At 66.5% G+C, this 113,852-nt stretch carries 102 protein-coding genes, 1 tRNA gene and 4 pseudogenes (2 of these 107 running past the window's edge); 53 read left to right on the top strand and 54 right to left on the bottom strand.

The features are described from left to right. On the bottom strand, positions 1–703 hold the 5' portion of the coding sequence (gene gluQRS / locus L5G28_RS01075) for a tRNA glutamyl-Q(34) synthetase GluQRS (RefSeq protein WP_236999948.1). The gene continues 209 nt to the left of window position 1, outside the view; 703 of the gene's 912 nt are visible here — the first part of the coding sequence; its start codon is at positions 701–703; its stop codon lies off the left edge, out of view. 224 nt (positions 704–927) lie between these two features. Here gluQRS and L5G28_RS01070 point away from each other — a divergent pair, with 224 nt between their 5' ends. Next, complete coding sequence (locus tag L5G28_RS01070; protein ID WP_236999967.1) at positions 928–1,971, top strand: ATP-dependent DNA ligase; 1,044 nt, start codon at positions 928–930, stop codon at positions 1,969–1,971. Next, positions 1,971–3,038 carry a DNA polymerase domain-containing protein gene (locus L5G28_RS01065; RefSeq protein WP_236999947.1) on the top strand — a complete coding sequence of 356 codons (1,068 nt, stop codon included), beginning with the start codon at positions 1,971–1,973 and terminating at the stop codon, positions 3,036–3,038. Before L5G28_RS01070 ends, L5G28_RS01065 begins: the two co-directional genes overlap by 1 nt. A gap of 43 nt (positions 3,039–3,081) precedes the next feature. Here the strand turns inward: L5G28_RS01065 and L5G28_RS01060 are convergent, their stop codons facing one another. Together L5G28_RS01060 and L5G28_RS01055 are read right to left on the bottom strand one after the other, a co-directional pair. Beyond that, positions 3,082–3,939, bottom strand: coding sequence for a helix-turn-helix domain-containing protein (locus L5G28_RS01060; protein WP_236999946.1), 858 nt, complete (start codon positions 3,937–3,939; stop codon positions 3,082–3,084). Next, complete coding sequence (locus L5G28_RS01055) at positions 3,912–4,304, bottom strand: VOC family protein (protein WP_236999945.1); 393 nt, start codon at positions 4,302–4,304, stop codon at positions 3,912–3,914. The genes L5G28_RS01060 and L5G28_RS01055 overlap by 28 nt, the downstream gene beginning before the upstream one ends. 106 nt (positions 4,305–4,410) lie before the next feature. Between L5G28_RS01055 and L5G28_RS01050 the strand changes: the two genes are divergently transcribed. Continuing rightward, on the top strand, positions 4,411–5,496 hold the full coding sequence (locus L5G28_RS01050) for an HtaA domain-containing protein (protein ID WP_236999944.1): 1,086 nt from the start codon (positions 4,411–4,413) through the stop codon (positions 5,494–5,496). Between the two features lie 12 nt (positions 5,497–5,508). Here the strand turns inward: L5G28_RS01050 and L5G28_RS01045 are convergent, their stop codons facing one another. Genes L5G28_RS01045 through L5G28_RS01035 form a run of 3 tightly spaced genes read right to left on the bottom strand, consistent with a single transcriptional unit; the run spans position 5,509 to position 10,348 of the window. Further along, complete coding sequence (locus tag L5G28_RS01045; protein WP_236999943.1) at positions 5,509–7,896, bottom strand: serine/threonine-protein kinase; 2,388 nt, start codon at positions 7,894–7,896, stop codon at positions 5,509–5,511. A gap of 5 nt (positions 7,897–7,901) precedes the next feature. Continuing rightward, positions 7,902–8,900: a glutamate ABC transporter substrate-binding protein gene (locus L5G28_RS01040; protein WP_236999942.1), complete on the bottom strand. Its 999-nt coding sequence runs from the start codon at positions 8,898–8,900 to the stop codon at positions 7,902–7,904. Further along, on the bottom strand, positions 8,897–10,348 hold the full coding sequence (locus L5G28_RS01035) for a GlnX family signal transduction membrane protein (RefSeq protein WP_236996667.1): 1,452 nt from the start codon (positions 10,346–10,348) through the stop codon (positions 8,897–8,899). Before L5G28_RS01035 ends, L5G28_RS01040 begins: the two co-directional genes overlap by 4 nt. A 145-nt stretch (positions 10,349–10,493) precedes the next feature. On the opposite strand from L5G28_RS01035, the gene L5G28_RS01030 reads away from it, so the two are divergent. Beyond that, positions 10,494–10,955: an NUDIX hydrolase gene (locus L5G28_RS01030; RefSeq protein WP_236996861.1), complete on the top strand. Its 462-nt coding sequence runs from the start codon at positions 10,494–10,496 to the stop codon at positions 10,953–10,955. 12 nt (positions 10,956–10,967) lie between these two features. Here L5G28_RS01030 and L5G28_RS01025 read toward each other — a convergent pair whose 3' ends face one another. Beyond that, positions 10,968–11,336 (bottom strand): hypothetical protein, encoded by a 369-nt coding sequence (locus tag L5G28_RS01025; protein WP_236996668.1) that lies wholly within the window; start codon positions 11,334–11,336, stop codon positions 10,968–10,970. A 251-nt stretch (positions 11,337–11,587) separates the two neighbouring features. Beyond that, positions 11,588–12,262, bottom strand: coding sequence for a thiamine phosphate synthase (thiE, locus tag L5G28_RS01020; protein ID WP_236999941.1), 675 nt, complete (start codon positions 12,260–12,262; stop codon positions 11,588–11,590). Between the two features lie 125 nt (positions 12,263–12,387). Here thiE and L5G28_RS01015 point away from each other — a divergent pair, with 125 nt between their 5' ends. The 3 genes from L5G28_RS01015 to L5G28_RS01005 are packed head-to-tail and all read left to right on the top strand — an operon-like array spanning position 12,388 to position 14,420. Next, positions 12,388–13,458, top strand: a complete 1,071-nt coding sequence (locus tag L5G28_RS01015; protein WP_372477138.1) for an FAD-dependent oxidoreductase — start codon at positions 12,388–12,390, stop codon at positions 13,456–13,458. Positions 13,459–13,471: 13 nt separating this feature from the next. Beyond that, on the top strand, positions 13,472–13,669 hold the full coding sequence (thiS, locus tag L5G28_RS01010) for a sulfur carrier protein ThiS (RefSeq protein WP_236999939.1): 198 nt from the start codon (positions 13,472–13,474) through the stop codon (positions 13,667–13,669). Next, positions 13,662–14,420, top strand: coding sequence for a thiazole synthase (locus L5G28_RS01005; protein WP_236996672.1), 759 nt, complete (start codon positions 13,662–13,664; stop codon positions 14,418–14,420). Before thiS ends, L5G28_RS01005 begins: the two co-directional genes overlap by 8 nt. An 8-nt stretch (positions 14,421–14,428) precedes the next feature. Here the strand turns inward: L5G28_RS01005 and L5G28_RS01000 are convergent, their stop codons facing one another. Then, positions 14,429–15,355, bottom strand: coding sequence for an EamA/RhaT family transporter (locus L5G28_RS01000; RefSeq protein ID WP_236999938.1), 927 nt, complete (start codon positions 15,353–15,355; stop codon positions 14,429–14,431). 113 nt (positions 15,356–15,468) lie between these two features. Between L5G28_RS01000 and L5G28_RS00995 the strand changes: the two genes are divergently transcribed. After that, a complete protein-coding gene (locus L5G28_RS00995) occupies positions 15,469–16,641 on the top strand; it encodes an ATP-grasp domain-containing protein (RefSeq protein WP_236999937.1) in 1,173 nt (390 codons plus the stop codon). A 44-nt stretch (positions 16,642–16,685) separates the two neighbouring features. Here the strand turns inward: L5G28_RS00995 and L5G28_RS00990 are convergent, their stop codons facing one another. The 3 genes from L5G28_RS00990 to L5G28_RS00980 form a co-directional block, all read right to left on the bottom strand. Then, positions 16,686–17,528, bottom strand: coding sequence for an alpha/beta fold hydrolase (locus tag L5G28_RS00990; RefSeq protein ID WP_236999936.1), 843 nt, complete (start codon positions 17,526–17,528; stop codon positions 16,686–16,688). Next, entirely contained in the window at positions 17,525–19,147 is a 1,623-nt protein-coding gene (locus L5G28_RS00985) for a hypothetical protein (RefSeq protein WP_372477136.1), read from the bottom strand. The genes L5G28_RS00990 and L5G28_RS00985 overlap by 4 nt, the downstream gene beginning before the upstream one ends. A gap of 161 nt (positions 19,148–19,308) precedes the next feature. Continuing rightward, positions 19,309–20,376 carry a metallophosphoesterase gene (locus tag L5G28_RS00980; protein ID WP_236999935.1) on the bottom strand — a complete coding sequence of 356 codons (1,068 nt, stop codon included), beginning with the start codon at positions 20,374–20,376 and terminating at the stop codon, positions 19,309–19,311. A 189-nt stretch (positions 20,377–20,565) separates the two neighbouring features. Here L5G28_RS00980 and L5G28_RS00975 point away from each other — a divergent pair, with 189 nt between their 5' ends. The 3 genes from L5G28_RS00975 to L5G28_RS00965 all read left to right on the top strand — a co-directional run bounded on the left by L5G28_RS00975 (position 20,566) and on the right by L5G28_RS00965 (position 21,916). Beyond that, positions 20,566–20,670: an alkaline phosphatase D family protein gene (locus tag L5G28_RS00975; RefSeq protein ID WP_236999934.1), complete on the top strand. Its 105-nt coding sequence runs from the start codon at positions 20,566–20,568 to the stop codon at positions 20,668–20,670. A 185-nt stretch (positions 20,671–20,855) separates the two neighbouring features. After that, positions 20,856–21,740, top strand: coding sequence for an SPFH domain-containing protein (locus L5G28_RS00970; protein WP_236996681.1), 885 nt, complete (start codon positions 20,856–20,858; stop codon positions 21,738–21,740). Beyond that, a complete protein-coding gene (locus tag L5G28_RS00965) occupies positions 21,737–21,916 on the top strand; it encodes a type II toxin-antitoxin system antitoxin (RefSeq protein ID WP_236996682.1) in 180 nt (59 codons plus the stop codon). The genes L5G28_RS00970 and L5G28_RS00965 overlap by 4 nt, the downstream gene beginning before the upstream one ends. 10 nt (positions 21,917–21,926) lie before the next feature. Here the strand turns inward: L5G28_RS00965 and L5G28_RS00960 are convergent, their stop codons facing one another. Further along, positions 21,927–23,222, bottom strand: a complete 1,296-nt coding sequence (locus tag L5G28_RS00960) for a family 1 glycosylhydrolase (protein ID WP_236999933.1) — start codon at positions 23,220–23,222, stop codon at positions 21,927–21,929. A 128-nt stretch (positions 23,223–23,350) separates the two neighbouring features. Between L5G28_RS00960 and L5G28_RS00955 the strand changes: the two genes are divergently transcribed. Continuing rightward, positions 23,351–23,986 carry a HEAT repeat domain-containing protein gene (locus L5G28_RS00955; RefSeq protein WP_236999932.1) on the top strand — a complete coding sequence of 212 codons (636 nt, stop codon included), beginning with the start codon at positions 23,351–23,353 and terminating at the stop codon, positions 23,984–23,986. Positions 23,987–24,123: 137 nt separating this feature from the next. Here L5G28_RS00955 and L5G28_RS00950 read toward each other — a convergent pair whose 3' ends face one another. Beyond that, complete coding sequence (locus L5G28_RS00950) at positions 24,124–24,846, bottom strand: IclR family transcriptional regulator (protein ID WP_236999931.1); 723 nt, start codon at positions 24,844–24,846, stop codon at positions 24,124–24,126. Between the two features lie 196 nt (positions 24,847–25,042). Between L5G28_RS00950 and L5G28_RS00945 the strand changes: the two genes are divergently transcribed. Both L5G28_RS00945 and L5G28_RS00940 read left to right on the top strand, forming a co-directional pair. Beyond that, positions 25,043–26,179, top strand: coding sequence for an alpha/beta fold hydrolase domain-containing protein (locus L5G28_RS00945; RefSeq protein WP_236999930.1), 1,137 nt, complete (start codon positions 25,043–25,045; stop codon positions 26,177–26,179). Positions 26,180–26,228: 49 nt separating this feature from the next. Continuing rightward, positions 26,229–27,452: a homogentisate 1,2-dioxygenase gene (locus L5G28_RS00940; protein ID WP_236999929.1), complete on the top strand. Its 1,224-nt coding sequence runs from the start codon at positions 26,229–26,231 to the stop codon at positions 27,450–27,452. Positions 27,453–27,459: 7 nt separating this feature from the next. On the opposite strand, the gene L5G28_RS00935 is transcribed toward L5G28_RS00940, so the two are convergent. After that, positions 27,460–28,056, bottom strand: a complete 597-nt coding sequence (locus L5G28_RS00935) for a TetR/AcrR family transcriptional regulator (protein ID WP_236999928.1) — start codon at positions 28,054–28,056, stop codon at positions 27,460–27,462. Positions 28,057–28,155: 99 nt separating this feature from the next. On the opposite strand from L5G28_RS00935, the gene L5G28_RS00930 reads away from it, so the two are divergent. Beyond that, the gene (locus L5G28_RS00930) at positions 28,156–29,736 is read left to right on the top strand and encodes a DHA2 family efflux MFS transporter permease subunit (RefSeq protein ID WP_236999927.1); all 1,581 of its coding nucleotides are present in this window, start codon (positions 28,156–28,158) and stop codon (positions 29,734–29,736) included. Positions 29,737–29,795: 59 nt separating this feature from the next. Continuing rightward, positions 29,796–31,310 (top strand): cellulase family glycosylhydrolase, encoded by a 1,515-nt coding sequence (locus L5G28_RS00925; RefSeq protein WP_236999926.1) that lies wholly within the window; start codon positions 29,796–29,798, stop codon positions 31,308–31,310. A 17-nt stretch (positions 31,311–31,327) separates the two neighbouring features. On the opposite strand, the gene L5G28_RS00920 is transcribed toward L5G28_RS00925, so the two are convergent. After that, on the bottom strand, positions 31,328–33,244 hold the full coding sequence (locus L5G28_RS00920; protein WP_236999925.1) for an FUSC family protein: 1,917 nt from the start codon (positions 33,242–33,244) through the stop codon (positions 31,328–31,330). A 270-nt stretch (positions 33,245–33,514) separates the two neighbouring features. Between L5G28_RS00920 and L5G28_RS00915 the strand changes: the two are divergent. Together L5G28_RS00915 and L5G28_RS00910 are read left to right on the top strand one after the other, a co-directional pair. Further along, positions 33,515–34,096: pseudogene (locus L5G28_RS00915) on the top strand (ATP-binding protein); the annotation flags it as partial. A gap of 153 nt (positions 34,097–34,249) precedes the next feature. Further along, positions 34,250–34,696: a hypothetical protein gene (locus L5G28_RS00910; RefSeq protein WP_236999924.1), complete on the top strand. Its 447-nt coding sequence runs from the start codon at positions 34,250–34,252 to the stop codon at positions 34,694–34,696. A 576-nt stretch (positions 34,697–35,272) separates the two neighbouring features. Here L5G28_RS00910 and L5G28_RS00905 read toward each other — a convergent pair. From L5G28_RS00905 to L5G28_RS00900, 3 genes are all read right to left on the bottom strand, one after another. Beyond that, positions 35,273–35,770: a hypothetical protein gene (locus L5G28_RS00905; RefSeq protein WP_236999923.1), complete on the bottom strand. Its 498-nt coding sequence runs from the start codon at positions 35,768–35,770 to the stop codon at positions 35,273–35,275. Further along, on the bottom strand, positions 35,771–36,421 hold the full coding sequence (locus L5G28_RS19475; protein WP_372477135.1) for an amidase domain-containing protein: 651 nt from the start codon (positions 36,419–36,421) through the stop codon (positions 35,771–35,773). A gap of 569 nt (positions 36,422–36,990) precedes the next feature. After that, positions 36,991–37,644 (bottom strand): MspA family porin, encoded by a 654-nt coding sequence (locus L5G28_RS00900; protein ID WP_236999922.1) that lies wholly within the window; start codon positions 37,642–37,644, stop codon positions 36,991–36,993. A 331-nt stretch (positions 37,645–37,975) separates the two neighbouring features. Between L5G28_RS00900 and L5G28_RS19250 the strand changes: the two genes are divergently transcribed. Further along, positions 37,976–38,098, top strand: coding sequence for a hypothetical protein (locus L5G28_RS19250; protein WP_265743577.1), 123 nt, complete (start codon positions 37,976–37,978; stop codon positions 38,096–38,098). A gap of 118 nt (positions 38,099–38,216) precedes the next feature. On the opposite strand, the gene L5G28_RS00895 is transcribed toward L5G28_RS19250, so the two are convergent. The 5 genes and pseudogenes from L5G28_RS00895 to L5G28_RS00875 form a co-directional block, all read right to left on the bottom strand. After that, positions 38,217–38,438 carry a helix-turn-helix domain-containing protein gene (locus tag L5G28_RS00895; RefSeq protein ID WP_236999921.1) on the bottom strand — a complete coding sequence of 74 codons (222 nt, stop codon included), beginning with the start codon at positions 38,436–38,438 and terminating at the stop codon, positions 38,217–38,219. Then, the gene (locus L5G28_RS00890; protein ID WP_236999920.1) at positions 38,435–38,719 is read right to left on the bottom strand and encodes a hypothetical protein; all 285 of its coding nucleotides are present in this window, start codon (positions 38,717–38,719) and stop codon (positions 38,435–38,437) included. The genes L5G28_RS00895 and L5G28_RS00890 overlap by 4 nt, the downstream gene beginning before the upstream one ends. A gap of 60 nt (positions 38,720–38,779) precedes the next feature. Next, positions 38,780–40,001: pseudogene (locus L5G28_RS00885) on the bottom strand (IS3 family transposase). Between the two features lie 115 nt (positions 40,002–40,116). Next, positions 40,117–41,196 (bottom strand): tyrosine-type recombinase/integrase, encoded by a 1,080-nt coding sequence (locus L5G28_RS00880; RefSeq protein WP_236999919.1) that lies wholly within the window; start codon positions 41,194–41,196, stop codon positions 40,117–40,119. A gap of 123 nt (positions 41,197–41,319) precedes the next feature. Then, positions 41,320–41,393 (bottom strand) — tRNA-Gly (locus L5G28_RS00875). A 158-nt stretch (positions 41,394–41,551) separates the two neighbouring features. On the opposite strand from L5G28_RS00875, the gene dcd reads away from it, so the two are divergent. Both dcd and L5G28_RS00865 read left to right on the top strand, forming a co-directional pair. Further along, positions 41,552–42,118 carry a dCTP deaminase gene (gene dcd / locus L5G28_RS00870; RefSeq protein WP_236999918.1) on the top strand — a complete coding sequence of 189 codons (567 nt, stop codon included), beginning with the start codon at positions 41,552–41,554 and terminating at the stop codon, positions 42,116–42,118. 3 nt (positions 42,119–42,121) lie between these two features. Next, positions 42,122–43,315 (top strand): hypothetical protein, encoded by a 1,194-nt coding sequence (locus tag L5G28_RS00865; RefSeq protein ID WP_236999917.1) that lies wholly within the window; start codon positions 42,122–42,124, stop codon positions 43,313–43,315. A gap of 9 nt (positions 43,316–43,324) precedes the next feature. On the opposite strand, the gene L5G28_RS00860 is transcribed toward L5G28_RS00865, so the two are convergent. The 5 genes from L5G28_RS00860 to L5G28_RS00840 all read right to left on the bottom strand — a co-directional run bounded on the left by L5G28_RS00860 (position 43,325) and on the right by L5G28_RS00840 (position 49,319). Beyond that, on the bottom strand, positions 43,325–44,086 hold the full coding sequence (locus L5G28_RS00860; RefSeq protein ID WP_236999916.1) for a MerR family transcriptional regulator: 762 nt from the start codon (positions 44,084–44,086) through the stop codon (positions 43,325–43,327). A 56-nt stretch (positions 44,087–44,142) separates the two neighbouring features. Beyond that, entirely contained in the window at positions 44,143–45,264 is a 1,122-nt protein-coding gene (locus L5G28_RS00855) for a PDR/VanB family oxidoreductase (protein WP_236999915.1), read from the bottom strand. A 5-nt stretch (positions 45,265–45,269) separates the two neighbouring features. After that, complete coding sequence (locus tag L5G28_RS00850) at positions 45,270–46,184, bottom strand: metal-dependent hydrolase (protein ID WP_236999914.1); 915 nt, start codon at positions 46,182–46,184, stop codon at positions 45,270–45,272. Positions 46,185–46,194: 10 nt separating this feature from the next. Beyond that, positions 46,195–47,976 carry an SDR family oxidoreductase gene (locus L5G28_RS00845; RefSeq protein WP_236999913.1) on the bottom strand — a complete coding sequence of 594 codons (1,782 nt, stop codon included), beginning with the start codon at positions 47,974–47,976 and terminating at the stop codon, positions 46,195–46,197. An 89-nt stretch (positions 47,977–48,065) separates the two neighbouring features. Further along, positions 48,066–49,319 (bottom strand): pyridoxal phosphate-dependent aminotransferase, encoded by a 1,254-nt coding sequence (locus tag L5G28_RS00840; protein WP_236999912.1) that lies wholly within the window; start codon positions 49,317–49,319, stop codon positions 48,066–48,068. Between the two features lie 58 nt (positions 49,320–49,377). Here L5G28_RS00840 and L5G28_RS00835 point away from each other — a divergent pair, with 58 nt between their 5' ends. After that, positions 49,378–50,247, top strand: coding sequence for an exodeoxyribonuclease III (locus L5G28_RS00835; RefSeq protein WP_236999911.1), 870 nt, complete (start codon positions 49,378–49,380; stop codon positions 50,245–50,247). 98 nt (positions 50,248–50,345) lie between these two features. Continuing rightward, complete coding sequence (locus L5G28_RS00830) at positions 50,346–51,266, top strand: type IV toxin-antitoxin system AbiEi family antitoxin (protein WP_236999910.1); 921 nt, start codon at positions 50,346–50,348, stop codon at positions 51,264–51,266. A gap of 64 nt (positions 51,267–51,330) precedes the next feature. Here the strand turns inward: L5G28_RS00830 and L5G28_RS00825 are convergent, their stop codons facing one another. Continuing rightward, on the bottom strand, positions 51,331–54,459 hold the full coding sequence (locus tag L5G28_RS00825; RefSeq protein ID WP_236999909.1) for a (Fe-S)-binding protein: 3,129 nt from the start codon (positions 54,457–54,459) through the stop codon (positions 51,331–51,333). Positions 54,460–55,002: 543 nt separating this feature from the next. On the opposite strand from L5G28_RS00825, the gene L5G28_RS00820 reads away from it, so the two are divergent. Then, positions 55,003–55,707: a hypothetical protein gene (locus L5G28_RS00820; RefSeq protein ID WP_236999908.1), complete on the top strand. Its 705-nt coding sequence runs from the start codon at positions 55,003–55,005 to the stop codon at positions 55,705–55,707. Between the two features lie 109 nt (positions 55,708–55,816). Next, the gene (locus tag L5G28_RS00815; protein ID WP_236999907.1) at positions 55,817–57,289 is read left to right on the top strand and encodes a hypothetical protein; all 1,473 of its coding nucleotides are present in this window, start codon (positions 55,817–55,819) and stop codon (positions 57,287–57,289) included. 68 nt (positions 57,290–57,357) lie between these two features. Here L5G28_RS00815 and L5G28_RS00810 read toward each other — a convergent pair whose 3' ends face one another. Continuing rightward, entirely contained in the window at positions 57,358–58,782 is a 1,425-nt protein-coding gene (locus tag L5G28_RS00810) for a WS/DGAT/MGAT family O-acyltransferase (RefSeq protein WP_236999906.1), read from the bottom strand. A 136-nt stretch (positions 58,783–58,918) separates the two neighbouring features. Here L5G28_RS00810 and L5G28_RS00805 point away from each other — a divergent pair, with 136 nt between their 5' ends. Further along, complete coding sequence (locus tag L5G28_RS00805; protein ID WP_236999905.1) at positions 58,919–59,530, top strand: SanA/YdcF family protein; 612 nt, start codon at positions 58,919–58,921, stop codon at positions 59,528–59,530. A gap of 61 nt (positions 59,531–59,591) precedes the next feature. Then, complete coding sequence (locus L5G28_RS00800) at positions 59,592–60,167, top strand: hypothetical protein (protein WP_236999904.1); 576 nt, start codon at positions 59,592–59,594, stop codon at positions 60,165–60,167. A 28-nt stretch (positions 60,168–60,195) separates the two neighbouring features. Here L5G28_RS00800 and L5G28_RS00795 read toward each other — a convergent pair whose 3' ends face one another. Next, a complete protein-coding gene (locus L5G28_RS00795; RefSeq protein ID WP_372477133.1) occupies positions 60,196–62,397 on the bottom strand; it encodes an acyltransferase family protein in 2,202 nt (733 codons plus the stop codon). Between the two features lie 184 nt (positions 62,398–62,581). Here L5G28_RS00795 and L5G28_RS00790 point away from each other — a divergent pair, with 184 nt between their 5' ends. Then, positions 62,582–63,703, top strand: coding sequence for an NDMA-dependent alcohol dehydrogenase (locus tag L5G28_RS00790; RefSeq protein WP_236999965.1), 1,122 nt, complete (start codon positions 62,582–62,584; stop codon positions 63,701–63,703). Positions 63,704–63,760: 57 nt separating this feature from the next. Here the strand turns inward: L5G28_RS00790 and L5G28_RS00785 are convergent, their stop codons facing one another. The 4 genes from L5G28_RS00785 to L5G28_RS00770 form a co-directional block, all read right to left on the bottom strand. After that, positions 63,761–65,497, bottom strand: coding sequence for a DUF2339 domain-containing protein (locus tag L5G28_RS00785; protein WP_236999902.1), 1,737 nt, complete (start codon positions 65,495–65,497; stop codon positions 63,761–63,763). A gap of 101 nt (positions 65,498–65,598) precedes the next feature. Further along, the gene (locus tag L5G28_RS00780) at positions 65,599–66,279 is read right to left on the bottom strand and encodes a response regulator (RefSeq protein WP_236999901.1); all 681 of its coding nucleotides are present in this window, start codon (positions 66,277–66,279) and stop codon (positions 65,599–65,601) included. Next, positions 66,240–67,400 (bottom strand): MacS family sensor histidine kinase, encoded by a 1,161-nt coding sequence (gene macS, locus L5G28_RS00775; protein WP_236999900.1) that lies wholly within the window; start codon positions 67,398–67,400, stop codon positions 66,240–66,242. The genes L5G28_RS00780 and macS overlap by 40 nt, the downstream gene beginning before the upstream one ends. A gap of 2 nt (positions 67,401–67,402) precedes the next feature. Continuing rightward, on the bottom strand, positions 67,403–68,197 hold the full coding sequence (locus L5G28_RS00770; RefSeq protein WP_236999899.1) for a crotonase/enoyl-CoA hydratase family protein: 795 nt from the start codon (positions 68,195–68,197) through the stop codon (positions 67,403–67,405). A 344-nt stretch (positions 68,198–68,541) separates the two neighbouring features. On the opposite strand from L5G28_RS00770, the gene dnaK reads away from it, so the two are divergent. The 4 genes from dnaK to L5G28_RS00750 all read left to right on the top strand — a co-directional run bounded on the left by dnaK (position 68,542) and on the right by L5G28_RS00750 (position 72,729). After that, complete coding sequence (gene dnaK, locus L5G28_RS00765) at positions 68,542–70,383, top strand: molecular chaperone DnaK (protein ID WP_236999898.1); 1,842 nt, start codon at positions 68,542–68,544, stop codon at positions 70,381–70,383. Next, the gene (gene grpE / locus L5G28_RS00760; RefSeq protein ID WP_372477132.1) at positions 70,380–70,925 is read left to right on the top strand and encodes a nucleotide exchange factor GrpE; all 546 of its coding nucleotides are present in this window, start codon (positions 70,380–70,382) and stop codon (positions 70,923–70,925) included. The genes dnaK and grpE overlap by 4 nt, the downstream gene beginning before the upstream one ends. A gap of 178 nt (positions 70,926–71,103) precedes the next feature. Beyond that, positions 71,104–72,294 carry a molecular chaperone DnaJ gene (dnaJ, locus tag L5G28_RS00755; protein WP_236999897.1) on the top strand — a complete coding sequence of 397 codons (1,191 nt, stop codon included), beginning with the start codon at positions 71,104–71,106 and terminating at the stop codon, positions 72,292–72,294. A 6-nt stretch (positions 72,295–72,300) separates the two neighbouring features. Next, entirely contained in the window at positions 72,301–72,729 is a 429-nt protein-coding gene (locus L5G28_RS00750) for a heat shock protein transcriptional repressor HspR (protein WP_236996714.1), read from the top strand. Between the two features lie 95 nt (positions 72,730–72,824). On the opposite strand, the gene L5G28_RS00745 is transcribed toward L5G28_RS00750, so the two are convergent. Then, positions 72,825–73,139, bottom strand: a complete 315-nt coding sequence (locus L5G28_RS00745) for an EthD family reductase (protein WP_236999963.1) — start codon at positions 73,137–73,139, stop codon at positions 72,825–72,827. A gap of 157 nt (positions 73,140–73,296) precedes the next feature. Between L5G28_RS00745 and L5G28_RS00740 the strand changes: the two genes are divergently transcribed. Together L5G28_RS00740 and L5G28_RS00735 are read left to right on the top strand one after the other, a co-directional pair. Then, on the top strand, positions 73,297–73,980 hold the full coding sequence (locus tag L5G28_RS00740) for a nitroreductase family protein (RefSeq protein ID WP_236999896.1): 684 nt from the start codon (positions 73,297–73,299) through the stop codon (positions 73,978–73,980). 130 nt (positions 73,981–74,110) lie between these two features. Next, positions 74,111–74,584: an MmpS family transport accessory protein gene (locus L5G28_RS00735; protein WP_236999895.1), complete on the top strand. Its 474-nt coding sequence runs from the start codon at positions 74,111–74,113 to the stop codon at positions 74,582–74,584. 63 nt (positions 74,585–74,647) lie between these two features. Here the strand turns inward: L5G28_RS00735 and L5G28_RS00730 are convergent, their stop codons facing one another. Continuing rightward, positions 74,648–75,835: a globin domain-containing protein gene (locus L5G28_RS00730; protein ID WP_236999894.1), complete on the bottom strand. Its 1,188-nt coding sequence runs from the start codon at positions 75,833–75,835 to the stop codon at positions 74,648–74,650. Positions 75,836–76,011: 176 nt separating this feature from the next. On the opposite strand from L5G28_RS00730, the gene L5G28_RS00725 reads away from it, so the two are divergent. The 3 genes from L5G28_RS00725 (at position 76,012) to L5G28_RS00715 (ending at position 78,873) form a co-directional block, all read left to right on the top strand. After that, positions 76,012–77,130 (top strand): amidohydrolase family protein, encoded by a 1,119-nt coding sequence (locus tag L5G28_RS00725; protein ID WP_236999893.1) that lies wholly within the window; start codon positions 76,012–76,014, stop codon positions 77,128–77,130. 206 nt (positions 77,131–77,336) lie between these two features. Then, on the top strand, positions 77,337–77,984 hold the full coding sequence (locus tag L5G28_RS00720; protein WP_236999892.1) for a TetR/AcrR family transcriptional regulator: 648 nt from the start codon (positions 77,337–77,339) through the stop codon (positions 77,982–77,984). Positions 77,985–78,003: 19 nt separating this feature from the next. Next, on the top strand, positions 78,004–78,873 hold the full coding sequence (locus L5G28_RS00715; protein WP_236999891.1) for an SDR family oxidoreductase: 870 nt from the start codon (positions 78,004–78,006) through the stop codon (positions 78,871–78,873). On the opposite strand, the gene L5G28_RS00710 is transcribed toward L5G28_RS00715, so the two are convergent. Next, complete coding sequence (locus L5G28_RS00710; RefSeq protein WP_236999890.1) at positions 78,858–79,427, bottom strand: TetR/AcrR family transcriptional regulator; 570 nt, start codon at positions 79,425–79,427, stop codon at positions 78,858–78,860. The two genes, L5G28_RS00715 and L5G28_RS00710, sit on opposite strands and share 16 nt — an antisense overlap. 109 nt (positions 79,428–79,536) lie before the next feature. On the opposite strand from L5G28_RS00710, the gene L5G28_RS00705 reads away from it, so the two are divergent. Together L5G28_RS00705 and L5G28_RS00700 are read left to right on the top strand one after the other, a co-directional pair. Further along, positions 79,537–80,427, top strand: a complete 891-nt coding sequence (locus L5G28_RS00705; protein WP_236999889.1) for an oxygenase MpaB family protein — start codon at positions 79,537–79,539, stop codon at positions 80,425–80,427. Further along, a complete protein-coding gene (locus tag L5G28_RS00700; protein WP_236999888.1) occupies positions 80,424–80,948 on the top strand; it encodes a DUF4334 domain-containing protein in 525 nt (174 codons plus the stop codon). Before L5G28_RS00705 ends, L5G28_RS00700 begins: the two co-directional genes overlap by 4 nt. A gap of 4 nt (positions 80,949–80,952) precedes the next feature. Here the strand turns inward: L5G28_RS00700 and L5G28_RS00695 are convergent, their stop codons facing one another. From L5G28_RS00695 to L5G28_RS00675, 5 genes are all read right to left on the bottom strand, one after another. Further along, a complete protein-coding gene (locus L5G28_RS00695) occupies positions 80,953–81,774 on the bottom strand; it encodes a sulfurtransferase (RefSeq protein WP_236999887.1) in 822 nt (273 codons plus the stop codon). A 25-nt stretch (positions 81,775–81,799) separates the two neighbouring features. Continuing rightward, positions 81,800–82,717 (bottom strand): TIGR03564 family F420-dependent LLM class oxidoreductase, encoded by a 918-nt coding sequence (locus L5G28_RS00690; RefSeq protein WP_236999886.1) that lies wholly within the window; start codon positions 82,715–82,717, stop codon positions 81,800–81,802. Between the two features lie 52 nt (positions 82,718–82,769). Further along, on the bottom strand, positions 82,770–83,426 hold the full coding sequence (locus L5G28_RS00685) for an NAD(P)H-binding protein (protein ID WP_236999885.1): 657 nt from the start codon (positions 83,424–83,426) through the stop codon (positions 82,770–82,772). 90 nt (positions 83,427–83,516) lie between these two features. Beyond that, positions 83,517–84,116 (bottom strand): DUF4203 domain-containing protein, encoded by a 600-nt coding sequence (locus L5G28_RS00680; RefSeq protein ID WP_236999884.1) that lies wholly within the window; start codon positions 84,114–84,116, stop codon positions 83,517–83,519. Next, on the bottom strand, positions 84,109–85,212 hold the full coding sequence (locus L5G28_RS00675) for an AI-2E family transporter (protein ID WP_236996728.1): 1,104 nt from the start codon (positions 85,210–85,212) through the stop codon (positions 84,109–84,111). Before L5G28_RS00675 ends, L5G28_RS00680 begins: the two co-directional genes overlap by 8 nt. Before the next feature lie 139 nt (positions 85,213–85,351). Between L5G28_RS00675 and L5G28_RS00670 the strand changes: the two genes are divergently transcribed. Continuing rightward, the gene (locus L5G28_RS00670; RefSeq protein ID WP_236999883.1) at positions 85,352–85,792 is read left to right on the top strand and encodes a DUF6325 family protein; all 441 of its coding nucleotides are present in this window, start codon (positions 85,352–85,354) and stop codon (positions 85,790–85,792) included. 34 nt (positions 85,793–85,826) lie between these two features. After that, positions 85,827–86,099, top strand: coding sequence for an SHOCT domain-containing protein (locus L5G28_RS00665; RefSeq protein ID WP_236999882.1), 273 nt, complete (start codon positions 85,827–85,829; stop codon positions 86,097–86,099). Between the two features lie 36 nt (positions 86,100–86,135). Here the strand turns inward: L5G28_RS00665 and L5G28_RS00660 are convergent, their stop codons facing one another. The 3 genes from L5G28_RS00660 to L5G28_RS00650 form a co-directional block, all read right to left on the bottom strand. Next, entirely contained in the window at positions 86,136–87,827 is a 1,692-nt protein-coding gene (locus tag L5G28_RS00660) for a SulP family inorganic anion transporter (RefSeq protein WP_236999881.1), read from the bottom strand. Next, the gene (locus L5G28_RS00655; protein ID WP_236999880.1) at positions 87,824–88,543 is read right to left on the bottom strand and encodes a GAP family protein; all 720 of its coding nucleotides are present in this window, start codon (positions 88,541–88,543) and stop codon (positions 87,824–87,826) included. The genes L5G28_RS00660 and L5G28_RS00655 overlap by 4 nt, the downstream gene beginning before the upstream one ends. A 78-nt stretch (positions 88,544–88,621) precedes the next feature. Continuing rightward, complete coding sequence (locus L5G28_RS00650) at positions 88,622–91,186, bottom strand: helix-turn-helix transcriptional regulator (RefSeq protein ID WP_236999879.1); 2,565 nt, start codon at positions 91,184–91,186, stop codon at positions 88,622–88,624. A gap of 190 nt (positions 91,187–91,376) precedes the next feature. Between L5G28_RS00650 and L5G28_RS00645 the strand changes: the two genes are divergently transcribed. From L5G28_RS00645 to L5G28_RS00630, 4 genes are read left to right on the top strand one after another with little or no spacing between them, the layout of a single operon-like run. After that, positions 91,377–93,254 (top strand): alkyl/aryl-sulfatase, encoded by a 1,878-nt coding sequence (locus L5G28_RS00645; RefSeq protein WP_236999878.1) that lies wholly within the window; start codon positions 91,377–91,379, stop codon positions 93,252–93,254. A gap of 25 nt (positions 93,255–93,279) precedes the next feature. Continuing rightward, positions 93,280–94,986 (top strand): SulP family inorganic anion transporter, encoded by a 1,707-nt coding sequence (locus L5G28_RS00640; RefSeq protein WP_236999877.1) that lies wholly within the window; start codon positions 93,280–93,282, stop codon positions 94,984–94,986. 32 nt (positions 94,987–95,018) lie between these two features. After that, positions 95,019–95,429, top strand: coding sequence for a DUF7144 family membrane protein (locus L5G28_RS00635; protein WP_236996736.1), 411 nt, complete (start codon positions 95,019–95,021; stop codon positions 95,427–95,429). Between the two features lie 4 nt (positions 95,430–95,433). After that, positions 95,434–96,090, top strand: a complete 657-nt coding sequence (locus L5G28_RS00630) for a GAP family protein (protein WP_236996737.1) — start codon at positions 95,434–95,436, stop codon at positions 96,088–96,090. A gap of 39 nt (positions 96,091–96,129) precedes the next feature. On the opposite strand, the gene L5G28_RS00625 is transcribed toward L5G28_RS00630, so the two are convergent. Next, positions 96,130–96,972 (bottom strand): ATP-binding protein, encoded by an 843-nt coding sequence (locus L5G28_RS00625; protein ID WP_236999876.1) that lies wholly within the window; start codon positions 96,970–96,972, stop codon positions 96,130–96,132. Between the two features lie 133 nt (positions 96,973–97,105). Here L5G28_RS00625 and L5G28_RS00620 point away from each other — a divergent pair, with 133 nt between their 5' ends. After that, positions 97,106–97,594 carry a DUF1269 domain-containing protein gene (locus L5G28_RS00620; protein WP_236996739.1) on the top strand — a complete coding sequence of 163 codons (489 nt, stop codon included), beginning with the start codon at positions 97,106–97,108 and terminating at the stop codon, positions 97,592–97,594. 25 nt (positions 97,595–97,619) lie between these two features. On the opposite strand, the gene L5G28_RS00615 is transcribed toward L5G28_RS00620, so the two are convergent. Continuing rightward, complete coding sequence (locus tag L5G28_RS00615) at positions 97,620–98,603, bottom strand: TIGR00341 family protein (protein WP_236996740.1); 984 nt, start codon at positions 98,601–98,603, stop codon at positions 97,620–97,622. Between the two features lie 161 nt (positions 98,604–98,764). On the opposite strand from L5G28_RS00615, the gene L5G28_RS00610 reads away from it, so the two are divergent. The 3 genes and pseudogenes from L5G28_RS00610 to L5G28_RS19375 form a co-directional block, all read left to right on the top strand. After that, complete coding sequence (locus L5G28_RS00610) at positions 98,765–99,961, top strand: NAD-dependent epimerase/dehydratase family protein (protein WP_236996741.1); 1,197 nt, start codon at positions 98,765–98,767, stop codon at positions 99,959–99,961. Positions 99,962–100,131: 170 nt separating this feature from the next. Then, positions 100,132–101,814 (top strand): hypothetical protein, encoded by a 1,683-nt coding sequence (locus tag L5G28_RS00605; RefSeq protein ID WP_236996742.1) that lies wholly within the window; start codon positions 100,132–100,134, stop codon positions 101,812–101,814. Next, positions 101,811–103,391: pseudogene (locus tag L5G28_RS19375) on the top strand (glycosyltransferase family 2 protein); the annotation flags it as partial. The gene L5G28_RS00605 and the pseudogene L5G28_RS19375, both read left to right, overlap by 4 nt. Before the next feature lie 185 nt (positions 103,392–103,576). On the opposite strand, the gene L5G28_RS00595 reads toward L5G28_RS19375, so the two are convergent. After that, on the bottom strand, positions 103,577–104,512 hold the full coding sequence (locus L5G28_RS00595; protein WP_236999875.1) for a LysR substrate-binding domain-containing protein: 936 nt from the start codon (positions 104,510–104,512) through the stop codon (positions 103,577–103,579). 108 nt (positions 104,513–104,620) lie between these two features. Here L5G28_RS00595 and L5G28_RS00590 point away from each other — a divergent pair, with 108 nt between their 5' ends. After that, positions 104,621–106,189 (top strand): malate:quinone oxidoreductase, encoded by a 1,569-nt coding sequence (locus L5G28_RS00590; RefSeq protein ID WP_308191930.1) that lies wholly within the window; start codon positions 104,621–104,623, stop codon positions 106,187–106,189. 61 nt (positions 106,190–106,250) lie between these two features. Here L5G28_RS00590 and L5G28_RS00585 read toward each other — a convergent pair. Next, a pseudogene (locus L5G28_RS00585) lies at positions 106,251–107,180 on the bottom strand (Glu/Leu/Phe/Val dehydrogenase dimerization domain-containing protein); the annotation flags it as partial. A 224-nt stretch (positions 107,181–107,404) separates the two neighbouring features. Between L5G28_RS00585 and L5G28_RS00580 the strand changes: the two are divergent. Then, entirely contained in the window at positions 107,405–108,349 is a 945-nt protein-coding gene (locus L5G28_RS00580; RefSeq protein WP_236999874.1) for a LysR substrate-binding domain-containing protein, read from the top strand. Here L5G28_RS00580 and L5G28_RS00575 read toward each other — a convergent pair. Then, a complete protein-coding gene (locus tag L5G28_RS00575) occupies positions 108,334–109,299 on the bottom strand; it encodes a D-2-hydroxyacid dehydrogenase (RefSeq protein WP_236999873.1) in 966 nt (321 codons plus the stop codon). The two genes, L5G28_RS00580 and L5G28_RS00575, sit on opposite strands and share 16 nt — an antisense overlap. Positions 109,300–109,391: 92 nt before the next feature. On the opposite strand from L5G28_RS00575, the gene L5G28_RS00570 reads away from it, so the two are divergent. Beyond that, entirely contained in the window at positions 109,392–110,684 is a 1,293-nt protein-coding gene (locus L5G28_RS00570) for an aspartate aminotransferase family protein (protein WP_236996746.1), read from the top strand. Continuing rightward, positions 110,681–112,144 (top strand): NAD-dependent succinate-semialdehyde dehydrogenase, encoded by a 1,464-nt coding sequence (locus tag L5G28_RS00565; protein WP_236999872.1) that lies wholly within the window; start codon positions 110,681–110,683, stop codon positions 112,142–112,144. Before L5G28_RS00570 ends, L5G28_RS00565 begins: the two co-directional genes overlap by 4 nt. Before the next feature lie 403 nt (positions 112,145–112,547). Here the strand turns inward: L5G28_RS00565 and L5G28_RS00560 are convergent, their stop codons facing one another. Both L5G28_RS00560 and L5G28_RS00555 read right to left on the bottom strand, forming a co-directional pair. Further along, complete coding sequence (locus L5G28_RS00560; RefSeq protein WP_236996748.1) at positions 112,548–113,210, bottom strand: GntR family transcriptional regulator; 663 nt, start codon at positions 113,208–113,210, stop codon at positions 112,548–112,550. Next, positions 113,207–113,852, bottom strand: the final stretch of a protein-coding gene (locus L5G28_RS00555) for an amidase (RefSeq protein WP_236999871.1). Its footprint extends 824 nt past the window's final position; the window shows 646 of its 1,470 coding nt (coding positions 825–1,470); its start codon lies off the right edge, out of view — the gene reads right to left on this strand; it ends in the stop codon at positions 113,207–113,209. Before L5G28_RS00555 ends, L5G28_RS00560 begins: the two co-directional genes overlap by 4 nt.

Genomic DNA, 113,852 nt, shown 5'->3' with positions numbered 1-113,852 from the left:
GGTCGGCGTTGAGGACCATCGGGACGTGCGCGTACTCGGGCGGCGAATAGCCGAGCCGGGTCGCCAGATACGCCTGCCGAGGCGCGGATGCCAGCAGATCGTCGCCGCGCACCACCTGGTCGACGCCGGATGCCGCGTCGTCGACGACCACCGCGAGGTTGTAGGCGGGTGTTCCGTCGTTGCGCTGCAGGACGAAGTCGTCGACGTCTCCGGTGAACTCACTGTTCAAGATATCGGTGACCGTGAACGAGGTGACGTCCGCACGGAGACGGATCGCCGCGGGGCGAATGCGTCGCCGTTCGGCGCGCTCGGCCTCGGTCAACTCGCGGCAGGTGCCCGGGTACGCCCCCTGCGGGGCGTGCGGCGCCGTCGGCGCGTCCAAAATCTCGCGGCGAGTGCAGAAGCATTCGAAGGTGTCGCCGTCGGCGACGAGTCCGCCGATGACCGACGCGTACGCGTCGTACCGTGCGCTCTGCAGGGTCACCGGTTCGTCCCACCCGAGCCCGATCGCGGCGAGGTCGGCGAGTTGCCGTTCCCTCGCTCCGGGACGCACACGGTCGAGGTCTTCCACGCGCATCAGGAAGCGGCGGTTCGACGATCGAGCGAAGAGTTGCGCGAGCACCGCTGTCCGCAGATTCCCGATGTGCAGGTCGCCGGATGGAGAAGGCGCGAACCGGCCTGCGGGAGCGAAGTCGTTGGCCACGCCACCACCGTAAAGCACGGTCCACGGCGGTGTGGAACACAGTCGGGGCGGGAACCTAGTCAGGCGACCTCGAGCAGCGACGGAGGGAGAACCGACAGTACGAGTGCCCGATGGCCCCGCGGTGTCGGCGCCGTGACGCGGGGGCGACGAATCAGCGGCGCAGCGGTGATGTGCGGCACCCGAAACCCGTTGCTCTTGTCGGTGGCGTCGTGGACGATGAACGAGTGGACCTCCCGATCAATCCGCCTGTCGCGCCGATGCTCGCGAAAGCCGTCGCCGCGGTGCCCGAGCAACCAGACGCCGGGCCGGTGTGGTCGTACGAACCGAAGTGGGACGGATTCCGCGCGTTGATCTTTCGTGACGGCGACGAGGTCGTCGTCGTCTCGCGCAGCGGCAAGGACCTCGCCCGCTACTTCCCCGAACTCGTGGACGCCGCCCGCGCCGAACTGCCCGAGCGGGTGGTCGTCGACGGCGAAGTCGGTGTGGTCCGCGAGATCGGCGGCGTTCGCAGGCTCGACTGGGATTCGCTGAGCCAGCGCATCCATCCGGCGGCGTCGCGCATCGAGAAGCTCGCCGGCGAGACCCCCGCGACCTTCATCGGATTCGACGCTCTCGCACTCGGCGACGCCGACCTGACCGGCGAACCGTTTCCGAGGCGCCGCGACGCGCTGCGTCACGCCATCGCGCCGGGCGGATCGTTACAGGTCAGCCGGGTGACCCAGGATTCGGCCGTCGCGCGGGACTGGTTCAGCGCCTTCGAAGGCGCAGGCCTCGACGGTGTCGTCGCCAAACGTCTCGACGGGCTCTACGTGCCGAACAAACGCGAGATGGTCAAGGTCAAGCACAAGCGGACCGCCGACTGCGTGGTCCTCGGATACCGCGTCCACAAGAGTGGGACCGGACTCGGATCGATGCTCCTCGGGCTGTACGGCGACGACGGCGAAGTCCGGATGGTCGGCGGATCGAGTGCGTTCGCCGACAAAAAGCGGATCGAACTGCAGGAGATGTTCGAGCCGATGCGCCTGGACCCCGACAACGTCGCGCAGGGCGAGGTGTCGCGGTGGCGGTCGGCGGGCAACGGGGAGTGGATTCCGATCCGACGCGAACTCGTCGTCGAAGTCGCGTACGACCAGATGGAGAACGGTCGCTTCCGGCACACCGTCAAGTTCCTGCGATGGCGACCCGATCGTGATCCGGTCAGTTGCGGATACGAACAACTCGAAGTCCCGCTCACCTACGACGTCCACGACGTCCTGGAAGGTTCGTGATGGCCAGTTCGAAGCCGAAACCGCTCATGCTCGACGTCGACGGAGTCGAGGTGAAACTCAGCAACCCGGACAAGATCTACTTCCCCGAGCTCGGTGAGGACGGCGGGCGCAAAGGCGACCTCGTCGACTACTACCGGACCATGGTGACGACGGGCCCACTGCTGGACGCTGTCGCCGGGCGGCCCACATTTCTGCAGCGGTTTCCCGACGGCGTCGAGGGCGACGAGATCTACCAGAAGCATCTGACGAAGTACCATCCCGGCCACGTCGAGTCCACGAAGATCGTCTTCCCGTCCAAGCGGACCGGGCAGGCGTTCTGTCCGCGGATCCCTGCGGACATCGTGTGGGCGGCCAATCTGGGAACGGTCACCTTCCACACCTGGCCGACCGTCGATCCGGACAACGACCACCCAGATCAACTGCGCATCGACCTCGATCCGACCGACGGCCGCGGCTTCGATGACGTGCGGGCCGCCGCGATCGAGTACGTCCGCCCGCTCCTGGACGAACTCGGATGCACGGGTTTTGTAAAGACCTCGGGTAGCCGCGGGATCCACGTGTTCGTGCCGATCCGTGCCGAGTGGGACTTCATCGCGACACGTCGCGCCGTGATCGCGTTCGGGCGGGAGCTGGAGCGTCGTGCACCCGACCTGTTCACCACCTCGTGGTGGAAAGAGGATCGTGGCGACCGGATCTTCATCGACTACAACCAGAACGCCCGCGACCGGTCGATGGCCGCACCTTATTCGGTGCGGAAGTCGCCGATCGCACGGGTGTCGACGCCGTTGACGTGGGACGAGCTCGCCGACGTCGACCCCGACGACCTGACTATCGCGACGGTGCCCGGGCTACTCGAACGACGCGACGACCCGTGGGCAGACATCGCCGACTGTGCGGCCGGGCTGGAACCGCTGCTGGAGATGGTCCAGCGTGACGACACCGACGGGCTCGGTGACCTGCCGTACCCGCCGTCGTACCCGAAGATGCCGGGCGAGCCGCCCCGCGTCCAACCAAGCAAGAAGGTCGCCGAGCACTGGGACTCGGACGGGAACAGAATCGAGAAGTAGCGTTCGGCGCGGAGAACCTACACCTATACGGCGGGACAGTCGGCTATACGGTGATGCTGGTCGGTATAGGTGTAGGTCGGGCGGGTTCGTCGGCGTGATCGGCGACGAGGAAGTCGCTGTCGCGTTCGATCAGGTACTGCGTCGGCGGGAGACCGGTGAACGCGGTGAACTCGCGTGACATGTGCGCCTGGTCGGCGAAGCCGCAGTCGGCGGCGACGTCGCTCGGGGCGCGGCCCGAGTCGATCGCGTGCCGGGCCGTGTCGAAGCGGACCAGGCGCGCCGCCTGCTTAGGGCCCATCCCGAATTCTGCGGTGAACACGCCGGTCAGACGTCGAGCCGACCAGCCCGACTGCTCGACCAGTTCGGAGACGGTCACACGACCGTTCGACCGCAGGATCCGCTGCCACGTGCGGACGGCATCGGGGTCGACTCCGGTCGGGGTGCCGGCGGCATCACCCAGCTGCGCACTGAGGAGGTCGGTCGCCACCGCGCTGCGTGCATCGTGGGGCACGGAGCCGACCGCATCACGGAGCCGCGAGGCGAACGCGGCGTCGAGATGGTCGAGTTCGAGCATCGACGCCAGCGATCCGACGGGGACGCCGAACAATCGCCGCACCGCGCCGGGGGTGAGATCGAGCTGCACGCCCACCTGGGCTCCGTCGTGATGGATCGTGAACGATTCGAGGTGCAGTTCGCCGATGCCGCAGCGGAAGCTCGTCGGTCGAGCCAGGCCGGGCCCGGTGAGGAGAAGCCCGTCGCGCAGATCGACGATCAGTGTGACCGTCGGTGACGGAATGCCCAGGTGAGTGCCGGGGCGAGCGCCCCTGATGTCGTACGGCGTGACGAGGACGCCCGCCCGGCACAGCCTGCCGGTCAGCCCGCGTACGTCCCGAAACTCCACAGATTGCCCTCCGGGTCGGCGATGGAGAAGCCCCGCGACCCATAATCCTCTTCCGCCATGTCCCGCACCAGCTTCGCGCCGAGATCGGTGGCGCGCGCGTACACAGCGTCCGGATCGGAGACGACGACGTAGACGCTCGTGCTTCCGACGGGAGTGGCGAACGTCGAATCGGTCTTGGCCGCCGAGCTGACCATGACCCGGCCGCCGGTGGGCCACAGCATCTCCGAATGGAACACCTCACCGGAGCCGTCGCCCTCGACGAGGACGCCGGGTTCGAAGCCGAGCCGAGCGAGCCAGTCCCGTTCGGCGAGAGGGTCGTTGCAGGTGACGCTGGGCCAGATGTTCATGTCTTTGCGTGTACTCATGGTTCGATTCTGCTCGCCGAGCCGCTTGAGTCTCTTGAACATTTCGGCACAACACGGGACTAAAGGCCGAATCGGAAACGTGGGTCCATAGGTTAGGCTCAGCTTTATGTCTCGTTTACGTGGTCTCGTCGTCATGTTCGTCGTCGCGCTGTGCGCTCTTGCCGGGAGCGTGGTCGGTGTCGGGGCGGCGCATGCGCAACGTTTCACGCCGGCGATCAGCGTCTACCTGGCCGACGGCACGACTCCGGTCGGAGACACCGAGTTGCATCCCGGCGACCAGGTGGTCGTGAAGGGCACCGGTTTCGATCCCGCCGCCAACACGTCCGGTCTGCCGGTCCCCGTCCCGCCGGGCGTCCCGCACGGCACCTTCGTGACCTTCGGCGGTTTCGCGCCGGTGTGGCAGCCCTCCAAGGGAGCGCCGACGTCGTCGCGCGCCGAGACCCGCAGTAAGACAAAGTGGGCGCTGTCGCGCGCCGCACTCAACAAGGTCCCGGACGTGCCGTTCGATCTGCGTCGCACCGTACGCGAAGGATGGGTCCCACTCGACGCGAAAGGCCAGTTCACCGCGCGTCTGACACTCGCCACCCCGGAGAAGGCGCCTGCGAACAAGCGGTGGGGCGTCTACACGTACGGGGCCGCGAACGCAGTCAACGCCGCGCAGGAGAAGTACGTCCCGATCAACTACTCGACCACACCGGGCCCGAACACGCCGAAGCCTGCGGAACAGAACCTCGTCTGGGGATACTCGTCGACCTTCGCCGACGCGGTCGAGGCCACCGAAGGCACAGTGTCCGGCAAGGACGGAGCCGACGTCGACGACCGTGGGGACATGACGTTCGAACTCGCCGACAACACGATCAGAAACGGTCGAGGCGAACTCCGGTTCCACGGCACCGCCGTCGTCTATACGCGGTTCCACCTGCTCGAGATCGCTCTCGCCGATCCGGTCATCCGCGTGAACGGGACGCGCGCAGTGCTGTCGATGAAGACGTCGTCGACCGACATGAACGGCGACGACCGCCTGCGTCGCATCGACGTCGCGGACTTGCACCTGACGAAGGCACAGGCTTCGCGGCTCGCGAAAAGCGCCGACGTCTCGGGCGTGCGCGCCACGTTCCGCGACGGCATCGCCCCGACATCGCTGGCCGCGTTGTCGCTGTCCGGAGCGGAGCCGGTGTCGATCCGGTTCTAACGCCACGCGACACTAGAACAGGGTTGCGGGGCGGACCAGGTTCGCGAGGTCGACGAGGAGGAAGCGGTGGGCGCGGTTGTCGCGGGTGGCCCGCGCCAGCTCTCGCAGTGATCGCTCGGTGCCCGCGCGCAGACCGGGTTCGGTGAACGGGAAGCCGAGGAAGTCTTCGCCCTCGCCCTGCTCTGGATGCGCTTCGATCCAGCCGAGCGCGCTGCCGAGAATGATCAACTTCAGACGGCGGCGACGCGGGTCGTCGAACCCGATCTGATCGAATCGGGTCGACGCCTCGAACAGTTCGTCTGTCGTGAACTCGGCGGGTGGGCGGCCGTGCACGAGAGCGAGGATCGCGCTGATCTGCGCGGTGCCGAAGTGTCTGCTCGTGATCGGCACCTCGTCGAGCGGTTCGATCGCCTGCGCGATCTCCCCTTCGGACAGCAGCATCCGTGCATACCCGAACGCGGCCGTGACGATGGCGTGGTCGGTGAGCCACAGGTCGTGGTACGCCTGGCGGGCGATGTCGTACCAGCGTTCCACCTGGGCGGCCTGTTCGTTCGTCGACAACCCTTCGGCCGAGAGCCAGTAGCCGATGAGTTCGGCGGTGCCCGCCACGGCCAGCTTCGGCGCAACCTCTCCGGGCAGTGCTTCGAGCACTTCGCGGAACCGGTCGTAGGCGAGTTCTGGTTCGGCGTTGAGGAGCGCGCAGATACCGAGGAACCAGTGCAGGCGCCACGAGTCGCCGTGATTGTCGGCGACTTCCCGCAGTAGTTGCAACGCGGTGTCGAGGTTGCCCAACTCCAGGTGCGCGCGGGCCTCGGCGAGGTCGATCTCCAACGACGGATGCTCGGCGTTCTGCCTGGGGTACGGCACCTGGTCGGGAGACATCAGTGTCGAGAATCCTTCGGCGCGAGCCGCTTTGATCGTGTCCAGCGTCTGGCGGGGGTACGAGAGCGCAGCCGACGTGAGGACGCTGGCGGCCGGATCAGCCGGGTCGACGAGCGGTATCGGGAGTGCGTGGGCGATGTCGGCCGGGTCGTGGATCGCGGCGTCCTTCGGGTCGAAGAAGCCGTCGACCGGGGCCAGTAGCAGTTCGGTTCCGAACGTCGAACGCTGCGGCGTGAAGACCGTCGACATCGACGGGCGGGGAACGCCGGTGTGGAGGGCGACCGTCTCACGCAGCACATTGAGGACCTGTGTGGTCATCTCCTCCGCGGACTCGAACCGTTCGGCCGGGTCCGTCGACGTGGCACGTTGCAGCAGGAAGTAGAACGACGGGTTCTCGACGAAGGTCGGGGTGGTCTCCGGATCGGGGAGCCCGTCGACGTAGCGGCCGTCCTCCATCGGCATGTCGACGGTCAACACGGCGAGTGTGCGCCCGATCGAGTAGATGTCGGTGACGACCTGCGGTCCGGTCTCGACGATCTCCGGCGCCTGGAATCCGGGTGTGCCGTACAGGCGCCCGTATCCGTTGGCGGCCGAGACCGCGCCGAGGTCGATCAGCTTCACCTCGTCGGAGGTGATCATGATGTTGTCGGGTTTCACGTCGTTGTAGACGAGTCCGACCGAATGCAGGTAGCCGACGGCCGACAGGACTTCGAGGATGTACGCCATCGCCTGTTCGACGGGCATCGGCTTGGTCTTGCCGGTCGGACCGGTGGTCAACTGCTTGAGTGTGTGACCGCCGACGTACTCCATCACGATATAGCCGAACAGTCGGCCGTCGTCGTCGGCCCACTCGACGAAGTTGAAGATCTTCACGATGCCGGGATCGTTCACTGAGGCCAAGAACTGGCGTTCGGCGATGGCGACGGCTTGCGCCTGCGAATCCGACGAGTTCAGCAGACCTTTGAGGACGACTGGTCGGTCGGACACGTTGTGGTCGACGGCCAGGTAGATCCACCCCATGCCGCCGTGCGCGATGGCTCCCGCGATCTCGTACTGGTCGGCGACCATCGTCCCGCGGGCGAGACCGGGGACGAACGAGTAGCGCGACCCGCAGTTCGGGCAGGTGCCCTGGGCCGGGCCCTTCCCCGGGCCGGAACTCCGGCCGACCTCGGCGCCGCACTTCCAGCAGAACCGTTTGGATTCGACGATCATCGGATCGGCCAGGACCGCGTCCGCCGGGTCGATGTCGGTGACGTCGGGGAGTTGCACCAGGCCGCTACCGAGACGTCGGTCGTGGATATGTGACGGGGCCTTGCGGATTTTGCGGCGTGACGATGTGATGTCTTCGAACAGTCGCCGCACCTGGGTGCCCTGGGTGCCGAGCGCGACGGGCGTCGTGCCAACCGTCGACACGGGGTCCGCAGCCGCGGTCGCCTGGGTGGCGGGGCCGTCGTCGACCGTCTCCGACGGCACCGTGTGGACGGGGTCGGTCTGGGAGTCGCCAGTGCTGTCGTTCATCGTCATCAATCGCGGTAGGTGTACGGAGGGGGTGATCCGGGGCCGAGGACCGACAGCCACTGGTTGTAGGACGACTGCCAACTGCCGTCGGTGCGGCGTTGCGCGAGGACCCCGTTGATGAACCGCACCAGGTCGGGATGCCCTTTGGCGATGCCTACGGCGTAATTCTCGGCGCCGAGGCTCTCTCCGACAACCTTGGCCCACGGGTCCTGGGCGGCGATGCCCGCGAGGATCGGGGTGTCGGATGTGATGGCGTCCACGCGGCCCTGCTGCATCATCACCAGACAGTCGGCCCAACTGGAGGTGGTTGCGAACTTCGCCTTCGGCGCCAGCGCTTTGACGCGGCCGGCCGACGTCGACGCCGACGTCGCGCACACCCGCTTGCCGTTGAGGTCTGCGACGCTCTCGATACCGGAATGGCGATATGCGAGGATCCGTTGGGACGCTTGGAAGTACGGGATCGAGAAATCGATCGACGCCAGCCGTTCGCAGGTGACCGACATCGACTTGACGACGATGTCGACGGATCCGTCGGTCAACGCGTCGACCCGGTCGTCCGTCGACACCATCCGGTAGTCGATCCGGTTCGGGTCGCCGAAGATCGCTTCGGAGATCCAGTGCGCGACGTCGACGTCGAATCCCATGACGTCGCCGGTCAACGGGTCACGGAAGCTCAACGGGTTCGATCCGAGGTCGGTGCCGACGACCAGACGTCCACGTTTCTCGATCTCTTCCATGGTCGAGCCTCGGGGCATCTCGCCGGGTGCGGGGAGCGTCTCGTCCGGCCGAAGACTCGACGTGTCGCAGTCGGTCGACTCGGTGGGCTGGGTCGGCCCGTTTGCCGAGTCGTCGAAGGAGACGTCCGGTGGGAGGGGGATCTCGGCTGTCGTGGTCGGCGGATCACCGTTCTCCTGAGTCTGTTGACCGCACGCGGCGACGCCGACCGTCACGGCGACCGCGAGCACAGCCACCGACAGCCAGCGCTGAAATTCTCTGCGACTCATCGGTACTCCCGGATCCGCGGGAACAGGCCGCCGAACACGGCGATGGCTGCTACACCACACAGTACGGCGATCCCGGTACCGGTGAATCCGAGCACCCGCTGGGCGGTGTTGATGTTGGTGCGGAAGGTCGAGCGCGCCTCGGCGATAGCTTCGACGAGGGCCTCGTTCGCTTCGCTGTAGCCGGTGGCGGTGCTGATCGCGCCGTCGCCGACAGTGAGTGAGCGGGCGCTGGTGAAGTCTCCGGCGGTCAGTAGTCTGCCGACCTCGGAGTGTGCCGACCGCCAGCGTCCGACCGCCGACTTCACATCGTCGAGCGGATCGGTGATACCCGCGTCGTCGTCGAGTTCGGCCGACCCCTGGAGGTCGTCGGCGCGGGCGACGATCTGGGCCATCGACGTCTCGAACATGCGGTCCAGCTCTCCGGGGTCGGATCGGCGCACCAACGACAGTGTCTCGGCCGAGCGGGCCTGCTGCGTGAGGATCCGCATGCTGGTCAGCGTGTGCAGCGGGTCGGCCCCGGACTCCTTCGCCGTGTTCGCGGCGGCGACCGACGTCAGGCCGGACACGAGTAGCCAGACGGTGCCGAGCCCGAGTGCCGTCAGCGCGGCGATCAGACCGATGTTGAAGTGGCGACGCGTGCGGCGCGCCAGATAACGTCCGGTCCCGACGAGCATGATGATGATTAGGAGCAGTGCGACGTACACCCCCCACGGCGGGACGGTCAGGGTGCGTTGCGGCTCAGAGATGGCCGCCGACCTCTGCTCGTAGAGCCGTTGTGCCGCAGGAAGAATCGTGTCCTGCATGAGCGTCGACGCGACGGTCAGGTACGCCGACCCAACGGGATAGCCCAGCCGATTGTTGGTCCGCGCGGTCTCGACGAGTCCGGTGTACTCGGGGATCTTGACGGCCAGCGTGTTGAGATCGGCGCGAGCACCCTCTTCGTCGTCGGTGTGCGCGGAGGCGTCGTCGCGGTAGCCGTCGGTCGCCGCGATCAGCGCGGTGGACGCGGTGGCGATGGAGTCGGTGAACGAGGCGCGCAGCTCGGGCGATTCGCGGCCACCGGAGATGAACGCCGAGTTCGCGGACGCGTCGGCCACCGACAGCGAGCTGTACAGCGTCTCGGCGGCTTCTGCCTGAGGTTCGCTCCGGTCGATCAACGACGAGAGCGTCTCGCTGCGGGTGGTCAACGACGCGGACGAGTACCAACCGGTGAGTGTGCAGGCCAGGACCATCGCGAGCAGGATGATGACGAGTTTGCCCGGCGTCGTCGTCGCGTAGAAGCGGAAGGCGACGAGGGGCGAGCTGACTCGTTCGCGAGTCATGGCAGCGAGTTCGCGGCGGTCGGCGATCACCTGGCGAAGGGTGGGGCCGGGGTTGCCCCGATCCGGGATGACCGTGCGACCGGCATGCGTGAGTGCCGAACGCACTCCCGAAACCTGCCCGGTCACGACATTCCCTTCATTTGGGTCGCTTTTCAGCCTAGTCGTCGTGCCTGTGGTCAGTGGGCAACACCCGGTACGGTGAGGGGCGAGTCGTCGGGTTCATGCCGACGACAGCGAGATCATCGACATGCGACCGCAGGGAGACGACAGCGTGCAGGGAGACGGCGACGGCTGGGTCTTCGACGCCGATGGACAGCGGTACTGGGGACGGCACGGCGCCGCCGGACTCCTGCTGACCGCTGCGACCGACGAGGGTGTCGCCGTGCTGCTGCAGCACCGCGCGATCTGGTCGCATCAGGGCGGAACCTGGGGGCTGCCGGGCGGTGCCCGCGACTCACACGAGACGGTCGAGCAGGCCGCGGTCCGGGAAGCCTTCGAAGAGGCGGGCATCTCGGTCGACGACCTCGACGTGGTCGACGCGATAGTCACGCATCGAGCGTCCAGCGGGTGGACGTACACGACGGTGCTCGCCGAGGCTGCGTCTCCGATCGCGACCACTCCGAACGGCGAGTCGACCGAGCTGCGCTGGGTGCCGACCGCGAAAGTCGCAGAGCTTCCGCTGCATCCAGGGCTGGCCGCTGCCTGGCCGGGCCTGGTCGATCGGCTCGGCTGAACGCCGAGATCCTCAGCGCTTCGACAGCTGGTTGGCCCCGGAGATCAGTGCGGCGACCGCGGATTCGTCTGCGGTGCCGGCGATCCCGTACGACCAGCAGCGTCGGCCGTCGGCATTGCACCGCAGATAGGTTGTGACCTCGTCATCGTCGACCTGCTGGGAGAGCGCGACGATCTCGACGCCTGCATCGATGTCGTAGAGCATCGAAGTCATTGCGCCGATGACGCCGGACGCCGTCGCGCTCAATCTGATCTTTCGGTGCGCGATCCGGATGTCGGCGGTGCAGTGGATCGTGTCGGCGCGGCCGTGCTCGAACTGGAAGGCCTCCAAGGCGATCGCGCCGGTGGGAGCGTATGTCGTGTCGAAGTGCGCAGTGGTCATGGCGGCCGCCTCCCGGGGGAACCAGGCGGGCATACGGCGGTCGACGCAGGATCGGTCGGAACGGTGGTCGCCGCGCCCGTCACGGGTACAGGATGTCGGCTGGATTTGAATGGAATGCATCACGTCGGTTCATTTCGGTCGAAGACTAGGTGACCGACGAGAAGAGTGGAAAGCCGACGAACCCGCAGCGGGGGGTCGGTCGAGTCAGACCCCGCTGCGGCGGGTTACGAGAAGTTTCCACGTCATAGTGGTCACGACCCTAGCACTGCCGTCCGCAGGGCGGAAGAGGCGCTCGTCGGATCGGCGGCGGCGGTGATCGCTCGAACCACCACGATGCGCGACGCGCCCGCGTCGGTCACTTCCCGCACGCGTTCTAGGTTGATGCCGCCGATCGCGAACCACGGTTTGCCGTTCGCATCGGTAGCCGCGGCGCGCACCAGGTCGAGCCCAGTGGCCGGACGACCGGGTTTGGTTGGCGTGGTCCACAGCGGGCCGGTGCAGAAGTAGTCGACGTCGCCGTCGGCGACAGCCGAACGCATCTGGTCGACGTCGTGCGTCGAACGGCCAATCACCATGTCCGGTCCGACGATCGCGCGCGCGGCGGCGGGCGGGAGGTCGTCTTGGCCGAGGTGCAGGACGTCTGCCTGCACGGCATGGGCGATGTCGGCGCGGTCGTTCACCGACAGCAGGGCGCCGCCGGTATGCACGACCTCTCGTAGCTCCGCGAGGATCGTCAACTCCGCTGACGTATCCAGTTCACCGAACTGTGCCGCGCCCGGCGACCCCTTGTCGCGGAGTTGGACGATGTCGACGCCGCCCGCCACGGCATCGGCGACGAAATCCAGGAGGTCGCCGCGTTCCCGACGTGCATCGGTGCAGAGGTAGAGGCGAGCGTTCGAGAGCGCGGTGCGGGGGTGGGGAGACATGCCTGCAACGGTAGGCTGACAGGGAACCAAGAAGCACACACGGGAGTCCGGGGCGCTGGGCTGAGAGTGCGACGCGAGCCGTCGCTGACCGTCTGACCTGATCCGGATAATGCCGGCGAAGGGATTTGATCCACGTGGGACGAGAACTCTCCGTCGTCGGCGGCGGTGCGATCGGGTTGGCGTGCGCGCTGGCCGCCGCGGACGCCGGATGGACCACGACCGTGTACGACGCCGGGTCGGCGAGTCGTGCCGCGCACGTCGCAGGCGGAATGCTCGGATGCTTCGGTGAAGGCCAGCCCGGCGAACGGCGAATCCTCGACATCTCCGCGCAGTCGGCAGCGTTGTGGCCGGACTTCCTCACCAGACTCGGCGATCCGACCGTCCGGACGGCCACCGACAGCATCCTGCTCGCCGCGTCTGCCACCGATCTGGCCTACCTCGACGACCAGGTCGGCTTCGTTCGTGACCGGATACCCGGTGCGAGGTTGGCGCGGTCGACGGGAGCGCAGCTGCGGCGCTGCGAGACCGCGTTGGCGCGCGGACTCGCAGGCGGGTATCTCGCCGAAGGCGAAGGCGCCGTGGACAATCGGCTCCTGGTCGCAGCGCTCGAAGAACGGCTCGGCGAAGCGGGTGGACGGATCGTTCGCGCCGGTGTGGACGACCCGACCGAACTGCCGGGCGATCAGATCCTGATCGCAGCGGGACTGGGCAGTGCCGCGCTCGCCGCCGTCGCCGGAGCCGACATCTCCGTCCACGGTGAGAAAGGTGAGATCCTCCGGCTGCGCCGAACTCGGTGGTCGGTGCCGCCCCCGAAGCACGTGATCCGCGGACGGCGACACGGCCGCCCCATCTACCTGGTGCCGCGCGCCGACGGCGTCGTGGTCGGCGCCACCCAGTACGAGGCGGCCGGTTCCGACGATCGCGTACCGCAAGCCGGTGGCGTCGCCGACCTCCTCGCCGACGCGATCGCCGTCATGCCCGGCCTGAGCACTTACGAGCTCGCCGAGGCGGGTGCCGGGATCCGGCCGTCGTCGCCGGACGGCGTGCCCGTCGTGCAGCGGATCGACGACCGCATCCTCGTCGCGACCGGGCACGGCCGCAACGGGATCGCGTTGTCGCCGTGGACGGCGGCCCGCGTCATGGACGTGCTGGCCGGAGAGCCCCGAGAATCCCGAAAACTCCGAGAATCCGAGTAGGAAAGAGGCGAGCATGGAATTGACCGTCAATGGCGACCCAGTGCAGATCGACGGGCCGGTCGACGTACCGAAACTCCTCGCGCACATGGGATTCCCCGACCAAGGCGTTGCGGTCGCGGTCGACGGCGTGGTGCGGCCGAAGACCCGGTGGAGTGAGGAGATCGGCGACGACTCAGAGATCGACGTCCTCACGGCGGTGCAGGGTGGCTGACGCGTTCACCGTCGCGGGCCGCGAGTACGGCTCCCGTCTGATCACCGGAACCGGCGGCGCCGTCAACCTCGCCGTCCTCGAACGTGCACTCGTCGCGTCCGGCACCGAACTGACGACGGTGGCGATGCGACGCGTGGATCCGGCGTCGGGGACCGGGGTCCTCGACCTGCTGCGCCGACTCGACATCGAAGTGCTGCCGAACACCGCGGGGTGCCACACCACCGCGGAAGCGGTGCTGTGCGCGCAGCTCGGGCGCGAAGCCGTTCAGACGAATCTCGTGAAGCTCGAAGTCGTCGCCGACGATCACACACTCCTGCCCGATCCGCTGGAACTCGTCGAAGCCGCCGAGATGCTCGTCGCCGACGGCTTCGACGTCCTGGCTTACACCAACGACGACCCGGTTCTCGCGCGTCGGCTCGAGGACACGGGCGTCGCAGCCGTGATGCCACTCGGGTCACCCATCGGCACCGGCCTCGGCATCGCCAACCCGCACAACATCGAGATGATCGTCGCCCGTGCCGGGATTCCTGTTGTCCTCGACGCCGGGATCGGCACTGCGAGCGATGCCGCCCTTGCCATGGAACTGGGCTGTGACGCAGTGCTTCTCGCCAGTGCGGTGACTCGTGCCAACGACCCTGAGGCGATGGCGTCGGCCATGCGGCACGCCGTCATCGGCGGACGTCTGGCGGCCGGGGCCGGACGCATCCCGAAGCGGTTCTGGGCACACGCGTCGAGCCCGGCTCGGGAGTAGCGAGTCGGCTAGCTTTCGGAGAGTTTCTCGCGGCCGCGGTGCCAGCCGCCCTTCTCCGGTGGAGCCTCGCCGAAGTGGTCGGGGTCGCCGGTGCTGTACCAGGCGACGAGGACTGCGCCCACCACGGCGCCGATGAATCCGACGAACGCCAGCCACGCCAATCCCGGCCGCGCCGAGTCGTGGAGGAAGAGGACGCCGATCAGGCTCGGGCCTGCCGTTTCGAAGACCACCAGCAGCGCGGTCACCCCGTTCACGGCGCCGACCTGCAGCGCGACGGTCTGAACATAGAAGCCGACGGCTCCTGCGACGGCGATCGACCAGGCGGCCGGGTCGGACAGGATCGTCACGAGATTGAACGGCGACATGCCGTCCAGCACACGCACCGCGATCGCGATGATGCCGAACAACAGCCCGGCCGTGGCTCCGCCGACGATCGCCGCGTATTTCTTGAGCGTGTAGACGCTGATCAGTGCGATCGCGCAGACCAGGATGGTCGCGGCGAGCAGTCCCCAGTGGAACGGTCGCTCGACGGTGTCCACCGCGTGCTGCGCCGACGAGAGACCCAACAGGAACAGCGACAACACCACGAGCCAGATCGCGACCCAGTCGCGTGTGTGCAGCGTGATGTTCAGCAGCAGCGTGCCCAACAGCGCGGTGACTACGAGGTTCGCCGCCACGATCGACTGCGCCAGGAACAACGGGAGAAAGCGAGCGGCGAGGGCCCCACCGCCGAAGCCAACGATCACCATGAGGGTGCCGAGGAGGAACGCGGGGTCGGCGATCGTCGACATCGTCGACGTGAGGGACGGCGTCGACGACTCCGCCCCCTCCGAGGCGTGCGGTCCGCTCGCCGGGTTCTCCCGCATCTCGACGGCCACGCGACGAGCGCCGAGAGCGCGCAAAACGGTGGAAACGCCGTACGCTACCGCCGCCATTGCAGCAGCGATGACGCCTATTGCGAACAAAACTGAGTCCTATTCAAGTAGGGAAGAGACACTAGGTGCATCACGCTACACGTCGGCTATAGGTCTGTGTCTAGTCTGTATGCGTGGCATCCACCGAGCGCAGACACGTCCTCATCACCTTCGCGCGGTCGTTCCTGACCCTCAACCTGGCACGCCGGATGGCTGCCGCCGGGCACAAGGTGACCGTCGTCGACAGCATGGCCGTCGGAGTCAGCAGGTACTCGAACGCGGTCTCGGCGTTCCATCGGGTTAGCCCGCCGAAGTACAAGCCTCAGGAGTACTGCCGGGAGTTGGCGGCGATCGTCGAACGCGAGAAGGTCGACATCGTCATCCCGATCCACGAAGAGACCGACATCCTCGCGATGATGGCCGGACTGTTCCCGCCGTCGTGCGACTTGTTCCTCTCCCCGTTCGAGGTCGAGGACACGCTCCACAACAAGCTCAAGTACCAGCAGGCGCTCGTCGACCACGGGATATCCACGCTCGAGTTCCGGGAGATCTCGTCACCGGAGGATGCGGTCGCGGCGTCGGAGGAGTTCACGACGCCGTTCGCGATCAAACAGGCGTACTCGCGCGGATCTCAGAAGGTGTACAAGGCGTACCCGGGCGACGATCTGAGCTACCTCACCTACGACCCGACCAATCCGTGGATCGCGCAGGAGTGGCTCGAAGGCGACCGGTACTGCACGTACTCGGTGTGCCGTGACGGTGAGATGTATGCGCACGCGACCTATCCGGTCAGTTACGCGATCGGCGGCAGCTCGTGTCTGACGTTCGAGCACGTCGACCACCCCGGCATCGTCGACTGGAGTCGCCGACTGGTGAAGGAGTTCGAGTTCACCGGGCACCTGGGCCTCGACTTCATCGACCACCCCGACCGCGGTCTCGTCACGATCGAATGCAACCCGCGCGGCACCAGCGGGATCATGATGTTCACGGACGAGGAGCGCGTCGACCGGGCGTTCTTCGGCGAGAACACCGATCTGATCACGCCGCCCGAGGGGCGTACGACGATGATCGGCGCAGGCATGGCGCTGTACGGCTGGCGGAAGAGTTCGTACCCGGACAACACGTTCCGGAAGTTCTTCGCCGAGATGCGTAAGGCGGACGACGTCATCGCGTCCAAGCGGGATCCGAAGCCCGGCGTCATGATGCCGATCGCGTACGCGGGCATTCTGCGCGACGCCCGGCGCTACCACGTCGGCCTCGACGGCGGCTTCATGCACGACCACGAATGGGACGGCCGACCGATCTGAGTCGGAGCGCTGCCAAACCATTCGGGAAGTGACGACACTCGGCATTAGAGCGTGCGGCAGAACGCGGTGACCGCGTCGGTGGCGCGTCGCTCCGGATCGAAGATGAGGCCGCCGTGTCCGACACCGTCGACGTGCAGCCACTGCGCGTTCGGGATGTGCGAGGCGGCTTCCTGCGATTGGGTTGCGGGAAAGAACAGGTCGTCGCCGAAACCGACGACCAAGGTCGGGCACGTGATGTCCGCCAACCGTTCGACCGTCGGCTCACCCAAGCGCATCCAGTCGTACGACGCCCGGGTCTGCCCGTGCTGGCCGTCGACCGAAGTCCACACGTTCTCGCTGGAGGCGGTGAGCATGGCGCGCCAGTTCGCGACCTGGGCGTCGTCGCGCAAGATGGCCGCCGACGGAATGGTCATCAGCTGCTCGAACAACGACACCGATCCCGGGACATGACCGAGTTTCTCGAGCAGTTCGAGTTCCATCTCGTTCACGACCACTCCGATCGTCGACGAGCGGAGGCCGCCGACCATCGCGAGACCGCGGACCGTGCCGCCCCACACGTCGAACAGCGCTTGCGAGATGTAGCAGCCCATCGAGTAGCCGACGACGATCGCCTCGTTCACCTCGAAGTGGTCGAGGACTTCGGCGGCGTCGGCCGCGATGTCGTGCACCGAGTACGGGGCGGGCGGAGCCGACGACGGGGCGACGCCGCGCGCCGAATACGTGACGACCCGGAATCCGGCCGCGACGAGCGCGTCCGGGAGACCGCTGAACGCCCACGTCTGGGCGGGCATGCCGAGCCCGGCGGACAACAGGACGGTCGGACCCTCACCGCTGCTCGACGCCCAGATCTGCACGTCGTCGCCGACATCGACGAACTCCCCGCTCATCGGATCACCAGGTCCTTCGACGTGGCGCTCAGCGTGATCGGTGCGATCGACTTCCCCTTCATCCAGTCACGGACGAACGCCCTCACCGTCGGATCGGAACCGCGGCGGGCGTACGTCGCATCATCGAGCGCGACCGCGCCGATCAGGTGGCGCGGCGTCGCAGTCAGACCGGGCCTGCTCGGAGTCATCCGCATCCCGTCGGCAGTGTGCAGGAGGACGTCGATGCGTCGACCGTTCGGCGCGATCACGACGGCGGGCCGGGTGGTGGCCGCCGGGTCGAACGCTTTCACGTACAGGCGATAGCCCGACTTCGGCGCATGCAGACCGATGCGGTCCAGGACACGTGGGTCGACCACGCTGTAGGGCAGCCCGATGTCGAGCAGCGTCTCCCCGTCGACGGCGGCCTTACGCGACGGGAGCGAGGCCGACAGATTCCACGGGACCGGTGGGGCGAGAGTCTCCGACGAACGGTCCGCTGCCGAATTCTGCAGCGGAGTGCCCGACAGGGCGCCGCCGGTCGGGGAGAACGACCACGTCGACGCGTGCAGATCCTTGTGCCAGAACCCGGCGACCCCGTCGCGTCGCCCCGCGACGCGCAGTTCTCGGCGTTCGACGCCGGGTCCGGTCGCGATAACGGTGATCGTCGAGGTGATCTCGCCCGGGATCTTCGGCTGGCGCCTCCAATCGGGAGCCGGGAGCTGGATCGCCGCGGTCGACCGGTCCCACGTCTCGGTGTTCAGATCGGTGGCGCTCGGCTTGCCGTCCTGGGAGTCCCAGCTGTAGCGGAAGAACACCGAGTCCGAGCCGGACGAGTCGAAGTCGAATGTGCGGGTGTACATGTCGCCGAAGCGGTTGATCACGAACATCGTCGACGCCGCCGCCGACAGCGACGTCGACTTGAAGCGGCCGCCGAGCGGGCCGCCCACCTCGTAGCTGTTGTCGTTCGGTAGCCACGGGTCGGCATACGTGATGCGGCTGCCGTCACCGGTCAACGCCGGGATCATCGTCATCTTGGCCTGACCGCTGGGGTGCACGCGGCCCGCGATGTCCTGGTACGCACGATTGTCCGACGGTGAGGTGACCGACAGTGCCCAACCGCCGGTGCGCTGATCGGGAAGGGTGCGCCCGGGAGCGGTCCACAGCATCGCGCCCCACGCCGACGTCCAGTTCCACAGGCGCGGCGACTGATTCACGTTGTCCATCGTGTAGATCCAGCCCTTGCGGTCGACGCCGACGAGTTCGTCGTCGTCGAGCGAGATCGCGACGAGACGATTCTGCAGGCAGCTCGGCAGCGGCACGGTCCGCCATGGCCCGTTCGACCCTCTCGGCCGCGTGATCAGTCGATGTCCGACCAGGGCGAACTCCCAATGCAGGTTGAACTGGGTGGTCTCGGTCCGCAACTCCACGCGCTTCGGTGCCGACCGCCCGGTGTAGCGGGGGAAGTCCGTCAGACCCGCCCGGCTGCCGGTTGCCGGTGCGCCCGGCGGCAGCTGGGCCGTTCCGACCGGGACGCACGACGCGGGTCCGGCATGTGCGACGCCGTCGCCCACGCCGGGCGCGACCAGCAGCGTTGCGGCCGTGGCAGCGACAGCCAGAAAGGATGCACGTGGGATCTTCACGTTCGGAGCATAACGCGAACATGTTTCACTTCTGACCGGAGTCGGACCTGACTCCTCGGGCGGCTGCGGATCTGGGGCAGCTCTTGGCGACGAGGCCGACGCCGAGCCCGACAGCGAGGAACCACTCGAGGCACGCCGCCGGTGCTGGGCATTGCGCGTCGTTAGCGCCGGTACGTGGTCTCGAAGGCTTTCCGTGCGCCGGGTCGACTCGCCGACACCTCGTACGCGGTGAGCCCGACTGTCGACGGCGTGATGTCCAGTGTCATGAAACCGCGGTCCCGCAGGTTCTCGTAGCGGGCACGGAAACGCTTCGACGACGCCTTGTTCACGGTCTTGCCAGCCGCGCCGGACACGATCTGGCGGGTGCCGCGCAGACCCGCGACGTTCTCGAGCACCTGCTGGCTGTGGTCGTGGCCCGACATCAGGAACTGGGCGCGGCCCGCGACGTGCCGTTCGAAGAACGTCTTCGCCGCGCCGCCGCTCAGCGGTGCGGGCAGCCCGTCGTAGTCGCCCGCCGGGCCGTGCGGCCCGTTGTTCGCGTACGGGTGGTGGGTGCAGACGAACTTCCACGGGGCCGTCGACGCGGCGAGGGCCTCGTCGAGCCACCGGGCCTGGCGGGTCATATACCGTCCGCCCGGCTCCCACTCCGGCGAGAGGAACGGCGGAATGTAGGCGGCCAACGGGTTCAGATCGAGGACGAAGAAGTCGGCGACCCCGAGCTCGACCGAGTAGTAGCGCGACGGCATATGCCACCTACGCGACCGCGAGTGGTACTTCACCTCGTCGTCGCCGCGGAGCAGCCAACCGCCGTCGCCCGGGAAGATCGCCGTGTTGTCGTGGTTGCCGAGCGTCATCAGCCACGGGAAGTCGAGGCCCGCGTTCGGCTTCTCGAACTTGCTTCGGAACTGTCGGTCGTCCGGGCCGTTCGGTCCGGCCTCGTAGATGTTGTCGCCGAGTCCGACCGCGATGTCGAACGGGTGCGCAGCGTGCAGTCTGCGGGCCGCGTCGGCCACCGCGTACTGCGGCTTCTCGCCGGTGCCTGCATCACCGGTGACGAGCACGCGGAGCTGTCCGGCTTGGAACGGAAGTGGAAAGCGTTGCGCGGCGGCAGAGTTGGGCGCCAATGCGCCGGACGCACCGATGGCGGCGGCGGTACCGGCTGCGGTCGCAGCCGCCGCGAGGAACGTACGACGATCTGGGCCGACCGATTCTGGGCTGTTCTCGATCATGCGATCGATACTGGCATGAGCGGGTGAACGAAAGGTGACTTCGAGGCCGACGGATCGGCCCCGCGTGTTCTCTCGCGCGTTGCCGGGGGTCGTCGCGGAGTGGAACCGTGAGCGCGATGTCTGAGTCAACAGCCCCGTTCACGTTCACCCGCCGCGGCTTCATCGGAGCGGCGGGAGCCGGAACTGTCGATGCTCGATCTGCGCACGTACCGCGACATCTCGGCCGATCGCTTCTCCCGCGAGTCCGACGACCCCGAGCGCACCGTCATGGGCGTCGCCAGATGGAGTGGGTGAAGAACGGCATCGCGACGTCGAACAACCTCGACGACCTCACCGACCGTCGCACGGGACAGCGGTACGCGCAGTCGTGGACGGTGAAGAACGGCTCGCGCCGTATGACCAAGCCCTGACGAGCCCTGGCCCACCGGAGCCGAGAACCGATACCGTGGTGATATCACTTCGATAGTTAGGGGCGCGGGATGGAACTACGTCAGGCCTGGCGGACGAACGGCTTCTTCGGATTGATCGGCGGGATCGTGGTGATCGCGATCTGCGCGGTCGCCGCCATCGCATCGATCGCGATGCTGTCCGACGGAGGATCGCCCGCCTGGGTCGCTCTCGTCGTCGTCGCGATCATCATCGGGGTCACAGCCCTCCTCACACTGACCGGGCTGACCGTCGTCGGACCGAACGAGGCCAAAGTCGTCCAGTTCTTCGGGCGCTACATCGGATCAGTGAACGAGCCAGGGTTCTCGTTGCTCGTTCCGCTCTCGGACAAGCAGTCGATCTCGTTGCGCGTGCGGAACTTCGAGACGCAGATGCTCAAAGTGAACGACGCCGACGGCAACCCGGTCGAGATCGCCGCCGTTGTCGTCTACCGCGTGGTCGACAGCTTCAAAGCCGCGTTCGCGGTGGACGACTACGAACAGTACGTCGCGACGCAGTCGGAGGCCGCCGTCCGTCACCTGGCGACGATTCACCCGTACGACGCCCACCAGGACGACCGGACCAGCCTCCGCGACGGAGCGACCGTCGCCGAGGAACTGACGGACGAACTGCGCGAGCGTACGGCGACCGCGGGCATCGAGGTCATCGAAGCCCGCATCACGCACCTCGCGTATGCACCCGAGATCGCGCAGGCGATGCTCGTCCGGCAGCAGGCCGCCCAGGTCGTCGCCGCACGCCAGCAGATCGTCGAAGGCGCGGTCGGCATGGTCGGCCTCGCGTTGGATCGTCTCGCCGAACAGGGCGTCGTGGAACTCGACGAGGAGCGTCGGGCCAGCATGGTGTCGAATCTCCTCGTCGTGCTGTGCGGTGACCGAGCTACCCAGCCTGTAGTGAACGCGGGATCGCTGTACGGATGACCGAGATCGAGCAGTCGGCCAAGCGCGCACCCAAGAAGGTTCTGCTGCGCTTGGATCCGGACGTGCACAGCGCGATCGCCAAGTGGGCCGCCGACGATCTGCGCAGCGTCAACGGGCAACTCGAGTACGCGCTGCGCCTCGCGTTGAAACAGGCCGGTCGGAGCCCGAAGGGATGAAGGTCGCGCTTCACCTCGCCGGGCGGGCGCAACTCGCGGGGGCGGCGACGAGCGAACACCAGGTGGCGGGTCTGCTCGGGCGGTACGACGGTCCGACGCCGTTGCGGGTGGTCACGTCTCGGTACGCGGCGGCACCGTCGGTGGGGCGGCGGGTCAGTGTCGGGTCGGTCTTCACGTTCACCGTGTACAGGCCGAAGCGGGACGCGTAGTTGCCCCACTCGTAGTTGTCGGTGAGCGTCCAGTAGTTGAAGCCGATGAGCGGCACGCCGTCGGCGCGGGCGCGCTGCATCCAGTAGACGAGGTCGCGCAGATGGTCGGCGCGCCGATAGCCGTCGCGGCGCGGCTTCCCGTTCTCGGTGACCATTCCCGCCTCCACGACGTACAACGGCTTGCCGGGAAAACGTTCGTGCAGGTCGCGTAGCGCGTAGTAGACGCCGTCGGCAGCCATCGACGCGTCCCACATGCGGTCGATCGCCGCATTCGCCGCGGTCAGGTCCGTCGGCGAGACCGAGTAGTAGTAGTCGACGCCGACGAAGTCGAGCTTGTCGATGATCCGGTTCTCGACGGCGGTGTCCACGAGCGGTTCGACGGTCGGCAGATAGGCGATGTTGGACGACACCATCGCGTCCGGGTCGCGGCGATGGATGCGGTCGTAGATCGTTCGGTGCACGCGCACCATCCGGTCGATCATCGTCGGTACCGCGTCGAGCGAGATCCCGCCCTTCTGCAGTTCCTTCTGCACGTAGACCGTCGGCTCGTTGATCGTGATCCACAGCGGGTGATACTTCGCGTAGCGATCGACGATCATCGTGTTGTGCGTCAACCACGCCGCGGGCGTGCCGGACCACGCCCAGCCGCCGCGGTCGGCCACCCAACCGGGATAGACCCAGTGGTCGAGGGTGATCATCGGACGCATTCCGGCGTCGACGATCGCCCTGACCAGATCGTCGTAGTAGGCGAGTTCCCGCCGATCGATCACGCCGGGCCGCGGTTCTACGCGTGCCCACTCGATCCCGACCCGGTATACCTTGACGCCGAGGCCCTTCGCGAGTGCGACGTCCTGCCGGTAACGGTGCCGGAAGTCGACCGAGGAGCCGATCGTATCGTCGGTCTTGCCCTGCCGAATGTACCGCGTCCAATTGCTGTCAGGGGAGTGGCCTTCAGACTGGAAACCGGATGACGCGACACCCCACAGGAAGTCGTCGGGAAGCGCCCCGGCACGCGGACTCGCCGACGCGGCGGGCGCGACGGCCACAGCGACGATGAGCGAGAGGGCGGTCAGTACGGCGACGAGGCGATGTCCCATTGGGTCAGTATGGCCGGTTCTGCTGTGGGGCCGGTGGGGAATCGCGGCTCCGCGCTTCACTGAAGATCCTGAGCGCCTTGACCTTCGACTGTGTCAACCTGTGGAGTGTGAGGAAGGCGGTTGCCCCGATGAACAAGCCCCAAGGACTCGTGGCGGCTCTCGGCGCTGAGCGGTCGGAGACGCGGCTGCGTGCCGCGCTCGCCGCGGGCACCGATCCGGAGCCCGAACTGCTCGACGAGTTGGTCGCGCGATGCGGTGTGGAGCCGGACTTCTACGTGCGCGACATGCTGACCTGGGCGATCACCCGGTATCCGGTCGAGCGCACCGTGCCGGCAGTGACGGCTGAGCTCGAATCCTCGTGCGCGCAGGCGCGCAGCCAGGCGTTGCACACTCTCTCGAAGATCGGTGACGGCTCGACCTGGTCCGCGATCACGCGCGAACTGCTCACCGACGAAGACGACGAGGTCTCGCGCAGTGCGTGGCGAGCAGCGGTGGTCCTCGTTCCCGGCAATGAGCGGGCAGCGCTGGCCGCGATACTGGCGTCACAGTTCGGGCGAGGTGACGCGGACATGCACCGCAGCCTCAGTCGTGCCCTCGTCGAACTCGGCGATGCAGCCGACCATGCCGTCGCACTCGCGCAGCGGTCGCCGGATCCGGTGATTCGCGGCCACGCGGCAGCCACCGAGCAGTTGGCGGCCGACCCCGAGTCGGCCTTCGTGTTCGACATCGACCTCGCGCGCAGGGCGGCGGCTCTCGGAGAGTGAGGCGGACGATGCGGATCGGTGTCGAAGTGCGGTGGCGACCTACACCGCTCAGGCCATACGGCGGTCTATCGGCGAGTGCTCGTGCCACCCGGTGTAGGTTCACGCGCGCCGCGGGATCGATATTGCGAAGTCGGCGGTCAGGACGCGACGAGGTCTTGGATGATCCTCACCGACTCGAGCAGATCGTCGACCATGCCGTCGAGCTGTTCGGCCCTGCTCGACGGGGCGACGACGGACACGCTGCCGAGCGGATGTCCGGCGCTGTCCAGGACCGGTGCCGCGATGCCGACGACGTCGAGGAGGAGTTCGTCGTGTGTCGCGGAGTATCCGCGCTCGCGGGTGCGGGCGAGCGCGGCCCGGACCGCGTCGGGGTCGTCGGCGTTGCTCAGCGCGGCCTCGACCACGTCGGGTGACGCATGGGCCAGGATGGCCTGCGCTGCCGCCCCCTGATGCAACGGGATCCGGTGGCCGACGGTGAACTCGACGCGTACGACGTGCGCGCGGGTCTCGACCTGGTCGACCGCGATCGCCTGCGGCCGTCGCCCGGAGAACTCGGGGACGAACAGCAGGACGGTCTCCGACGTCGTCTCGGACAGTTGCTCGACGACGTGGTGGGCCACCGTGCGGATATCGGGTCCGACGGACTCGGCCATGCGCAGCACAGTGGGACCGATCGAGTAGACGGCGGCGCCGCCCACCCGGGTGACGAAGCCCCGGCCGTGCAGCGTCGCGAGGAGTCGGTGAACGGTGGTCCGGTTCATGTTCAGGTCTCGGGCCAGGTCGGCGGGCGTCTGATCGGGCGAATCCGTCAGGTGAATGAGAAGACGTAGTGCCTGGTCGACCGTCGACGAGATGTGCACATCCCACCGCCTTTCGAAATCGATCGTCTCCGCTGCGCCGAGACGCGAGTCAGTCTATCCGGGGCGTCGGCGGGTTCGACGAACTCGTTGACGGTCATATGTGACCAGGGATACGGTCATCAGGTTCGTTATTTGACCTAGATTGGTTCATTTTCGGTGCGTTGATGGCGGGCGCGGACGAGAGAAGGACACCACCGTGACAGAACTGCTCGGCATTCCGATGCAGGCCAGCGACCATATCGACGTCTACTCAGGGGTGTCCCGAATGGCCGGGAAGATCTGGGGGTCGTTGCATTCGGCGGAGGCGACGCCGTCGAAGACCGCGGCACTGCTCGTGCACCCGACGTCGAACTTCATGGGGCACTACCTCCTCGCGCCGTTGGCCGAGCGGGGGATCGACGCCGCCGGCCTCGCGACCCGCTACATCGGCAACGACAGTTCGCTGACCATGGAGAACTGTGTCCTCGACGTCGGCGCGGCCATCCGATTCCTGCGGGAGCGCGGGTACGAGAAGGTCGTCCTCATCGGCAACTCGGGCGGCGGCGGGCTGGCCGCGCTCTACCAGTCGCAGGCCGAGTCGCCGACGATCACGTCCACCCCGGCCGGCGACCCGCCGGACCTGACTTGCGCCGACCTGCCGCCCGCCGACGCGCTGCTGCAGTTGATGGCACACCCGGGTCGGGCACAGGTGCTCACCGACTGGATCGACCCCGCTGTCGTCGACGAAGCCGACCCGTGGACGCGAGACGAAGAGCTCGACATCGTCAGCGGAAGGATCCGCCCGCCGTTCTCACCCGAGTTCATCGAACGGTATCGGGCAGCACAGATCGCGCGAAACCGGCGGATCACGGCGTGGGTCCGCGAGCAGCTCGACCGCCTCGCCGCCGCGGACGGCGAACTGCAGGATCTGCCGTTCGTCGTGCACGGCACCACGGCCGACCCCAGATTCGTCGACACCGCCATCGACCCGTCCGACCGCGAACCGGGCACCATGTGGGGTCCGACGGCGGTCGCCAACATGATGCCCGCGTCGCTCGCGCACTACAGCAGCCTGCGGTCGTGGCTCTCGCAGTGGAGCGTCGACGAGTCCAATTGCGACGGCGCGCTCCACATGTCGCGGATCAGCGTGCCTGCGCTCGTCATGTACGGCACCGCCGACCAGGTCTGCTTCCCGAGCTACGCCACGCAGATGTTCGACGCGGTGTCGCACGACGACAAACGGCTGGTCCCGGTGACCGACGGACTGCACTACCTGTCCGGGCAGCCGGAGAAGATCGCATTCGTCGCCGACACCGTCGTCGACTGGCTGCGCGAACACGACCTCGCCCGCTGACCGCCGCATCGCCAGAGGGCACCTCACGACGAGAGAAGGATCGCTGAAGATGGTCTACTACCGCGCAGTGGGAGAGATCCCACGCAAACGCCACATCACCTTCGAAGCATCCGACGGCGCCCCCTATTTCGAGGAGTTCATCGGCGAAGAGGGATTCTCGTCGACCGGGTCGCTGCTGTATCACCGCGGCGTGCCCGCCAACCTCGTCGACTCGCGTGACTGGTCGCTCGGCGACGTGTCGACCGAGCCGAACACGCCGCTGGGGCCGCGGCACTTCCGGCTGCCGGAGCTCTTCTCGGACACCGTGACCGGGCGTGATGTGGTGTGCCACCGACGCTTGATCCTGGCGAACGACGACGTCCGGATCAGCTACGTCGTCGCCGACTCGCCGAGTCCGCTGTACAGCAACGGGGTCGGCGACGAAGTCGTCTACATCGAGAGCGGTCGTGGCGTGCTGGAGAGCGTGTTCGGCAGCATCGAGGTGTCGGCAGGCGACAACGTCGTGATCCCGCGCGTCACCATCCACCGCTGGGTCCCCGTCGATGTCGAGAGTTCGGGGCCGCTCAAGGCGTACTGTGTCGACGGCTCCGGACACATCCGCTTCCCGAAGCGCTACCTCAGCGAGTTCGGACAGTTTCTGGAGGGCGCGCCGCTCTGTGAGCGGGACCTGCGCGTCGCGTCGGGCAGCGCCGAGGTGACCGGTCCCGAAGCGTCCGCGGACACCGAGGTCTATGTCCGCCATCGGAGCCGTTCGGGACTGGCCGGGTCGATCGTCACGTACGACCACCACCCGTTCGACGTCGTCGGCTGGGACGGCTGCCTGTATCCGTACGCGTTCAATTATCGGGACTTCTCGCCGGTGGTCGGCGAGATCGTCCAACCGCCGCCGACGTATCAGATCCTCGAAGGACGCAACTTCGTGATCTGCAACTTCGTTCCGCGCCCGCTCGAGTTCCATCCGCAGGCGATCAAAGTGCCGTACTACCACTCGAACGTCGACTCAGACGAGGTGATGTTCTATCACGCGGGCGAGACCGCGGCCCGGAAGGGATCGGGGATCGGCAACGCATCGGTGTCGCTGCATCCGGCCGCGTACACGCACGGACCTGGGCGACAGGCCTATCTCGACTCGCCGACGATGACGCAGAGCAACGAGATGGCTTTCATGGTCGACACCTTCAATCCGCTCGAGGTCGGCGAAGGCGGCAGGGCGTGCGATGACCCTGCGTACGCGTGGCACTGGTCCGGACGCGGCCCGCGCACACCGTCCTGAAACGGCACTACGTACCTTCGGCGGGTGCGACGCCCCGCGCGATGAGAGCGATCACGCTCTCGTAGTTCGCGTCCATGTCCGCGCCGGGCGGCATGGGTGACGACAGCTCGAGGCTGGTCGCGCCGTGGACGCACGACCAGATCTGCATCGCCAGGGCTGCGGGGTCGTCGTCGCGGATGATGCCGCCGACCTGGCCGTACTGCACGACTTCGATGAGTGCGAGGAACGCACCGCTCGCGGTCGCGTCGTCTGGGCGGCACATGCCGCCGAACATCAGTGAGTACAACGTCGGGTTGGCCAGGGCGAAGGCTCGGTAGGCCCGACCCGAGGCGAGCAGACGTTCGGTCGGGTCGCTGTCGGCGGCGGCGATGGCGCGCCCGAACTCGGCGAATCCGTCGGTGACCACGGCATCGAGCAGACCGTCCTTGCCGTCGAAATGGTTGTAGACGCCCATGGGGGCGACGCCTGCGGCCGATGCGACGGCGCGGACGGTGAGTCCGGACGGCCCCTTCGTCTCGAGAATCTTACGACCGGCCGTGACCAGGGACGAGCGCACTTGTGATGCCGGTGTGCGGCGGCAAGGGGTGGAGTCGACGGGGGCCATGCCCCCACCGTACTAGAACATTGTTCTGTAAATGCCTTGACTCTGATGTAGTACGGCGTTCTACTAGTGTGGCACATCGTTCTATTGATGGAGGATCTGATGAGGACCAAATGGCTTGCCCTCGCCGCGCTGTGCTTCGCAGAGTTGCTCGTGATGGTCGACAACACGATCGTCAACGTCGCGCTGCCGACGATGAGCAGCGATCTGAACGCGGGGGTCTCGGGACTGCAGTGGATCGTCGACGCTTACACTCTGGTGTTCGCCGGACTGCTGCTCACTGGCGGCTATCTCGGCGACCGCTTCGGGCACCGGCGGATGCTGCTGACCGGTGTGGTCGGCTTCGTCGTCGTCTCGGTCGGTGCCGCGCTCGCCGGAACGCTTGGTGAGCTGATCGCCGCCCGCGCCGGTCTCGGACTGTTCGCCGCACTGGTGTTCCCGGCGACTCTCGCGCTGATCGTCGGCATCTTCACCGATCCGAAGCAGCGCGCCGCAGCAGTCGGCGTGTGGGCGGCCACGTCGGGCATCGCGATAGCCATCGGTCCGGTGCTCGGCGGATGGCTGCTCGAACACTTCTCGTGGGCGTCGGTCTTCTGGGTCAACGTGCCGTTCGGCGTCGCGGCGTTCGCCGCGGTGGCCGTCGTCATCCCGGCCCGAGGGGTCGGCGACGGGACACCACTCCCGCGCATCGACGCCGTCGGCGTGGTTCTGTCGATCGTCGGGCTCGGTCTGCTCACATACTCCGTCATCGAGGGGCCGTCTGCGGGCTGGGGTTCGGTCCGGACCGTCGGTGGTCTGCTCGTCGCTGTCGGGGTCCTCGTCGGCTTCGTCGTGCATCAGCGTCGCGTCGCGCACCCGATCTTCGATGTCCGCCTCTTTGCCAACCGTCGATTCGCGGCGGCCGCGGGCATGGTGGCAGTCGCCTTCTTCGCGCTGTTCGGCTTCATCTTCCTGATCACCCAGTACTTCCAGGCGGTCCAGGGGTACACGCCGCTGCAAGCGGGCATCCGGACCCTTCCGTTCGCGATCGTCGTCGCGGCGTTGTCGCCCGGAGCGATGGCCGCGTCGCACCGATTCGGTCCGCGGCCCGTCGCAGTGACCGGCGCGCTCCTCATGGCGTCGGGCTTCGGGCTGGTGCAACTCGTCGATCAGCAGTCGACGTACTTCGGGCTGATCATCTGGTCGATGATGCTGATGGCCGCGGGGCTCGCGCTCATCTCCGGCCCGTGCACCCAGGTGATCATGGACGCGCTCACACCCGAGCAGGCCGGAGCCGGGTCTGCGGTCAACGACACCACTCGCGAGATCGGTGGCACGCTCGGCGTGGCCGTCCTCGGATCCGTCCTGACCTCGGTGTACGCCTCGGATGTCGCCGACCGTCTCACGTCGATCGGTGTACCCGCCCCTGTGAAGGAGATCGCCGAGCGGTCGGTGATGGCAGGTGTCGAAGCGTCGGCTCGTGCGCCCGGCGGCACCGGCGCCGCGATCCACGACGTCGTCGCATCCGTATTCATCGACGGTCTCGCGCAGGCCACGTGGGTCGCCGTCGGCGTCTCGCTGGTGTCGGCGGTGGTCGGCGGTTGGGCGCTGCGTGAGCCGCGCCGAGGCGCCCAGGTCGAGGCCGAGTTGGAGGCGGAGTCTCGGGCCGTCCTCGTGCACAACGACGGCGTGTCGCATGATTGAATACTCCTGAAACGCACATCTGTGACTCGGGCTACATTTCCGGCCCTCCGGAGGACACCATGATTACCCGAGCACGTTCGCCCATCTCAGTTCTCTGCGCAGTGCTGCTGGCCGCCGCTGTCGTGCTCGCGCCCCAACCGACCGTGAACGCCCAACCGACTGTGAACGCCCAGCCGCAGCGGTCCTGGTCGCCGGACCGAGCGATCGGCACCGACGGCCGTTGGTTGGTCGACGATCACGGCCGCACCGTCTACGTGCACGGCATCCAGATCGCCAACAAGAAGCCGCCCTACCATGCACTCGCAGGCACCGTGACCGACGCCGACGCCCGGCTGATCAAGTCGCTCGGCATCAACTCGGTGCGGCTCGCCTGGTTCTGGAAGGGCATGGAACCCACACGCGGCACGATCGATCAACGCTACCTGGACGAGATCGTCCGCGAGGTGGACGTGCTCACCCGCAACGGTCTATGGGTGCTACTGGAGAACCACCAGGACAACTACAACGAAGAAGTGCACGGGGCGGGCTTCCCGGACTGGGCGACCTTCACCGACGGTCAGGCGAACCCGGATGAAGTGATTAAGGGTGCGTCGGCGTTCATCAACCCGGCGCTCGAACGGGCCTGGGACAACTTCTACGCCAACCGGAGCGGCATCCAGGACGCGCTAGCTGCGACGTGGAAGACGGTGGCCGCCACCGTTCGTGAGCGCGGAGCCGACCATGACCGGATGCTCGGCTACGACTTGATCAACGAGCCGTGGCCGGGCACGTCCTACCCGGGGTGCTTCGTCGGCTGCCCGGAGTTCGATCAGAAGAAGCTCCAGCCGCTGCAGAACAAGCTGGGCCGCGCCGTGCGAGCCGTCGACAAGACGACCCCGCTCTTCTACGAGCCGCACCTGCTCGCCGATACCGGTGCCCCGTCACATCTGCAGTCAGCGCCCGCCTCACTCCGCCCGGTGGTGTTCAGCTTCCACGACTATTGCGGCACGTCGCTGGTGACGAAGGAGGCCGACCGTGAATCCGAGTCACTCGGCTATCCGGCCTGCCCTGTGCTCGACGACCTGGTCTACACGAACGCGATCGCCACCGCGAAGCGCATGAACGCACCGGTCATCCAGACGGAGTTCGGCGACACGCAGGACCTGGTGGAACTCAACCGCATCATGGAGATCGCCGACCAGCACCTGACCGGTTGGATGCTCTGGGGATACAAGGACTGGATCGACTATCCCGGTGGCATCGGCGACGGTGACCTGTTTGATGATCCGAACGACAACAGCACCATTCGCCAAGCGATGGCCCACGTGATCGCCCGCGCTGCCCCGCAGACGATCGCCGGTGTGCCGACCCGCTACCGGTACGACCAGAAGACCGGTCGGATGGAACTGGCGTGGACGGCTCGGGCCGGGGTGAGCGCACCGACGGAGATCTTCGTGCCGGTGGCCCGCCACTACCGCAAGGGATACACCGTGCGGGTGACCGGGGGAGATGTGATCTCCCCGCCGAATGCGCAGACCTTGCTGGTCCGCAACGTCGGGAACAAGGTCAGTGTGGTGCTGACGCGGAAGGGCTGACCGCAGGCCACCCGGCGTCACGCTCGTCGCGCTGCGCTCTCCGTCGTTTGCAGGAGCGAGCGAAGACGTCGAGTCTGGTCGGCGATCGGGTCCAACGGAGCGGTTACGACGCGAACGGGGGTCGGCGGCTCGCCGCGTCCGAGAGCCTCGATCTGGCCGGCAAGCTCTGCGCCCGGCTCGGAGTCGGGCGCTGTTGCTCCGGACCGGCGGGCCACCGCGTACGCCGACACCGTGTCTGCCAGCCGGTCGGCGGCTGCGGCCACCGGCAGCCAGGCCAGGGCCACCGTCGACGCAGGCGGCGGCTCGGACTGTGCCCGGGACATCCGGACCTGCATGTCCGACAATGCGCGGTAGGCCCGCCGGCGAGCAGCCACCAGGTCGTCGTGGCGACGTTGCGCAGCAGCCGGGTCGTCGGGGATCGCGCTGGAAGCCAGCCGCAGCTGGTCGGCGATCGCCGTCGTCGCCTCACCGAAGGTCTGCGCCACCCAGGCCCGGCGCGAGTGCGGCCAGATCAGGTAGCCGAAGACGATCACCACGGCGCCGCCGATGGCTGTCGCGGCGATCCGCTGCCATGAATAGTTCGCAGTGTCTCCGCCCGGCGAGATCTCGTCGACGAGCAGGATCACGACTGGCGCGATGGCCACTGCTTGCAGCGCGTACGACCGCATCATGAACCACGGAACGCAGGCCGAGAGCAGACCGATCGCGATGCCGATGGCCGCGCCTTTCGGGACCAGGGCGATGATCAGGGTGGCCAGGGCAACGCCGACCGTCGTCCCGACCACGCGCAGCACTGCCCGGGAGAAGACGGAGCCGAAGTCGGGCTTCATCACCAGGCAGACGGTCAGCGGCACCCAGAACCAGTGGCTGTACGGGAAGTACTCTTTGGCGCCCACGGCGATCGCGTAGCAGAGCCCGAGTCGGCACGCGGCCCGGACGACCTCGGCTCCGATGGCCGGGTTCACCAGGGGCTCGGTCGTGCTGCCGCGTCCGCCGCTGTCGGCCAGTGCGGTGCGCAGGTCGGCGAGAACGCCGTCGAGTGGGTCGGTGCGATCAGGTTCGTTCGACGCAGGTGTTCCGGTGCGCACCGATCCGGCCAACGCCGACAGCTGCTGCTGCGCCCGCAGGACGACGCCGGGATCGTCGGCCGCCAGAAGGAAAGCCGGCACACGTTCGGCGGCGTTGACGACCCGCCCATCCAGGTTCCAGTCGCCCGCCGACCCCATCCGCCACACCGGTAGTTCGGTTACCCGCCCCGCCGCATTCTGATATGCGGTGGTGGCCGCGGACCTGGCCTGCGTGGTTCGGTCGCCGCCGTCGGCCAGGTCTGCTGCGCGCGCCTGCGCCAGTTCTTCGAGAGACTGCAGGAGCGCGAGGAGCACTAGCCGCTGCGGGCGGCGCGGATCGATCAGCATCTCCACCGCGAGGAGCGCGGCGTAGACGGCGGCGCCGACGAAGTAGAGCCACAACGGGGTCCACCAGTCGATGTCGGGCACACCGATCGCGATCGCTGAGACGAGCAGGAACTGCATGCCCGCCACCGAGAAGGCGGGACCGAAGCCGGCGATGAGCCCGGCCAGGAAGGCCAGTGCCGCCATCAGTGCGATGAGCGCCGCCAACGGCACGTCGGCGACGAAGCCGAGAAGATAGCCGCTGGCGCCGATCGGAGCGGACACGGCGATGATCCAGAAGTTCAGCCGGTAGGTGCCTTCGCGCTCACCGGCCGCCAACAGCAGGGTCGCCAGCGCGATCCACATGCCGGTGAGGACGTGGTCGGTGAGCGCGCCGATGACGAACGGCAGGCCCACGGACAGCCCGGAGCGAATCGAGTGGCCCACCGGGATTGCAGCCGGTTTGATGCGGAAGTTCTCGGCGAGCCAAGCGGCTGGACGAGCCGTGGATCCGATGGCCGTGTGGACACTCTTGCCGGTCACCCGTGTTCTCCTCTCCAGCGCGTCCGACACCAGACGGCACACAGAAGCCTCGCCGCCGAGTGCGCGGCGCGTGCCGATGATGGACTGAGTCTAGGTGGTGGCTGACGCGGTGAAGAAGGAATACGGGAGGATCGACGTCGCGAATGAGCGGACTTCAGCCTCGAAGCACGGTCCGCCTTGTACCAGCGACAATCAAGTGGAGCCGATGACGGGAATCGAACCCCAATAGTTGTCCGAGTTATACCATATGTCCTGGGGGGATAGGTTCCAAAGGTCGAGGGTCTAATCCGCCGCGCCGGACTGCGTTACCCGAACGCGGACCTGCGCCGCCTGGACCTCGTCGAGGAACGGGGCCTGGACCGTCACACGATAACGCAGCTCGCGACCTGCTCGGTCATCCAGCGCCAGCAGAACGTCGTCTTCCAGGGCTTCGCCGGCTCAGGAAAGTCGTTCCTCGGCTGCGCGCTGGCGAAGCAGGCCTGCCTGCACAGGATCCGTGCGCACTACATTCGCATGCCCGACCTCGCGGAAGCCTGGGCGCTAGCTAAGGACAAACCCCAAGGCCACGCGAAGTTCCTGCGGAAGTACGCCGCGTTCTCGCGACTGGTGATCGATGAATGGCTCCTGGACCATCCCGATGACGACATGCGCTCGATGCTTCTGGAACTGCTCGAACGCCGTCACGACACCGGCTCGACGGTGTTCTGCACCCAGTACGCGAAGAAGGACTGGCATCCCCGGCTCGGCTCGGGAGTCCGCGCCGATGCGATCATGGACCGGATCGTCCACAACGCCATCTGGATCGACACCGGCACGAAGAACATGCGCGAACACGCCGCCATGACTCAGTGACCCGGAGCCGGCGGGAGCCCGTGGCCCCCACGGCGACGGCTACTGGCCCCCGCCGGCACGATCGGTGGCCCCCGAAGGCACGATCGGGTGGCTCCCACGACTACGAATACTCACACGTCGACTGCGCACACCCCGGATCGTCACGCCTCGTCCATGGTCATCGTGCCAGTAGCGGTCTCGACAGCAGTCGGGCACGCGCCGGAGATCACAAACGACGGATTCGCGCGGCAACGGATGAACAAGTCCGGAACGTTCTCGGCGAACACAACGAGACGCATCGTTACAGGAAGGTCCTCGGACGCGGCGAATCCGGCGGTCATCGTCGGGGACAAACTCGTCGTTCAAGGCGACGGGCCCAGCACGATCACCGCACGAGCTGTCGGCCCCGGCGGCGGCGGCAACAACGTCCACGCCTATCTCGTGCTGGACGGTACGACGATCGCGACCTACGACGCCTACGGCAGCGCGTTCAACGCACCACCTTGGTCTATCCCGCGAACCCTGTCGAACGGTGACGAGGTATGGATCGAGGCGACGGCCGACTCCTTCGCGACGCTGACGATCAACGTCGGCGCGTACATTGAGGTAGTTCCGCAGTAGCCGACCACGCACGACCAAGCGCCCCACCCATCACAAGGGGGTGAGGCGCTTTCGTTGTCTCCAGGAGATGGCGACAGCAGAAGCTCGACCGATGCAATCGCGCCAAGTCCTCTTCTACTGCTTCAATTCGACCGCAACCTCACCGCCGATATCTGTCAGGATGCATGCAACGCTCGATCGAATTCTTCCGGCATCGACCACTTCGGCGGACACCTCCCACCGCGGTTCGCCTCGTTCACTGGGACGCAGGCGCGCGCCCGAATCCCAGTTAATGAACTGCGACGAGGCCGGAACATCGTGTGCCTGACGAAAACTGCCTTTCACATTCAACGCGGCCCTTCCGCTCGAGAATGATTACCGAGGTGGTATCGGTCGCTGGAATTGCCGCCGAGGAAGTAGACGAAGTCCTATTAGACACGAAACAGCTGGAGATTGACAGGCCGACCACCAATATTGCCGAGATCACCGCAGATGTTTTGGCAACACCGGCATGTCGGCCTCGGACCTCACCTTGCATGATCTTCTTCCGGATTCACGGCAGGCATCGCCCTGGTTAGTGCGCTGTCCTGCCCAATCTCAATTGCTGTGAGATGATGAGTAGATTTCGGTAACCATAGACCAGCTGCTCCACTCCGGAACAACTCCGTACTCAATGGCTACTGTTCCTGACATTCTTTCATCGCAGAGGACCTCTGCTTCTACTCGCTCGATCGCGACTTCACCAAGGCTCGATTCCTCTGTCCTTAGATGCTCAGACTTGATGATGTCCCCGTAATGGCAACCGGTTGGTGGCTGAGCCTTCTTGAACTGCAAGGTTGCTTGGGTGTACTGAGAAGAATCCCGAGCGATGCGTTCGTCGAGCTCTTCGGTTCCTTCGTTCAGGTAGCGAATGACCTTCCCAGCGGTGAACTCGACGTCGGAGGATTCTGGGGCCGAACGTAGATTCCCTTCATAGTCGTCGGAGTCTGTTGCGAACCAGGCCCATGCGCCGACGGCCATGGCGGCGATCAGGGCGATTACGCCGATGACGGTGAGAATAGATTTCCTATTGCGCATTGATTTACCTTCGGGCATCTAGTAGGACACACTTACGAACTCGGCTTGCGACGGCCCTCCGACGTAGTCACCCGCCGGGTTTGGTGTCCACGGGGCATGCTTCTCGCACCCAGAGTCAACAGAATGCTGGTCGACGACATCGACGAGGTTGCCGCGCGAATCCTTCACCTGGCCAACGTAGACGGCGATATGATTGATGGACCCATCCCTCTTTTTGTAGTAAATAAGATCCCCAGGCAGAAGCCCAGCTTTCGAAGGTGCAAGCGGATCATATGTTGCCGGAGCTGCGGTGTTCAACTTTTGGATTCCCACGATACGTCCCCGCTCAGAGTGTTGAGTCATGAAGTTGTGATTCTCGCGGGCGAGGGTCCAGGTTGTTGAGTAGTCCTTGCCTGGGCCTGCGTAGTCGCCCTGGTACCAGTCGTCCGAGTCTCCGCCCCGTGGATCATCGATACCAGGGCCGATGTTGGAGAATCCGCCAGCTCGCATCACCTGTGAAACGAAGTTTGTACAGTCTCCTCGATCGAAGAAATCGTAGGCGCTATTGGGCGATGCTGCATAGCGCTCGGCGTACGCAACAGCTTCTTGGCGTGCCGTACTGACGTTCGGGGCTGGCTCTAGCGGCGTGTTGGCGAACGGACATCGTGTGGACGGGGACTTCGTGTTCATATAGGAGAACGGGCTGGTGTCCTCCGCCGCGTCCTTTCGCCCGAACTGCCGGTCCAGCTTCTCTATTCCGCTTCGCTTCGTACGGGTGTCACGACGGTGTTGCGGCGGTGCCGGGTGCGTAGGCGTGGCCACTTGCTCGCGAGCGTTCGTCTGATGTGGACGGGACTCTGCAGTGGATGTCGGTGAAGGTATGTCGGTTGGCGCGTGGACGTTGGGGCTGGCACCGGCTCCTCCGCCATTGGGGGCGCTCTCGACCGATGGTGCCGTGACGGTGGGCTGTGGGGTGGGTGTCGTCGTGTCAGGGTTCTGGCAGACGTATGGGACTGGCGGTGGCGGTGCTTGTGATGCTGGGCGGTTGTTGGATTGTGCCCAGCCTTGTGCCCAGGTGTTGTTGTAGGCCTTGGTCTCTCGAGCACACCGTTCAGCGGGTGTCTCGGCTCCGGCAGGTGATGCGGTGAGTGCGAGCGTTCCGCATAGCACTGCGGTGAGGACTACTGCGATCGCGGCCCACACCGTGCGGCTGACTCGTCGTCGCCGGTGTTGAGTGGTTGTCATCGTTTGATCTCGTCTCAGAGCCAGGTTCGGGCGGAGAAGACGTTGATAGTGTCGTCTGCTGTCGGGGTCGACACGGAGAGTCGTCCGATGATGCGGGTGGAGACTTTGCCCCAGCAGCCGTCGACGCTGACGCGGGCCTTCTTGACGCGGATGGAAGCGTGATCGCTCTGCAACTGCTTCTTACCGAGCGATATTTCGCTGATCTTGCCGGGCTTGATGTTCGCCGAGATTTGCGGACTGACCGACGCTGATCCCCCGATGTTGGCGCTGGGGACGCCGCTGATCGTGACGCCTACGTTTGGCCCGATAGACCCGGACAGGCCGAGGGTGGTGCCGTCGGAGACGTCGACTTGGCAGCCGATCACGAGGAAGTGTTCAAGGATTGCCGACTGAACGGGGGTGTTTCCGGTGCCGGTGATTGCGCCTGCGACTTTGGATGAGATCCATCCTTCGCGTGAGGTGGGTGCGTTTGCGAGGTTGTGCATCGGATTGACGACCAACTCGGAGGCGTCGAGGCGGATCTTCCAGCCGTCGTCGGTGGTGAGCTTGTCGTGTTTGCTAGACAAGCGCTTTGGCGTGGCGTCGGCCTGTCCTGTGAGACCGATACTGACCGGCAGTACGGCCAGGGCCGCGAGGCTGGCGACGGTGAGCCGCGTGTGGTTCTTCATGCTGAGTTGATTCCCTCCCTGCGTGCTGGATGCACGTCCCGTGTGTCGCGGGCCAGCTCTCGACAGAATTGCGAAAGGTCCCCCGACGTTCCTGAACTTCTCAGTCCCCCCAAAGGGCCTACAGGATTCCTAGCACCACCACGCGATGTCGGCAATAGTGCAGCAAATGTATCGGTGCTATACCGGGTAGGCAGAGTGTGCCTGTCGGGCAGGGGAACTCCCACGTCATAGACGTGCCGACGGGAAGATGGCAAATTCCCGAACGTTACCGATTGTGGCGAATATCATGAGTTTGGTAACGTCGTGATCGTGGTGTCGTACCGTCGAGCGCATGATTGACGTCGAACTGTCGGGCCGCTTCCACGACGGGAAGCACTGGGAGGTCGCGTCACTCGGCGACGACATCCTCATGCCCGTCATCCACCGCCGTGGCGCCGAAGTGCCTCACGACTGAGGGGCGGGACGCTTTCGTCATATCCCCACCCCGAGTAGGGAGCACATCGACCGGTGGTCGCTTATCACGAGTATCCACGGATCATCCCCACCGGAGTGGGGAGCACTCACCATAGCGGCTAGCCTGCGGCGTCTCGCATTTGGTAGACCGCCGACCGATTGATGCTGGCGACCTCCGCGATCTTCGTAGCGGGCATCCCCGCTTCGACAGCGCGAACGACGGCAGCGCGACGACGAGCCTGCGCGTCAGCGAGGGCCGACTCGGCAGCCTGTACGTCGCGCGCCGCCCGACTGAGGTCGCCCACGAGCTCGACGCCCTCGAGCCAGTCGCGGCGGGTCACGCCTGCACCTCGACGCACTCGCGGGTGATGACCTCGGGACGGCCGCTGTTGAGGCGTGACGCATTCTCGACATGGAAGTCAACGAGCGATTGCGCCACCTCGTCGATGGTCGAGTGGATGATCCGCGGGTACTCGTCGATGTCACCCTCCGACTTGGCGATGATCTCTCGGGCTGCGTAGGACTGGAAGCCGTCGTCGGCGATCCGGACCTCTCCGATGTCGAGGTTGGTTTTCCATGCGCCACCGGTGCCGAGGTCGACGTGCGTGATGATGACGTGCATCGTCGGGCCGGTGCTGGAGTGGGCTGTGTCAAGTTTCGTAGACGGCAGAACGCTTGATTTCTATGCGGCCAGGTCCGCCGCGTGATCGGTGCGGGTGAGGAACTCAGACATCAGTTGTGTGGGCGGCCGGTAGCCGAGGGTCGAGTGCCGGCGACGCCGGTTGTAGAACACCTCAATGTAGTCCGCGACCGCCAGGCGGGCACGTGCCCGGGTGGCGAACCGCGACCGGTGGAACATCTCGTTCTTGAGCATCGAGAAGAACGACTCGCGACCGCGTTATCCCAGCACACCCCGGTCCGGCCAACCGATAGCCGAACGTCGAGTCGTCTTGCGGCAGTGGCGAACTCGGCGGAGGTGTATTGCGCTCCGCGGTCGGAGTGGAATACTGCCCCACCGGCGACGAACCCGTCGCGGTGAGCCATCGCCAACGCGTCGGTGATCAGCGCAGTCCGCATGTGCGGCGCAGTCTGCCAGCCCACGACCATCCGGGTGGTCAGGTCGATTACCGTCGCCAGATACAACCAGCCCTCGCCGGTCCGCAAGTATGTGATGTCACCGACGAGATGCGTGGTCGGCACCGGCGGGGTGAACTGGCGGCGGAGCAGGTCACGGCGCTCGTCGGCGTCAGGTGCGGGGATCGTGGTGCCGATAACCGACCGCGGCGCGATTCCCTCGATCCCGAGATCATGCATGATCTTCGCGACCAGCCACAGCGACACGTGTGTGCCCTCTGCCGCCAGGTCGGCGTGGATGCGGCGGACCCCGTAGACGCGACGGGACCGCTCCCACAGTGCGGTGATCGGTTCCGCGAGGATGCTGCGTCGCGCAACTCTCGAGGTAGTCTCCGGCGGCGTGTCGAGGTTGGCCCGCCAGGCGTGGTAGCCGGTGCGTTCCACGGCGAGCAGTCGGCACATGACGGTGATCTCGTGGTGGCCTTCTTCGGCGTGGATCAGCTTGTATTTGCTGGTCACGGCTGTTCCTTCGCGAAGAAGGCCGCGGCTTTCTTCAGGAAGGTGTTCTCGTCACGCAAGCGGGCGATCTCCTTGCGCATCTCGAACACGTCGTCGCTGTCCGGGTCGGGGGTGCGGCGGTGTGAGCCGGTGCCCGTGCCTGCGGTGCCGGCTGACTTGGCGACCCACCGCCCCAGGCTCGACTCGCTCAGATCGAGATCGCGGGCAACGTCGGCGCGGGAGCGGCCGAGCTCGAGAACCATGGCGACAGCATCTGCTTTGAACTCATCGGTGAAGGAACGTCGAGGCCTTCGCGGCGGTGAGGTGGTCATATCCAGCAGGATCCTTCCGTGTTGGGGTTCTGCTGTCTACGCCAACCATGACACCCCAGAGGCCGTAGACACTAGTGTCTAGTGACTAGACGTGATTCACCCGAACGGGGGAACATCAGCCGAGCATCCTCCCAATCGCCGCAGCCGCAGCCGCACCAGACTCACGATCCACATGCGAATACGTATTCACCGTCGTCGTAATGTCCTCATGCCCCAGATGCCGCGACACCACCGCAATCTGCACATTCGCACCGATCATCCACGACGCACACGTATGCCGCAGATCATGAATCCTCGGAGCCTTCGCGGCCAACACCTTCCGCGCCGGCCCCCACCCATCATTGAAGAAGTTCTGCTGCTTCACCGCCGAGCCAGCCGAGTTCACGAACACGAAGTCGCCGCCATCGCCGATCCTGCGGCGTGCGACCTCCACCGCTTGCGGAGGCAAGTTGATCGTCCGCACCGACCGCCGCGACTTCGGCGGCCCCAACTCCCGGCCAGACTTCCCCTGCTTCCACGCATGCGACACCCGGCACGTCCCCGTATCCAGATCGATCGCAGACGGGGCGAGCGCGGTCGCCTCACCGAACCGCATCCCCGTCGACACCAGCCACAACGCGAGGTCCGCCCACGGCTCGCGCGTCATCGCCCCGTGAATCAGATCGAACTCCGGGCGCGACAGGAACACCATCTCGCGTTTCTCGGTCCTCGAGATCCGCTGACCGTCGCACGGATTCCGTTCGATCTTCCCCGCCACCGCAGCAGCCTTCAACGCCCCAGACAGGAAAGCGTGCTTGTTCTGGATCGTCTTCCCCGACGGTCTCGGGTCTGCCGACTCCAGCTCGATCAACCACCGGGATACTGTGGCCGCGGTGATCGCCGACAGAGGGAGACGTCCGAGTGTCGCGAGGTCGGCGTCCCGGTACCGCCGGTAGGAGCGGCGGGTGCCTTCGATGATGCCGGGCAGACTGTCGATGTGCTCGGTCAGCCACTCGTGCAGCGTGAGCTCGCCGCTATCGGTGACGCCGAGGATCGACAGTGCTTCGGTCGGGCCGAGCTTGTCGACGTTGGCGCGGAACCGTTCGGCCGGCTTGATGTCGATGAATGTCGCAGAGCGTTGCTTACCGTTGTGCCGCCACAGCACCATGTGGGATGCGGTGCCGTCGCTCTTGGTGCGCGATCTGATGGAGGCCATTAGTTGTTGACTTTGTGCGGGTCATTGCACCCCGTACGACCTGGGGTATCGGGGTGTCGGTGTTGACACGGAATGTTGACATGAGCCGATTATCGCACATTTAAGCGTCTGACCTGCATGTCGTGGAGCCGATGACGGGAATCGAACCCGCACTCTCAGCTTGGGAAGCTGATGTTCTACCACTAAACTACATCGGCACTGCGCACCTCGAACGACGCGAGCATCACCATAACAAACCGTCGGTCGGGTCCGTGCCGTCGGTGCGCCTGGATCGTCGTTTCCATCGGGGGTGAGGCTTGCCACCGGTGTGCCGCCGATGCCGAAAACTGTACCTATCTGCAGTAACCTCATCTGCGTGCTGTTATCAGACCGCGACATCCGTGCCGAGATCGAGGGAGGCCGCCTCGGCATCGAGCCGTTCGACTCGACCCTCGTGCAGCCGTCGAGCGTCGACGTTCGCCTTGACGGGCTCTTCCGCGTATTCAACAACACGAAGTACACGCACATCGACCCCGCGAAGCGGCAAGACGAGCTCACGACCCTCGTCGAGCCCACCGAAGGGGAACCGTTCGTGCTGCACCCGGGGGAGTTCGTCCTCGGATCCACCCTCGAAGTGTGCTCGCTGCCAGACGATCTCGCGGGCCGCCTGGAAGGCAAGTCGTCGCTCGGCCGTCTCGGCCTGCTGACCCACTCGACCGCGGGATTCATCGATCCCGGCTTCTCCGGCCACATCACGCTGGAACTGTCGAACGTCGCGAACCTGCCGATCACGTTGTGGCCCGGAATGAAGATCGGACAGCTCTGCCTGTTCCGCCTCTCGAGTCCGGCCCAGTCCCCGTACGGGAGCGCGGCCGTCGGCTCCAAGTACCAAGGGCAGCGTGGTCCGACCCCCTCCAAAGCGTATTTGAACTTTCCGAGCTGACCGATGGCCGATCAGTACGACACACCGCCCTGGCTCGCCGGATTCAACGTCCCCGAAGCCCCGACCGGAGCCGTACTCGCCATCACGTTCGGGCCGTCCGGTATCTGGACCGGCCGCGTCGACGGCCGTAGGCGCATCGTGTCGGCACGGACCGAACACCGGATCGTGCCGAGCGTCCTCGACATGCGGATCGCCGCAGAATTTGTTGAGAACGGCAAGGTGCCAGAGGCCGCCGATCCCGCGGTGTTCGACGAACTGACCGAACTCGTCGCGCAAGCCCGCGGCACGATCGGCGACCGCGACAGCATTCTCCTCATGGGCGCCGGATCGCTGCGATTCGTCTCCGTGACCCGCGGCGACATCGTCGAAGCGACTGTGCCCGAAGTGAATCGCGTCCACGGCATGATCGTCGAACTCGCCGACACCGCACCCGTCGACGCGATCCTTCTCGGGCCCGGAACCGACCAGTGGCCCGGCCTGTGGGAGGCGCTCACCGAACGAGGCTTCACCACCCTCGCACCCGGCGATCCGTTCCCCACCACATTCGGCGGCGACGACGATCCGACCAACACCCTCGACCGCGTCGCGGTCGCACCCGCGGCACTCGCGTGGGGTGCGGAACCATCCGGTGACGGACCGCTCTCCTTCAGCGCATCCGGCATCGACCCCGCCGACTATGGGCTCGACGAATACGGGAACGTCCAGTACGACACTGACGCGACGGCCGACGAGAACTCGGACGGCGGCCGGTACGACGCAGACGCGGAAGCAGCCGAACAACGACGCGCCGCCGAACAGCGACGACGCTGGCGGATCACCGCGGCTGCGGCGATCGTCGTCGTCCTCGGGCTCGGTGGCGTCGGGACGGCTGTCGCCATGAACATCCACGAACACACCGGCCCCAGCATGGACGAGCTGAGTGACGTGTCCCGAACGCAGACCACCTCAGGTGAGGAATCGGTTGCGCCCGAACATATCCCGAACACGGCAGACCCGAAAGAAGTGAAGTCCGCCCGCGCGAAGATGCTCAAGTACACGACACCTCCGCCGCCGCCGAAGCCAACGTCGACGTCGACGAAGAAGCCGCAGCAGACGACCGAAGAACAGCCTGAGCCCGGCCCGAAACCGCAACCGAAGCCACGCAAGCGCACCATCCCGAACCCGATTCCAGGACTGCCTCCGATCGTCGTCGGATAGCGCTGATCGTCAGTCGCGGTGGTGCTTGCGGTCGCGGGCGACGGCGAGATAGTCGTCGAGCTGACGGGACAGCTCCCGGTCCAGGGCGCGGTACAAGGTGTTGTGGGCGGTGACGCGACCGGTGCGCCGCAGCTCGCTGAGGAAGTCAGACGCCCACTCCGACTCTTCGCCGACCTCGGGAATCCAGCCGTCGAACCTGCCCTCGGTGATCGCGCTACGACCCGCCGAGACGAGCGTGTGGGCAGCGCGCTGCATGTCTTCGTCGAGCTTCTCCTGCAGGTCGAGCACATACGACAACGGCATGCCGTTCGCCATCAGCCGCACGTAGCCGTCGATGCTCTCGGTGTCGGTGATCGTGTACTGCTCCGGCAGCGCACCGTCGCCGATCGGCTCGATGAGTCCCGATGCGCGCATTCGCTCCAGCAGTCCCGCGTCATCGGTCCCGAGCAGCTCGTACAGTTCTTCCACCGAGACAGTCTCTGACGGCGTCCGCGACCACGGCGCCGTGACGAGCTCCCGAAGACCGAGGACTTCGGCGAGATCCTCGCCCTGCTCCATACGCTCGAAGAACTCGGCGATGTGCGTCATCGTGAAACCGCGGCCCAGCAGGTCGTTGATGACATGCAGCCGAGACAAGTGCTCGTCACCGTAGATCGCGATCCGCCCGCGTCGCTCCGGCCGCGGAATCAGTCCACGGTCCTGGTAGCCGCGGACGTTCCGCGTCGTCGTGCCGGCAGCTTGCGCAAGATCGTCGATCCGATACTCGGTCATTCACATGATTCTTCCAAACCCCGAGGCTCGAGGCGTGCAGACTCCGGTGAGATGCCCTACACGTCGATCGTCAGCGACTCCGAATCGCAGCGCGAGACGCACGGCAGGAAGTAGCCGGACGCGCGCTCGGTGTCCATCAGACTGCCGTCACGGTGATCGACGGTGCCGTCGGCGACGCGCAGCTTGCACGTCCCGCAGAACCCCTGCTGGCACGAGTACGGCGTGCTGGGACGCAGCCGCCGAAGCGCGGTCAACACCGACTCGTCAGCGGCCACCGTCTCCGTCTCACCGGTCGACGCGAGCCTGATCGCGAACTCGGTCCCGTTCTCGATGGGCGGTGGCGAGAACCGCTCGTAGTGCAGTTCGATGTCGCCGCGGTCGACGAGACGCGTGCGCAACCCCTCCAACATCGGGGTCGGGCCGCAGCAGTACAGCGCGCCGCCGCCGTCGCCGACCTCGCCGATCAGATCGTCCATCGTCGGAAGGCCGTGCTCGTCGTCGGTGCGGATCTGCACGCGGTCGCCGTAGCGGGCGAGTTCCTCGCGGAACGGGATCGAGTCGAGCGTGCGGCCGGTGTAGATCATCGTCCAGTCGAGTCCGAGCCGGTCGGCGATCGCGACCATCGGCAGGATCGGCGTGATGCCGATGCCCGCAGCGACGAAACGGAGCCGGCCGACAGGCGATCCGTACCCCGGCAAGGCGAGCGGGAAAGCGTTGCGCGGACCCATGATCGAGACGGTGTCGCCGACGTGTAGGTCGTCGTGCACCTCCACCGATCCGCCACCTCCGTCGGGGATCCGACGGACGGCGATGCGGTATGTCGTGCGGTCACCGGGGTCGCCGCACAACGAGTACTCGCGCATGCGTCCCGATGGCAGCACCAGATCCAGGTGGGCTCCCGCGCGCCACTCCGGCAGCACCGCGCGGTCGGCCGCGGCGAACGTCAACGCGATCACGTTCTCATCGTGCGCGACGACCTCCCGGCCGACGATCTCGAGTTGCTGTACACCGTCTCGCTCGGTGACCGCGCGCAATCGGGTGACCGGGGCCCAGGCCGGGAACCATACCCGGCCGAGCCCGGAGAGGAAACGCATGAGCGGATCGCGCTGCCATCGACCCTTGAGGTGTGGCGGCTCGACCACCAGACCCGTCTCATGGAGATGTTTGGAGCCGGTCATCGTCGTCATCCCGCGCGCCGAGCACCCGGTGACGATGCCAGGTAGGCGACAGCTTGAGCGGTGTCGCCGATATGGGACGGGTGGAAGCCGGGCTTGAAGTAGGTGACCGTCGACAGGACCAGACGACCGAGCTTCGGGAGCGTGCCCTTCCGGGACTGGACGAAGTAGTCCTTCAAGTACGTCGCCGAACGTTTCGGCAGGCTCATCCGGGTGAACGTCGGGTCTTGGCTGTTGACGAACAGGAAGCTGCGAATAAGCAGGATCAACAAGAACGGCAGCGCGAGCGACATCGCACGAGCACGTCGGATCGGACTGTCGCCGAAATAGGCGGCGGCCTCGTGCGCGACCGAACGATGCTCCACCTCTTCGGCACCGTGCCACATGTACAAGTCCGTCAAGTCGGGATCGGCGCCGACCCGCACCCACGAACTGTTCAAAGCGAAGTCGCCGAGGAGCGCCGTGTAGTGCTCGATCGCGGCGATCAACCAGAGACGCTCGACGAGGTGCTTCTGTGTGGCGGCGGGAGTCTGTCCCTCCCGCGGCCCGAGGACCCGCTGGAACACCCACTCCATCTGCTTCAGGTAGGCGGTGGCGTCGACACCACGGTCCTCCAGCCAGGTGTGGACGGCCTTGTCGTGGGCTTCCGCGTGCATGGCCTCCTGGCCGACGAAGCCGCGGATGTCCTCCGCGAGCTTGGCGTCCTTCACCATCGGCAGCGCTTCGTTGAACGTCGTCACGAACCAACGCTCGCCCTCGGGAAGGAGCAGGTTCAACGAGGTGATCAGATTGGACGCGACCGGGCTGGTCGGGATCCAGTGCAGCGGACTGTTCGACAGATCGAATTCGACGTTGCGGGCGTGCAGCTCCACCTCGCCGGGATCGGTGTCGGCGGTGGGACGTGCGGCGTGCGTGCTCGTCATTACAAGGCTCCTATCCGGTCAGCTTCTGGCGTGCCGCGATGCGCGACGCCCACGGGACGAATCGGTACACGCGGTACCCGAACTTGGCTTCCGGTGTGACCGGCACGACGGCCTTGTTGGAGACCACGGCTGCGACGATCTCGCGGGCCACCTTGTCGGGCGTGTAGTTCCGCTTCTCGTAGAACCCGGTCACCTTGCGGCGCATGGCGTCCTGATCGTCGACACCCGCATACTCGGTGGCCGACGTGATGTTGGTGTTGACGATGCCCGGGCAGATCGCGCTGACACCGATCCGATCGGGCGCGAGTTCGGCGCGCAGACTCTCCGAGAACATCAGCACGCCCGCCTTGCTGGCCGAGTAGAGGCCGAGTTCGCGGGACGGGGTGAATGCCGCCGCCGACGCCAGATTCACGATGTGTCCGCCGGCGCCGCGGGCGACCATCTGCTTGGCGAACGCGCGACTGCCGCTGATCACACCCCGCAGGTTGATGTCGATGAGCCGGTCGATCTGATCGTCGGACGCGTCCAGCGCGCTGCCGCCCAATCCGATGCCCGCGTTGTTGACGACGATGTCGGGGACGCCGTGCCGGGCCCGGATGTTCTCGGCGAACTCGTTCACCGCAGCCGTCTTGGAGACGTCCAATTCGTAGACGTTCGTCAGCACCCCCATGGACTTGCACTCGGTGGCGGTCTCGTCGGCCGCCGCCGTGTCGATGTCGGCGAGAACCACTTCGCAGCCGAGCGCGGCCAACGCGTACGCCGTCTCGCGGCCGATGCCGCTGCCCGCGCCGGTGATGACCGCCAGCTTGCCTGTCAATGCGAGTGGCGCTCCCAGTAGGCGCGCGCGGTCGATCGTGTTCGGGGCGCGTGAGGTGCCGTTCTCGATGGAGTCGATGAACTCGATCGCCGTCGTCGCGAGGTAGTCGGGATTCGTGTAAGGCAGCCAGTGTCCGGTGGTGGACGACTTGCGCCACAGTTTCGCCGCGTGCGTGTAGGTGCGGTCGTAGATCGCGGGTCGCAGGGCGATGTCGCGGTCGTTCACGACTTCGAGAACGGGTACCGACGTCGGCCGCGGCTCCGGGCGGGCGAGCTTGCCGCGGATGTTGGCGCGATACAGCTTGAGCCCGGAGATCATGTCCTCGCGGAGCGTCGGCGCGAACGAGACGTTCTCGCGGGGCGTGCCCTCGATGACGTGCAGGAACTCGGTCCACAGTTTCTCGGTGCCGAGCGTTCGGAAGAACGCGTCCGAGACCCCGGGGATCTGGAAGAACCCGGTGTACGCCGACGACGCGACCTGCGAGAGTGCACGCGAGATGCTGCGCGGAGTCGGCGACGCGAGTTGGGCGCGGGCCCACTCACCCAAGAAGTCGAGGTTCGGCCCCGAGACCGACGTGAACGACGAGATGGATGTCTCGGCGCCCGGCGTCGTGACGGCCTCCCATGTCTGCACCGACCCCCAGTCGTGGGCGACGACGTGCGCGCTGCCGCCGTCGGTGACCGCCGAGATGACCGCGAACAGGTCTTGCGCGAGCCCTGCGAGACGGTACGAGGGGACGTCGTCCGGTCGATCGCTCTCGCCGAATCCGCGAGTGTCGTAGGCGAAGACACGGTAGTGCTCGGCGAGTCGGGGAGCGATGCGATCCCACAGGTGGTGCGTGTCGGGCCAGCCGTGCACGAGAACCACGGCCGGGCGGACGTCAGCCGCGGTGTCACCGTGCGCAGTGTCGCCGTACTGATAGGTCGCCAGGCGAACGTCACCCGCGGTGATGTCCGTACGGTGCCAGTCGGTCATATCGTCTCCGATCGTGCCATTGTTCATTGACACGGTACCACCGGTAACAGATACGCGCTAGACCCCGTCAGCTGGGGTTTCTGTGCAGGTCACTGTCGGTACGACGACAGGAAGTTGCCGATGCGGTCGATCGCCTCCGACAGGTCGCGCGTCCACGGCAGCGTGACGATCCGGAAGTGGTTCGTGTCGCGGAGGTTGAACCCCGACCCCTGCACCACCAGGATCTTCTCCTGCAGGAGCAGATCCTGGACGAACTTCTCGTCGTCGTGGATCTCGTGCACCTCGGGGTCGAGCTTCGGGAACGCGTACAACGCGCCCATCGGCTTCACACAGCTGACGCCCGGGATGTCGTTGAGCTTCTCCCATGTCACGTTGCGCTGCTCCAACAGGCGGCCGCCGGGCTTCACCAGGGCGTCGATGCTCTGATAACCGCCGAGCGCCACCTGGATCGCATGCTGGGCCGGGACGTTCGCGCACAGACGCGTCGACGCCAGGATGCCCATGCCCTCGATAAAGCCCCTCGCGTGGTCCTTCGGGCCGGTCATGACGACCCAGCCCGCACGGTAGCCGCAGACTCGGTACGCCTTCGACAACCCGTTGAACGTGAACGTCAGCAGGTCCGGAGCCAACGACGCAACGTTGATGTGTTCGGCGTCGTCGTAGAGGATCTTGTCGTAGATCTCGTCGGCGAGGATCAGCAGCGAATTCTTGCGGGCCACCTCGACGAGACGTTCAAGCACATCACGCGAGTAGACGGCGCCCGTCGGGTTGTTCGGGTTGATCACGACGATCGCCTTGGTGCGTGCGGTGATCTTCGATTCGATGTCCTCGATGCTCGGATTCCAGCCGTTGCCCTCGTCGCACTCGTAGTGCACCGGGGTGCCGCCCGAGAGGGAGGTCATCGCCGTCCACAGCGGATAGTCGGGCGACGGGATGAGCACTTCGTCGCCATTGTTGAGCAGGGCCTGCATCGTCATCGTGATCAGCTCGGACACGCCGTTGCCGAGCAGTACGTCGTCGACGTCGAAGTACGGGAAATCCGGGATCAGCTCGTAGCGGGTCACCACGGCACGGCGGGCCGACAGGACGCCTGCCGACTCCGAGTAACCCTGCGAGAACGGCAGCGTGTGGATCATGTCGCGCAGGATGACGTCCGGGGCCTCGAACCCGAACAGGGCGGGATTGCCGATGTTGAGCTTGAGGATGCGGTGGCCCTCAGCCTCGAGTCGCGCCGCCTCCGCGTGTACCGGACCGCGGATCTCGTAGCAGACGTTCTGCAGTTTCTCGGACTGCTCGAGCGTGCGGAGATTGAGGTTCTGGTGCGACACGTGGGGGCGACTCATGGGTACATTCTGTCAGTCGGATGCAACCGAATTGAATTCGGCGGGGACACTGGCAGGCGTGACTTCCACCTCGTTCACCGTCGCCTCGTTCAACGTCAACGGCATCCGGGCTTCTCGCCGACGCGGATTCGACGGCTGGCTCGCCGACAGGTCCCCCGACGTCGTCGGGCTCCAAGAGTTGAGGTGTCCGTTGTCGGAGGTCGGCGAGTTCCCGGGCTATGCGGCGTCGATCGACGTCGGCTCGATCCCCGGCCGGAACGGCGTCGCGCTGTTGACGCGGCATCACCCTGCAGCGGTCCGCTCGTGGGCGGTGACGCCGCCGAGGGCTCGGGGCCTGGGCGCCTATGCGTCTCACGGCCGATACATCGAGGTGGATCTGTCCGACCGCCCGCTCACAGTCGCGTGCCTCTACCTGCCGAAGGGTGGTCTGCCTGCGGACATGCAGCGGCCCGGCGGCATGCGTGCGGAGGCAGACGGCGGAGCCAAATACGAGCGGAAGATGGCGTTCCTCGCGGGTTTCGCCCGGGAACTCGACCGCAACCGGCTCGCAGCCGCGCGGGACGGTCGCGAGTTCCTGCTCGTGGGCGACCTCAACGTCGCACACACCCGGCACGACGTGACCAACTGGCGGCCCGCCCGCAAGATGGAGGGGTTCCTGCCGGAGGAGCGCGAATGGTTCTCGTCGCTGCTGTCGCCGCGGCGGCTGATCGACGTGGTGCGGACGCTGCACGGCGACGAGCCGGGGCCGCTCACCTGGTGGAGTTGGGCGGGACAGTCGTTCGTCAAGGACGTCGGCTGGCGGGTGGACCATCAGCTGGCGACCCCGTCGCTCGCGCGGCGCGCGGAAGCCGTGTGGGTGGACAAGGAGCCGTCGTCGGACGCGCGATTGTCCGACCATGCGCCGCTGATCGTGCGGTACCGGGAGTGATCTGACACGTTGGCACTCGAACTGTTCCTGGCGAACGGTTCGAGTGCCAACGATGCGGTGAACGGAACCGAACGGTGTGCGCGTGCGTCTAACCGAATGTGGGGGAGAACAACGAGGGCGCCGCACGCGTCTGCGTGAGGGTCGCCGAGCATCTGGCGACCCACGACGGGGTGATCACTGCGGCCCAAGCTTGCGACCTGCGGATGAGCGCAGGCGAAGTGCGCGGCAAACTGACTGCAGGCCTGTGGATTCCTCACGCACGGGGCGTCTACCTCTCGGCCGAGCATCAGATGACCGATATGGCGAGGATCCGCATCGCCGTGGCCGCGACGGGCGGGGTGGCCGACCGGACGGCCGCCGCATGGCTCCTTGGCTTCCTTCCGGATCTGCCAGACGTCATTACGCTGTCGGTTCCACGATCGGCGCACGGTGCGGCCCAATGCGCCGTGGAGACGGACTGCAAGCGGCGGAGTCTTCCTGCTGAGGACGTCATGGTCACACGAGGCGTCTCGGTGACCCGCAAGGCGCTGACACTCCTACAACTCGCATCTGTGCTGGCGATCGACGAAGCGATCACGATCATCGACCGCGCGGTGCAGACTGAGCGCATTCGGGTCCGCGAGCTGAGGGCCAGTCTCGACCGGAACTCCGGCGCTCATGGGATGCGGCAGGCACGCGTCCTCGTCGCTGCGGCCGAGGACGATTCGGAGTCTGAGGCCGAGCGCTTGTTCGTCCGCATGCTCACGAAGCATCGAATCACCGGATGGGTCCAGCAGCAGTGGATCAACGGCGTTCGCATGGACTTCGTTTGGCCCGAACTTGGCATAGTTGTGTCTGTTCACGGGTGGATGTTCCACCGCCGCTACGACCGGTGGGACCGTGACCTGCGGACCGCCAACATGCTCGGACTCGTGGGATTATTGCCGCTGAGCTTTCCCTGGAAGCGACTCAGGTTCGAGGAAGAGTCAGTCATCCGGGAGTTGGCTGCTGCGATCGAGTCACGAGAATCCGTCGACTAAAAACCTTGGCACTCGAACCGCTCCTGGGGAACAGTTCGAGTGCCAACGTCGTCAGCGGTTCGGGCTACTTTGCGCCGGGGCGCTTCTTCCCGGCCGCTAGGCCGAAGCCTTTCGCCTTCGCGGTACCGGTCTCGGTGATCGTCCGGTCATCCGATGCCGGAGCGGCCGATGCTTCGGTCGACTCAGGTTCCGGAGCCTCAGGTTCCGGGGCTTCAGGCTCGGGGGCTTCAGACTCGGCTTGGACTTCAGGCTGGGGCTCGGCAGGAGGTTCCGGCTCCGGAGCCGCTGCGGCTGGCTTGGGTGCTCCCGGCTTCTTGGCGCCGGGCTTCTTGATCCCGCCCGCCATGCCGAATCCCTTGGCCTTGCCCTCGGTCCCTCCGGTCACCGAGGGCTCTGCGGGAGCCTCCGATGTGGCGGTCGGTGCCTCGGTCGAGGCTTCAGCAGCAGCTTCCGGCTCCGGTGCAGCTGCGGCAGGCTTGGGTGCTCCCGGCTTCTTGGCGCCGGGCTTCTTCAACCCTCCTGCCATGCCGAATCCCTTGGCCTTGCCTTCCGAAGCCTCGGTTGCGGCGGGCGCTGCGGTCTCGGCCGCAGGAGCGGCCGGTGCTGCTGCACCTCCCGGCTTGGGCGCTCCACCCGGCTTCTTCAAACCGCCGGGCTTCTTGAGCCCGCCGCCCATGGCCAGCCCCTTGGCCGGTGCGGCTTCGGTCGCCTCGGCCGCAGGTGCTGCTGCCCCGCCTGGCTTGGGCGCCCCGCCCGGCTTCTTCAATCCGCCGGGCTTCTTGAGTCCGCCGCCCTTGGGTGCAAGACCCACCGCGGGTTTGGCGTCGGCCGGAGCCGCGGCGGCAGGCGCTTCGACCTTCGCTGCCGGCACCGGTTCGGGCTCGGGAGCCGGTTCGGACTGGATCGGGTGCAGGAACTTGCCACCGCGTTCGACGGTTTCGCGTCCGCGGAGCACCCCCTCGAGGATCATCTGCGCGACGTCGACGACCTCGACCTTGCCCTCTTCCTCGGTGCCGCTGGTCTGTGCGGTCACACCGTCGGTCAGCATGACGCGGCAGAACGGGCAGCCGGTCGCGATCTTCTTCGTGGCACCGTCGCCAGCCGGAGCCTGTGTCGTGGAGAGCGTGTCGAGCGCCTCGTCGACGCGGTCGACGTTGATGCGCTTACCGATCTGCTCTTCCATCCACATGCGCGCACCGCCGGCGCCACAGCACATCGAGCGTTCACCGTGACGCGGCATCTCGGTCAGCTGACCGCCCGCGGCGTCCATCAGTTCACGCGGAGCGTCGTAGACCTTGTTGTGCCGACCCAGGTAGCAGGGGTCGTGGTACGTGATGGCCTGGCCGCCGACCGGGGAGACCGGAACGAGCCGCTTCTCTCGGACGAGGCGGTTCAGCAGCTGCGTGTGGTGAACCACCTCGTACTCGCCGCCGACCTGCGGGTACTCGTTCCCGAGTGCGTTGAAGCAGTGCGCACAGGTCACGACGATCTTCTTGCGCTGGGTCGGTGCGGTCGCGAACAGCTCGTTGAACGTCTCGATGTTCTGCTGCGCCAGCATCTGGAACAGGAACTCGTTGCCCGCGCGGCGAGCGGAGTCGCCAGTGCAGGTCTCGCCCTGACCGAGGACCAGGAAGTCGACGGCAGCGATGTCGAGCAGTTCGGCTACGGCCTTCGTGGTCTTCTTCGCACGGTCCTCGTACGCGCCGGCGCAGCCGACCCAGAAGAGGTACTCGTAGCCTTCGAACGATTCGACGTCCTTGCCGTAGACCGGGATGTCGATGTCCATCTCGTCGATCCAAGCGGTCCGCTGCGAGGAGTTCTGCCCCCACGGGTTGCCCTTGTTCTCGAGATTCTTGAACATGCCGGCCAGCTCGGTCGGGAAGTCCGATTCGATCAGGACCTGGTAGCGACGCATGTCGATGAAGTGGTCGACGTGCTCGATGTCGACCGGGCACTGCTCGACACACGCACCACACGTGGTGCACGACCAGAGCGCTTCGGCGTCGATGACAGCGCCTGCCGGGTCTCCGCCGAGGGAGTCGCCGACCAGCTTGCGGTCGGCCTCGGCGAGTGCCGCGGCCGGAACCGCGTCGAGCTTCGCCTGATCGACGTTGCCGTCCTTGTCGACGATGCCGACCTCGTCGCCGCCCGTGTCTTTGCTGCCGCCTGCGAACAGGTACGGGGCTTTCGCCTGGCCGTGGTCGCGCAGCGCCATGATCATCAGCTTCGGCGACAGCGGCTTACCGGTGTTCCAGGCCGGACACTGCGACTGGCAGCGACCGCACTCGGTGCAGGTGGTGAAGTCCAGCCAGCCCTTCCACGAGAAGTCCTCGACCTTGCCTGCGCCGAAAGCGTCGACGTCGGGGTCGGCGGTCTCCATGTCGAGGACCTTGCCCTGACTCATCATCGGCTTCGCGGCGCCGAGGGCGACGCCGCCGTCGGACTCACGCTTGAAGAAGATGTTGGGGAACGCGGCGAAACGGTGCCACGCCACACCCCAGTCGATGTTGAGGCCGACCACGGCCAGCCAGATCATGCCGGACATCAGTTTTATGACCGCGGCGGCGGTCACCCAGTACACGGACCAGCCATCGAAGAGTTGCGCGAAGTAGTGGGTGAAGAACGAGGTCCAGATCGGCGGGTCCTCGATGCCCGATGAGATCTTGAAGGTCTTCACGAAGATCATGCCGAGGCCCTCGATGAGGACGACGAGCTCGACGAAGTACGCGGCGCCGAAACGCGAACCAGAGAAGCGTGAGAGGCGACCGGGGCGACGCGGGTGATTGAGCTGGCGGATGATCATCATCACCGAGATGCCGATCACCGTTCCCAGCCCGAGAACCTCGTCGGCGAAGATGTAGATGTTCCAGGCGCCGATCACCGGCCAGTGGAATTCGGGGTCGAAGATCTGCCCGTAGGCTTCGAACCAGAAGATCGCACCGATCAGGAAGCCGAACATCACGAGCCAGTGAGCCCAGCCCACGGTGCGGAATTTGACCATCCGCGTGTGTGCGACGAACTCTTTCAGCATCGTCATCAGGCGCTTGCCCGGGTGCGCGAAGCGCTGCGCGTCGACCTTCTGGCCTTGCGCTATGGAGCGGATCATGGTGAACACGCCCCGCAGGAACAGTGCCCAACACACCAGGCTGATGAACGCGGCGATCGATCCGATCACGATCGTGGTCGTCGTCATTGGAAGTACCGGCCTTTCTTCAGGTCGTACCAAGACTCGACGTGAGCGGCCGATGCCCGCGTCTAAGTCGACGTTTTTCTCCTGGTAACCGTAAGGCTTCGCCCCCGTCGTGCGCCGCCAAGGATTACCTAACTTCGCAGGTTGCAACGGCTTCCAGGTTTCCAAACCTAATGTTACTCGCCAGTAGGGTGTGGGCCAAGTTCACACACGGTGGAGTTCGTGTGACGTCGGACAAGGGCGCATGGGTGCGAGAGGCGACCGCGGCGACGGTGGCACAGTTCTCACCTTGACGAGGCGCATGCGTGCCGTGAATGCGGATGTCCTGACGAAAACCGAGTGGCTCCTCGGTGGTTCTGTCGACTGCACGGCAGCCAGCCCTTCGCTCATCGCGCAAGGCGCGGATGCGCTCATCGCGCTGGTGGCGCCCGACCTCGGCCTCAAGCTGAGCGATCTCAACAAGGCGTTCGCAATCGGGGTGCTCGGCATTCTCACCGGCGATGCGACGATTTCCGGCTCCTCGCCGGGCAGTCGTCAGCGAGCACCGTGTGCACTGCGTTGTACGGGACCGCGTCGGTCAGCGACGGCGGCGACAATCTCTCATCCTGCACCAGTGTCCTGTTCATCTTCCAACAATCGCAGCAGGGCGACGGCCCGGTGGTGTACGCCGTCAAGAACCCGTTCTCCCTCGCGCTTGCGTCACCGCTCGCTGAACTGTTGCCGGTGATCGGCATGGCCGAGCAACTGGGGTTGGAACTGCCGTTCCCGAAGGCGGTCACCGATCTCCTCGGCGTCGGCTTCATGCCGACGTTCACCGACGACCTCATCCGCATCGTGATGTCCGACGACGGACCGAAGATCGAGACGGACCTGTTCGGCGCGAAGGACGCGGCGACCACTGCGACGCCGACTGCTCTCGCGGCGAAGCACACGTCGCCCCAGGCTGCGGACGATGACGCAGTCGCTGCCGACGCGGTCACTGACGACGCGGTCACCGCGGGTGACGTGACGGCAGGCGCTCCGGCCGAGTCGGAGGACGCGATCGAGGTAGAGGCTCCCGCCGCAGAGGCCCCTGTCGCCGAGGCTGAGGCCGAGACGGCTCCGTTCTGTTGTTTCGTGGTGCCGTTGACCCTCGTGTTCCGAGCCGTGCTGAACGATGATCACAGGCGGTCCGAGCGGAACGTCACATCCTGCATCGGCATGATCTATCGCATTCCCCGGCGAAAATGTGCCGTAGAACACTCCGGTTGAGCGATTCCCTACTCGCGAGTAACTCCTCGGCTTAGCGTCGGAACCGGTCGTGGCCATTTCTCGCGATCTCCGTGTTCCGGACAGGAACCACATAGAAGAAGGAGTTGACGTGGAGAAGTCGACACTCCATAAGGGACTCCTGGCGACATTCGCCTCGGCGACCCTGATCGCAGGCGGCATGGCGGCCCCGGCATCCGCAGCCGAGACGACCGCTCTGCCCACCTACTCGTGCGACCCGGGCGAGGGGCGGACCAGCGACACCGTCCTCAAATGGTCCGTCGACTGCTCCACCGCAACTCCGTCCGTGATCGCCCAGGGCGCCGACGCCATCCTCGGCCTCCTCGCACCCGACCTCGGCATCAAGCTGGGCGATCTGAACAAGGCCATCGCGCTGCCCCTCGATCTCGGCTCACAGTGGAACCCGAGCCTGTTGTTCCCGGGCAGCGCGACGATCTCCGGTAGCGGCTTCGCGTCTGCCATGGGCGTGGGCGGTACCGGAACGGCGATCGCCGACTACGTTCTGAGCGGCGCGATCGGCATCGGCGGTCTGGGTGCCACCGGCCTGGCCCATGCGAATCTCGGCGGGTTCGCGCTGGCGGCCGGAATCGGTGACGCCCAGGCGAACGCGAAGGCGTTGCCCGGTGGCATCGCGCTGGCCGTCGGCCTCGGGAACGACGCCACCGCTATCGCACTCGGCGGTGTCGCGGCAGCATCGGGCAACGGCGACTTGAACGAGGCCCAGTCGATCTGTACCGCGGTCTACGGCTCGGCGACCGTGACGGACCCGACGACCGGCGCCAACCTCTCGTCGTGCACCAGCGTGCTATTCATCTTCCAGAAGTCACAGGAGGGCGACGGCCCAGTCGTCTACGCCATCAAGAACCCTCTCTCGCTGGCTCTCGGCAACCCGCTGAAGGTGCTCGCGGACTTCAGCGCAGTCCAGGAGTCGCTGGGCATCGAGCTGCCGATCTCGAAAGAGATCATGGAACTCCTGGGCGCGAACATCATCCCGAAGTTCACCGATGACCTCATCCGCATCGTGATGTCCGACGACGGACCGAAGATCGAGACGGACCTGTTCGGCGCGAAGGGCACGGTGACCACCGCGAAGTCCACGGTTGTCGCAGCGAAGAGTGCTCCGACGGAGGCCGCAGACGCCGAGGCCCCCGCCGCCGCGGCCCCCGGCGCCGCGGTCGGCACCGAAGAAGTCACGGTGAATACTCCGGCCGAGTCGGACGGAACTGTCGAGGCTCCCACCGACACAACCCCCACCGAGACAGGGACAACCCCCACCGAGACCGAGACAACCCCCACCGAGACAGAGACGGCTCCGTCGGAGGACGAGACAGTCGTTGAAGAGGCCCCAGCCCAAGAGACCCCAGCCGACGAGACCCCCGAGGCTGAGACTCCAGCCGACGAGACTCCAGCCGACGAGACTCCAGCCGACGAGACTCCAGCCGACGAGACCCCAGCCGACGAGACCCCAGCCGACGAGACCCCAGCCGACGAGACCCCAGCCGACGAGACCCCAGCCGACGAGACCCCAGCTACCGAAGAAGATGCCGCATCGGCCGCCGCGTGACCCTCGGCTGAGATGAACGGAGTCGGACCCTCGACGGGTCCGACTCCGTTCGTCGAGCCGGGCCGCGACTAGGCCTTCGGCGGCAGAGCCTCCAGCTCGGCGAGGGTCGTCTCCAGATGGTCGAGGATGCGCTGAAGACTGGGGAGTTCGGCGCGCGCGCCGGTGACACCGAAGTTGGCTTTGCCGGAGATCGTGGCGATCGTGATGTTCAACGCCATCCCCTCGAGGGGAATCGACACCGGGTAGCAGCCGTCGAGCCGGGCGCCGTTCCAGTACAACTGCTCTTCGGGGCCGGGGACGCTCGAGATCATCAGGTTGAAGCCGGACGGCGTGTACTGGACGAACCCAGGAATCGTGGTGAATGCGAGCGGCCAGACGATCGCCGCGCCGAGCGCCAGAGCCTGCAGGGGACGGAGGCCGCGAACTGCGGCCTTCGCGCTGTCGGTCGACGCCTTGATCGCGGCGACTCGTTCGGCGGGGTCGGCGAGATCGGTCGCCATCCGCACGGCGATCGCGGTGATCGAGTTGCCGTCCGAATCACCGTCGCTGTGCAAGGACACCGGTTGCACGGCGATCAGCGACTCGTCGGGCAGCGCGTCCTGGTCGGCCAGATACGTGCGCAGAGCGCCGGAGCACATTGCGACCATCACGTCGTTCAATGTCATGCCCTGGGCTTTTCCGACGGCACGGAGTCGTTCGATCGGCCAGTCTTGCGCAGCGAAGCGTCGCGCCGATCCGATTGACACGTTGAGGATGGTGCTCGGGGCCTGCTTCAGCGGCGCGACGTAATCCTTGTCGGTGACACCGGCGACGGCGATCTTCGCCGCGGCCGGCGCCAGCCCGACCACCTGGTCGGCGACGTCGACGACCTGCGCGACGGCGCCCGTGATGGACGACAGCAGGCCCTTCGCTTTGGGTTCGGCCTTCTCGGTCTGCTTCTGCGCGTCCTTCTCCGCACGGCGCCGGCGCTTCGGCCGTTCGTCCCAGACCGCGGTGCCCGACCGGTCGTCGGGGTCCGTCGACAGACACCGCTGCAGCAGCCGCAGCGAGGTCACGCCGTCCACCACCGAATGGTGGATCTTCGTGTACACCGCGATCCGACCGTCGGCCAAGCCTTCGATGATGTGGGACTCCCACATCGGGCGACGCCGATCGAGGAGGCCCCCGTGGTTGAGGGACACGTATTGCAGCAGGTCGCGGATGGCGCCCGGCCGAGGCAGGATGGCGCGGCGCACGTGGTAGTCCATGTCGATGTCATCGTCGTACGACCACGCCGTGTAGCCGGCGATCTGGGCGGGAGTCGCCGGGCGTTTCAAAAACATCGACGAGACGTCGCCGCTCGGGACGTGGAACTTCTCCGCCATCTCCTCAGCGAGATCGTCGGGGGTCTGTCCCTCGCGCGGGACGAACAACTGCAGTCCACCGACGTGCATCGGCTGATCGCGGGTCTCCGCGATCAAGAACATCGAATCGGTGACCGGCATGTACTGCATGTCGGGTCTCCCTCCCTCACGCGTGCGCCCACCACGCACGATCGGCCCCAATTGTGACACGACGCACAAAGTCTGATTCGGGCAGCCGGTCCCGCACGATTGAGTGCCCCGCAGCGGCGCCCACTACCGTGAACGGGTGCTCAGTCGACGCCGGTTCGGACTCCTCGTGTTACTGGCGGTCGTCGTCGTGGAAGTGCTGGTCGCGGTCACGTCAGCGTGGGTGGCCGTCGCTTCGCGCGGCCGGGTGGTCGGCTCCGACGAGGTCCCCGACGGCGCACCGCACACGGTGATCGTCCTCGGCTCGAAAGTCGACGACGGACAGCCGGGCGACTACGTTCGTGCCCGCCTCGACGTCGCAGTCGACCTGTACCGCGAGCGGCGCGCCGACCGGATTCTCGTGTCGGGCAACGATGCCGACGATGCAGGCAACGAAGTCCGGGTGATGCGCGCCTATCTGGAGAGCGCAGGCATTCCGCCGACAGCGATCGTCGACGACGGTCTCGGGCTCAACACGGCCGCCACCTGTGAGCGTGCCGCCGACCGCTTCGGGATTCGATCAGCGTTGATCGTCACCCAGAACTTTCACGTGGGCCGTGCCGTGATGCTGTGCGACGCGTACGGGCTGGACGCGACGGGCGTGATCGCCCCCTGCGGTCACTGTTCGATCTTCAGCGTGCTCCGCAACCACCTGCGTGAATCCCTCGGTTCGCGGCCCCGCGCCGTCGTCGATTCACTGCGTGCGCGCTGACGTCGAGTGCGGCGTCATTCAAGCGAATAGGCGTCCGGCGCAGCCGGAATAGCGTGAGCGCATGGTGACGACCGGAACACCCGGATTGGACGTGGCCGGTCTCGCGGTGACCGCAGGCGTCGCCGTACCCTCGGTAGTCCCGGTGCGGGCGGCGTACGCAGCGTTGCACGACGCCCGCTTCCCGGTCTCGGCGATCGCCGCCGTGATCCATGTCGGCGCAGTCCCTGCTGATCGGCGCGGCGTCGGGTCGGTGTCGGAGGCGGTCCGTGACGGGATCGGTGCGACGGGCTGTCTGCGCACCTTCGACGTCGACGGCGGTGCGGCAGGCGTCGTTTCCGCGCTCGCTGTCGGCGCGTCTCTCTTGGACGACGACGGGGGAGTGCTGATCACCGTCGCCGAGAGAGACGGCACGTCGGCGTCGATCGTGCTGGCCGGCGGGACGTCGCCGGAACCTGCCACGTTCGAGTTCGACCAGGCTCGCAGTGACGCGCTCGGGCCGTACGTCCTGCGGTCGGCGTCGCCGGTCAGGGCGCTCCTCGACTGCCGGGCGGCGGGCCGCTACGACGTGGTGCTCGTCGCGGCGGACGGGACGTCGCCGACAGCCTCGGTGCGGTGCCGTCTGAAAATGCCCTCCTGAATGCTCACCTGTCCGCCGCTGGAGCCGCCTACCGGAACATGGGCGGCTGGAGCGGCCACCACTGGGTCGCCTGTCCGATGTCGGCGTCCAGGTACGGGATCAGGCTGCGGACGAAGGCAGTCGTCAGATGGTGGGTGTCGTGCCAGACGAGTATGTTGCCCACCACTGCCGGGCAGTAGCCGTCCCGGCAGAACGCGTCGCTGTAGTCGAGGAACGTGATGTTCGGGAAGTCGTCGGCGATCGCGTCGATCGGGCTGACGTCCGAGAGCGCGCGTTCGCGCGAGACACCGCACACGTCCGGACTCTCACCTGCTGCGATGCAATCGCGGGGGACCATCGGACCGTGCGTCCACGGGGTGTCACGGACGGCGATCACCTTCTGGCCGCGATCGCGGAACAAACTGAAGTAGTCGAGGTAGCCCTTCGGCGTAACGTCGCCGGGGCCGTCGTCGGCGGGCCGCGAGGCGGTCGTGAACACGACGTCCGGCTTGTCCTCGTCCAGTCGGTCGGCGACCCGTTGCGACCAGTCGTTGCATTCGGTGAGCAGTCGGCCGTTGAACTCGACGGCGGCTTCGGTGCTCATCGCGCACCCGGCCTTCATATAGGTGGTGACGCGGAAGCCACGCTTCTTGCCGATCACGTCGAGAGCCGTCATCCAATGCTCGGAGTGCGATCCGCCGACGACGGCGATCGTCCGTGTGGCCTTCGGGTCGCCGTAGACGCCGACCTTGATGGAGGGGTCGCCGAAGTTGGAGAAGTGGGGGCGGTGGTTGATCGGCCAATCGCCTTCGGCGGCCTCCGGTGACGGGACCGCCTCGATGGCGGGTGTCGGGAAGTCGCTGAGGAACGCGCGTGCCCCCGGGTAGTCGCGCGGGTTGAGGTTCGTGGTGTCGACGTACCGGTGGTCGGCGCGGTACTCCCAGTACCCGGCGCTGCCGAGCGCGAACAGGGTGGCGACGACCAGCCCGACGGCCATGATCTTGCGGTACCGCGTGGAGAATCCGTCGCCGCGGCCGGCGCGCAACGGCGCTTCGACGAACTTGGTCGTGACCCACGCGATGATCACCGACGCGATGAGGATCGCGGTGCCTTCGATGAACGAGACGTCGTCCTTGAAACGCCACGCCATGTAGAAGATCAGCAGCGGCCAGTGCCACAGGTAGAGGGCGTAGGCGATGGAGCCGAGCCAGACGATCCACGGGTGGGCGAGGACGCGGCCGCCGGGGGACAGGTCGTTGCCCGGGATCCGGCGGGGTGCGGTGGCCGACGAGCCGAGCCAGATCAGCAGCAGCGTGGAGCCTGCGGGCACGAGCGCCATGTACGCCGGGTACTGCTCGACGCCGGTGATCCAGATACCCGATGATGCGATGAGGACGACGGCGGCCGCGGTGAGCACCGTTCGCAGCCAGTCGGCCAGCTTGATCCGCGGCATCCAGATGGCGAGCAGTCCGCCGGTGATCGGCTCCCACACGCGGGCGATCGTGTCGTAATAGTTGAACGGCTGGTTGATTCCGTGCCGATAGTTGGCCCACGCGAAGGACACCAGCGCGACGAATGCGAGGCTGCCTCCGACGACGCCGGTGATCACCTTGGGCCTGCCCAACACCGGCCAGAATCGGGCGCCGAGCTTCAACAGGCCGCCGAGGGCGAGCGCACAGACGATCGTGATGAAGAAGAACTGGCCCTGCATCGCCATCGACCACAGGTGCTGGAGCGGGCTGACTGCGGAGTCGGCTGCGCCGTAGTCCTGGGAGGCGAACGCCAGATGATAGTTCTGGTAGTAGAAGGCCGAGGCGACGAGTTCTTTGCCGAGTGGCGCCCACCGCGTCGACGGCATCAGCCACCAGGTCAGGGCGGCGACCGCGGCGAGGAGCAGGAACAGTGCCGGAACGAGGCGGCGGAGCATTCTCGACAGTCGCGGCCACGGGTTGATCGCCACCGACCAGCTCTGGTCGGACGGATTCGTCCTGATGACGTGCTTGAGCAGTGACGCTACGAAGAAGTAGCCGGAGAGGGTGAGGAAGACGTCGACGCCGCCGGACACCCGGCCGAACCAGACGTGAAAGATCGCGACGAGGAAGATCGCGATGCCACGCAGACCGTCGAGGTCGAGGCGGTATCCCGAGTTCGTTCCGGCGGCCGCATCCTCGTTCGGTGTCGGGTGCGACTGGGGTCCGCTGATCGATCCGGCTTTCGTCACAGCGGGGATGCTACGTGGCGGGACGTGCATTTTTCCATTTCGCGGTGCTGCCGCAGCCCTCCGTTCAGGTGATAGCGCAGGTGGTGACCGATTCCGACGAATTCGCCCGCCGGGGTACACGTCCGTGCAGGATGAGACTGCGGTCACAGTGCTCGTCACCTCGCCGCGCGACACGATCCGGGTAGTCGATTACTAGAACGAGAGTGAGTCGTTGATGAAGACGAAAGCCGCGGTTCTGCACGGCGTCGGAGAAGAATGGAAGATCGAGGAGGTTGAACTCGGCGATCCTGTCGCAGGCGAGGTACAGGTCCGTCTGGTGGCGTCGGGGTTGTGCCACTCCGACCATCACCTGCGGACCGGTCAATCGCCTGTCCCGTTCCCGGTCGTCGGCGGACACGAGGGGTCCGGCGTGGTCACCAAGGTCGGCCCGGGCGTCACCCGGTTCGCCGAGGGCGACCATGTGGTGACCGCGTTCATCCCGGCGTGCGGTGTCTGCGAGCCGTGTTCGCGAGGCGCACAGAACTTGTGCGACGAGGGTGCCGGACTGTTGTCGGGTCTGTCGATCGCGGACAAGTCGCATCGCGTGACCCAGGGTGATACGGGTCTGGCGCAGATGTGTCTGCTCGGCACGTTCTCCCCGCACATCACTGTGCACGAAGCGTCGCTGGTGAAGATCGAGGGAGACATCCCGTTGAAAGAGGCCGCGCTCCTGGGCTGCGGCATCGCGACGGGTTGGGGGTCTGCGTCGGAGATTGGCGGCACGAAGGTCGGCGACACTGTCGTGGTGGTCGGCGTCGGCGGTGTCGGCATCAACGCGGTGCAGGGTGCGAAAGCCGCGGGTGCTCGGTTCGTCGTCGCGGTCGACCCGGTCAAGTTCAAGCGCGACATGGCCGAGAAGCTCGGCGCCACACACACTTTCGAAAGCGTGGAGGACGCGCTCGGGCCGGTCGGCGAGATGACGTGGGGGAGGCTGGCCAACAGCGTGATCCTCACGGTCGGTGAGATGACGGGCGAGTTCGTCGCACCCGCGCTCGCGCTGACGGGTAAGGGCGGACAGGTGATGGTCGTCGGAATGGGTGAGATGGTCTCGCAGGTCCCGATGAGCCTCTTCGAACTGACGCTGCTGCAGAAACGGGTGCAGGGTGCGATCTTCGGCGGCGCGGGCCCGCGCACGCAGATCCCGAAACTGCTCAACGAGTACCGATCGGGTGTCTTGAATCTGACGGATCTGGTGACTACGACGTACCGCCTCGAAGACATCAACACGGCGTACGACGACATGCTCGCCGGCCGCAACATCCGCGGCATGATCGTCTACGACGAAGCCGACTGGTAGCTCCACATGACGAAGCGGGCCGGATCCTGATGGATCCGGCCCGCTTCGTCGGTACTGTCAGGCGACGGGCGCCGCGTCGGAGGTCTCGCTCCCGCTGAGCTTTTGCGCGTACGAGACGCCGAGCGCCAGAAGGATGAGGCCGACGACGATGAACGCGATGACGCGGAAGACTCCGTCGAGGGCGGCGAGGTCGAAGACGAACAGTTTTGCGATCGCGGCGGCCATGACGGCCAGGCCTGCGGTGAGGACCACTGCGCGGTCGGTGCCGTGGAGTCGGCGCGCCCACAGCAGCCCGGCTGCGGCCGCCGTGCCCCACGTGATGGTGGCGGCGGCGTGCCCGCCGCGGAAGGCCGCGTCGGCGTCGGTTGAGAGCAGGTGCGCAGCGCTGAGTGTGACGGTGGTGGCCATCCACAGGCCGATCATGGCGCCGGTGACGGTGACTCGATGGGCTGCTTCCGGGTAGGCGTCGACCCACGACCAGGTGATCAGCGCGGTGGCTGCCAGTCCCATCAGTCCGCCGACCAGCAGCGAGGCGTGCGTGCCGTCGCCGGTCAGTGGATCAGCGGCGACCAATTGGCGCAGCGCGCCGTCACCGGTGAGGACGAGAATGCCGAGGCCGGTGAAGACGGTGCCGAGGATCCGAACGGTGAGGGCGAGATCGCCTGCGAACGGGGCGGCGACGGCGAGCAGGAGGCCGACGATCATGAGGACGGACGGGCGGTAGTCGGCGTCGAGGACGTAACCGGTCGCGACCAGCAGGTGCAGGTTCGCGGCGACGAGCCACACGATCCGCGTCTCGCGGCCGACGAGGCGGGTCGTGGAGAACGCCGCGGCGAGGTAGAGCGCGGCGCCCGCGGCGAGGACGGCCGTCGCCGCGGTCCCGAGCGGGTAGACGGCGAACATCAGCGGTGCTGCTGCGAGTGCGGACGTCACGGCGACGATCTCGGGGTTCTTCGCGCTGCGGATCAACAGGATCGACGCGCCGACGGCGATGACGACTCCGGCGAACGCGAGGCAGGCCGTCGGCCACGACTGGTCGGAGGTCTGTGTGAGGACGAGGGTCGGGACCATGACTGCGGCTGTGTTGACGATGAAGACGGCGGGCCAGTCTCGTCCCACCTGGATCCACACGGTCGCCGCCGCGTAGACGAGCATGAATCCGACGAGGATCGCATCGACGCCGTCGGTGACGACGGGGGCGAGGACCAGCATCGGAATCGAGACCATCAACGTCAACGCCTGGCTGTGCCAGCGGTGCGCGATGCCGAGTCCGACGCCTGCGACGACGCCCGCGACTGCGAGGGCTGCGACGTCGGGCAACCAGTGGTAAATGGTGCTCATCGCCATGACGTCGAACAGGAGGCCTGCGATGCCGGTGGCGACGAGTGCGACGGCACCCGCTCGGCGGGCGGGCGTTCGGCCGATCCAGACGCCGAGACCGGCGAGGAGCCCGGTGAGGACAGCGCCGCCGGCGACTCGGATCTCCGGGCGCAGCAAACCGGCTTGCGCGGCCAGGACCAGGAGCATGACGATGCCGGAGAGGGTGATGGCGACACCGACTCCGGCGAGGATCTTGCCGATGAGTCCGCTCTCGGCGGCTTTGGCGACGCGCTGGCTGAACGTCGGAGACGAGGCGCGGGGCCCGGGAGCGGGGAACGGCGCGTAGCCGTTGGACTGGTACTGCACGAACGGCTGACCAGAAATGGGGTAGGTCGGTGGGAGCGGGGCGGTGAGTCGGTTGACGGGCGTCGGGTCGGAGCCCGCGGGCGGTTGGTTGTGCGGTGTCTCGTTCATGGTTTCCACTCTTGACCTGGCCGACGGTGAAAACATGCGTGGAACTACCTAGTGAGCATGAGGACTTCCCTGCGGGTACTCAGGCGCGACCGGAGCGGGCCTCACTCGGCGTCCAACCCGTGCTCGATCGCGTACCGCGCCAATTCGACGCGGTTGCCGAGCTGGAGTTTCCGCAGTGACGATCCGACATGGTTCTCGACGGTGCGCGGGCTGATCTCGAGGCGCGTCGCGATCTGGCGGGACGACATGCCTTTCGCGACGTACCGCAGCACTTCGGTCTCGCGTCCGGTGAGGACGGGCGCGTCGTTCTCCGGTCCCTGCGACATGCGACGGTACTCGCCGAGGACGAGTCCGGCGAGGCCCGGCGTGAACACGGTCTGCCCGTCACCGGTCGCACGGACGGCCGCGACCAGCTCGGACTGCTGGGCGCTCTTCACGAGATAGCCGGTGGCACCGGCTTTGATGGCGTCGAGCACGTCGTCGCGTTCGTCCGACGCCGACAGAATCAGCACGCGCGCTCCGGGGTGTGCGGCGAGGACGCCAGCGGTCGCCTGCGCGCCGGTGCCGTCGGGCAGGTTCATGTCCATCAGGACCACGTCGGGTCGGACGGCGCCCGCGCGGGCGGTCGCCGATGCGACGCTGTCGGCGGTGGCGACGACGTCGAACCCGATGTCGGTGAGGTCGCGCGCGACGCCGTCGCGCCACATCGGGTGGTCGTCGACGACCATGACTCTCAGTTCACTCACGGCGTGCCCTTCGTGCGGGGTGCGGACAGTTCCCATTCTGTCCCGGCTCCGGGCGCGGACTCCAGGCGCGCAGTGCCGCCGATGTTCTCGACACGTCCGATGATCGACGCGGAGATGCCCATGCGGCCTTCGGCTTCGGCGGCGGCGAGACGCCCGTCTTCGATGCCGATTCCGTCGTCGCGCACGGAGACGACGACGGTGTCGCCGAGGTCTTCCAGGAGGATGTACGCCTGTGCGTCGGGTCCGGCGTGGTGGGCGACGTTGTCGAGGATGTTGTCGACGGCGGCGAGCAGTTCGTCGGCGATCTCGGCGTCGACGGTCACCGGGTGAGCGGGGGCGCTCACGTTGGCGCGGGGCGCGGCGGCCGATCGGAGCGCCGCGGCGAGGTCTCGTGACGTCGGGGTCAAGGCGGGCGACGGTTCGGCGGTGTCGGCGATGAGCGCTCGGAGCCTACGCTCCTGTTCGGCGGACAGTTCAGCGAGTTCGGCTGTCTCCCCACCGATCTCGCGACCTCTCTTGGCGATGAGCGCGAGTACTTGGAGTACGCCGTCGTGCACTTCGCGGGAGAGCCGTTCGCGTTCGGCCGACCGTGCCGCCAGGCCGATCGCTTCGGTCAGTTCCTCGTGGACGGTCCGGGCGCGGGCCGCGGCCATCCCGACAGCCGCGGCCGCGGAGACGAGCAGGATGGTCGTCGCGTTGCGTCCGAAGTTCACGTCGATGTGGCCTTTGACGTAATAGTTGGCGCCCGCGACGGCGAACCCGGCGACCGCACCCCACAGCGGACCGCCGACGATCGCCGCCGACAGCGCGGCGTTCGTCATCCACAATGTCGTCGGCCACGTCTGATTGTGCGAAATCCAGGAATCGTCGGTGACGAGCGATGTGGACAGCATCATGCTCGCGGAGACGATCACTTCGACGGCGACGAACCAGGGGCGTCGCCCGAACCCGACGAGGTAGCCGACCGTCCACCAGATGTTTGCGGCGGTCAGGACCGAGAACAAGATCCAGGTGATCCGAGGGTGGGTGAGGTCGCCGTTGATGACGATCTGGAAGCCGAGCGCGTAGACGAACGAGAGCAGTCGGAAGATCTGAGCCGCCCGCCACAGCGGACCGGCCGGGTCCCGGTCTTCGATCTCGCGCCAGCTCGCGGCCATGCCTACAGCTGTCGTTCGACGAACTGCGGCTTCTGCTTCGCGAGTCCGGCCGTGCGCGCGATGGCGGCGTTGCGCCCGCGGAGGAGTCGGATCTGCAAAGCCTGCTCCACGGGGAACGAGAGGCGTGAGCCGTTGTACCAGGTGTTCTCGAACAGCGACTTCGACGCGGCCACAGCATCGGGCGAACGCTGTTTGATCCGGTCGATCAGTACGTCTGCGTCGCCGTGTGGGTCGTCGGACACACCGCTGACCAGTCCCCATCCGAGCGCCTGGTGCGCGTCGAATGTCTCGCCGGTCATCGTCAGTCGCTTGGCGACGTCGATGCTCGTCAGTTGGGCAATGCTCGCCGACAGTGACATGTCGGGGATGAGACCCCACTTGGCTTCCATGATCGACAGGTCGGTCGTCGTCGCGGCGAACCGGAAGTCGGCGCCGAGCGCGATCTGGAGTCCGCCGCCGTAACAGTGGCCGTGCAGCACTGCGATCACCGGGACCGGGACGCTTCGCCAGGCCCATCCGGCGTTCTGGAAGCTGTTCGCCGCGGACGATCGTTTCGGGATCAGGTTCCGCATGATCCGGGTGCGTTCCTTGCCCGCGGACGCGAAGTCGAGCCCGGACGAGAACGACTCTCCTTCGCCTGCGAGGACGACGGCGCGCACACTGCGGTCCTTGCTGACGCGGTCGGCAGTGGCCGCGAGGTCGTCGAGCATGTCGAGGGTGAGGCCGTTGTGCTTGTCGGGGCGGTCGAGCCGGACGTGCGCCACTTGGTCGCGCACCTCGTAGCTGATGTTGCTCATGGGTTGACGGTATACGCAGCTGACGCATCCGCTGTGTTCGTTGACATCCGCGGCGTTCAGGGAGGCCGCGGATGTCGCTCGAGCCCGCGGATGCGTGGAAAGTCGTCGATCTGTGACCAGCGTCTCCCGCATTTGAGCGGTATTGGCTCAACTAGGTGGAATGAATCCGGCGGGTACCCGGTTGAACAGATCGAGAAACCTGAGTGAATGAGACTCAAGATGATTTGACGCAGGCTGAGCCGCACGGTAGACCTGAGTCGAAGGCGCTGAGGTTTCATCAACCACAGGCCAACAGGCCCATACACGAACCGGCTTCCCGAAGCCGCCTACAAGGAGGAACACATATGTCCCGTGCTGTCGGAATCGACCTCGGCACCACCAACTCCGTGGTGTCCGTTCTAGAAGGCGGCGAGCCCACCGTCATCGCGAACGCCGAAGGCTCCCGCACCACCCCGTCCGTCGTCGCGTTCGCCCGTAACGGCGAAGTCCTCGTCGGACAGCCCGCCAAAAACCAGGCGGTCACCAACGTCGATCGCACGATCCGCTCCGTCAAGCGCCACATGGGCGAAGGCGACTGGGCCGTCGAGATCGACGACAAGAAGTACACCCCGCAGGAGATCAGCGCCCGCACGCTGATGAAGCTCAAGCGCGACGCCGAAGCATACCTGGGTGAGGACGTCTCCGACGCCGTCATCACGGTCCCCGCCTACTTCAACGACGCACAGCGCCAGGCGACCAAGGAAGCCGGCCAGATCGCAGGTATGAACGTGCTGCGCATCGTCAACGAGCCGACCGCGGCAGCGCTGGCCTACGGCCTGGACAAGGGCGAGAAGGAACAGACCATCCTCGTCTTCGACCTCGGTGGCGGCACGTTCGACGTCTCGTTGCTGGAGATCGGCGACGGTGTCGTCGAAGTCCGCGCGACCTCGGGCGACAACAACCTCGGTGGCGACGACTGGGACGAGCGCATCGTCGAATGGCTCGTCGACAAGTTCAAGGCGGTCAACGGCATCGACCTGACCAAGGACAAGATGGCCAACCAGCGCCTCCGCGAGGCTGCCGAGAAGGCCAAGATCGAGTTGTCGTCGTCGCAGAGCACGTCGATCAACCTGCCGTACATCACGGTGGACGCCGACAAGAACCCGCTGTTCCTCGACGAGCAGCTCTCGCGCAGCGAGTTCCAGAAGATCACCAGTGATCTCCTCGAGCGCACGCGCACCCCGTTCCAGGCCGTCATCAAGGACGCGGGCATCGCGGTCGGCGACATCGACCACGTGGTGCTCGTCGGCGGTTCGACACGTATGCCCGCAGTCACCGAACTGGTCAAGGAGTTGACCGGCGGCCAGGACCCCAACAAGGGCGTCAACCCGGACGAGGTCGTCGCCGTCGGCGCCGCCCTGCAGGCCGGCGTGCTGCGCGGCGAGGTCAAGGACGTGCTGCTGCTCGACGTGACGCCCCTGTCTCTCGGCATCGAGACCAAGGGCGGCGTGATGCACAAGCTCATCGAGCGCAACACCACGATCCCGACCAAGCGTTCGGAGACCTACACGACGGCGGAGGACAACCAGCCGTCCGTGCAGATCCAGGTGTTCCAGGGTGAGCGCGAGATCGCTTCGCACAACAAGCTCCTCGGCTCCTTCGAGCTCGGCGGCATCGCTCCTGCACCGCAGGGCGTCCCGCAGATCGAGGTGACCTTCGACATCGACGCCAACGGCATCGTGCACGTCACCGCGAAGGACAAGGGCACCGGAACAGAGAACAGCATCCGTATCCAGGACGGTTCGGGTCTCTCCAAGGACGAGATCGACCGCATGGTCAAGGACGCTGAGGCTCACGCAGAAGAGGATCGTGCTCGTCGCGAGGAGGCGGAGACCCGCAACCAGGCGGAGTCGCTGGTCAACCAGACCGAGAAGTTCCTCAAGGAGAACGAGGACAAGGTCCCGGCCGACGTCAAGACCAAGGTCGAGGCTGCTATCACCGACGCCAACGAGGCTTTGAAGGGCACCGATTCGGCTGCGATCCGCACCGCGATCGAGAAGCTGTCGGAGGAGTCGCAGGCCATGGGGCAGGCGATCTACGCCAACGCTCAGGCCGAGGGCGACGCTGCAGGCACAGCCGCTGACGGAGCTGATGACGTCGTCGACGCCGAGGTCGTGGACGACCCCGCGGAAGGTGACAACAAGTGACCAGCCCCGAGACCGGCTCCACGGAACCGGACGAGTTCGTCGAGGAGGTCGTCGACGTGACGGTCGCCGAGACCGATGACGCCGACACCGCTGCAGATGCTGCAGCGGCCCCGGCCGATGCGGCCCCCGAGGCCCAACAGGTCACGGAACTGACCGAAGCGCTGCAGCGGGAGCGGGCGCAGTTCGCCAACTTCCGTCGCCGCAGCGCCGAGGACGCGTTGCAGTCGGTGGCTCGCGGCAAGCAGGTTCTCGTCGAGAAGCTGCTCCCGATCCTCGACGACCTGGACCGCGCCCGCGAGCACGGCGACCTCGACGAGGGGCCGCTACGCGCCTTCGCCGACAAGCTGGCCGGCATCCTGGCGGGCGAGCAACTCGTCAAGTTCGGAGAGCCGGGCGACGCATTCGATCCGGAGGTTCACGAAGCGATCCAGCATGAGGGCAGCAGTGACACGCCCGTCGTCGGGCTCGTCTACCGCGCCGGATACCGGCTCGGCGACAAGGTGATCCGCACCGCGACGGTCACCGTCACCGATCCTGCATGATCGCCATGCTGATCGAGCGGAGTCGAGATCTCGGCTCCGCTCGATCAGCGAGGGACTCCGCATCCGCCGACCGACCGGAGCCCCACAACTACAGACCCGTCCGCCGCTGGTCGAGCGAGCGAAGCGAGTCGAAACCACGACATACGACAACAGACTTAATTCCAGGAGGTGACGTCTGATGGCACCACAGCGTGAATGGCTGGAACGCGATTTCTACGCAGACCTCGGCGTTTCTTCCGACGCCGCGGCGGAGCAGATCAAGAAGGCCTACCGAAAGCTGGCTCGCGAACTGCATCCCGATGCGAATCCCGGAGACACCGCAGCCGAGGAGCGCTTCAAACGAGTGTCGGAAGCCCACAGCGTGCTCGCCGACGACGAGAAGCGCAAAGAGTACGACGAGATGCGGAATCTCATGGCGAGCGGCCGGTTCCGGGCCGACGGCGGAGGCGGCGGGGGTTTTCCCGGTGGCTTCGGCGGCGCTGGCGGCGGCGCGGGTGGCTTCGACATCGGCGACCTGTTCGGCGGCGGCGGCGCAGGCGGAGCCGACCTCGGTGACATGTTCGGCGGCCTCTTCGGAGGCGGCGGCCGCACCCGAGGGGCGGCCACGTCCCCACGGCAACGTCGCGGCAACGACCTGGAGACCGAGACGACGCTCGCGTTCCGGGACGCTGTCCAAGGCACCACGGTGCAGTTGCGGGTCACGAGCCCGTCGCCGTGCACCAACTGTCATGGCAGCGGCGCCAAGCCGGGCACCAGTCCGCGAACGTGTACGTCGTGCAGCGGTTCGGGTTTCGTAACGCGCAACCAGGGACACTTCGGGTTCTCGGAGCCGTGTCCCGACTGCCAGGGCACCGGCACCAAGATCGACGATCCGTGCCCGGACTGCTCCGGCTCGGGCGTCACGGTGCGGCCCCGCACCATCAACGTCCGCGTCCCGCAGGGCGTCGAAGACGGGCAACGCATCCGGCTCGCCGGCCAAGGCGAGGCCGGACGACGCGGCGCGCCGTCGGGCGACCTGTACGTGACCGTCCACGTGCTGGCCGACAAGGTCTTCACCCGCAACGGCAACGACCTGAAGGTCGAGCTGCCGGTGTCGTTCTCCGAGGTCGCTCTCGGGGCGACGGTGTCGGTTCCGACGTTGGACGGCTCGGTTGGTGTCAAGATCCCGGCGGGCACGTCGGACGGGCGTACTCTGCGGCTGAAGGGCCGGGGGGTTCCGAAGCGTTCGGGCGGCTCGGGTGATCTGTTGGTCACTGTGAAGGTCTCGGTTCCGGCGAAGCTCGACGACGCCGCGACCGAAGCGTTGAAGACGTACGCGACTGCCGAGAAGGCGAGCGGGTTCGATCCACGAGACGGATGGGCGCGGTGATGCACGATGGCTACGGAGAAGGCACAAGGTAACGCAGGGAAGCCGCACGGCGTCCCCGGCGAGGCTGCCGCCACCTATCTGATCTCGGTGGCGGCGGAGCTGGCCGGCATGCACGCGCAGACTCTGCGCACCTACGACCGGCTCGGCATCGTCACGCCGCAGCGCACGCGCGGCGGCGGCCGCCGCTACTCGTCGCGCGACGTCGACCTGCTCCGCGAGGTCCAGCGACTCTCGCAGGACGAGGGCGTGAACCTCGCGGGCGTGAAGCGGATCATCGAGCTGACCGACCAGGTCGATGCGCTGCGCGCTCGCGTGTTGGAGATGCAGAACGAGATCGATGCGATGCGCAGCGCGGTTCGCCCGGGTGCCGAACTCGTCCCTGTCCCGCACACCAATGCTCTGGTCGTCTGGCAGCCGCGCAAACGCAGGCGCTGAGAGACGATTTCACGCTGCAGGCGTCGCTTCCCGCTAATAGTCCGGACCAGTAGCGGGAAGCGACGCCTGCAGCGTCTAGCGAGGATGCCGTGTGACTAGCTGAAGTTCTCGACGACGACCTCGGCGCCGAGCATCGTCACCCCGCCGGTCGCGAAGTTCGCGACGTCGGCTGCGGTCGCCTTGCCCGCTTCGGAGCCGAGTCCCGCGCCGAGGGCTTCCTTCGAGTCGAAGTCCAACGTCGTGATCAGGTAGATGTCCGGAGTGGATCCGTCGAGCGACTCCGACTTCGACACCGAGACGCTGCGCAACCCGGGAAGCTTGCTGGCCAGCGGGATGTGCGTGTTGAAGTAGTACTCGTCGAATGCCGCCGGGTCGGTCGGCTGGTTGTAGAGGACGGTCAAGCGGTACATGGCGCTCCGATCTCGGTTGGGGAGTGCGTCGGCGATCATGCGAAGTCGACTTTTGGCACTGCGTGTCAGCCTAGTGGAGGGGCGTGGGGTCCGAAGCGGATTCGTAGCCCCACCTCGACGGCCTGCCGGGCCTTGCTCGCGTCGATACCATCGATATATGACCTCCATCGACCGTTTCGACTCCGCCGACTTCGACCTGACGCAAACCGACGCGCTGCTGTCGACGACCCGATCCGTGCGCAAGCGACTCGACCTGACCCGCGCCGTACCGGACGATGTCCTCCTGGAGTGTTTGGAACTCGCAGTCCAGGCGCCTACCGGATCGAACAACCAGGGCTGGCGGTGGCTCGTCGTCCGCGACGACTCCACCAAACAGCAGCTCGCCGAGATCTATCGCCGAGGCGGAGCCGAATATCTGGCGACGAGTGCGGCCAACGCCGAGCCGGGAAGTCAGTCAGGACGGGTGGCGACGTCGGCGAACTATCTTGCCGAGCACCTCGGTGAGGTGCCGGTGATCGTGATCCCGCTGATCATCGGTCGCCTCGACCAGCTGAGCAGCGAGCCGAACACCGCCGCGGCGGCAGGCATGATGGGGTCGATTCTGCCCGCGACATGGAGTCTGCAGCTCGCGCTGCGCAGCCGCGGACTCGGCAGCTGCTTCACAACGCTGCACCTCAACGAGGAGGCCGACGCAGCCGAACTCCTCGGCATCCCGCCGCACATGACGCAGGCCGGGTTGATCCCCGTCGCCTACACGACCGGCACATCGTTCCGGTCCGCGCAGCGCCCACCCGTCGAAGAGATCACCTATCTCGACCGGTACAAGAAGCCGATCCGCTGACGTAGCGGGAGATCGGGCCGCTCGGTTTAGTCCAAACGGCCGAAATCGGAGAGATCGACAACGCGGAGTCACCTGGCTCGACTAACGTTCCGTTGCCTGATTCCGTTGTCTAACAAGGAGACTCTCCGCAGTGTCGACTCCTCCTCCGCCCGCGGGCGGTACTCCCAACCCATACCAACAGCCCTATCCGTATCAGCCCCCGAAGAAGCGGAAGATCTGGCCGTGGATCGTCGGCGGCATCATCCTCTTGTTCGTCGCGGTCATCGGCGGCTGCTTCGCCATCGTCGGCAGCGCCGTCGACTCCGTCGACAAGGAGTCCAAGCGGGAGGTCACCGTCGTCTACCGGGTCACCGGCACCGGGTCGACGTCGATCACATGGACTGACAAGGACTTCAACATGGCGCAAGACACGAACGCGTCGTTGCCGTGGGAGAAGACCGTCGTCGTCACCGGATTCGCGAAGCACGCATCTCTCTCCGTCACCAACGACGAGCCCGACGGCGCGACGTCCAAGTGCGAGATCGTCGTCGACGGGCAGGTGAAGTACACGCAGACGGCGAACGGTCCGTTCGCGACTGCGTCCTGTTCGGGAAGCGTCGGATAGCCCCCGCCGCACCGTGTTCGGCCCCGTCCCCGCTCAGCGGCGACGGGGCCGAACTGCGGCGCGTCAGTTGAGCGGATCGTGGGAGATGTTCGCAGGGTCGACGCCCGTCGAACGCAGCTTGAGCTGCGTGTGGAACACCATCGGGGCGGGGCCGGAGAGCAGGATCTGGTGGTCGATCCAGTTGCGTGGCTCCAGGGAGTGGCGCGACAGCGTGCGCGGATACTCGACCGCGACGTCGCCGACGCGACCGAAGCGGAGGTCGAAACCCCACTGGCGAGGATCGGGAGCGCCGTCGATCCACCACGGGTCGGTCTCGGTCTCGGCGACGGCCGTCACGTGCAGCCACGGGTTGGTCCGCGCAAGCTGTTGCAGCACACCGAGTTCGTACAGCTCTCCCGGATGGCGCGCACCGTAGAACAGCCGGGTCTCCGGATTGTCGACGCGTCGCGCCATGTCGAGGAGGATCGCGCGCAGCGGCGCGAGCCCGGAACCGCCCGCCACCATGAGGACCGGGCGGTCACCGGTCACCTGCATGGTGCCGTGCACCTGGCCGAAGGTCCACACGTCGCCCGGCTCAGTCTGCCTGACGATGGCCCCGCTCAGGTATCCGCCGGGGATGGCGTGCAGGTGGAACTCGAGTTCGCCGCGTTCATTCGGCGGCGTCGCGGGTGACAGGTTGCGCCACAGGTGCGGCCACTGCGGGATCTGGACCTCGGTGTACTGGCCGGCGTGGAACCGCGGCGCGTCTGCGTCGGCGATCAGCCGCACGACGGCGCGCTCCCTGCTGATCACGAACTTCTGCACGACCTTCGCGTGCCACACCGCAGGCCCTGGCGCGCTCTCGGCCGCACCGCGCATGACACCCGTGATCAGCATCGTGCCGTGCGAGACGGCGTCGTAGACCTCCTGTGTCCAACGCGCCCCGAGCATCCGCGAGAACTCGGTCATCAGTGCGTCGTACATCAACCAGTAGTGTTCGCTCGTGACACCGTACTTGCGGTGGTCGCGACCGAGCTGGGCGAGGAACTCGATCAGATCCTCGTGGCCGTCCTCCGCCGAGATGGCGTCGAGCACATAGTCGATGACTTGCGCGAATGTCGTACGCAACGAGCCCATCTCGACGGGGAACAGATCGCGTAGCGCAGGCGTGGTCGAGAAGAGCCGAGTGAACACGCCTGCGGCGAAACGGTCGGGGTTCGCCGCGATCATTCGCCTGAGTTCTGACAGCACGGGCTGAGCTGGCGAGTTCACCGGGCGACGTCCTCCTCAGGGCGTGGGAGATGTTTGTTACCCGAGGGTAGTCCTCGGACCTGACAGTGCTCGGGCATTTCCGTTCGTGTCAGCACGAATTCGTGCCTCGGTACCCAGATGCAGTGTGTGGCACTGCATTGTTCACCCGAGCAGGACCCGTGTGGCACTGTGAGATCGTGACGTTGAGCGGAGTGATCCCCGGCATCGTCGACGCGCACGTCCACTTCTACGACCCGATGCGGTCGACGTGGGCGCTGTCTCGTTTCTCGCGCGTCGCGGCCATGCCCGTGATCAACAGATTCCCGCGTGCGGCGCTCTGGCTGTCCGGTCTGCCGTCGCACCGATCAGAGACACGGCTGATGATCGACCCGAGCATCGTGCGGACACCGTACGAGCCGCGCCAGTACGGTGCTGAGGCCAGCGGGGTGCGACGAGTCGCCGGCGTCGGAATCGACGCGGTCATCGGAGTGGAGGCGCACTGGGGCGGATCGGGCGCGACGAAGAGCGACACCTCTTTCGCTGAGACCCGGTACGTGACCGGCCTGCCGTTCGGGCGGTCTCGCGCCCCGCGACTGGGCGGGTTCGTCGTGTCCGGCGACCCCGGCGCTCCCGGCTTCGCCGACGACCTCGACGACCAGTTGCGGTACACCGGACTCGTGCGCGGCGTCCGCTGCAAGTGGGCGAGCCACCCCGACCCGCAGGTCGTCCACGCGAGTAGGCGCTCAGGAGGCCTCAGCTCGTCGACCTTCCTCCGCGGCTTCGAAGCGATAGAACGCCACGACCTGGCATTCCATTCGTTCGCGTACTCGCATCAACTCGGCGAACTGGACCTGTTGGCGCGGCGGTTCCCGACGACGACGATCGTGGTCGAACACCTCGGCCTTCCGGTCGGCGTGTTCGGCCCGGTCGGCTCGGAGACCGGGATGACGGCCGCCGCCCGCGCCGAGATTCTGAGTCTGTGGCGTGATCGGATCGCGATGCTCGCGGCCCGATCGAACATCGTGGTCAAGGTGTCGGGGCTAGCGCTGGGACTCCTCGGCTACGGCCGTGAGACGTCCGGCAACATCGGCGGCCGCGATATCCTCGCCGAGATGATCGGCCCGCTGGTCCTGCATGTCGTGGACCGTTTCGGGCCCGACCGCGTCGTCTTCGGCTCCGATATGCCGGTCGATCGGCCGAACGCGACCATCGACGTCGTCGTCGGCGCTCTGCTGGACGTAGTCGGCGACCGCGGAGACCATCTGCTCGCGCAGCTGTTCGCGAAGAACGCGCAGCGCATCTACCGGGTCGATTGAAGGCTGCCTTTCGCAGCACGCACGGCGACGCTCCCGCCCCGTCGCCGTGCGTGAGCCCTGCCCACCGGCACCGGTCGCCGCGAACGCAACGTGTCGCGCGGCGGGTCCGCCCCAAAGAATGTGCACCTAAGGATAGATTTTTGACTGAAGCGCTGTCTAGCGAACAGAGAATTGTCACATACGGCGGTCGAAGGCATGATGGGCGGATGCTCGACGACGACCCTGGGGAGACTGAGCCGCGCGCTCGGGACAAGGGCACACTGCGTGATCAGCAGAAGGCTCGGACCCGTGCGGCCCTGCTCGCGTCGGCGAAGCGATTGTTCATCGAAAACGGTTACGCCACAGTCACCGTCGACGACATCACGCGAGAGGTGGGATGTAGTCGGGCGACGTTCTATCTGCATTTCGCGAACAAGAGCGACGTGCTGGCGCGGGTCGGGGCCGAGACCATGCAGCAGCGGGCGCGAGCCGTCTACGGCGACCTCGACGATGTGCTGAGCGGCGGTCGACGGGACGAGTTCACGGCGTGGGTCCGGCGGGCGCTCGACTGGTTCGTCCGCAACCGGGACATCCTGCCCACATGGGATGAGGCGCTCGCCGTCGAGCCCAGCTTCCGAAAGGTCGGCAGGGAATCGATCATCGCCCTCACCGATTCGATGCCGGAGTATCTCGCGCGGTGGCCAGCAGGGCGTCGTGGGGAGGCGAGATTTCGGGTGGAACTCCTTGTGGCACAACTAGAACGCTATTTCACGCGCGCGCACGTGCAGGGCACGATCGAGTTCGACCTCGACTCGGCCGCGGAAATCTTGGCCGATATCTGGTTTCCGGCGCTGACTGCCCCCACGGAAAGCTGAAACATGTTCTAGTTGAGGGATGGGAACGTATGTGGTGACCGGTGCTGCGTCCGGCATGGGAGCGGCCGTGGCGCAGCGATTGGTCGACAGTGGACAGACGGTGATCGGCGTCGATCTTGCCGACACTGACGTGACAGCCGATCTCTCGACGAGCGCCGGCCGCGCCGATGCAGCCGGTCAGGTGCTCGCGCGTGTCGACGGGCCGCTCGACGGCGTCGTCCTCGCTGCGGGCGTGGGGCCCAAGCGTGGCCGTGAGCGAGCGATCGTCGAGGTCAATGTCCTCGGTGTCACGGAATTCGTCACCGCGCTGCGACCTCGCCTCGCCGCCGCGGGTAACGCGAAAGTCGTTGTCTTCGGATCGAATTCGACGACGTCGACGCCATTGGTGCCGCGTGGTGCCATCCGGCGCCTCGTCGGCGGCGACACCGAGGGTGCGGCCCGAATCCTGCGTCGCCGCGGGCCACTCGCCGGCCCGGCGTCGTATGCGGCGTCGAAGATCGCCGTGGCGCGATGGGTTCGTAGGCGTGCGGTGGCCGATGAGTGGGCGGGCGCCGGAATTCGGATGAACGTGATCGCGCCCGGCCCGGTGATGACTCCGCTGCTTCAAGGGCAGTTGGCTAGTTCAACGTCGTCGCAGGTGCGGTCGTTCCCGGTGCCGATCCGCGAATTCGGCACGCCCGAGCAACTCGGCGAATGGGTGATGACGATGCTGTCGCCTGCCGCCGACTTCATGGTCGGCAGCGTCGTCACCGTCGACGGCGGCACCGAAGCGCTCCTACGACCGGACGACTGGCCGGCACGGCTGCCCGGACGGCTGATCCCACGGATGGCGTGGACCATGTATCAGGCGCCGAAGCGAGGCCGGGTCGCCGACTACTCCGACGCCTGACGCTCGTCGAGAAGGGCGAGCGCAGTCGCCGTCGTGGTGCGCATGGCCCACGCGAAATCGTCGATTGACGGGTTCGCCGAGTTCTCGAAACCGGTCAGCAGCAGCATCGAGGTGGCCGCCAGGCGTTCGGCGAGTTCCCGGCCGAACAGTTCGACGCCCATCTCCGCGATCGCGTCGCGTCGCGCGGTCTCGACCTCGGTGAGGGCCGCATGGACGGCGGAGTCGACGGCCGCCCAACTGCGGATGGCGCGCTCGGTGTCGTGCGGAAGGTTCAGGGCGATCTGCATGAGTGCATCGATCCGGTCGTGCGGGTCGGTGACGTTGCGTGCGGACTCGACGAGGAGGTCTGTCGCCTCCAGGCGCCAGTGCGCGATGAGGGCCGACTCGAAGGACTTCCAGTTCCGGAACGAGTGGTAGAAGGCGCCGGTCGTGACGCCGGCCTCGGTGCAGACCGCAGCCTGTTTGAACCCGGAGTAGCCGTCACGGGCCAGCACCGTCATGCCCGCGCGGAGGAAGCGGCGGCGAAGCTTGTCGGGGTCGGCGTCGGATTCCATGGGGGAGATTCTGTCACGTGGTGTTGCTCGAACCCCTTGCCGATCTACATAAGCCCACTTATGCTAAAGGAGAGGCGTTGCACAGGCGCACTGAAAGGACGGCCCGGACATGTTCGACCCCGACCGCAATGCGGGACTGGACCCACACCGTGACTTCATGGAGATCTACCGGAACATGTCGCTGTTCGACTTTCCGTGGGACATGAACCAGTCGCTGAGCTTCGCGCTGTTCCGCACGTACGCAGTCCCGAGCATCGGACGACTCCTCGCCGACACCGGCGGCTTCGACGACACGCAGAAGCGATACGACGACACGGCGATCCTGCTGGAGATCCCCCTGCAACAGGGCTTCTCGACGCCGGATGCGAAGGCGGCGCTGCGTCGCATCAACCAGATGCATCGCGCGTACGACATCACGAACGACGACATGCTGTACGTCCTCGCGACCTTCGTCGTCGTTCCGAAACGGTGGGTCGACGACTACGGGTGGCGGAAGTTCACTTACGACGAGGTCGTCGCGTCCACCAACTACTACCGCGAACTCGCGCGGCACATGAACATCAAAGACGTTCCCGAGACGTACGACGGGTTCGTGACGCTCCTCGACGACTACGAGGCTGCGCACTTCGCGTACGACGAGGGTGGACGCCACGTCGCCGACATGACGTTGGGCCTGATGGCGACGTTCTATCCGAAGCCGTCGCGGCCTGCCGTGCGCGTGTTCTCGCGCGCACTGATGGACGACCGGTTGCTCGACGCCTTCCAGTATGCGAAGCCTCCCCGACCGGTCGTCGCCGCCAGCCGTCGCGCGATGCGCGCGCGGGCCGCGTTCGTTCGGATGCTGCCTCCGCGGCGCAAGCCGAAGGGCGCGTCGGACAGCCACCGCGTCAAGTCGTACCCGGACGGCTATCGGGTCGAGGCGATGGGCACGTTCCCCAGCGGTTGTCCCGTCAAGCACCTGGATTCGTACCCCACCGAACGGAAGGTCGGCGCACGATGACTCTCACCGTTCTCGAACTCCAGGCGGGCCTCTCGTCCGACGCGGCATGCGAACTCTACGATTCGCTGCCGTCCGTCACCATCGACGAGATCCTTGGTCAGTGGCACGGTTCCGAAGTTCCGACCGGCCATCCGCTGGACGGCCTGCTCGCCGTCTCGGGCTGGTACGGCAAGCGGTTCGACAGCGCCGATCAGGTGCACCCGCTGATGTTCGGTGAGCCGGGCGACCTGTACCCGGTGAACCCCGGTTCGGTTCCGATGAACCTGCTCAACACGCTCGGCACCCGCATGCCGCGGCCGAAGATCCCGGGCATCACCACCGCGTTCAAGGCAGTGCGCACGCGCAGGCATCGCGCCCGCCTCCGCAACGTCGAATACCGGGGCAAGGTCAGTGCCGCGATGGTCTACGACCAGCTCGCCATCATCGACCACTTCCGGAGGCTGGACGACGACACTCTCCTGGGCGCGATGGACCTGCGGAATTCCCCGCGACCCTACTTCTTCCTGCTAGAGCGCGACTGACCTCTCAGCCGACCTCGACATCACGCTCGGGGTCCGACGACCACTGTGAATACGAGCCGGGGTACAGCGCTGCGCGGAAACCAGCGTGCTCCAGCGCGGCGATCTGGTGCGCAGCGGTGACGCCCGACCCGCAGTAGACGATCACGTCGCGGTGCCCGTCGACGCCGAGATCGGTGAAGCGGGAACGGAGTTCGTCCGCGGTGCGGAACCTCCCGTCCACCAGGTTGTCGGCCGTCGGGGCATTGGTCGCGCCCGGAATATGGCCGGGACGCGGGTCGATGGGCTCCACGTCGCCGCGGAAGCGTTCGGCGGCGCGGGCGTCCAGCAGGAGCGCATCGGTGCCGGTGACGTCGTCGATGTCGACCGCGGGCAGACCTCCTCCGGTCAGCACGACGGTGCCCGTGCGTGGCTTCGCGTCGCCCTTCGACAATCGCATTCCGGCCTCGCGCCAGGCGTCGAGCCCGCCGTCGAGGATCTTCACGTCCGCGACCCCGCCCCACCGGAGCAGCCACCACGCGCGAGCCGCCGACATGCCGCCGTTGTCGTCGTAGACGACGACCGGGGCCAACGCGTCCACACCCCAGCGCCGCGCGGCCGCCTGCAGGTCGGCGACGTCCGGCAGCGGATGGCGGCCGCGCTCGGGGCTGCCCGGTGCCGCCAACTCGGTGTCGAGATCGACGTACACCGACCCGGGCAGATGGCCTTCCCGATACTGTTGCGCACCGTCGTCGCGTCCGAGCTGCCAGCGCACGTCGAGAACCGCGGGCGGCCGAGACGAGAGCATCGCCTCCGCGAGTTCGTCGACGGTGATGAGTGTGTTCGACATGGTTCTCCTCGGCGTGTGGCGGTGGCTACTCGTCCAGTGTGCGCAGGAGGGCCCGGGTGCGGGCGCGGACCTCCGGATCGCGGTCGAACAAGATTCCGACGTACTCGTCGACGCCGAAAGCCGCGAGTTCGGCGAGGCGATCGGCGACGGTGGCCTCGTCGCCGACGATCGCGGCGTCGGCCGGACCGGTGAAGCCTTCACGGTCGAGCATCGCCTTGTACGACGGCAGCCCGTCGTACATCGCGAACTGGCGCCCGGCCTCGGCTCGGGCGGCGTCGACGTCGTCGGTCACACAGACGGGGAGCATCGCGACGGTACGGACGGCGCCGTCGGGTCGCCCGGCGTCGGCGGCGGCCTGACGCAACGTGGGGATGACGTGGTCGCGCAGTGTCTTCGGGCCGGTCATCCAGGTGACCGTGCCGGAGGTTCGACGTCCTGCGACGTTCAGCATCTTGGGGCCGAGCGCGGCGAAGTAGACCGACGGGGCGGGGGCCTGCAAGGTGAGCGATCCGCGCGTCGTGACGAGTTCACCTGCCGCGCTGGCCTTCTCGCCGTTGAGGAGGGGGAGGAGACCGTCGAGATATTCTTCGGTGCGCTGGACCGGCTTACCGTAGGGCACGCCCCACATGCCTTCGGTGACGACCTTGTGACTGAGTCCGAGACCCAGGGTCAGGCGCCCTCCGAGGATCTGGTTCACCGTTGCCGCCTGCTGTGCGAGCTTCATCGGGTGCTGGGACTGGATCGGCAGGACGCTGGTGCCGAATTCGATGTCGGGGACCTCGCGCCCGACGACGCCGATCACAGTGAGAGCGTCCGGCTCGTTCGGCATCTGTGTGGTCCAAACGCGGCGGAATCCCTCCTCGCACAGTTCGTTCGCGTTCGCGACCGCGTTGTCGATCGACAAGCTCTTCGCGTTGATGGTCCAGACGACGCCGACCTGCATGTGCGCTCTCCCTCTGCGTGAGTGACGGGTTCGTGGCCGAGTGCCAACGTTGTCAGAGTGCGCCGAGCGCGACCTCGATCGGGACGCTGCCGTCGGTGAACGAGATGTTCTGGTGGATCGATTCCGGGGTCGCCAGTGCGGCGGCTGCGACCAGTGCGACGTTGGCGCGCGAGGTTCCGGGCAGGTTCGCCGCTCGAATCGCGGCCGGGTCGATGGTGCCCGACGGTTCGTCCATCGTCAGTGCGCCGGGCATGAGGACGGTCCAGCCAAGGTTGGTCTCACGCAGTGCGGTGTCGGCCGCGGCCTTCGCCTCGGCGTATGCGAAGAACGAATTGTCGCTGGGCACACCGTGGTCGGGCCGCGCGCCCAGGTACGAGACCATGACGAATCGGGCGACGTTGGCATCGCCCGCAGCCTCCATGGTGCGGATCGCCGCGTCGCGGTCGACCGCGTACGTGCGATCGGGGTTGCCACCGCCCGCACCCGCACTCCAGACGACCGCGTCGAATCCGTCGAGTGCAGCGGCGAGCTGCTCGCGGGTGGCGCTCTCCACGTCCAGGACCAGCGGAGTGGCGCCCGCGGCACGGATGTCGTCGGCGTGCTCGGGATTACGGATGACCGAGGTCACGGCGTCGCCGCGCGCATTCAGCAGAGGGGCGAGAAGCAGTGCGATCTTGCCGTGTCCACCGATGATCATGATGTCTGCCATGGCGACTACGGTACTGATCCCGGCGCATCGCCGCAGAACGGGGGAGCGTTACACGGGAATTCGTCCGACCCCGCCACGGCGGAGCGCATGTCACGAATCTGGGTTCGCACGGCCGATTCGATGCTTGACGCCGAGGCGCTCCGCGAACAGCCGTCGCTGGACGATCCACCCGGCGAGCGACAGTCCCACCCATGCCGCAGTGCCTGCCACTTCGCCTGCAGTGGAGTCTGCCGACCGCAACCAATCCAATGCGTCCACGGCTCGTCCGAGCCCGTGAAGGACCATCGCGGCGCCGCCGATCGACGTGAGCCACAGTAGGGCGCGCTCCCGGTACTTGTCGGCGGCGAACGCCGCGGAGATCGCGACCGCGACGACGATGATCGCGCTGGCCGACCACGAGTTGTCCCCGGGCTGCACTAGGTCGGCGATGCGGGCTCCGGCCACAGCACCAGCCAGCCCGCCGATGAGGTAGGTGGCGAACTTGAACATCAAGGACACGACGACCCACGACGACACAGCGCCGATCAGACCGAACAGGATCAGGGTCGTCGTCGAGGGATTGAACAGGGCCGCGATGAGCCAACCGGCCCCGAACCCGGCTGCAAGGACGCCCAGGTGAGCCGAGCGCACTCCGTAGAAGCACAGCACTGCGCCGACGGCGACGACCACCAATCCGTTCACATCAAGCATCGGCTGATCCTTCGTTCGATGGGCCGCTCGGGGTGGCGGACACCGTATCGGCGATGAAGATGTTCATCCACCGGGTCTGTGGGTCGACGTCCACGAGAAGGGATTTGACGAAGATCGTCAGCGGGACAGCGAGGATCGCGCCGAGCGGGCCGAGGATCCAACCCCACACGACGAGTGAGAGGAAAGTGATGGTCGTAGAGAGGCCGACGGCGTCGCCGACGAACTTCGGCTGGACGAACGACTGCAGGACGACGTTGATCGCGCTGTAGACGACGATGACCAGGAGCATGGTCCCGGGGCCGCCTTCGAGGAGCCCGAGGACAGCAGGCGGGACGACGCCGAGGACGAAGCCGATGTTCGGGATGTAGTTGGTGATGAACGACAACAGTCCCCACAACAACGGCAGCGGGATCCCGATCGCCCACAGGACGCCGGCGTCGAGGACAGCGACGATGAACCCGAACAGTGTGGTGACGAGGAGGTACCGGCGTGTTCCGTTCGTGAAACCGATCATGGCTTCGGCGATGTTCGGCCGCACGTGGCGGAGCACGGCCGTCCGGTCGTCCACTCCGAGTGAGTCGACGACCAGGAAGAGCGCGACCGAGATGATCAGGATGAGCGTCGACGTCAGCGAGACCGCAGACGACAGCAGTGAGCCTGCAGCCGAGATGAGCGTGTGCGAGTCGATGTTCCCGAGGATCGAGTCCGCGGACGCGGTGGCGACACCGTGATCTTGGAGGAACTGTTTGACGTCGTCCACGAGGTCGTCGAACTTGTCGGCATAGTCGGGGAGGATGGTCGTGAGCCTGCCCAGCGAGAAGACGACCGATCCGAAGATCACCACGAGTATTCCGTATAGGGCGACGAGGACGACGATCGCCGACAACCAACGCGGCCAGCCGTGTCTGCGGAGATACGTGCCGGCCGGGTGAACCGCGATGACCAGAATCAACGCGAGGAACACCGGCCCGACGATGCCCGCGGTGACCTTGATCCCGGCGGTCACGACGGTGATCGAAGCCAGCGCCACAAGGACCGCGAGTCCGCGTGGAACCGTCCGCGCAGACGAGCGGTCGGATACGGGCGTGTCGGCCATGAATCGAGTATGAGTCGGCGCTGCCGAACCTCCTGCGGCGTCTCGCCCGATGCGGGTGACGCGGCCACTGCGACTGGCCGCCCGGTGCGAACATCGAATGGGAGGCGGGCCGGAGGTTCATCGAAAGTGGGGAGACGTCATGGGTTTCGAATCGTTGGCGGGCGCGGGCGGACTCGGTCCGGTCGAGATCAACGTCATCATGTTGGGGGCCTCTCGGGTCTCGACAGTCGTGTTCCACGCGTTGGCCGAGCAACTTGATGCGGGTGTCATACGGCTCCTCGATGCGGTCGTCGTCACGAAAGCCGAGAGTGGTTCGGTGCTGGTGGACGAGGTGGACCGCACCGAGTTCGCGCTCGCCGGTACCGCGCTCGCGGCGCCCGGGCTGATCGGTGATGACGATGTCACCGACCTGCTCGAGCATGTGCCAGCGGGACAGGCGGCGGCGATCGTGGCCTTCGAGCTCGTCTGGGCGAGAAACCTCGCAGCCGCACTGAACGAGGACGGCTCCTCGGTGGTCGCCGTGGAGCGTATTCCGGCACATGTGGTGAACGCCGTCGCCGAAATGGCTGCGGCCGAGTGAACGACGCGAAGCGGCAGGACGGGAGAACGAGACCATGATGTTGCGACGAGGAGGCCGCCCAGGCCTGATCGGTCTGGCCGCCCGTACCGCGGTGGTCGCCGGGACAGCAAACGCAGTCAACAGTCGCCAGGCGCAGCGTGCTGTCGACAGGATGGCGCCCGAACCCGCCCCGATATACCAGTCGCCGAGCTCCGCGTCGCCCGCATCCGACCTGACGGGTGAGCTGATGCGACTAGCGGATCTGCGGTCTCAGGGACTCCTCACCGATGACGAGTTCGCCGCCGCGAAGGCGAAACTGCTCAACTGACGCCAACGTCTCGGCCGCCGCCGAGGCAGCGAACGGTCAGCCCTCTTGGCGGCGTTCCCGCGCCCGACCCAACGCGTCGAACACCGAGTCGCCGAGTCGGCTGCGGCTCAAGAAGACGTTGTTGTCGCCGATCTGCTCGCGAACCCCAGTCGCGGTGAGTTGATCGTCGAGGCCGCCGCCGACTCCGCTCAACATCAGAGTGGCGTGTGCACGATGAAGCTCGATCGCGTACTCGCCGAGCATGGTGAGGAACGTGACCCCCAATTCGTCCGTCCCTCGAAGACGGATGATGGCGACTGCGCCGCGCGCATCGGCGACTGGCGTCGGCAGTTGAGATCGGAACGCTTGTGCTGAAGCGAAGAAGAGCGTTCCGTACGGTGAGAGAACGACGACGTCGCCGGGCTCGAGGGCGGACGGAGGCGTGGTCTCCCGTGGTCGAGAATCGGGTGTGTCGAACGTCCACTGGACGACCCTCACCCGGTTGGACTGCTGTACGACGTGCAGGATCACGGCCAATCCCACTCCCGAGAGCACCGCGTACTGGAGGGGGATCGTCATGGTCAATGCGAGGGTCACCGAGAACACGGCGACCTGTACTCGCCCCGCTTGCCAGATCATCCGGAACTGGTGGGGCTTCAGCGTACGGACGCCGACGAGGATTAGGAGGCCCGCGAGTGCGGGCATTGCCACGTTTTCGATGAGCGGACCGCACACCAGGATCGTGGCCACCATGACGAGGCCGGCGACCATGCTCGCGAACGCGCTCCGTGCGCCCGCCGACCGGGCCAACGACGTCGCTGACATCGATCCGCCTACGGGCATGCCTTGGAGCACGCCTGAGGCGATGTTCGCCAAGCCCTGCCCGCGGAAGTCCGCCGATGCGTTCGGGTAGTGGCCGTCCGGGTTCGGGGTCGACCCGGAGACGGCCGCACCCTGCACTAGCCCGACGAGCGCCAACGACAACGCGGGCACAAGCAGTGCGGGCGTCTCCGACAACGACGGCGCGACGAATGATGGAAGACTGCGGCCGATGTCGACTGAGTCGCCGAGCGTGACGACCGCGTCCTGCGGGAAGATGAACGCGAGACCCGATCCGACGACCACCGCGACGACCATTCCCAGTGGGCCCACTCCGAGGGCTTCCAGTGCGAAGATCAGCGCTATCGTCGACGCACCCACTGCCACAGTTGGCCAGCTGAAATGGCCGATGTGGGCCGCGGTGTCGACCGCTCGGCTGACGCGATTCTCTCCGGTGCCCGCGAATCCGGTGAAGTTGGCGAGCTGTCCGAGGATGATGTTGATCGCGACTCCGTTGACGAACCCGTAGAGCACGGCCGACGGGATGAACCGGACCAGACTCCCTAGGCCAGCCACCCCGAGCCCCAACATGATGAGGCCCGCGAGCACAGTCAGAGTGGCGATGACGGAGGCCGCGTTCGGACCCTGCGCGGCTGGCACGTCGCTGATGATGACCGACATGGCGCCGGTCGCCTGAACGGTCATGAACACTGACCCGGTTGTCAACGCCCCGGTGACCGTGCCGACCAGGTAGGCGTTGAGTCCGAGCAGCGGGTTGACGCCCGCGAGGACGCCTGCAGCCAACCCGTCTGGCACGCTCTCGACGCCGAGCACGACACCTGCCTTGACGTCCGATCCGATCGTTCGGCGGGTGCCGAACCTGCGGAGGTAGGTCTGTACCGCGGCGCGGGCTTCCTGCGAGCGTTTCATGGCGGACCGCCCGTCACTGCGCGCGTCAATTGTAGGAATCCGACGACGAGCAGCATGGATGCACGGATGAACCCGTTGTTCCGAAGGACCCATCCGCGCACTCGCGTGATGAGCCGGTCCGGCGCCCGGCGTCCGGCCGTGACCGCGATGACTGGCAGGGCCAGCGGCAGGGACACGGCCACGACGAAGCCGATACTCAGTCCGACGACTTGCACTGACGAGACGTGCGCGTTGAGAAGGTCGATCGCGGTCGCGGCCACTAGCGACACATTCGTCGGGTTGAGGAGAAAGACACCGAGCCCGACGACGAATGATCGCCGCGCGCCGTATCCCACAGAGTCCTTAACGAGGCCGGGCAATTGCGGCGCGGCGGCCGCGAACTCGTCGAGGGTGCGGGCCGCGGCGAGGCGCGTCAACGTTGCCCGCGCCCGCCGATACGACCACACCGCGCCGGCGAAGCACAGCACGGAGATGCTCGCGTGCAGCGCAGTCGCGAGAGCGGAGCCGGTGTGGGCCTCGGAGATGCCGAAATACGAGAGCACAGCAAGCCAGAAGACGAGTGAGCCGGAGGTGGCCACCACCCACCCTCCGAGATAGCAGACGTTCACCAGAAGTGGGTGAGACGACTGCAGCATGCCCAGCACCGCGAGGATCGCCACCGGGCTCGCCATTACGCTCAGGGTGACCGGCAGCATGCGCCAAAGGACGTCGAGCATGACAGTCATCGTCGGCTACCGAGGTGTCCGCGAATCCACGTCTCACCCTCTGCGGATGATGGCGACGGCGAGGTGGGTTCAGTCGGTCACACGGACAGCCTCGCGCCGCGACCGGACATCGAGCTTCCGGTAGATGGCGCGCTGATGTGTCTTCACGGTGTTGATCGAGACACCGAGGCTCTCGGCGATCTCCTGCATCGTGCGGGTGGTGCGCAGCTGGGTGAACACGTCGAGTTCCCGCTCGGAGAGGGTGTGCAGGACACCCTTCCTGGGCGGTGGAGCGAGGCACGACGCGAGGAAGTCTTCGTGTCGTGTGCCCCACGAGAGATGCCCGGTGAGAAACTGTCGCAGCTCGACACCGTCACCCGCGAAGAGTCGGCGGATGTCTTCTCCAGAAGCGGCATCGAGCGATCGTTCGAGAAGGTCGTGTGCTTGCTCCTGGTCTCCGTCGTGTCGGGCCACTTGGGCGTCGGCGAGCAGCGTTGCGACTCGAACGTACGAGATCTGCTGGTACTGAGGCTGCAAACGGTGCATCATCTGTGCCGCTGTGCGCAGCTGCCGGGCCCGCGCTGCGATACCGGCGAGCACCACGCTCACGAACGGTGTGCTGTCGGTGTGTTCGTACTTCGTGACCACCCGCATGGCCCGGGCAGTATTCCCTGCGGCTTCGTTCAAGACGGCGAGTGCGGTATGGCGGAATGCGGGCCACGAGACGCCCTGATCCATCTGCCCCGGCATGCTCGACAGTTCGTCGAGAGCGATCCGGCACTCGCCGGGTTCGCGGCGTGCAGCGGCGGTCAGCGCGAGCATCATCCGTGCTGCACCGCCGAACAGCAGAGGCGAGTCCGACGAGCGGATCAAGCTCGAGAATTCGGCAGAGGCAGACAGCAGATCGTTTCGCCAGTATGCGAGGTATCCACGCGTGAACGAGGCTCCGCCACCCACATACTGACCCCATGGGTCGCCGCCGGATTCGGCTCCCGCTGCCTCGACGACTCGCCGGGCATCGTGCAGGTGCCCGGCCCACACGTAGCTGAACGCCAGATGGTTTCGGCCGTGGTGGGCCAGACCGGTCGCACCGATCGCCTGGGCTTCGGCCACCGTGGCGTCGAGCAGCTCTATCGCGCGTGCAGGAGCCCTGCGAAGACGCATCTCGGTCCAGCCGAGTAGGTACAGCATGGGCACTCGGTCTCGGGTCGACTCCGTGACCGTCTCGAATCGGCGCCGCGCCGTGTCGCAGGCTTCGCCGAGTTCGGTGCGGTCGTCGACCAGGAACAGTCGTGCCTGCTCGAGGATGATGGGGTAGTCGTCGCCGCTGTCAGGGGGAGTCACGAAGTCTTGTCCGCGCGCCACGGCACGGGTGTAGAGCATCTTGGCGTACGTCGATTCGCCGGTGGACTGGTGTACGCAGGCGCGAACGAGGAGCACACGGGGATCGTCGTCCCAGGGGCTGGGAAGTGCGACGCAGAGACGGTCGAGGGCGGTCGCGTCGGGGCCGACCACCGCGTTGACCCACCGGCTGAGGACGACCCGCACGGCGTTCGTCGGCTCGCCCGCCTTCAGCCAGTACTCGGCCGCGTGCAGCGGGCTGCTGTCCTCGAAGAACGACGCGGCGGCGCGGAGCGTGCTGGCTGCGGTGCCCGGACGGGACTCGACCAGGATGTCGCGGCAGTGGCCGGCGAACAGGGCGTGCCATCGATACACGTCGCCGTTCGACGACGTGTATCGGTCGATGAACAGCGCGGCAGCGACGCACCGGTCCAACAGATCGGCGCTGTCGGTGCGCCCGGTCAGCTGATCGGCGAGCGCCGGCGTGATGCTCCGGCACGCGGAGGTCACCAACGCGAACTCGGCGAGGTCGGGCGGCAGGGACGGCAACACGTGGTCACGGACGTAGGAATGGAAGACGCCGTGGTCGCCGTCGAGGTCGGGGCGGACTCCCGTCATCGCGAGGACCCGGACCGCGATAGGCCATCCCCTCGTGGCCTCGAGTATGAAATCGGGCGACAGGGCGGTGTCATTGCGGCGGACGAACCGGCTGACCTCGCCGATGTCGAAGGCGAGGTCGACCGCACGGATCACCGCACGCGGATGCGTCAGCGAGAATCGGCTGAGCGCCAGTTCTGTGTAGCTGGTGCCGACGACTACGACGTGCAGGTTCGGAAACGAGCCGTCGATCAGCGCGCCGATGAGACCGGTGCCCAGAGCGTCCTTGGCGCGGTGCGCGTCATCGATTACCAGATAGACGGGCTCGACCAGGTCGGCGAAGGCCTCGGCGACGTGATCGAAGTCGGTGGGCGACACTCCGCTGAACGGGTCGGCGCGAAGCAATGCCTGCAACCCGTCATACGACAAGTGATCGACGAGCGACAGCAACGCACGCAGGACGACGGCTTGGATTCGGTCGACATCGGTGTCGAATCTGCTCAACGTCACCCAGGCGACGCGCTCGCACCGCTTCTCCGCCCATTCGGCGACCGCCGACGTCTTGCCGTAACCGCTCGGCGCGACGACGAGAACCGCATGTGACGTGTCGATCCGGTCGTCGATTCCGTCGGTGACTCGAGAGCGCGGAAGGTGCCCCGGCTGTTGCAGTGGCGCCTGGAATTGGAGGGAGGAAGACCACGCGCGAAAGTCGGTCATACGCGGAGACCTTACGCGGATCGACCCTTGGTGCGAGGCGTGTTCGCGGGTTGAAACGACTCGCGAATTCGACTCACCCGCAAAGAATGAGGTCGTTCGCACCGGAGCCGCAGAACCCGAAACACTTGTTCCACGGGTCCACTTCGGACCACTGCAGACTCGAGTGCGTTTCCAAATCGAGGAGGAACCGATGTCCCAACCAGATGCGAGTGAGTTCGTCGTCGCAGCCCACCGTCGAGCACGCGAATCGCTGCCCTTCACCGACACCAGAGACTTCGACGACGCCGGTCGCGGATTCATCGGCAAGCTCGAACCGGGCGTAGTCCGCAGCGAAGACGGCACGGTGGTGTGGGACAACGACGTGTTCGACTTCTTGGACTCAGAAGACGCAGCTGACACGGTCCACCCGAGTCTCTGGCGTCAATCTCGACTGACGAGCATGCAGGGCCTCTTCGAAGTGGTTCCGGGCATCTATCAGGTCCGCGGACTTGACCTCTCGAACCTGTCGATCGTCGAAGGCGATGAGGGCGTCGTCATCATCGATACGCTCACCTCGCGTGAGACGGCACTGGCAGCTATGGACCTCTACCGCGCTCATCGCGGGGAGCGGCCGGTCAAAGCGATCGTCCACACCCACTGCCACATCGACCACTTCGGCGGCGTCCTCGGCGTTACCGACCAAGAGGCGGTCGCGCGTGGTGATGTGGCGGTGATCGCTCCAGAGGGGTTCGTCGAGCACGCCATCGCTGAGAACGTCTACGCGGGCACCGCGATGGGGCGGCGCGCCGGATACATGTACGGCGCGGCCCTTGCGCACGGACCATCCGGCCACGTCGGAGCAGGACTCGGTCAGGCCCCGTCCACCGGTGCCGCGGGCATCGTGGTGCCGACCATCGACATTCACACCACTGGTGAGACGCTGACGATCGACGGTGTCGAGATGGAGTTCCAGATGGCCCCGGGGACGGAGGCCCCCGCGGAGATGCACGTCTACTTGCCGCGATTCCGCGCGCTGTGCATCGCGGAGAACGCCACGCACACCCTGCACAATCTCCTCACCCTGCGCGGCGCAGTGGTCCGTGATCCGCATGGCTGGTCGGGCTATTTGAACGAGGCGATCGACATCTTCGGCGACCGCGTGGACGTGATGTTCTCGCCGCACCACTGGCCGACTTGGGGAGTCCATCGCATTGTCGAGATGTTGACGCTCCAACGCGATCTCTACGGCTATCTGCACGATCAGACGCTGAGGATGATCAATCAGGGTCTCCAGGGCGCTGAGATCGCGGAGACGATGCAGATTCCGCCCGCCTTGGAGAACGCGTGGCACGCGCGCGGCTACTACGGTTCGGTCAGTCACAACATCAAAGCGATATATCAGCGATATATCGGGTGGTTCGACGGCAACCCGGCCCGACTGTGGCCGCACCCGCCGGAGGCTCTGTCGGCTCGCTACGTCGACGCGATCGGTGGGATCGACAAGACCGTCGACGTAGCGCGGGCCGCATACGAGTCTGGTGACTACCGGTGGGCGGCGACGCTCCTGGATCATGTCGTGTTCGTCGACCCCGACCACTCGGACGGGCGCGCGCTGTACGCGGACACCCTCGACCAGCTGGCGTACACGGTCGAGAACGGGACGTGGCGCAACTTCTATCTGTCCGGCGCCACCGAACTGCGTGGAGCCAACTTCGGGACGCCGACCAATCCCAACGCGCCGGAGATCCTCGCTCAACTGACACCAGCGCAGATCTTCGATTCGGTCGCGATCTCGCTCAACGGTCCGAAGGCATGGGGCGAACGACTGTCGCTCGATGTCACATTCACCGACCTCGATCAGACGCACCGCCTCGCGCTCAGCAACGGTGTCCTGATCCACCGTCGCAGGCTCGACAAGGACGGCCCCGCCGACGTGACCGTGGCCACGACCAAGCCGCGCCTGCTCGCACTGCTCGGCGGTGACGACACGTCTCCGGGCGTGGAGTTCACCGGTGATCGCGGTGCCTTCGCGCGATTGATTGAGGTCGTCGACGAACCCGATCCGGCGTTCAACATCGTGCTGCCGTAACGGCGACAGCTGAGCGAAAGCGAAGGTGAGCGAGGACGGAGGTGAGCGCCAGGTGTCCACCGGGCTCGTCGCAGCGAGGTTTCGTGGCTATCGGGTGATACCCGGGCTGACCAAGCGCAACATCGCGCGGGAGACGATGGCTGGGATCACGCTCGTCACGATCTCGATTCCGCTCAACATCGGCTACGCCCAGATCGCCGGGCTGCCGCCGATCGCGGGCCTGTACGCGCTGATCATCCCAACGGTGTTGTACGCGCTGGTCGTGTCCTCGAGACAGTTGGTCGCGTCGCCGGACGCCGCGGCCGCGGCGCTCGTCGCCTCGTCGATCGGTGGTCTTGCGGTGTCCGGGGACGACTATGCGGCGATGGCGATGGCACAGGCGGTCATCTGCGGTGTTGTCCTTCTGCTGATGTCTGTCTTTCGGCTGGGCTTCCTTGCGAACTACCTGTCTGAGCCCATCCTGACCGGCTTCGTCGGCGGTCTCGCTTTGGACATCCTGGTGTCCCAGACCGCGAAAATGGCCGGCGTCCATCTGGAGCCGGGCGACGAGTTCGTCGGCAAACTCGGCGGGTTGATCACCGGTCTGCCCGACGCGAACGGATGGTCGGTGCTGATTGCAGGGGTGTCGCTGATCGTGCTCCTCGCGTGGCGCACGCGGCTGCCGCGCGTCCCATGGGCGTTGATCGTCCTCGTCGGTGCGACCGTGATCGTCGCCGCGGCCCATCTCGATGATCACGGGGTGTCGGTGCTCGGCGAGGTGCCGGGCGGTCCGCCGATCTTCACCTGGCCCTCCCTCAGCGTCGCTCAATGGCTCGCGTTAGTTCCGTCCGCAATCGCCTTGGCGATGGTCACGACAGTCGAGGGGCTGTTGGTATCCCGTTCGTACGCGGAGAAGCACGGCTACGAAGTCTCCGCCGACCGCGATCTGGCGGCCTTCGGGGTGGGCAACGTCGCGGCAGGCTTCACCGGCGGCTTCTCCGTGGGTTCGTCCACGTCGAGGACGGCGGCGATGGACCAGGCGGCGTCGCGTACACAACTCCCGTCATTCGTCCTGGCGGTTGTCACGCTGGTGTTGCTGTTGTTCGGAACGGGTCTGCTCACCAGCATCCCGTCGCCGGCGATCGGTGCGATCGTCGCCGTCGCTGTCGTCCCGCTGCTCGGCATCGGGAAGTTCGCCCGGCTGTGGCGCGTCGAGCGGTTCGAGTTCTCGATCGCTGCCGTCTGTTTCGCCACAACGATCTTCGTCGGATCGATCGCCGGGATCGTCGTAGCGTTCGTGCTGGCAGTGGTCAACATCGCTCGCCGAGCGTCGAATCCGGCGGTCGACGTCTTGCACGCCGACGAGTCGGACCCGACTCCGGGCAAGCGCTTCACCGCAGCCGACAAGACGATCACCGCACCGGGTCTGATCGTGCTGCGGCCCGCTGCACCGTTGTTCTTCGCGAACGCCGACACCGTCGTCCGGTCGGCGAAGGCCTCCATCGCCGCAGCGGAGAAGCCGGTGAAGCACCTCGTGTTCGACCTGGAGGCGGTCACCGACGTCGACGTGACAGCCGCCGAAGCCCTCGAACGGTTGCGCGACTGGCTCGCCGCGAACGACATCACTCTCGGATTCAGCCGACTCAGGCAAGCCGTCGGACCGCGGTTGCGGACACTCGGCGTCCTCAAGGAATCCGACCGTGTCTTCGCCAGCAACCGCGAAGCCGCCAGCGAACTACGCACCGAAGAATGACGACCGAGAACCAACGAGTGAGAGGAAAGATGATGACACACACAACAGATGACCGAGAGGCCAATCCCGTCCGGCAAGGCGTGTCGGGCACCACCACGTTCGCCGCCGCGATCCTGCTGTTCGTCGCAGGCCTGCTCGCCTTCTTTCAAGGATTGTCCGCGGTGCTGGAAGACGACCTGTTCGTCGTCGGACCGGAGTACACGTATGCCCTCGACACGACCTCGTGGGGCTGGATCCACCTGATCGTCGGCGCGCTCGGAGTGCTCATCGCGATCGGGTTGATGTCCGGGGCCACCTGGGCGCGGGTGTCGGCGATCGTCATCGCCGGAGTCTCGATCGTGGCGAACTTCCTCTGGCTGCCCTACTACCCGTGGTGGTCGATCCTGGTGATCGCGCTCGACCTGGTTGTGATCTGGGCCGTTACGACCTGGCGGACGGACTAGCGCGGTGCTCGGCGCGGTGGTCGGCGACCTGCTGCCGCTCGCCGTCGGCGTCGCGGTGTCGCCGGTCCCGATCATCGCGGCGATCCTGATGCTGATGGGCGTGCACGCCCGAACGGCGAGTCTCGGCTTCGCCTGCGGATGGACGATCGGCGTGGCAGCGGCCACGACGCTGTTCGTATTCCTGGGGCAGGCTATGGACGGCAGTCCGGCGGGGCGCGGCTGGATCAAACTCGCGCTCGGCGTCGTGCTCGTCGCGTTCGGAGTGCACCAGTGGAGATCCCGATCAGCGGAGGCGACAACACCGAAGTGGATGTCGGCGATCGACGAGATGACGGTGCTTCCCGGTGCCGGCATCGGTTTCGTCCTGGCCGCGATCAACCCGAAGAACCTGATGCTCTGCGCAGCTGCGGGCATCACCATCGGCGGCGCGGGGCTCAGCGGATCGGGTGATGTGGTCGCCGTCATCGTGTACACCGCGATTGCGAGTGCGACGGTGGCGGTCCCGGTGATCGGCTTCCAGTTCGCGGCGGATCGGCTCCGGGCACCGTTGGACTCGCTGAAGACGTGGTTGCAGGAGAACAGTCAGAGCGTGATGGCCGTGCTGATTTTGGTGATCGGCGCAGTACTGATCGGCAAGGGCATCGGCGGTGTAACCGCCTGACCGATGCGGACCTGACTGTCGGCGCAGCCGGACGGCTTGTCAGCGCAGGGCGACAGCTACGTCCGAACCACCCTCGTGAGTCAGCCGCGGCGCGATCTGGACCAGTTGGGGTGCGGTCGTGAAACCACCCGCGAACAGGACCTGCCCCTGACCGAAGGTCGGTGACCGCTGCAGCAATGCCTCGGGTGCGTAGCCGAACACATCACCGAGTTCGGCGAGGTCGCTCGCCGAACTCATCTTCATCAATCCGAGATTGTCGCACTGCGACACCGCGTTCGGATGAACCTTGGACGGACGCTGCGTCGACAGCAGCAGCCAGATGCCGTACTTCCGACCCTCCGCTGCGATCTGGACGATCCGCTCGGTGAGCAGGCGTTCGAGTGGTGTCGTAGGTGCCGGCGAACACAAGTTGTGCGCTTCGTCGATCACCACGAGACGGCCGATGCGCTCATCGCGGTGTGCCCACAGGTGATCGAGGACGGCCAGTGCGGTCGCCTGCTGTTCTTCCGGCGTCCCGAACGATCCGAGGTCGACGACGGTGGCGTCTGCGCGCTGATCGATCACATCGGTGACGTCCGGCCGGCCCCACGCCCACAGATCCCAGTCGGTGACGCCGAGGTTCTCCAACCGCATGGCGATCTGGTGAAACTGCGGCTCATCGCTGCGACGCAGGACGTCGACGAGAGGCTCATCGATCTGGTCGATCTGCACGGCGTCGGTCCGCAACATCACGTTGAACTCTTCACGATCGAGGATCGGGTCGAGTTGCAGGATTGCGGCGCGCGACCGGATGTCCATATCGACGAACCGAACCTTCAGCGGGTCGCCACTGGTCCCGGGCCGCAGGACGAGGATCGTCCCGACCGGCAGGTCCGAAGTCATGCGAGGAATCGTAGTCCGCACAAGGCGCGCGGTCGCCCGTCGCGGGTGAGAAGTCGTGCCCGGTCGACCACCAGACTGGACGATCGAGGTATCGGGCTGGACGGTCCGATACCCGCTTCAGAGAGGAATCACCATGGCCGGAACACTCACTGTTTGGAAATTTCCGACGCCGACCGGCGCAGAGACGGCTCTCACCACCCTGCGTGATCTGCAGAAGCAGGAACTGATCACGGTGCACGACGCTGCGACCGTTTCGTGGCCGGATGCTGCCAAGAAGCCGAAGACCCGCCAGGCTGACAACCTGACGGCTGCGGGGGCCCTGGGAGGAACGTTCTGGGGCATGTTGTTCGGGCTGATCTTCTTGGTGCCGTTGCTCGGTGCGGCAGTGGGGGCTGCGATGGGAGCGCTCACCGGAGCGTTGACCGACGTCGGCATCGATGACGACTTCATCGAATCGGTTCGGGACAAGGTCACGCCGGGAACGTCAGCGCTGTTCGTCCTCACTTCCGACGCAACTCTCGACCGCGTCCACGAGGAGTTCGCGGGTCAGTCGCCCACCCTCATCTCAACCAACCTGTCGCACGCCGAAGAGGCGACCCTCCGAGACGTCTTCGCGGACTGAACCACACGGCAGGCGCTCCCGCGGTTCACGGTGCGCTGGTCGTCCGGTCGCCCACGACGTGGACGAGGACGACGCGAGGATGCCACGGGACCAGGGCGTCGACTGACTCCTGCAGGTCGCCGAGGGGAGGGAGTTCGGCGGGGCCGAGCACGAAGACAGTCGCAGTGCTGCCATGCAGGGTGACGTCGGCGACCTGAGCCCCTGGCACCTGGCCCATCCAGCCGCTAGCGGCGTCTGCGATCTGCGCCGACCACAGCGAAGTCATCGAGTTGATCGTCATGGGAACGGCGACGGCGACGAGCGCCGACGCCACGATCGCGTACGCGCGCCACTGGTGCCTGCCTGTGGTCTTTGGCTTCCTATGGTAGCCAGCAAGCGTCAACACGATCATTGCAGTGAGCACGAGAGCGACGACGTTAGAGACGAACAGTATGAACGCTCCGACGGCGAGCCCCGGTGCGTCGGAGCCGAGGCACACACCGACTACGCCGAGCGGGGGGACCAGGGAGATCGCGACGGCGACGCCGGGCAGCACGTCTCCGACGTCGCGACGCGTGAGTGCCAGCGAGGCGACGACACCGGTCGCGAGGGCGGCGGTCAGATCCATCAGCGTGGGTGAGGTCCGACCGGTCACCTGCGAGTTCGTGAGCACGTCCGTCGCGTCTGGCAGTAGCAGAGTGAACACGTAGCCGAGTGCGACGACCACGACGACGCCCGCGGTCAGCAGGCCGGCGCTGCGTAGCACGAGACGCGAGTCGTGCGATGTGACGCCGAGTCCGATCCCGAGGATGGGAATCGACAGCGGGGCCACGATCATCGCGCCGATCACGGTCGCCGTCGAATCGGACACGACTCCCGAGATGGCGATGACGGCCGCGAGAACCAGCATGATCCAGTACGCCGACTTCTTTGAAGCGCGATCACCGGACGATAAGTCCAGTCGATCGCGGAGTTCGTCGACGGATCGCCGTTGGTGGTCGGGGACGAGAACGCTGAGTGCGGCAGACATCGGTGTACCTCGTCTCGTGGATCGCAGCCGGTCTATCGGCCGATTGCTTCGGTTGTGCCGCAATCAGCCGCGTCCGGCTGAAGAAATCACCCGCGGCGGGCGAAGCGGCGACCGCTCGATCCGGCGCAGACTTCGGTGAAAAGCGATGTGAGGAGCCTCGAATGCGAATCATTGTGCTCGGCGGAGACGGGTTCTGCGGGTGGCCGAGCAGCCTCCGTCTCGCCTTGCGCGGTCACGCGATCACGATCGTCGACAGTCTGGTGCGTCGTGAGATCGACCGCGAACTCGGCGTGGACTCGTTGACGCCGGTCAATTCCTTGCCCGAGCGGCTGGTTGCGTGGCGAGAAGTGACGGGCACGTCGATCGGCTTCGAGCCATTGGACGTAGCAACTGACTACGAGCGTCTCGTACAGGTACTCGGTGACATCAGACCGGACGCTATCGTGCACTTCGCCGAGCAGCGAGCCGCGCCCTACTCGATGAAGTCGCCGACGCACAGGAGGTACACGGTCGACAATAACGTGAACGCGACTCATAATCTCCTGGCCGCGGTCACCGAGGTAGGGGTGAACGCACACGTCGTCCACCTCGGCACGATGGGCGTGTACGGCTACGACACGGTGCCGATGGACCTACCCGAAGGGTATCTGACGGTCAGCTATCCGGACCGTGACGGCGACACACACGTCCGGGACATCCTCTATCCGACGCAGCCGGGCAGTGTGTACCACCTGACGAAGTCGCTCGATCAGCTTCTGTTCCAGTTCTACGCGGTCAACGACGGCCTGCGGATCACCGATCTGCACCAGGGGATCGTGTGGGGCAGTCAAACGGCAGAGACCTCGCTGGATTCGCGACTGGTGAACCGCTTCGATTACGACGGCGACTACGGCACGGTCCTGAACCGATTCCTTGTCGAAGCAGCCGTCGGCCTCCCGTTGACGGTGCACGGGTCGGGAGGGCAGACCAGGGCGTTCATCAACATCAACGACAGTGTGCAGTGCATCGCGCTGGCCGTCGAGTCGGGCGATGACGTCGGGGACCGCGTCCGCGTGATGAATCAGATGACTGAGACCCACCGGGTGTCAGACCTCGCGGCCATTGTCGCCGAGCTCAGCGGGGCCGTGGTGAGTCATGTGGAGAACCCTCGTCGCGAAGCGGAGGTGAACGATCTATCAGCCCGCAATGACCATCTCGTCAATCTCGGTCTCGACCCGATCGGGCTGCGGTCCGACCTGCTCGTCGCGGAGATCGAACTTGCCCGTGTCCATGCGGCCCGAGTGAAGCCTGCCCACGTGCCCGCTGAGTCCTGTTGGAATCGAGAACGCGTCGCCGCCAGAGAGACGACGACGCAGTGAACGGCGATAGTTCGCCCGACGAGTCGAGCGGGTACCACCGCAGCGAGCACCAGCGGACGGTGCCGCCGTTCGCGTGGTGGATCCTCGCTGTCGCTTGTGTGTTGCTCCTCGTGCTACTAGTGGCACGACCCGAGTGGTTCGCTCGCTCGGCAGACGATGACAGTCTTCACGTGTCCGCCGATCGACACATGCAGCGGACCGTCGACGGCAGCGGTCACCCGGACGGGCTGTGGCTGAACGACGACACACCGTCGGCAAGCTTCACGGTCCGTGTCCCCGTAGACGTCGGGCAATCGCAGACACGGATCCGCCTGCGTGGCAGCACACAGGTCGGGCACGACGCCATGGCCTTCCTCGCCGTCACCGTCGACGGCGACCAGGTCGACCGGAGCGAGCTCTCCCACGGGGACGGCGAACTCGAGCGGACTGTTGATGTCCCCGAGGGGGCAGTGGCGGACGGGCAGGTGCGTGTACAACTCCGGCTGGACGGCTCGCTGCACGACCAGACGTGCTCAACTGACCACTCCACTGGGGCCAACGTCCACATCGCAGCAGACACCGTCGTGGAAGCCGAACTCGACGAGCCGGTCGGCACGGTGCGCGACGTCGTCGCGTCGTGGGACGACACTGTCACCGTGGTGGTACCGAACGGCGAGAATCCATGGCGGACTGTTGCCGCGCAACTCGGCGTCGGACTCACTCAGTCCGGCCATAGAGTGACGTACACCGACTCCGTGCCCGATGACCGAAGCGACCTCATTATGGTGGGCACCGACCAGCAGCTCAATGAACTCGGCTGGAGCGCGTCATCGGACGACCCGATTTCGGTCGGCACGATCGGTGACATGCCCGCCCTCGCAGTGCACAGCCCATCGGCGACAGAGGCGACGCGACAGATCACGGGTCCACTCGTGGCTACTGCGGACGGCACCGGTGGGGATCCGCGTCGGGTGCCATCTGAACAGGGAACGCTGGGCGACGTCGATCTGGGCGACCTCGGCGCCGATCTCGCCACTGCGACGGTCGTCGATTCGCACACCTGGCGAGTCTCGTACTCACTGGCCGACTTGTCCGACGGTCACCTCCCGGCGTCGGCGCGAGTCGGTTGGCACCTGCCTGCGAGCCCACCGGACCTCACATGGATCGTTGATACTTCACTCAATGGCCGACTCATAGATTCACGACCTGTTCGTAGGGACCGCCCCGTCACGACCATCGCGCTGCCTGCGGAAGCTCAACGGATCGACAACACACTGACGTTCACGGTGCAACGCGACCGTGACCTAGGTGGCTGCGATGTGCGACAGACTCCGTACTCGATGGCACTGGACCCCGATTCGGTGTTGTCCCTCGGCGACGATCCGGGTGCGGGATTCACTGCGATCCCCCGAACACTCGCGCCAGGCTTCGCCGTGTACGTGTCCGCGACACCTGCCGAGGACACAGTTGCAGTGTTGAATTCGGCGGTGCCAGTGCTCGCACAGTTCATGCCTGTGGATGCGGCGCCCGACTACCTGTGGGGGCGTGCCCCCGAACCTGGCACACCGTTCATCCAGATCGGTGCCGACGGGAGAGTGTCGACGCCGGTTGCAGTCGCCGACGGACGCCTCGTATCCGGAAGCCCGCCGCGTACTGATGTCACCGCGATGGCCGATGGCGTCCTTGTCGCCTGCGGTTCGGTCGGCAACCGGGTCGCGGGCCTGGTCGTCGTACCCGTCGGTCACGGGGCGACGGCCTTGCCGCCGTTCGGCACAGAGTCGGCACAGGTCATCACCGGGAACGGTGCGGTCGCTTTCACCGCAGACGGTTTGCCGATCGATGACGCTCCACGGCGAGCGGTCGCGCCGGGATGACTGGCGCCGGGGAGGTACGGGAGCCGGCGGTCGACTACTTCCGATCCGTCGACAGTGCGCCGGTGGATTATGCAGTCGATCGTCCGGCGTCGGGCACCAACGGGTTCCTGGTGGTCTTCGCGGCGTTGTGCATCGTAGCGATGTGCGTGCGGACCGTCAGCGTGCGGAGCGGACTCGACATTGGACCGAACGATATCGTGCTGTTCGCGGCGGATCGGGGCGACGCAGCCGTCCCCACGAGGCTTTTCATCGTCATCTTCTTTATTGCATACGCGGCGTTCGCCTATTCGAATGTGTGGCGGAGGGCCGTGCTGGGGGCGTCGCTGGTCGGGAAGTTCGCAGCGTTCTGCTTGGGGCTCGACGCGATCGGGTGGGCGTTGCATCACCTCGGGCTCATGTCGGTGCCGGTATTCGGACTGCAGTTGATCTCGGGGCTGGTTGCTCTTGCGATCCTGCCGCACACGATCATGCGCCAGGCGCGACTGCCTGCGGACGGGCCTGCGCCTCTCGGCCCGCGCACGCCGCTTTCGGCGTACCTGATCCTGGCGTTCTCGCTCGTCGTCGCACTGTTCGGGGCGACGCTCGCATTGCGACTGCTCGGTGCGGAAGTCGATGCGCTACAGCAGATTGCAATCCTCGGCGGAATCGGGCCGGGTGTCTTTCTCGTGCAACAAATACTCGCATGTGTGACGGCAGCCTTCGGCTGGCGACGACTGCGTCGGATGGACTCGATCGTGTTCTCGCCGCGGGCTGCGGTCATCGTGCCTGCGCACAACGAGGCGCACGACATCGCCGACACGATCGCCTCAGTCGACCGTGCAGCCCAGACTTATGGCGGAGACATCCGTCTCTATGTCGTCGACAACGCGTCCAGCGACTCGACTGCCCGAGTAGCGAGGGAAGCGATCGCGGCGTGCACGTCCCTCACCGGCGAGGTGACTGACTGCCCGAAGCCGGGAAAGGCGATCGCCTTGAATACGGGTATTGCACGGATTACCGAGGAATTCGTCGTTCGGATCGATGCGGACACAGTCATCGGTCCCAACTGTCTGCAGCGTGCGATGCGACACTTCGTCGATCCGCGGGTCGGGTCTGTCGGGGGCATGCCCTTGCCAGCAGCGGAGCAGACGTGGATCGACAAAGTACGGCTCGTCGAAGTGTACGTGCGGCATGGGTTCTTCCAGCTGTCGCTCACTGGATACCAGGGGGTACTCGGGGTGCCGGGCATGTTCGCTGTATACCGGAGGAGCGCGTTGACGCGAGTCGGGCCGATGGTGCAGGGGATGAACGGTGAGGACACCGACATCTGCCTGCGTCTGAACTCGGCCGGCTACTACACCGTCGCTGATCCGACAGCCGTGTACTACAGCGAGACGCCGCGCACCTATGCACACCTCCGCGAACAACGGACGCGCTGGTTTCGCAGCATTTATCACATCGCGGCACACAATCGTTCGATCCTCTTCGACCGCCGTTCCATGACAGGAACCTTTGTGTTGCCCTTTCAATTGGTCAATGCCGCCCGTCGGGCGATGCTCGCTCCACTGCTGTTGTTCGCTGTCATTGCGGAGGTGCCGTTCCACATGACGTTCCTGCAGATGGCATGGCAGCCAGTGGTGGCGACCATCCTCGGCATGCCGATGGTCGTGACCGTCTGCGTTTGTTTGGCCACTCGTCCACGGATCATCCGGTATGTTCCTGCATACCTCGGATTTCGGGTGCTGCGAAGCTACTTCACTCTAGGTGCCGCTTTGTCTCTCCGTTACCCACCGGTGCATCCGAAAGATGAATGGGTCCGCGTGTGGCCGCTGCTGGCGAACCCGGTCCGCTCGATGATGAAGTCCGACAGTCCTCGTGCGGCCGGATTCAGGCGCGACGTCGCTGAGGAGAGCCCCACGGCACGGCGATGCTCGCCGAGGAGGCGAACCTGAGCCGTCCCGTCCTCCGGTCGGTGGGTGTACGGCAGCAGTGCGACGCCCAGTCCGAGTCCGACGAGCTCGCGGACCGTCGCGAACTCGGTGATCTCTACTGTGATGTCCGGATCGAATCCGGCTGTTCGGCACCATGTCTCGGTCAGTTGGCGGAGGTTGTACGTTGCCGGATTGGCGATGAACCGCTCGCCGGACAGGTCGGCGAGATTGATGCGTGAACGCGCTGCGAGACGATGCCCGGCCGGGACGGTCGCACAAATCTCCTGAATCGCGACGACGGCGTGAGGCAGCGCGTCCGGCGGCGGGATCGTCAGGGCGAGATCGAGGTCGCCGCGTCGTAGGTCGTCGACGAGTTCGGCGCCGTGGGCCTGCTTCAACTGCAGTCGGATATCGGGGTGAGCCCGGTTGAAATCGGCGAGCAGGCTCGGGACGGTGCCGTGCCCCATGGTGAGCGGGAAACCGAAACGGACGGTGCCGTGCTCGGGGTCGGAGTCGTCGGTCACGTCGGCGACGGCGGCCTCCAACTCGGCGAGCGGCCCACGGACGGTCTCGGCGAGGCGCCGCGCGGCTGGAGTCAGGCGCACCGCCCGGCCGTCCCGCGAGATCAGCGGGATGCGGAGAGTCTGCTCCAATGCGTGCACGCGCCGGCTCATCGACGACTGGGGGATCCCGAGCGCGTCGGCGGCCCCGGTCATGTACCCGTCATGGTCGGCGAGCGCGGCGAGCGCTCGCAACTGCGGGGCCAACTCGACAGTCCATTGATCCATAATCGGATGGTAATCCTGACAGATGTCATTGGACGGATTGATATGCGCGGACGATCGTGGAAGGCGGAAAGCAACTCGGTCAACTGCAGTCAGCGTCAGGAGGCGGTTATGGAAGACACGAAGGTCTCGACTCGGCTCAATCCGCAGGACGACCTCGACCGGCACGAGGAGCAGGCCGACGTCGTGTTGATCGGTGGCGGCATCATGTCGGCGACGCTCGGTTCGATGCTGGCGGTGAGCGACCCGACTCTTCGGATCATCGTCCTGGAGCGGTTCGACGACGTGGCGGCCGAGAGCAGCGGGCCGTGGAACAACGCGGGCACCGGACATTCGGGCTTCTGCGAACTCAACTACATGCCCGACCCGACGGATCGCACGAAACCCGCGGAGATCGCTCGGCAGTACCGGCAGAGCCTGCAGTGGTGGGCGCACCTGGTTCGTGAGGGGCTCGTCGATCCGACGCGATTCATCCATCAGACGCCTCACCTGAACGTAGTGTTCGGGACCGACGGCGTCGACTACCTGCGTGCTCGTCACCAGACGCTGTCGGCCGACCGGCTGTTCGACACGATGGAGTTCACCGACGATCCGGCGATGATCGAGCAGTGGGCGCCGTTGCTCATGGATGGTCGTGAACCCGGGGAACCGATCGCAGCGACCCGACAGGTCCGCGGCACCGACGTCGACTTCGGCGCTCTGACGAGAGCTCTGCTCGACGTCGTCGTCGAACGGGGCGGGCAGGTGCGGACCGGGCACGAGGTCCGCGGGCTGCGTCGCCGGCCGGACGGCGGTTGGACGGTGCGGGGGACGATGTCCGGCGGACGACCCTTCGCTGTCGACGCCCAGCGGGTGTTCGTCGGTGCGGGCGGCTTCGCGCTGCACCTGCTGCAGAAGGCGAAAGTCCCGGAGGTCCGCGGCTACGCGGTGCTGCCGGTCGGTGCGGCCTTCTTCCGCACGGGCAACGCCGACGCCGTCGCCCGCCACGATGTGAAGGTGTACGGACAGGCGGAGCGCGGTGCGCCACCGATGTCCGTGCCGCATCTTGATCGACGATTCGTCGGCGGCCGCGACTACCTGATGTTCGGCCCGTACGCGACGTTCAGCACCAAACTGCTGAAGAAGGGGTCGCTCGTCGACTTCTTCACCACGCTGCGCTGGCACAACCTGCACGTGATCGGCGCGGCGATGCTCCACAACGTCGACCTCGTCCGATACCTGGTCGGGCAGCTCTCCGCGCGGCCGAAACGCAAGTTCGCCGCACTTCAACGATTCTGGCCGAACGCCGAGTTCGACGAGTGGGAGCTGGTCCCCGGTGGGCAGCGCGCACAACTGGTGAAACCGCATCCGACTCGGATCGGCGACCTTCAGCAGGGGACCGAGCTCGTCGTCGACGGCTCCGGAACGATCGCCGGCCTGCTCGGCGCGTCGCCGGGCGCGTCGACGGCGGTGTCGATCATGGCTGATCTCGTGCGTCGCACGTACCCGGCCGACACCGCCGCGACGCTGGACGCGGCCTTCGCCGAACCCGCCGACGACCTGCTCACGGAACTACGAGTGGCTCCGGATTCCGGACCGTCGCCGACACATCCGCAGCCCAGCGGATCGGGCCGTCCGACGGCCTCCACCCCGCGACCAGCGCCGTCACCTTCGACGTCATCTGGGCGTCGAGCAGGCTGAACGAGTCGCGGTAGTCGTCGCCCACCCAGCCGAGGAGAAGCCACCACGCCCAGGCGACGGCGCCCGCGTTGGCGATGAAGTCGGGCACGACGGCGATACCGCGTGCCGTCAGGTCCAGTTCGGCGTCGATCGTGGTCGGTGCGTTAGCCGCCTCGACGACGATCGCGGCGTCGATCGCCGCGCAGTTGTCGGCGGTGATCGCGTACGACACCGCGGCAGGGACCAGGACGTCGCACGTGGTCGACAGGAGCGCCTCGCGCGGGAGTCGCTGCACCGACGCCGGGACCTGGTCGCGGTCCATCTCGCCGAACCGGTTCCGCGTGTCCAACAGCGCCGGGACGTCGAGGCCTTCCGGGTCGTACAGAGTCCCCGCAGCGTCCGCGAGTGCGACGACCCGAGAGCCTGCCTGGTGGAGGTAGAACGCGGTGCCGCCGCCCATCGTGCCGACACCCTGGACGGCGACGGTCGTCTCGCGCGGCGAACGACCGGTGGCGCGGGCCGCCGCCAGGACCGCACGTGCCACACCGAATCCGCCGATCACATCACCAAGAGCTCCGCCGGGCGCGTGCGCGTGAAGTCCGGCCATCACCCGTGCGGTGGTCGCTGCCGGATCGTCCGAACGTGCGATTGCCGCGTGATACGACTGCGCCATCCCCAGCCGCGCGAACACGGTGTCGATGAGATCCTGTGTCACGCCGAGATCCTCGGCCGTTACCCAGTGGCGGTCGAGATACGGACGCATCGCGTCACAGAAGCGAGTGAGCACGTCGACGGCGCGCGGATCCTTAGGATCGAAGTCGATGCCGCCCTTGGCTCCACCCACCGGCAGGTCGAACGCGGCCGTCTTATTCGACATGCCGTACGCGAGATCTGCGACCTCGTCGACCGTGCACCCCGCGCGCATCCGAGTGCCGCCTGTCGCCATGCCCTGAACCAGCGAGTCGACGACGAGCCACCCGACGGCGCCGGTCTCGGCGTCGATCCACTCCATCCGCAGGTAGGGCGAACGCCTGCGAGGAGTGGCCATCGTTCGGGCGGCCGGTGTCTCCGGGACGGCGGGGACCGATCCGGGCCGTTCGATCGGGGTGAGTGTCATCGTGTGCCTCCTTCCGGGTGTGCCTCCAGGATGGCCGCTGACCTGCGGATATGTCCACGTGTTGATTGTGAACACGACTGTTCGCTTTAACCGATCACCAACCGACCTACCCTGGAGGCATGGAGGTCACGCTGCATCGCCTGAAACTTCTCAGGGAGCTGCGGCGCCGCGGAACTGTCCGGGCGGTCGCCGAAGCCCTCCACTACTCCACGTCGACCGTGTCCCAACAGCTGTCTCTCCTGGAACGCGAGGCTGGAGCCGACCTCTTCGCGCGGCACGGCCGCCGGATCATGTTGACCGAAGCCGGCGAACTCCTCGCCGACCATGCGGACGAGATCCTCGACGCCGTCGACAGTGCGGGCACGGCCATCGAATCCTTGCGCGACGGCTCGGGGGCGACCCTGCACGCCGGAGTGTGGGCGTCGGTCGCGACTGGTCTACTGCCGACCGGGCTGTCGCTGCTCGCGGAGCGGTCGCCCGGCATCGTCGTGCACTCGGTGGAACTGATGCCCGAAGCCGGGTCGGACGCGGTCCGGGACGGGTCGTTGGACGTCGCGTTCGTCATCGACTACTCGAACTACGCGATGCCCAGCAGCCCGACGTTGACGCGCAGACTGGTCGCTGTGGAACAGATGTACGTGGCCGCGCGGACGGACGCACTCGGCCCTGGCCCGGTGGAGCTCGCCTCGATCGCCTCGGATCCGTGGATCCTCTCCGACGCGCGGTCGCACTTTGGCCGTGCAGTCCGAATCGCGTGCCGCAACGCCGGATTCGAGCCGGAGGTGCGGCACGTGGTCGGTGAGCAGCCGACCGCTATGGCGCTCGCCGCGGCCGGGCTCGGAGTGACTCTGGTGTCCGACCTGGCCGCGCGGACGGCTCCGCCCGGCGTGGACCTGACGCCCCTCGCCACCACCTTCGAGCGGAACCTGTCGCTCACCTATCGGATCCGCGACGAGAACCGCTGGCCAGTCCGACGATTCGTCGACGCGGTGGTCGACGCCGCCCGCGCAGCCGGACTGCGGACGCCGGACGCTACGCTGCAGACCACTCAGCCGGAGACGTAGCCGCGATGCTTGTCGACGGCCGGACCCGGCAGTCCGCCGTCTCGATAGACTCGAAGGTGATCGAGGAACTGGGCCGACAGTTCATCGCGCCAGCCGACGACGTCGCCCGACATGTGCGGGCTGAGGTGGGCTCCGGGCAGCGTCCACAACGGATCGTCGTCCGGCAGCGGTTCGGTGTCGAACACGTCGAGGTGGGCCTCGACCCGACCCGCGGCGATCTCGGCGGTCAACGCCGACTGGTCGAGGAGTGCGCCGCGTCCGACGTTGATGACGTGCGCCCCGTCGGGGAGTGCGGCCAGTTCTCGCGCGCCGAGCATGCCGCGCGTCGCATCGGTGAGAGGCGCGACCATGACGAGGTGGTCGACGTCGGGCAGGTGGTCGGCGAGATCGGCGGAGTCGACGACGGCGCCGAAATCAGGGTCGTCGTCGCGCGGGGTTCGGCCGGCGCCCCGCACGTCGAGCCCGACGGCGTGCAGCATCCGCGCGATGGCGCGTCCGATGCCACCGGTTCCGACGATCAGCACCCGTCGTCCCGCGACCCGTGTCGTCTCCCGGTGGCGCCACTCGCGGCGACGCTGCAACTCCTGCGTCAGGTGCAACTGCTTGTCGCGTGCGAGGACGCACGCCAGGACGTACTCGGCGATCGGGCCGTCGAAGACGCCGCGGGCGTTGGTGACCAGGACATCCGAGTCGCGGAGGTCGTCGAACAGGATCTTGTCGACGCCTGCGGCGGCGACGTGGACCCACCGCAGCGTGTCGGCGGCCTGCCAGGCGTCCGCGAGCGCGTCCGAGAAGATGTCCCACACGAGGAGGACGTCGGCGCCGGGCAGTTCCTCGGCGAGCGTCGAAGCCGTCGCCGTGCGGACCTGCGCCAGCTGTGCGACGGCGTCGAGATCGGCAGGCGGGGCGACGCCGTCGGCGGTCAACAGGACGACGGTCGGTGCGCGCATGGTTCCACCCTAACGTCGGAGGACTGCCCACAACGAATATTGTCTACAATCCTACCGTTGACAATGTCTGCGTTGCGGCACACACTGGCCTCATGAGCAGCGCATCCCTCTCCCCAATCCTCAAGCAGGCGACTCCGGTCGTGGTCGAGAGCGCGTCGGGGTCGTGGATTCACGGCATCGACGGTCGCGACTACCTGGACTTCACCACCGGTATCGGAGTGACGAGCACTGGGCACTGTCACCCCGACGTCGTCGCGGCGGCGCAGGCGCAGTGCGCGAAGATCATCCACGCGCAGTACACCACGGTCATGCACCAACCGCTGCTCGAACTGACCGAGCGGCTCGGTGACCACCTCCCCGACGGGATCGACTCGGTGTTCTACGCGAACTCCGGGTCGGAGGCCGTGGAGGCGTCGGTCCGGTTGGCGCGCATGGCGACCGGGCGTCAATACATCGTTACGGTGCAACGCGGATTCCACGGACGCACCGTGGCGGCGGCGTCACTGACGACAGCGGGCACCAAGTTCTCGGCGGGCTTCGGCCCGCTCATGTCGGGAGTGGCGACGACGCCGTTCCCTGACGCGCTCCGTCTGCGGATGTCCGTGGACGAGGCCGTCGCTTACGCACTCGCCGAGTTCGACTTCCTGCTCGCCACCCGTGTCCACCCGAGCGAGGTCGCGGCGGTGCTCGTCGAACCGTTCCTCGGTGACGGCGGCTACCTCGCGGTGCCGCCCGCATTCCTCGCCGGGCTGGCCGAGCGGGCGCGCGCACACGGCGCGTTGATGATCCTCGACGAAGTGCAGGCCGGGGTCGGTAGGACCGGAAAGTTCTGGGGCCATCAGCACACCGACGGCCTCGTCCCGGACATCCTGATCACCGCGAAGGGCATCGCCTCAGGTTTCCCGATCTCTGCGATCGCGGCGCCCGAGGAGATCATGGCGAAGGCCTGGCCCGGGTCGCAGGGCGGAACGTATGGCGGCAACGCCGTCGCCGCGGCGGCCGGAGTCGCCACCCTCGGCGTGATCGAACGGGAGGGCCTCGTCGAGAACTCTCGGGTGCGCGGCGAGCAATTGCTCGCCGGCTTGCGCGCCGACCTCGCCGGCGTTCCGGAGATCTGCGACATCCGGGCGACCGGGCTGATGGCGGCCGTCGAGTTCGGCGACCCGACCGCGTCGGCGGGTGGACCCGATTCGGTCGAGGCGGCGCGGCTGGCGGGCATGGTCCAACAGTCGTGCATCGACGAGGACCTGTTGACGCTGACGTGCGGGCCGACCGGGTCGATCGTGCGGATCATCCCGCCGCTGGTCGTCACCGCCGACGAGATCGACACGGGCGTGCAGCGATTCGGTCGAGCCGTGCGTCGAGTGATGGGAGCGCAGTCATGACCCGCGCCGTCGCCGACATCGTCGGGACGCTGGGGTCGGGGATCTACCGGGACGGCGAGTGGCATCGCGCCGCCTCCGGCGGCACGTTCACCGTTGAGAATCCGGCCACCGGCGAGACCATCGCGACGCTGGCGGACGGGGATCGCGCAGACGCGAGCGCAGCCATCGCCTCCGCCGCGGGCCACCAGCGCGACTGGGCGGCAGTTCCGGCACGTCGCCGCTCGGAGATCCTGCGTCGCGCATACGAACTCGTCGTCGAGCGGACCGACGAACTGGCTGCACTGATGACCGCCGAGATGGGTAAGCCGCTCGCCGAAGCGCGCGGTGAAGTCGCGTACGCCGCCGAGTTCTTCCGGTGGTACGCCGAAGAGGCCGTCCGGATCCGCGGTGACGCGCGGCGTAGCCCCGACGGGAAGTCGCGGTTCATCATCACCGCCGAGCCCGTCGGCCCGTCGATCCTCATCACCCCGTGGAACTTCCCGCTCGCGATGGTCTCCCGGAAGATCGGTCCGGCGATCGCCGCCGGATGCACGATGGTCTACAAACCGGCCAACCTGACGCCGCTGACGTCTCTGTACGTCGTCGACCTCCTCTCGGAAGCCGGACTTCCCGACGGCGTGCTGTCGGTGGTGTGCACGACGTCGCCCGGCGACGTGGTGTCGACCTGGATCGACTCCGGACAGGCGCGGAAACTGTCGTTCACGGGGTCGACGGAGGTCGGGAAGCTCCTGTTGGAACAGTGCGCGCGCGGCGTCCTCCGCACCTCCATGGAGTTGGGCGGCAACGCCCCGTTCATCGTGTGCGAGGACGCGGACCTCGACACCGCGGTCGACGCGGCGATGGTCGCCAAGACCCGGAACATGGGCGAAGCATGCACGGCCGCGAACCGGATGTTCGTGCACCGCAGCAGAATCGATGAGTTCGTAACCGCGCTCACCGAGCGGATGTCAGCGCTCACCGTCGGTGACGGGGCGGTCGCCGGAACCGATGTCGGGCCGCTCGTCGAAGCGAAGGCGGTCGACAAGGTCGACCGCCTCGTGGCCGACGCGGTCGACCGCGGAGCGACCGTGATGTGCGGCGGTCGACGCGTGGACGGCGTCGGCCACTTCTATCAGCCGACGGTCCTTACCGACGTCGCACAGGACGCCGACCTGATGAGCACCGAGATCTTCGGTCCGGTGGCCGCGATCGTCGGCTTCGACACCGACGACGAGGCGGTCGACGCGGCGAACGACACCGAGTTCGGGCTCGTCGCATACGTGATGACGGAGTCCGTCGACCGCGGACTCTCAATCGCCGAACGCCTCGAGTCGGGGATGGTCGGATTCAACACCGGCCTGGTCTCGAATCCGGCCGCACCGTTCGGCGGCGTGAAGCAGTCGGGACTCGGCCGTGAAGGCGGGCTGACCGGGATCGACGAGTTTCTGGAGACCAAGTACGTCGGGATCCCAGTCAAGTGAACGGCTAGCGTCGGCGTCGCTGCCGTGTGAGCCGCCGTCAGATAGTCGGATGCGGCCTCGACTCTTCGTACGTTCGTCGACGACTGTGACGCCGGGAGCGGGTTGCGGAGAACCGTGGGGTCGATGTGAGCCATACGGGGCCCATGACGTGGGCGCAACGCGCGTGGAGTGCGGTCCTTTACGCCGCGCCCGCTGCGCTCAGCCACGAACACGGCTACCTCACGAACGTCGAACGCGCCGTCGCACCCTTCGGCTCACGTTCGGCCAGGTCTACGATCGTCCGTGCTCGACGGCAGGGAAGGTCGCCATCGGTCTGTCGAACGAGGGATGGACCGGCGCTCTGCATCCGTGCGCCACACCGGGCTGCTGCATACGACGGGCCGCGTGACCACGCCGGACTGGACTACGTCAGTCGCGCGAGGCCGTCGCGCATGTGCTCGTCGAGCAGGGTGGTCGTCTGCGCCAGATCCCCGGACCGGATCGCGTCGGCGAGGGCTCGATGTTCGGCGGCCCGATCCTCACCGGCGCCGTAGGTGGGCGCCGTCGCGCGCAGGCACATGCTGGTCTCGACGATGACGGTCTCGTGGACACGCGACAGGCGGGGCGACCCGGCGGCTTCGACCAACTCGTGGTGGAAGTCAAGGTCGGCGTCGACCATCTCCGGCGAGTCGGGGCGGACCGAGTGCGCGACCATCGCATCGACCGCCGCGTCGAGTCGGTCGGCGCACGCGGGGCCGTCGCCCGCCGCGAGCACTCGCTCGATCGCCGCGCGTTCGATGGTGGTGCGCAGCAGATACATGTCCGACACCGCGTCGGGCGTCAGCTCCGGTACGAACAATCCGCGGTTACGTCTCGAGACGAGCAGTCCCTCCTGCGTGAGCCGCTGCATGGCTTCGCGCAGCGGGCCGCGACTGACACCGAGCTGGGTGGCCAGCGCGGCCTCCCCGAGCTGACCGCCCGGCGGGAAGTCGCCCGCCGCGATGGCCCGACGCAGCGACCGCGCGATCAGCGCGGGCGTCGACTCCTGGACGACGGGGGCGAGCGATCCCGAGAGTTGGTCGGTCACGCGAGCGCCTGACTGCACGCATGGACTCGGGGGCGTGCGGTCCGTCCGACGAGGCGGGTCTCGAGTGCCGCGCCGGTCCGCACCACGGTCCGGTCGGCGAATCGTGCGCCGACGAGTTGGATCCCCACCGGAAGGCCGGTGTCCGTCATCCCGCACGGCACCGACAGTGCCGGTTGCTGAGTCATGTTGAAAAGGTAGGTGTACGGGGTCCACGAGGTCCAATCGGGGCTGTGCCAGCCGGGCGGCACATCAGCGCCCGCCGCGAAGGCCGGGATCGGGGTCGTCGGAGTCACGAGGACGTCGTAAGTGTGGTGGACGGCGCCGAGCCGGACGCCCAACGCCATCCGTTCGGCGACGGCGTCCAGGTAGTCCTGTGCGGTGAAGTCGTGGTACCTGCTCAACGCGTCGCGCAGCGTCGGGTCGATCCGGTCGATCGCGCCGTCACCGAACGGTTTGACGACGGCCGCGGCCCCGGCGAACCACAGGACGTGGAACGCGTCGACGGGATCGCTGAGCCCGAGGTCGATCTCGTCGACGCGCGCCCCGAGATCGGCCAGCGCGGCGACGGCGGCGTCGACCTCGCGTTCGACGTCGGGATCGTTGACGCCGAACCCGAGGTTTCGGCTGTAGGCCACGCGCACC

Source organism: Gordonia liuliyuniae (genome assembly GCF_021739025.1).
In the GTDB taxonomy this organism is placed as follows: Bacteria; Actinomycetota; Actinomycetes; order Mycobacteriales; family Mycobacteriaceae; genus Gordonia; species Gordonia liuliyuniae.
This window is presented reverse-complemented; position numbering and strand designations above follow the sequence as displayed.

Excerpts from the sequence above, each read along its gene's own strand:
- L5G28_RS01065 (WP_236999947.1), top strand. The coding sequence starts at position 1,971 with ATGGCCAGTTCGAAGCCGAAACCGCTCATGCTCGACGTCGACGGAGTC.
- L5G28_RS01055 (WP_236999945.1), bottom strand. The coding sequence starts at position 4,304 with ATGAGTACACGCAAAGACATGAACATCTGGCCCAGCGTCACCTGCAAC.
- L5G28_RS01050 (WP_236999944.1), top strand. The coding sequence starts at position 4,411 with ATGTCTCGTTTACGTGGTCTCGTCGTCATGTTCGTCGTCGCGCTGTGC.
- L5G28_RS01045 (WP_236999943.1), bottom strand. The coding sequence starts at position 7,896 with ATGAACGACAGCACTGGCGACTCCCAGACCGACCCCGTCCACACGGTG.
- L5G28_RS01040 (WP_236999942.1), bottom strand. The coding sequence starts at position 8,900 with ATGAGTCGCAGAGAATTTCAGCGCTGGCTGTCGGTGGCTGTGCTCGCG.
- L5G28_RS01025 (WP_236996668.1), bottom strand. The coding sequence starts at position 11,336 with ATGACCACTGCGCACTTCGACACGACATACGCTCCCACCGGCGCGATC.
- thiE (WP_236999941.1), bottom strand. The coding sequence starts at position 12,262 with ATGTCTCCCCACCCCCGCACCGCGCTCTCGAACGCTCGCCTCTACCTC.
- thiS (WP_236999939.1), top strand. The coding sequence starts at position 13,472 with ATGGAATTGACCGTCAATGGCGACCCAGTGCAGATCGACGGGCCGGTC.
- L5G28_RS01000 (WP_236999938.1), bottom strand. The coding sequence starts at position 15,355 with ATGGCGGCGGTAGCGTACGGCGTTTCCACCGTTTTGCGCGCTCTCGGC.
- L5G28_RS00990 (WP_236999936.1), bottom strand. The coding sequence starts at position 17,528 with ATGAGCGGGGAGTTCGTCGATGTCGGCGACGACGTGCAGATCTGGGCG.
- L5G28_RS00980 (WP_236999935.1), bottom strand. The coding sequence starts at position 20,376 with ATGATCGAGAACAGCCCAGAATCGGTCGGCCCAGATCGTCGTACGTTC.
- L5G28_RS00975 (WP_236999934.1), top strand. The coding sequence starts at position 20,566 with ATGCTCGATCTGCGCACGTACCGCGACATCTCGGCCGATCGCTTCTCC.
- L5G28_RS00970 (WP_236996681.1), top strand. The coding sequence starts at position 20,856 with ATGGAACTACGTCAGGCCTGGCGGACGAACGGCTTCTTCGGATTGATC.
- L5G28_RS00965 (WP_236996682.1), top strand. The coding sequence starts at position 21,737 with ATGACCGAGATCGAGCAGTCGGCCAAGCGCGCACCCAAGAAGGTTCTG.
- L5G28_RS00960 (WP_236999933.1), bottom strand. The coding sequence starts at position 23,222 with ATGGGACATCGCCTCGTCGCCGTACTGACCGCCCTCTCGCTCATCGTC.
- L5G28_RS00955 (WP_236999932.1), top strand. The coding sequence starts at position 23,351 with ATGAACAAGCCCCAAGGACTCGTGGCGGCTCTCGGCGCTGAGCGGTCG.
- L5G28_RS00940 (WP_236999929.1), top strand. The coding sequence starts at position 26,229 with ATGGTCTACTACCGCGCAGTGGGAGAGATCCCACGCAAACGCCACATC.
- L5G28_RS00935 (WP_236999928.1), bottom strand. The coding sequence starts at position 28,056 with ATGGCCCCCGTCGACTCCACCCCTTGCCGCCGCACACCGGCATCACAA.
- L5G28_RS00930 (WP_236999927.1), top strand. The coding sequence starts at position 28,156 with ATGAGGACCAAATGGCTTGCCCTCGCCGCGCTGTGCTTCGCAGAGTTG.
- L5G28_RS00925 (WP_236999926.1), top strand. The coding sequence starts at position 29,796 with ATGATTACCCGAGCACGTTCGCCCATCTCAGTTCTCTGCGCAGTGCTG.
- L5G28_RS00910 (WP_236999924.1), top strand. The coding sequence starts at position 34,250 with ATGGTCATCGTGCCAGTAGCGGTCTCGACAGCAGTCGGGCACGCGCCG.
- L5G28_RS00905 (WP_236999923.1), bottom strand. The coding sequence starts at position 35,770 with ATGCCCGAAGGTAAATCAATGCGCAATAGGAAATCTATTCTCACCGTC.
- L5G28_RS19475 (WP_372477135.1), bottom strand. The coding sequence starts at position 36,421 with ATGAACACGAAGTCCCCGTCCACACGATGTCCGTTCGCCAACACGCCG.
- L5G28_RS00900 (WP_236999922.1), bottom strand. The coding sequence starts at position 37,644 with ATGAAGAACCACACGCGGCTCACCGTCGCCAGCCTCGCGGCCCTGGCC.
- L5G28_RS19250 (WP_265743577.1), top strand. The coding sequence starts at position 37,976 with ATGATTGACGTCGAACTGTCGGGCCGCTTCCACGACGGGAAGCACTGG.
- L5G28_RS00890 (WP_236999920.1), bottom strand. The coding sequence starts at position 38,719 with ATGCACGTCATCATCACGCACGTCGACCTCGGCACCGGTGGCGCATGG.
- L5G28_RS00880 (WP_236999919.1), bottom strand. The coding sequence starts at position 41,196 with ATGGCCTCCATCAGATCGCGCACCAAGAGCGACGGCACCGCATCCCAC.
- L5G28_RS00865 (WP_236999917.1), top strand. The coding sequence starts at position 42,122 with ATGGCCGATCAGTACGACACACCGCCCTGGCTCGCCGGATTCAACGTC.
- L5G28_RS00860 (WP_236999916.1), bottom strand. The coding sequence starts at position 44,086 with ATGACCGAGTATCGGATCGACGATCTTGCGCAAGCTGCCGGCACGACG.
- L5G28_RS00855 (WP_236999915.1), bottom strand. The coding sequence starts at position 45,264 with ATGACCGGCTCCAAACATCTCCATGAGACGGGTCTGGTGGTCGAGCCG.
- L5G28_RS00850 (WP_236999914.1), bottom strand. The coding sequence starts at position 46,184 with ATGACGAGCACGCACGCCGCACGTCCCACCGCCGACACCGATCCCGGC.
- L5G28_RS00845 (WP_236999913.1), bottom strand. The coding sequence starts at position 47,976 with ATGACCGACTGGCACCGTACGGACATCACCGCGGGTGACGTTCGCCTG.
- L5G28_RS00840 (WP_236999912.1), bottom strand. The coding sequence starts at position 49,319 with ATGAGTCGCCCCCACGTGTCGCACCAGAACCTCAATCTCCGCACGCTC.
- L5G28_RS00825 (WP_236999909.1), bottom strand. The coding sequence starts at position 54,459 with ATGACGACGACCACGATCGTGATCGGATCGATCGCCGCGTTCATCAGC.
- L5G28_RS00810 (WP_236999906.1), bottom strand. The coding sequence starts at position 58,782 with ATGCAGTACATGCCGGTCACCGATTCGATGTTCTTGATCGCGGAGACC.
- L5G28_RS00800 (WP_236999904.1), top strand. The coding sequence starts at position 59,592 with ATGGTGACGACCGGAACACCCGGATTGGACGTGGCCGGTCTCGCGGTG.
- L5G28_RS00795 (WP_372477133.1), bottom strand. The coding sequence starts at position 62,397 with ATGCACGTCCCGCCACGTAGCATCCCCGCTGTGACGAAAGCCGGATCG.
- L5G28_RS00790 (WP_236999965.1), top strand. The coding sequence starts at position 62,582 with ATGAAGACGAAAGCCGCGGTTCTGCACGGCGTCGGAGAAGAATGGAAG.
- L5G28_RS00785 (WP_236999902.1), bottom strand. The coding sequence starts at position 65,497 with ATGAACGAGACACCGCACAACCAACCGCCCGCGGGCTCCGACCCGACG.
- L5G28_RS00780 (WP_236999901.1), bottom strand. The coding sequence starts at position 66,279 with ATGGGAACTGTCCGCACCCCGCACGAAGGGCACGCCGTGAGTGAACTG.
- macS (WP_236999900.1), bottom strand. The coding sequence starts at position 67,400 with ATGGCCGCGAGCTGGCGCGAGATCGAAGACCGGGACCCGGCCGGTCCG.
- L5G28_RS00770 (WP_236999899.1), bottom strand. The coding sequence starts at position 68,197 with ATGAGCAACATCAGCTACGAGGTGCGCGACCAAGTGGCGCACGTCCGG.
- dnaK (WP_236999898.1), top strand. The coding sequence starts at position 68,542 with ATGTCCCGTGCTGTCGGAATCGACCTCGGCACCACCAACTCCGTGGTG.
- dnaJ (WP_236999897.1), top strand. The coding sequence starts at position 71,104 with ATGGCACCACAGCGTGAATGGCTGGAACGCGATTTCTACGCAGACCTC.
- L5G28_RS00750 (WP_236996714.1), top strand. The coding sequence starts at position 72,301 with ATGGCTACGGAGAAGGCACAAGGTAACGCAGGGAAGCCGCACGGCGTC.
- L5G28_RS00745 (WP_236999963.1), bottom strand. The coding sequence starts at position 73,139 with ATGTACCGCTTGACCGTCCTCTACAACCAGCCGACCGACCCGGCGGCA.
- L5G28_RS00740 (WP_236999896.1), top strand. The coding sequence starts at position 73,297 with ATGACCTCCATCGACCGTTTCGACTCCGCCGACTTCGACCTGACGCAA.
- L5G28_RS00720 (WP_236999892.1), top strand. The coding sequence starts at position 77,337 with ATGCTCGACGACGACCCTGGGGAGACTGAGCCGCGCGCTCGGGACAAG.
- L5G28_RS00715 (WP_236999891.1), top strand. The coding sequence starts at position 78,004 with ATGGGAACGTATGTGGTGACCGGTGCTGCGTCCGGCATGGGAGCGGCC.
- L5G28_RS00710 (WP_236999890.1), bottom strand. The coding sequence starts at position 79,427 with ATGGAATCCGACGCCGACCCCGACAAGCTTCGCCGCCGCTTCCTCCGC.
- L5G28_RS00705 (WP_236999889.1), top strand. The coding sequence starts at position 79,537 with ATGTTCGACCCCGACCGCAATGCGGGACTGGACCCACACCGTGACTTC.
- L5G28_RS00700 (WP_236999888.1), top strand. The coding sequence starts at position 80,424 with ATGACTCTCACCGTTCTCGAACTCCAGGCGGGCCTCTCGTCCGACGCG.
- L5G28_RS00695 (WP_236999887.1), bottom strand. The coding sequence starts at position 81,774 with ATGTCGAACACACTCATCACCGTCGACGAACTCGCGGAGGCGATGCTC.
- L5G28_RS00690 (WP_236999886.1), bottom strand. The coding sequence starts at position 82,717 with ATGCAGGTCGGCGTCGTCTGGACCATCAACGCGAAGAGCTTGTCGATC.
- L5G28_RS00685 (WP_236999885.1), bottom strand. The coding sequence starts at position 83,426 with ATGGCAGACATCATGATCATCGGTGGACACGGCAAGATCGCACTGCTT.
- L5G28_RS00680 (WP_236999884.1), bottom strand. The coding sequence starts at position 84,116 with ATGCTTGATGTGAACGGATTGGTGGTCGTCGCCGTCGGCGCAGTGCTG.
- L5G28_RS00675 (WP_236996728.1), bottom strand. The coding sequence starts at position 85,212 with ATGGCCGACACGCCCGTATCCGACCGCTCGTCTGCGCGGACGGTTCCA.
- L5G28_RS00670 (WP_236999883.1), top strand. The coding sequence starts at position 85,352 with ATGGGTTTCGAATCGTTGGCGGGCGCGGGCGGACTCGGTCCGGTCGAG.
- L5G28_RS00665 (WP_236999882.1), top strand. The coding sequence starts at position 85,827 with ATGATGTTGCGACGAGGAGGCCGCCCAGGCCTGATCGGTCTGGCCGCC.
- L5G28_RS00660 (WP_236999881.1), bottom strand. The coding sequence starts at position 87,827 with ATGAAACGCTCGCAGGAAGCCCGCGCCGCGGTACAGACCTACCTCCGC.
- L5G28_RS00655 (WP_236999880.1), bottom strand. The coding sequence starts at position 88,543 with ATGCTCGACGTCCTTTGGCGCATGCTGCCGGTCACCCTGAGCGTAATG.
- L5G28_RS00650 (WP_236999879.1), bottom strand. The coding sequence starts at position 91,186 with ATGACCGACTTTCGCGCGTGGTCTTCCTCCCTCCAATTCCAGGCGCCA.
- L5G28_RS00645 (WP_236999878.1), top strand. The coding sequence starts at position 91,377 with ATGTCCCAACCAGATGCGAGTGAGTTCGTCGTCGCAGCCCACCGTCGA.
- L5G28_RS00635 (WP_236996736.1), top strand. The coding sequence starts at position 95,019 with ATGACACACACAACAGATGACCGAGAGGCCAATCCCGTCCGGCAAGGC.
- L5G28_RS00625 (WP_236999876.1), bottom strand. The coding sequence starts at position 96,972 with ATGACTTCGGACCTGCCGGTCGGGACGATCCTCGTCCTGCGGCCCGGG.
- L5G28_RS00620 (WP_236996739.1), top strand. The coding sequence starts at position 97,106 with ATGGCCGGAACACTCACTGTTTGGAAATTTCCGACGCCGACCGGCGCA.
- L5G28_RS00615 (WP_236996740.1), bottom strand. The coding sequence starts at position 98,603 with ATGTCTGCCGCACTCAGCGTTCTCGTCCCCGACCACCAACGGCGATCC.
- L5G28_RS00610 (WP_236996741.1), top strand. The coding sequence starts at position 98,765 with ATGCGAATCATTGTGCTCGGCGGAGACGGGTTCTGCGGGTGGCCGAGC.
- L5G28_RS00595 (WP_236999875.1), bottom strand. The coding sequence starts at position 104,512 with ATGGATCAATGGACTGTCGAGTTGGCCCCGCAGTTGCGAGCGCTCGCC.
- L5G28_RS00590 (WP_308191930.1), top strand. The coding sequence starts at position 104,621 with ATGGAAGACACGAAGGTCTCGACTCGGCTCAATCCGCAGGACGACCTC.
- L5G28_RS00580 (WP_236999874.1), top strand. The coding sequence starts at position 107,405 with ATGGAGGTCACGCTGCATCGCCTGAAACTTCTCAGGGAGCTGCGGCGC.
- L5G28_RS00575 (WP_236999873.1), bottom strand. The coding sequence starts at position 109,299 with ATGCGCGCACCGACCGTCGTCCTGTTGACCGCCGACGGCGTCGCCCCG.
- L5G28_RS00570 (WP_236996746.1), top strand. The coding sequence starts at position 109,392 with ATGAGCAGCGCATCCCTCTCCCCAATCCTCAAGCAGGCGACTCCGGTC.
- L5G28_RS00565 (WP_236999872.1), top strand. The coding sequence starts at position 110,681 with ATGACCCGCGCCGTCGCCGACATCGTCGGGACGCTGGGGTCGGGGATC.